The organism is Pseudomonas sp. ASL3 (assembly GCF_056680425.1).
The window spans coordinates 5982330-6097672 of record NZ_CM155281.1 but is presented as its reverse complement, the minus strand read 5'-3'; the positions used below and the strand labels follow the sequence as shown (position 1 = coordinate 6097672).

Genomic DNA, 115343 nt, shown 5'->3' with positions numbered 1-115343 from the left:
GCGAGCATGAGTTCTTCATCAGCGCGAGCATTGGCACCAGCCTGTTCCCTGCCGATGGCTGCGATGTCGCCACGCTGGTCAAAAATGCTGACGCCGCGATGTACCGCTCCAAAGCCAAAGGACGCAACCGGGTTGAAAGCTATACCCGCGACCTCACCGCACAGGCCAGCGAGCGAATCGCGCTGGAGCATGAACTCAGACGCGCCATCGAGCGCAACGAGCTAAGCCTTTGCTATCAGCCAAAACTCAGCCTGCTGTCGCAACGACTGGTGGGCGCTGAAGCACTGATTCGCTGGCGTCACCCGACCTTTGGCGACGTGCCGCCCGAGCACTTCATTCCTCTGGCTGAAGAAAACGGCATGATCCTGCAGATTGGCGATTGGGTGCTGGAAAAAGCCTGCCGCCAAATGCGCGACTGGAACAAAACCTACAAACCATTCGGACCACTCTCAGTGAACCTGGCCGGTGCGCAGCTACGCCAACCCACCCTGCTCTTGCGCATAGAACAACTGCTCAAAGAATGCGACCTCCGCCCCGGCTGCCTGCAACTGGAAATCACCGAAAACTTCATCATGAGCCAGGCCGAAGAAGCGCTCGCCGTGCTGCACAAACTGAAAAAACTTGGCGTCCAACTCGCCATTGATGACTTCGGCACCGGTTACTCCTCCCTCAGCTACCTCAAACGCTTGCCGCTGGACATCCTCAAAATCGACCAATCCTTCGTCCGCGGCCTGCCCGACGACCCCCATGACGCCGCCATCGTGCGCGCCATCATCGCCCTAGGACGCAGCATGCAACTGACCGTCATCGCCGAAGGCGTAGAAACCCCGGAACAACAGGAATTCCTCGCGCTGGAAGGCTGCGAACAAATCCAGGGCTTCATCGTCAGCCTGCCACTGCGCGCCGAAGAATTCTGCGCGACGTTTCTTCGTATGAATCTTTCGGACTATTCGGATAGCACAGCCGGGAAACCGTCGCTATAATCCGCCACCTACTGAGGGCCTATAGCTCAGTTGGTTAGAGCAGGGGACTCATAATCCCTTGGTCGTAGGTTCGAGTCCTACTGGGCCCACCATACAAAACAAGGGCTGCAGCCTACTTGCTGCTTTTGACGCCGTGATCAGATGTTCCCGAGGTACAGTTTCGGTACAGTCCGTACCGATCTTCCCTCGGAGAGCGTATGGCAACCCTCGTAAAAACCCCTCAGGCACCTGGAAAGCAGTCATTCGAAAAAATGGATGGCCGACCGTTTCCAAAACCTTCCGTACAAAACGCGACTCTGAAGACTGGGCACGGCGCACCGAAGACGAAATGGTTCGGGGGGGACTGTTGCAGATCCCGATCGGCAGAAAACGGCCGATTCTGTTGAAAAAGTCGGATTTTCAGATCGCCTGAACTCAGGCACGACCACCACCGGAGAACCTACTCACCACATTGAGTGGTTTTTCGGCCCTTCGTTGACCTTTGCGGCTCTGTTATTGGGTTAGTTTGAGGTGGGCGAACAGCATTTCGACTTTTTTGCGCTTGTCACGACAGCGCTGATACTCCGGGGCGGCGATGCGACGGGCAACATCCCGAGCAGCTTCATGGACGCTAGCCGAACCAGTTTTGCATCAGATGCACACGCAGCATCGCCATCAGTGGATACGCCGGACGACCGCCTTCACCCTTGGGGTAGTGGGGCTCGATCAGGGCGATCAAGCCTTTCCACGGCACTACCCGATCCATCTCGATCAGGAACAGTTCTCTCTGCGGTCTGCTTAAGCTTACCGGCATACTCGGCGTCGGCGAAGGTCATCTGCTTCATCGGAAAAGCTCGTGTGACGGGATAAACGTATTTCATCAGATTTGGAAAATTTTTTCAGAGTTCCCCTAACTTAATATTGGAATTGGAATATCTGGGCATCAGGTTTTTCAGAAAAAGCGCTTGTTCCGTCCATGCGCTATACTTCTTGCTGACTTTGCTGCCTGGATTGGTGGTACTTGTCTACCCTGCTTGGGCGTCAGATTAATATTAATTTGACGATGCTGTTTAGTGGTGATGCTTTTGCATAACCAATGAGCAACAGGAATAGGATGAAGAGAAAATGGCAATAGCAATTATCTTGATTCTAATCGTTGTTGCATCAGTGCTGTTCAACATATTAGCGCCTTGGCAGGCGACACCGGCAGCTTCCAACTGGGGGTCAATAGACACCACCCTGTTCATCACCCTGATTATTACCGGAATATTTTTCATCGCCGTCACGGTATTTATGGCGGTAGCCGTGATGCGTTATCGTCACAAGGAGGGGGCCAAGGCGGCCTACCAGCCAGACAATAAAAAGTTGGAATTATGGTTAGTTATCGTTACCTCGGTAGGTATTGTCGGGTTGTTGGCGCCAGGTCTGGTTGTTTACAGTGATTTCATCCGGGTGCCGAAAAAAGCTTATGAACTTGAAGTGGTCGCCCAGCAGTGGCAGTGGGCCTTTCGTTTTCCCGGCCAAGACGGGAAGCTGGGCAGATCGGATATTAAATTTGTTGATTCCACCAATCCCTTCGGCCTTGATCCCAAGGATCCTGCTGGGCAGGACGATGTGCTTATAAGCAACAATGAAGTTCACCTTCCGCTCGATCGCCCGGTAAAAGTTTTACTGCGCTCTAAAGATGTGCTGCACAATTTCGATGTACCGCAAATGCGCAGCAAGATGGATATGGTGCCAGGGATGGTGTCGTACTTTTGGTTTACGCCAACTAAAACCGGGAAATATGAAGTCCTTTGCGCTGAATATTGTGGCGTAGGGCATTACAACATGCGCGGCCATATGATCGTGGAAGAACAGGACGCCTTCGATCAATGGCTGAGCAACCAACCGACCTTTGCGCAGACACTAACGACAGCTGCCAAGCCCAGTCGGGACAGCGTGCTGGAAAAAGGCCGCCTGTTGGTCGAAAAGCACGGCTGCAGTGCCTGCCATAGCCAGGATGGCAGTGCCAGTCTCGGCCCGGGATGGAAGGGGCTGTACGGCCGCACTGAACAGCTTGCCGATGGCACCAGTGTGCTGGTCGATGAGGCCTATCTGAAAGCGTCGATCCTCGATCCGAAGGCCCGACGGGTACAGGGCTACCCGCCGGTCATGGTGGCCTATACTCTCAATGAAGATGAACTGGGTGCTCTCGTCGCCCTGATCAAATCACTGGGTACTGCGCGGCAAGGCGATGAACTTTCTGCCAGCGGAGCGTCGGGCCCAGGTGACGACCTGGCGGCGCAGGGACAGCGGCTGGCCCAGTCGTTCGGCTGTCTGGCCTGCCACAGTGTCGATGGCAGTAAGGGCGTTGGCCCCAGCTGGCAGGGCCTGTATGGCAAGACAGAAACCCTTGACGACGATACGAGGATAAAGGTCGATGAGGACTATATAAAAGAATCGGTTCTTAAGCCTAACGCCAAAATCGTCAAGGGCTATGCACCCGTCATGCCTACCTTTGCGCCGAGCGATAAGGAGTTGAACGCACTGATCGCTTTTATCAAATCCAAAGCGAATGCCGACGCTGATGCGAGCAAGGCGGAGCCAGGAAAGTAGCCGTAAAGCAGCCAGAAATACACCGAAACTTCAGCAGGAGGATGACGTGATGGCCTATGCGGAGCAAGCCGAAACAGAAGCACTGCACGAACCCAAAAGTTTCCTGACCAAATATATCTGGAGTCAGGACCACAAGGTCATAGCCATTCAATATTCCTTGACGGCTATATTCGTGGGTCTTATAGCCGTGGTGTTGTCCGACTTGATGCGCATGCAGATAGGCTTCCCCGGGAGTTTGGGGTTCATGGACGCCAGTACTTACTATCAGGCGATGACCATGCACGGCATGATCATGGTCATTTATTTGCTGACGGCCTTGTTTCTGGGTGGCTTCGGCAACTATCTGATCCCACTGATGGTGGGCGCCCGCGACATGGTCTTCCCCTATGTCAACATGCTGAGTTACTGGTTCTACCTGCTAGCGGTACTGGTGTTGCTCGCCGGTTTCTTTGTCCCTGGCGGCCCCACCGGTGCGGGCTGGACGCTCTATCCGCCACAGTCCATTACTCGGGGGACACCGGGGACCGAGTGGGGCATCGTACTGATGCTCGTCTCACTGACGATTTTTATCGTCGCAACCACCATGGGCGGGTTGAACTACGTAACCACGGTGTTGCAGGCGCGCACGCACGGCATGACATTGTTTCGCATGCCGCTCTCCGTATGGGGAATCTTCATGGCCTCGATTATGGCCTTGCTGGCCTTCCCTGCGTTGTTTGTCAGTGCGGTCATGATGCTGTTTGACAAGCTGTTGGGCACCAGCTTTTTTATGCCGGCGATCATCTCGCTGGGGCAGCACCTCGATCACCAAGGTGGCAGCCCAATATTATTCCAGCATCTATTCTGGTTCTTCGGCCACCCGGAAGTCTACATCGTTGCTCTCCCCGCGTTTGGTCTGGTCTCCGACTTGATCAGCACGCATGCGCGTAAAAGTATCTTCGGCTACCGAATGATGGTGTGGGCCATTATTGCGATTGGCGTACTCAGCTTTGTGGTCTGGGCGCACCATATGTATGTCAGCGGAATGAACCCGTACTTTGGCTTTTTCTTCGCCACCACCACCTTGATCATCGCGGTACCGACCGCACTGAAAGTCTACAACTGGGTGCTGACCCTGTGGCGGGGCGACATCCATCTGACCGTGCCGATGCTGTTTGCCTTGGCCTTTATCGTCACCTTCCTGGTCGGCGGTCTGACCGGGTTGTTTCTCGGCAATGTGATCGTGGATATTCCGCTCGAGGACACCTATTTCGTCGTGGCCCATTTTCATATGGTCATGGGTGTCGCACCGGTACTGGTGGTGTTCGGCGGAATTTATCATTGGTTCCCGAAAGTAACCGGGCGCATGACGAACGACATCCTGGGCAAGCTGCATTTCTGGATTACCTTTCTGGGCACCTACGCCATCTTCTTCCCCATGCACTACCTGGGTTTCCAGGGCATGCCACGCCGCTACTACGCCTATGAAAACTACGCCTTTATCCCGCAGTCGGCGCAAGATTTGAATGCCTTCATTACGGTGGTCGCATTGATCGTCGGCGTTTCCCAACTGCTGTTCCTGTTCAACCTGGCCTGGAGTGTATTTAAAGGCAAGCCCGCAGGCAGTAATCCCTGGGGCGCGGCCAGTCTGGAATGGCAAACGCCGAACACCCCGCCGATACACGGTAACTGGGGAGCGAAGCTGCCGGTCGTGCATCGCTGGGCCTATGACTACAGTGTGCCGGGGATAGAACAGGATTTCGTTCCGCAAACGGTCTCCGCCGAGGAGCTGGAGCAGATGCGGCAACTCAGTGCCGGAACCAGGATAGCGGACGTTAAAACATGAACAGATCGCTATTGAGAAACGCCGACGGCGCTGACCCCGGCGGCAGTTGGAGTCGCGATCCTGAGGGTATTCAGGCCTCCGAGGGTGCCGATAGAAGCCAAACCGCAAGAATAGGCCTGCGCTTGTTTCTGGCCGCGGTGAGCTCGTTATTCTTTCTCTTCCTGATCGCCTTTATCGAGCGCTCACAAATGGCCGACTGGCTACCCCTGACAGAGCCCTTGGCGCCGTTAGCCAATCTATGGCAGCTATGGCTGAATTCGGCTTTTCTGGTATTCAGTTGCATCGCACTGCAGTGGTCGCGTATGGCCGCCCGACAGGCTCGACTGGGCGCAACTGTCATTGGCTTTGCATTGGGGGGCGTATTTGCAATTGCCTTTCTGACGGGACAACTCTGGGTCTGGCAGCAGTTTGTCGCCTGGGGCTACTTTGTCGCCAGCAATCCGGCCAACAGCTTCTTCTACCTGTTGACCGGCCTGCATGGGTTCCACCTGCTGGGCGGCCTGATAGCCTGGAGCAGAACCGTCGCTAAATTCCTGCATCACGTGCCGTTGCCGCAACTCAGCGCCAGCGTAGAGCTCTGTGCCATCTATTGGCATTACTTACTGGGTCTTTGGTTCGTGCTATTCGCTCTGCTGACCAGCACGCCGGCAACCTATGAAGCCATCGCCAGATTCTGCGGCCTGAGGTGAAAAGCCATGGCATCGCACCCACCAGCCCCAGGCGAGTCCAGTTCATCCAATCCACCAAGCTCGCCGCCTGCACCGGGATGGCAGGGCATCGCCAGCGACTGGTCCTCGGATAGGGAGGCTTTCAAGCAGGTCCCCTGGGGCAAGGCGATGATGTGGATATTCCTGCTCAGCGATACTTTTGTATTCACCTGCTTTTTAACCGGCTACATGTCGGTACGCATGACCATCACCAGCGCCTGGCCGAACCCCAGTGAAGTGTTCGCATTGACGATCGGCGGTAGAGAAATCCCTCTTATTCTGATCGCCATCATGACCTTTGTGCTGATCAGTAGCAGCGGCACCATGGCCATGGCAGTTAATTTCGCCTATCGCCGTGATCGCGCGAAAACCACTGCCCTGATGCTGGCGACCGCAGCCTTAGGTGCGACCTTCGTCGGCATGCAGGCATTTGAATGGAGCAAGCTCATCGCAGAAGGCGTGCGTCCCTGGGGGAACCCCATGGGGGCGGCGCAATTTGGTGCCAGCTTTTTCATGATTACCGGTTTTCACGGACTGCATGTGTCAATCGGCGTCATCTACCTCACCATTGTGGCGCTGAAAGTATTGCGGGGAGATTATGAGCACTCCGGAAACTATCAGATCGTCGAGATAGCCGGGCTTTACTGGCACTTCGTGGACTTGGTGTGGGTGTTTATTTTTGCTTTCTTCTATTTATGGTAGGTCTAAGAGACTGTTCATGATTTTTAACGCAGCATGGCCGAGCGCAGTAGATCGTGAACAGATTCTGAAGAGGAGCACTGATGATGGCACATTCTCAGGGTCAGCAACATCCAATTAGTTTGTACCTTAAAATTTGGGGGCTGTTATTCGTCCTCAGCACGCTGTCGTATCTTGTCGACTATTTTCACTTCCAAGGCTACCTTAGGTGGTCCCTGATTATCACGCTCATGTTGTTGAAGGCAGGTTTAATTGTCTCCATCTTCATGCATATGGCCTGGGAGCGGTTGGCCATGGTCTACGCCATATTGGTGCCACCTTTGTGTTTACTGGTGCTCGTCGGGCTGATGGCCACCGAGGCGGACTATGTTTTCCTCAGTCGGGTAATTTTCTTCGGCCAATAAGTAACTTCCGGATGGCTTTAAGCCTCCAGGGGCTAACCCGATATCACTCGCTTGAACTGATGCCATTTGTGCAGCCAGGCTACTGTCCAGTGGGGGGCTGCCGTTCCCGTGCCGGCGATCTTCAGGCTTGGATAATGTTCGATTACCCGGTCCAATACCGACTCCTGATCCGGCTCAACATCCACGAAGAAGATATGTTTGCCCTCTTCTACCACCTGTTTAAAACTGCGGAAGTGAGTGTTTGGCACCTGGATACCAAAAAAACCGCCTTCCCAGATGCAGAAGCCCAATATAACAATGGCAAGGAAGATAAAAGGCACCCAGCCTGCGGCGGATTCGGTCCAACCCAGCCAATAGGCGCCGCCAAGGACCAGCGCCGCGAGTGGCACACCGACCACCGCACCAATCTCGCCAGAGTGAACAACATCTTGTTTCATTAACGAGTTAACCTCGTGGAGGTGATGTTGTTCAACATCAGCAACTTTTTCACTGAGTACATGAATTTGTTCGGTATTGATGCCGTTCGCTTCCAATTCATTTTCAACGGTTTCAAGATCGTCGAGATTGTCACTGATGTAATAGTGTCGATTCACGCCACACCTCCCATCTCGTGTTTGCTGTAGACCTCCTCTGTCCTGCAGCCGTTAACTGAGATTTGCAGTCGGTATCTGTACCCTTGGGGAACGTTGCACACTTCATGCAGTCCGAAAGAAGTATAGCACTCCCTAGCATGCAGGGTAGGCAGCGTCAAGATCTAAAAACAGCATTAAGGCCTGGCGCACCCCGACGAATTCTGCATCGCAGCGCCACCAGCAAGTTCGCCCAACGAGCTCGGGAACAGGCCCTAAAATCGGCCAAACTCTAGTTTAGAACTGTCGGAAGACCGGGGTGACCTCAGCGCGCTGCATGACATCCGCTTAGGCGCGCGGATGCGCGCCTAAGCGCTGTTTGCCGAGCTGCTGGCGCGGCGCTTCAAGCTGGCGCTCAAGCGCCGGGGACTGAACAGGCGTGAGGGTTTCAACCTCGACTGCTCGCGCTTTTGCCCGCCGGGCGGTCGGCCCGCTGCCGGGGGGGGGGGGGAGGCGTCCATACCATCTTATACAAAGCACTGCGTTTATTCAGCTTCTTGTAGGTGCTGCGCCGTGCTGCAAGGGGGAGGTCACAGTGTTCAGAAACCAGAGTATCAAGGCACTTGTTGTACATATAGATACTCTGGTGATGCCCATGGACATGGGCCGGTGGCCGACGTGAAGCCGTCCTCAGGACCTTAAAGCTTGAACTGCGCTACCAGGACATTGAAGGAGACGGCCAGCCGCGACAGTTCCTGGCTGGAGGCGCTGGTCTGGTTGGCACCAGCAGCGGTCTGGGTCGAGAGGTCCTGGATGTTTAGCAGATTACGGTCCACCTCACGGGCGACTTGGGCCTGTTCTTCGGACGCCGAAGCGATCACTAGATTGCGCTCGTTGATGGTGACGACCCTGTCTGTAATCTTCTCCAGCGCCGCCCCCGCGCTCTGGGCCAGTTCCTGGGTGTTGGTGGCCAGCGACAGGCTCTTGCCCATGGCAGTGACGGCCCCATTAGCGCCCGATTGCACGGTACTGATCATGCCTTCGATTTCTACGGTCGAGGCTTGGGTGCGGTGGGCGAGCGCGCGCACTTCATCGGCCACCACCGCAAACCCGCGCCCCTGTTCGCCAGCACGGGCGGCTTCGATGGCAGCGTTGAGCGCCAGCAGGTTGGTCTGTTCGGCGATGCTGCGGATCACGTCCAGTACCTTGCTGACTTCTCGAATGTGCCCGGCCAGTTCGGTCACCGTCTCGGTCGACTCGGTGATCTCTTCCACCATGGTGCTGATGCCCATGAGCGTATGGTCGACCTGACTGCGGCCATGAGCGGCGTCTTCGGTCGCGGCTTTAGAGGCCTCGGAGGTCGACACGGCGTTGCGCGCCACTTCCTCGACTGCCGCAGTCATTTCATTGACAGCGGTGGCCGCCTGCTGGATTTCGTCATTCTGCCGCGTCAGGCCCCGGGTACTTTCCTCGGTCACAGCGCTCAGCTCTTCGGCGGCCGAGGCCAACTGATTCGAGGCGCTGGCGATCTGCTGAATGGTGTGCTTCAAGCCGCCCTGCATGTCCGCCAAGGCATTGAGCAGTTGCCCCGCTTCATCGCCACGGGTAGTGGAAATGCTCTGGGTCAGATCGCCACCGGCAATGCGCTGGGCACTAGCGACCGCCACCGCCAGTGGGCGAGTGATCATACGCGTAATTAGAATGCCCAGAGCGGCGGCCACCAAAAAGGCGATCACGATCCCGACCAGCAGCATCAGCGTAGAGCTGGCTTTGAGTTCCTGCGCCCCCTCGGCACCTTCTTTGATCTGCCGATTGTTCGAATCGATCATAACCCGTAGGTACTCGCGGGAATGATTGAACACGTCAAGCGACAGCGCGTTCAAGCGAGTGCGTGCCTGAGCCAGATCGCCAGCGTCCATCAGCTCAATTACCTTCTGGGCACCTGCCACATAACCGGGCCACAGTTCTTCGTACTTGTCCCCCGCCGCCCGCGCATCAGCCTCCAGAGGCGTGGCACGGTAGGTCGCGAAGGCCTTTTCCGCCCGAGCCAGATACGTCGCCAGGGACTGGCGAATACGCGTCTTGTCTGCTGCGGACACATCGCCGGCCTGAGCGTCGAGCAACCGGTAGAGCTCGCGGTTGTGAGCGGTCAGGCTAGACAGAGTCTCGTTGACGTTGCCCACCGAGACCAGGCTGTTGGAAAAGGTCAACGACAGCGCAGTGGCCAAACGGCTGATCCCCACCATTCCCAACCCACCCACGGCTAGGGTGATCAGGGCGCAGATGACGAACGAGGACAAAAGCTTGGTCGAGAATTTGGACTGATTCAGAATGTTCATGTGGCGAACTCGATGGATTAGAGGTAATGAAATAGAGGTTTAAACGGTTCTTCACGAACGAACCCAAACGATATCAAAATAGCATCACTTTATCGGCAGCGCCCACCCTGAAATTCCTTCAGATTTTCTCTTGGCAAGGGGTGCCTGGGACTCTCCGAACAAGTCCTAAGATGTGCTGGAATACACCCTCGCTGGCCGCCGCACCTATGTGTAGATGAGTAAGCGCAGCCTGATCTACAAGGCCAAACGGAAATTCGAGTATTGCAAAGCCCAGACGCGTGCGAAGATTGAACACCCGTTTCGGGTGATCAAACGCCAGCTCGGCTATATGAAGGTGCGCTTTCGCAGACTGATGAATAACACAGCGCAGCTGACGGCGATTCGCCCTATCGAACCTGTGGATAGCTCGAAAACAGTTGATGGGTTTGGATAGGCTGCACCGATAAAGGGGCAAGCCGGGCCAAAAAGCCCGGGCAAACGACCTTCGATGGCATCGCTACGCTGAAAAATGCGGAGGTTGTAGCACGCTGTCATTTAACGGCAGTGTGAAGCAAGTTGATCGGAGTTTCGGATCAGGTAGCGAGGACGTATTTCAGTACATCTGAGCACTTGTTCGGAGAGTCCTCGACCAATGTGGCCAAAGTCGAATATGGGTTTGGTTTCTTTCAGAACATGTACAGCGGATCCGATCGAGAGCGCTTTGGATTAAACCGGACTGATCTCGAATACAAACGTGATTTTTTGACTGTTCGCATCCCAGACATAGCGAAGATGCTTGCCTTGTAGCGGGATCGATACGGAAGGTGGTCGGAACGCTGCCACGCATTCATGGCCATTTAATCGAACGCTGTTGTAGAGAAGGCCCCATGACAACGTCTCACGCAACTGCCTGGCAAAGGTCTGCGCAGGACCGTAGCTGCCAGGATCTGTCTCATGCAAGTGCGAGTAACCCACGCGTATGTCATGCATCGGCTTTACCACCTGGTTGACGTAGGTCCGCATGGTCAGCTCAATATCTGGCTCATTGGTCGCCGCCAGGAATCGCTCCTGGTGATAACTCGTCTCGGCAATAGCTGCGGCTTGGCTGTTGGCAGCGTAGTAAATCCCATAGGAACCATCGGTAAACCGGCTGGATTTCCCTATGTGGGTGAATGCCGCCATCACCGGCGTGGACCCGGGGCCTGAAATCCGATCCTCAGGAAAGACTCTGGAAAGCACGCCGGTTTGTTCTACAAGTCGGTCGTTGGTCAGTGCTTCCAGCGCATAGGCCATTTGCGGGTCAGCAGGATCCAGGAGGACGTGAGAGACGCACCAATGCCAGCGAGGCCAAGGTGCGGGGGCTGGAAGGTAAGGGACACCGTTCGTTTGCTCGCTGGATCGAGATGCCTGGAGCATCTCGATCCGTCGTTCAGTCAGGCTGGATGCAAATCGCTTTTTGCCCGTGTCACTCAGAGGAAGGCGCTACAGCATTCCCGGTGGTTACTATCGCGCTTGTGCTTGGCACATGAGGGATAAACGCAACGCTGCCGGAATCACGTGTATGGAACAATCGCTGCCCATTGTTAGGCTTGGTGGTAATCACCTGGTGGTCGGCTGCCAGGTAGTTCAACGGCAGCTGATCCACCTTGCGGTATTGCGCGACGATGATCGTGTGCTCTGGATCCCAGTTCTGACCGCTGGTTTTTTCCAGCCATGCCATGAATGCGGCACTGTCACCTTCGCGCGGATAGTCCTGATCGTCGCGCACATAGTAGAAAGGCGCACCCTGATTTTGTATGTACATCGGCAGCTTGTTATCGACCTCGACCAGCACCATCCGCCACTGATTCCATGGCGCGCTCTTGCTGGCCTCCGTACGCACATCCGCAGTGAACTGCATGACGCCGCCGCCGCCGTTGGTCCAGGGATAGACAATGCCCAGGACCACCAACAACAGGCCCGCTGCCACACCGAATCCGCGCGTCCAGCCTGGCCCGCTGATCTTGCCGGCAGCGCGCTTCTCAGCCATGTATCGGGTGACCCACCAGGCCGCTAGCAACTGGGCGAAGGGCACCAGTGGCAATACGTAGTAGCTACGCCGACTGCCGCTGGCGGTGAAGAACAGGAACAGCAGACCCAGGCCCATGATCAGCCAGCGGGTGTTCGGCTCGATTTGCTTCCATTGGCGCGCAGCCACCCATAGGCCAAGAATCCAGCACGGCGCCCACGGCAAGGTATAGATCGGCAAATAAACCAGATAGGTGTAGATCGGACCGATATTGTCGAAAGGCTGGAAAAAGCGTACGACGTTTTCCCGGAAGACCAGACTCAGGCCACTCTGAGTGTAGGTTGGCGTCCCATAGAAGTGCGACAGTATGAATGGCACCGCGTAGAACAGACCGGCGATCACCAGCGCGAGGCACATCCGTAGGTTGAGATGGCGCTTCCAGCGCCCTTCGCTGAGCAGGTGCGGCAACAGTACCAGGCCCGGCAAAATGAAACCGATCAAGCCCTTGAACAGCGAGGTCAATGCCAGCAGCAGGAAGAACACGGTGTAACGACCAAGGCGCGTGTCATCCGGCCCTCGCCAGTACCACCAGTAGGCAGCGAGCACGCCGCAAACGGTCAGGATGTCTGCCGTCGCAACCCGCGCCCAGAAGACGAAAAAGAACGTTGTCGCCAGCATCCATCCGGAGATCAGGCCGGTGCTTTTGCTAAACAACCGCTCACCGATCAGATAGACCAGCCAGACACTCAGCCAGGCGGCTATTACCGAGGACAGGCGCAACGACCAGTGACCCAGCCCGCCCGTCAGCCAGGCAGTGCCGGTAATCAACCAGTAGGAGGGTAGCGGCTTGTCGTAATACGGCATGCCTTTGAGATAGGGGTCAAAGTAGTCTCCGGTCTGCAGCATCTGCAGTGCGATGTTCGCCCACCGGGTTTCCGCGCCCCAGAGTTCCCTCGACCCTAGCCCCAACAACAGGAGCAACGCGGAAACGCCGAGCAGTAGCGCCAGTGCTCCCCTGTCACTTCTCCAGAACTGCATTTTTGTATTTTCCATAGATTTACTGATTAACCCCGAGATTCAGACGCCTGACGCAAGCCAGCGCGCATCAATTCTAAACCGATGTTTGTTACGAGCTCGTTAGTAAATAGAGAAAAAAACGTCATTTGGGACAGTTCTGGGGCCCTGTCCTGTATTCGCAGCTTCGTGATACGTCAGCCCGGTGCGCCTCACACAGGGGCCATCAGGTAATTCTGATACACAAGCATACTGCCAATGACGATGGTGGTCAGGCCAACCGCGGCTTGCAGGCCTTTACACAGCCACGTGCCGTTACGCACGCTGTGCAGAGACACGCTAATGAGCAGTGACAGCAGCGCCATGCCCCCAATGGAGCCGAGGCCGAACAGGCCCATGTAGACCAAGCCAGTCATCGGCTAGGCCACTCGACCCAAGGTGAGCAAGATCAGCGCCGCTGAGCCGGCCAGCCCGTGCATCAGACCAACGCAAAGGGCACGCATCGGGAAATACCGGGTGTGTGGATGTTCGTGATGCAGGGCGCTTTTTTCGGCACCCAAATAATCTATGGCGGGTACAAGCGCTGAGGAGCCTAGAGGCTCCTCAGCGCTTGTTTATAGACGGCCAAAATCAATTCTCATGGCAGTCATCACCGAATGTTTGATAGCCAATAGCATGCACCCCACCCGCATGATCCAGGTAAGTCATTGTCGCTGGAACAATGCCGCACTCATGTGAAGGTGAGGTAATGCCCAAGACCTTGGCGATATCAAGTTTCATGCCATAGCGATAGTCTATAACCGGAACGCTGGACGGCTCGTATATAGGAGTGAAAGAGCGTTCGTCTGCCTGAACCAGGGAGGCGGCTACTATCAGTACGAGGCCAATAAATTTAATGTTCATGATTATTCCTGCCAGCCAAACGGGCACATCCTTTTAGGCTTCAAAGTCCAAAATAATTAATCGCTTGTCTTTATTGACTCACGATAATTTTTCCAATCATTTGCGGGTGCAAGGTACAAAAATACTCATATGTCCCAGGTGTCATGAACGTGTATGAGAAATTGTCCTGAGTATCCAATGCACCCGAGCGAAACACTTTATGGGTTTCCACAATAGTATGTGGCACCTGATCATCGTTGACCCATGTCACTTTCGTACCCACGGCCACTGTCAGATCTTTCGGCGAGTACATAAACTCTTTTATATTGACTTGGATATCTTGCGCCCACGACGACATTGACGTTATCAAACAACCCAGGGTAAGCATCAGCGCGTATTTTTTCATGTGGATGCTCTCGTTAAATGAGCGTGGAATTGATCAATGCCAATGGATGATCGCCTTGTGTCGCCACCACCTCGGTGATGCCCAGATAATTGCGTAACTGATCGGCAGGCACTGTCATCGGGCCGGGTGCGGCCGCAGCGCCGGGAGCCGGTTGGGGATAAGCCGTACCGCGCGCGGTGTGGAACGTGATGTTGCCTTCTACTTTCTGAATAACTTGATGAATGTGACCATTCAAGACCGTCACCGAACCATATTTTCGAAGCATTGCGATGGCTTGATCACCGTCCTCGGTTCCCCAGCCCCATGGCTGATAGATAGTCCACAGCGGGATATGAGTGAATACGACAACAGGCGTACTGGTGGCGACGGCGCGTAAATCATCTGCCAGCCACTTCAACTGATCGGCGCCAAGTGTCGCTTCATGGCCCGCCTGGAAATTAAACACATTCACCAGACCGATGAAATGCACGCCATGATCATCGAAACTGTACCATCCGTTGCCTTTTGTACCTTTGCCGTAACGGTCCAGATACGCTTTACCGCCTCCCTCATCAAGCATGTCATGCTCACCGGGCACATAATGCACGGTTGCCGGCAGCCCCCTTAGTATCTGGTCGGCGGTATCGAACTCTGCCGGCCTGGAAAGATGGGTAATATCACCCGTATGCAAAATGAGTGACGGTTTTTTCGGCAGGGCGATGACCTTGTCGATTGCCAACTGCAATGTTTTGAGCGGTTCAGGATTCGCTTCTTTGTTGAAACCGATATGCGTGTCGCTTATCTGCACGAAGTGAAAATCGCTGGCCAGCACACCTCCATTCGATAACGTGCCGGCATCATCCAATGCAAAAGCGCGCGGCACACCACCGCTCATCACCCATAACACCCCCGCGCCTGCCCATGCGGAACATTTCAACAGTTCTCTTCGGCTAAGACCGCGGATATCGTCGGTCACCTCGCCAGGTTTGATCGGCCCCTTGTTCATAACGTACTCCTCAGATTGTGGTTTGCTTGAAGATGCTGTCAGGGTCTATAACGGGCGAGGGAGCTTCTTTATTCCACGATTAAAAATATTTCGGCAAGAGGGAATAAAACAGATCACATCGGAGTTTATAGAGAGATGGGACGGAGCCACGAAGCAGATATGAAGCGTTTTGATGAACTGTTAGCGCCGCACATGGATGCGGCTTACAACCTCGCGCGATGGCTCACCGCCAATGAAAGCGCTGCGCATGATGTGGTGCAGGAGAGCGCCCTAAAGGCTTTTAAATTTCTCCATCGCTTTGAGGGCGGAAATGCCAAGGCGTGGATGCTGACCATTGTCCGCAATGAAAGTTATAACTGGCTCAGGGCCTCGGCGGGCCACCGATGGATCTCGATAGGCGAAGACATATCGGAAAATGATATGGCGCTTGCCCACACACGGACGCCGGAAATTGACGCCATACGTACGGAAGATGCCGTACTCCTTCAGCAGGCGCTCAAGGCCCTGCCACCTGCGTTCCGTGAGGTGATCATTTTAAAGGAGTTGGAAGACATGCCTTATAAGGATATTGCGAAGGTGATTGACGTACCGCTAGGAACGGTCATGTCGAGGCTGGCACGTGCGCGAGCCATGCTCAAAATCGAATTTATGAAGTTGTACCGCCATGAATGATATGAACTGCGATCTCTGCCAAGAACTGATGCACGGCTATCTGGACAACGAGCTGGATAAGGCAACGCAGGCGCGTTTTACCGAACACCTGATGAACTGCGCCGAATGCAAGCCACTGTTCGAGGAAATGAAAATGCTCACAGGGGCCGTCAAGAAGCATGCCCCCTACTACCAGGCACCTGCGTCGCTTGCCGAAAGCATACGTTCCCGCATTCAATCGCCGACCGCTGCCAAGACCAATACCTGGGAGGCGCTGCAATACGCGCTGCGAAACTGGTTCGCCCCGATCTTGTCGGCCACGGTGTTTGCAGCAGCATTATTCCTCTACGTAACGACTCCGTCGACTGACGACAACTGGACGGATGAAGCCGTGTCCAGCCATGTCCGCTCACTGATGGGCGAGCATTTAATGGATATTGCGTCCTCTGACAAACATACCGTCAAGCCGTGGTTCACTGGCAAACTTGATTTTTCACCCCCCGTGTATGACTTCTCTGCCCAAGGGTTCCCGCTCCTTGGCGGACGACTGGATTACCTGCAGCATCAGACCGCGGCCGCCCTCTCCTACCGCCATGACAAACACATCATCAATACATTTGTGGTGCCCACGACGGAAGCGGACAGCGGACTGCAAAGCCAGACCAAACGCGGCTATAACATAGTGTCCTGGCGACAAAACCACATGCGCTTCATCATCGTTTCTGACCTGGACAAGAATGAATTGGAGGTTCTCGGCCAACTGACGAAAAAGGGTATGTAGGTGTGGCAACAGGTCATACGTTACGTGACAGTCTGCTGAGCGGGATTTTGCCTGTCACGTAGGTCACCAGCTTCTGCAGGCTCGCCTCGATCGATTCATTGCCGGTGTCGAGGGTCAGTTCAGGATGTTCCGGCGCTTCATACGGCGCGCTGACTCCGGTGAACTCAAGCAGCTCGCCGGCGTGTGCTTTCTTGTACAAACCTTTGGGGTCGCGGGCCTCGCAGGTCGCCAGGTCGGCAGCGATATGAATTTCGTGGAACATCTGTCCGATCGAATGACGGGCGCGCGCACGGTCTTCCCGGTAGGGGGAAATGAACGCGGTAATGCAGATCAGGCCGGCATCGGCAAACAAACCGGCAGCCTCGCCCACTCGCCGTATATTCTCGGTCCTGTCCTCGGCACTGAAACCGAGATTCGAATTCAGGCCTCTGCGCACGTTGTCACCGTCGAGCACGTAGCAGGAATACCCCATATCCGTCAGGGCGAGTTCCAAAGCCATGGACAACGAGGATTTACCCGAAGCCGATAGGCCGGTCAGCCACAATACCGCGCCGCTATGGCCGTAATGTGCTTTGCGGTCTGCCGCAGTCAGTGAGTGCGCTACGGCAGTCAGATTCTTGTTCATCGTCAGTGTCCTGTGTCGTCGGTACTGCTGAAGTAGTTCTGCGCAATGCAGTCTACGTGACGTACAACGTCGATGGCCTTGAATACAAGAACCCGCAGGCTGATGTCAAATCGCCAAATCCATAAATGCAGGTAACATGCTCGCCCCCTGCTGCACCGAAGGAGATGACCTTGTCCGATAGCCGCCCGCCCGTTCTTGACGAAATCGACCGCCAATTGATCGCGGCCTTGCAGATCAACGCTCGCGAAAGTGTGGCGATGCTTGCCCGGCATTTGGGGATCGCCAGAACCACGGTCACGTCGCGCCTGGCCCGGTTGGAAAAAGCCAAAGTGATCACCGGTTATGGCGTGCGCTTGAGTCAGCGAGTGGTCGATGGCGGGTTGCAGGCGTATGTCGGCATCACCGTGCAACCGCGTTCAGGCAAAGAAGTGTTGCGTCGGCTCAGCGCCATGGCTCAAGTGCAGCAGTTATGTGCCGTGAGTGGTGAATTCGATTACGTGGCGTGGCTGCGCACTGACTCGCCGGAGCAACTGGATCAACTGCTGGATTTGATAGGCAGCGTCGATGGGGTGGAGAAGACCACGACCTCGATCATCCTCAGCAGCAAGATTGATCGTGGGCAGCCGGTTTGATTTCGTGGTGTCTGGAAGTACGCCTTCGCGAATGAATTCGCTCCCACAGTGGGATAGCGGTGTACCCGATCGGGTCGAGGTAACGGGACTAGCCCGTTACCCCTCCCACACCACCGGACGTGCGGTTTTCCGCATCCGGCGGTTGGACTGCTCAGCATTGCGCTGAGGCGAGATCCTGCGCGGTGATCAGGCCATATTGCTTCAAGCGTTTGTTGTTCAAGGCTTGGTGCATGGCCGGATGTGCCGCCGCTTTCCAAGCTCCGTCGTGAAAACTCACTCGCGCAAGCCCTCGTTTCGAGATGCCCATCTTCAGCAGTTGGGCCATACGACCCTTGCGGTTATGCCACCGCTGCCAAAAGCACTTGCGCATGTGGCGCCGCGTCCATTGTGAGAGCTGCGTGAAGTTTCGCTCCGTGGCCAGCCGGAAATAACCAAACCAGCCAAGAAGATAACCTCTCCATTGCTCAACCAGTTCCCGGGAGGTGAGTCCCTGTCTGGCTGACCAACATTCACGAACGCGTTTGCGGTATCGTTTGACCGTCCTGCCCGACAGGTGATTGTTGCCTTCCTCGTCGATCAGATAACCCAGAAAATCGCGTTCCCAAGGACGACCCGTGCCGCTCTTGCTGGCATTGACCTTCAGCTTCAGATGTTTCTCGATCCACGCCACGATGCTTTCCAGTATTCGCTCTGCGCTGCGCTCGCTTTCGACAAATATCATCAGGTCGTCTGCATAGCGACAGAAGCTCAGCCCTCGAGCTTCCAGCTCCTTGTCCAGCGGGTCCAGATACAGATTGGCCAGCAGCGGACTCAGCGGACCACCTTGCGGTACGCCCGCCGTGCGTTTGTGCCGCTGGCCGTTCAGGACCATGTCCGCGCGCAGGTTCGACGCCAGATACTTGTTCAGCCGCTTGTCCCGGATGTCGCGGGTGATGCGCGTCATGAGTCGGTCGTGATTGACCTCGTCAAAGAACGCTTCAATGTCCACATCGACAACCCAGGTCTTGCCGCTGAGCACGAAGTCTTTCGCCGCCCTGATCGCGTCAAGGTTGCTGCGCCCGGGCCTGAACCCGTAGCTGTGCTCACTGAAACCACCGTCCCAAAGCTTCGTCAGTTGCTGGCTTACCGCTTGCTGGATCACTCGATCCTGCGTGTTGGGAATCCCCAGCAGCCGTTCTCCGCCTTGGGGTTTGCCGATCGTTTTACCCCTGATCGGACCGGGCTGGTAGCTCCCGGCCAGAAGCTTTTCCTTGATGCCCGGCCAATGCTTGACCAAGTGCGCTTCGAGGTCTTCAGTGCTAATACCGTCAACCCCGGGCGCACCTTTGTTGGCCCGGACTTTCTTGAACGCACGGCGCATGTTGTCAGCCTCGACAACCTGCTCCACGCTGATTTCGCTCAACACGTCTCCAGTTTCCTGTTCCGTCTGACACATCACTCGCTCTTTCCTTTCATTAGTTCTCCGGGATCCACCCGGGCATTCATGTCCGGCCAACCCGTCGGTGTCACTGCACTTTTCCGGGTTCGGTTTCAAAGAGCTCTGGCTCAATGTAAGAAGTCCATTACGGGTGTTGTTTATCCTTCGGCCCTTTGCTCCAAGCGCATTACCGCTCATCTTCGCTACTACGGCCTCTGCTGACTTCTCGCTCACTGACGTGTGCGAGATCTCCCCGGGTAAGGTGCCAAAACCATCGGCCCGTGCCGTCAGGCTCTACTGAATGCGTCTTTCGGTGACAGTCGGATTTCGTGGTTCCCAGCACACTAATCGCCCGCATCCAGCCTCGCTGCCTGTTCGTGTTCCTACGGTCGTGCCTTTGCTACGCGCTTCTTTCAGCTTGGCCTCACGGCGTCCACCTTGCGTTTCACTACAGTTGTCGTCACTTACTCTGGCCATCGCTTTCAGATGGCTGGTTTTGGCCCATGCCGGGCACACTGGGAGCGAATTCATTCGCGAAGGCAATTTGTCAGGCGCAAAAAATAGACAATATGATCACTTCTTTCGTCATAACACAGCGCAACCCATCAAAACGACGACACTTTGCGCCTTATTAACGTGCTGACTCTTATCTAGACTGTCTTCTTTTGCACCCCAGCCGAACAAGGTCAGTCATGAAGAATAATCGCCATCCAGCAGACGGTAAAAAGCCGATCACTATTTTCGGCCCGGACTTTCCTTTCGCCTTTGACGACTGGATCGAGCACCCGGCCGGGCTGGGCAGTATTCCGGTCGAACAGCACGGCGCGGAAGTGGCGATTGTCGGCGCGGGCATCGCAGGGCTGGTCGCGGCCTATGAACTGATGAAGCTCGGCCTCAAGCCGGTGGTGTACGAAGCGTCGAAGATGGGTGGCCGTTTGCGCTCGCAGACGTTCGACGGCACTGAGGGCATCATCGCCGAGCTGGGTGGGATGCGCTTCCCCGTCTCGTCCACGGCGTTTTACCACTACGTCGACAAGCTCGGGCTGGAATCCAGACCCTTCCCCAACCCGCTGACCCCCGCGTCTGGCAGCACGGTGATCGACCTGGAAGGCACCACCTACTACGCACAGAAATTGTCGGATCTTCCGGCGCTGTTCCAGGAAGTGGCCGACGCCTGGGCCGATGCACTGGAAGACGGTTCGCGCTTCGGCGAGATCCAGCAAGCCATCCGTGACCGCGATGTGCCACGCTTGAAAGAGCTGTGGAACACCCTCGTCCCGCTGTGGGATGACCGCACTTTTTACGATTTCGTCGCTACCTCGAAAGCCTTCGCCAAGCTGTCCTTCACTCACCGCGAAGTGTTCGGCCAGGTGGGCTTCGGCACGGGCGGCTGGGACTCGGACTTCCCCAACTCGATGCTGGAAATCTTTCGCGTGGTGATGACCAATTGCGACGAAAACCAGCACCTGATCGTTGGCGGCGTGGAACAAGTGCCGTTGGGCATTTGGCGTCACGCACCGGAGCGTTGCGCTCATTGGCCGGAAGGCACCAGCCTGTCGTCACTGCATCATGGCGCGGCGCGCACCGGCGTCAAACGCATTGCCCGGGCTGACGATGGCCGCTTCGCCGTCACCGATAACTGGGGCGACACCCGCCACTACGCGGCAGTGCTGACCACCTGCCAAAGCTGGCTGCTGACCACCCAGATCGAATGCGAAGAATCGCTGTTCTCGCAGAAGATGTGGATGGCGCTGGACCGTACGCGCTACATGCAATCGTCGAAAACCTTCGTCATGGTCGACCGTCCGTTCTGGAAAGACAAAGACCCGGAAACCGGTCGCGACCTGATGAGCATGACCCTCACCGACCGCCTGACTCGCGGCACCTATTTGTTCGACAACGGCGACGACAAGCCGGGAGTGATCTGCCTGTCCTATTCATGGATGAGCGACGCACTGAAGATGCTGCCGCAGCCTATCGAGAAGCGCGTGAAGCTGGCCCTCGATGCGCTGAAGAAGATCTATCCAAAGGTGGATATCGCCGCGCGCATCATCGGCGACCCCATCACCGTGTCGTGGGAAGCAGACCCGCATTTCCTCGGCGCATTCAAAGGTGCGCTGCCGGGGCACTATCGCTACAACCAGCGCATGTACGCACACTTCATGCAGCAAGACATGCCCAGCGAACAACGCGGGATTTTCATCGCCGGTGATGATGTGTCGTGGACACCCGCCTGGGTCGAAGGCGCGGTGCAGACCTCGCTGAATGCGGTGTGGGGCATCATCAATCACTTCGGTGGCAGCACCCACCCGGAGAACCCAGGCCCTGGCGATGTCTTCCATGAGATCGGGCCTATCGCCCTCGCGGATTAAGATCGGGTTGAGGAGAACACACCCCATGCGCATCGCCCTGTATCAATGCCCGCCGTTGCCGCTGGATGTCAGCGGCAACCTGCAACGTCTGGCGCAAAAGGCGTCTGAAGCGGCGGCACAAGGGGCGGACCTGTTGGTCTGCCCCGAAATGTTCCTGACCGGTTACAACATCGGCGCCGAAGCGGCGTTTTCGCTGGCCGAAGCCCGTGATGGTCATTCGGCCGAGCAGGTAGCGGCCATCGCCAAGGCAGCGGGCATCGCCATTGTGTATGGCTATCCCGAACGCTCCAGCGATGCGCAGGTGTACAACGCGGTGCAACTGATCGATGCCCGGGGCAGAAGTCTCTGTCATTACCGTAAGACCCATCTTTACGGTGAACTGGACAAGTCGATGTTCGCGGTCGCTGGCGATGATTTTCCTGTGGTCGAATTGAACGGTTGGCGCCTCGGGCTGCTGATCTGTTACGACCTGGAGTTTCCGGAAAATACGCGGCGGCTCGCCTTGGCCGGTGCCGAACTGATTGTGGTACCGACCGCGAATATGGCGCCCTACGACTTCATTGCCGAAGTGACCGTTCGCGCCCGCGCGTTCGAAAACCAGTGCTATGTGGCCTATGCCAATTACTGCGGCAGTGAGGGCGACATCCACTACTGTGGCCTGAGCAGCATCGCGGCACCCGACGGCAACCGAATCGCCCAGGCGGCTCAGGATGAAGCATTGATTATTGGCACGCTGGATCGGCAGTTGATGGACGATTCACGCGCCATCAACAGCTACTTCAAGGACCGGCGTCCGGCGCTGTATACCGGGCTGAGCAAAGACTGAACACCCCGCTCTCCTACAGAAATCGGTGTTCGGCCGAATATCCGCTAGCATGACTGCTTCTATCGCTGAAATGCCCAGGAAGCTGGCATGCCTGCCCTGCACACTCCCGCTATCGAACACCTCATCCTGCCGAACGGGCTGCGGGTCGTGCTTTGTCACGCCTCGCGTCTGAAACGGTGCTCAGCGGCGTTGCGAGTTGCGGCGGGCAGTCATGACGTACCGGCGACGTGGCCGGGCCTGGCGCACTTTCTTGAGCACCTGTTCTTTCTCGGTACGGAACGTTTCCCGGCCGAGGAAAATCTGATGGCCTTCGTGCAGCGCCATGGCGGGCAGGTGAATGCCAGTACCCGCGAACGCACCACGGATTTCTTCTTCGAACTGCCGCAGCCAGTGTTCGCCCAAGGCTTGGTGCGCCTATGCGAAATGCTCGCTCATCCGCGCATGACCCTGGTCGATCAACTGCGCGAACGTGAAGTGCTGCATGCCGAGTTCATCGCGTGGTCGCGGGATGCCGAGGCGCGCTATCAAACACGCTTGATCCAACCGGTTTCTGCCCGACACCCACTGCGCGCATTTCATGCGGGCAATCGCTACAGCCTGCCGGTGCCGCGTCAGGCTTTTCAGCAAGCATTGCAGGACTTCTATCAACGCTTCTATCAGGCCGGGCAGATGACCTTGAGCCTTGCCGGGCCGCAGCCGCTGGCCGAGCTGAAGGTGCTGGCAGCGGCCTACGGAAGCCTCTTTGCGGCCGGGGAGAAATGTGAGCAGGCCAGGCCGCCGCAATTGCTGGACGCTGCGCCCACCCTGCAACCCATCATCGATCCGCGTCGTCTGCATCTGGTTTTTGCGTGCGAAGACTTACCTGAATCCAGCCCCGAAGCAGTGACGTTTCTCTGCACCTGGCTAACCGACGCGCAACCCGGCGGTTTGCTGTTCGAACTGCGTGAACGTGGCTTGATCGAATCCCTCAAGGCCGTGCCGCTGTATCAGTTCGATCGACAACTGTTGCTTAACATCGAGTTTGCGCTAAGCGCTGACGGCATCGAGCAGCGTCAGCGGATCGTCGCAGCATTTTTCGACTGGCTGGCATTTTTCAACACTCACTGGCCGACCCTGCGTGAGGAATACTCCCTACTGCAACAACGGCGCCTGGCCGTCAGCAGCGCCCTTGATCTGGCGCGGCAATCCAATGAAGGCATTGATCACACAACGGCAGTGGCGGCGCTGCTCGAACAACTGAATCCCTCGCAGCTTCTCCAGCCTGTGGATAACTTATCCACCGAGCGGATCGCCTGGCGTTTACCCGAACCCAATCCTTTCCTGCGCACTGTCAGCGATTCAAATGAAGGCGCGATTTACCTCCGTTGGCGACTCAACGCTACGCACCCCGCCCTATGGCAAGTGCTCGATCACAGCCTGCAAACCCTCAAGCACACGGCGCAAACCGCGGGCGTCAGCCTGACGTTCAACGCTTATGGCCCGTTCTGGCAACTGGCGCTAAACGGCTTGTCGGCGCCCATGCCAACCATCCTTCAGCACGCCTTACGCCGGCTGACGGCGCCCGATAGCGACCGTTTGCCGAGCAACGAGCCAGCGCCGATCCCGATCCGCCAGTTGCTCAAGCGTCTGCCAGATTATTTTCTGGACACTCAACCCTCTGACGACAGCTCCGTCGACTTATCCACAGCTTGGTCGAACGCACGCTGGACGCTGTTCTCGACAGGTCTGTCCGAAGCCCCGCCAACGGCCGAAATACCCGGTACGCCAGACGATCAGCCGCTGACAGCGCCCGGCATCGAACCCGGAAAATACTGGCGTACTGATCCGTCAGAAGCTGACGAAAACGCCGTGCTGCTGTTCTGCCCCACGCCGAGCGAAAGCCTTGACGACGAAGCCGCCTGGCGCTTGCTGGCGCATCTCGGCCAAGCACCCTTCTACCAACGGCTGCGGGTCGAATTACAATTGGGCTACGCGGTATTCAGCGGTTTCCGACAAATAGCCGGGAGATCTGGCTGGCTGTTCGGCGTTCAGTCGCCCACGGCCTCGACAGAGGAGATCGTCGGCCATCTAGAGGCTTTCATAGGCAACCTGCCGACGCTCATCAAGGCAATCGATCTACCGACACAACAACAGGCCTTGGCCGCACAGTTCGTTCCCGAGGCTATGGACTCACCTCAAACTAGCGAATGGCTCTGGCAAGCGCACCTCGCCGGGCATGACGCACGTTATCCACAGCAGTTGCACCGTGTTCTTCTACACTTTGAAAAACAGCCGCTGCTCAAGGCCGCCGAACAGCTTGAGCGGGCGACGGGCGGCTGGCTGATCCTGACCAACGGCCCACCAGCAAGATAGCTACCTACCATCTGAACGTCTGCGCTCGGCTGCGGACTAACGATTTGACATCAACCGCTGCATTTACCCGGAAGGAGTTTCCTATGTCGTGGACTAAACCTGCTTACACGGATCTGCGTATCGGCTTTGAAGTCACCATGTACTTCGCGAACCGTTGATTTCATTGCGGTGTAACGCCTCGGTTCGCCGGGGCTTTTTTATTTAAGGAGCATTTAGGGAGCGTCAATGCACATTCAAATTCTAGGGTCCGCCGCGGGTGGCGGTTTTCCACAGTGGAATTGCAATTGCGCCAATTGTGCCGGCTTTCGCAACGGCAGTTTGCGTGCTCAAGCGCGTACGCAATCGTCCATCGCATTGTCGGACGACGGCGTGCATTGGGTACTGTGCAACGCCTCCCCCGACATCCGCGCGCAATTGCAGGGCTTCGCACCCATGCAACCGGGCCGCGCCCGGCGTGACACCGGCATCAGCGCCATTATTCTGATGGACAGCCAGATCGACCACACCACCGGCCTGCTCAGCCTGCGTGAGGGCTGCCCGCATCAGGTCTGGTGTACCGACATGGTTCACGAGGACTTGAGCACCGATTTCCCGCTGTTCACCATGCTGACCCACTGGAATGGCGGTCTCGCCTGGAACCGCATCGAGCTTGAGGCCAGCTTCGTCATCTCGGCCTGCCCGAATCTGCGTTTCACCCCGTTCCCGCTGCGTAGCGCGGCGCCGCCATATTCGCCGCACCGTTTCGATCCACACCCCGGCGACAACATCGGCTTGATCGTCGAAGACCTGAACACCGGCGGCAAGCTGTTCTACGCACCCGGTCTGGGCAAAGTCGATGAAACGCTGATGCAGCAAATGGGCGCTGCCGACTGTCTGCTGGTGGACGGCACGATGTGGGACGACGATGAAATGCAGCGTCGTGGCGTCGGCACGCGCACCGGCCGTGAAATGGGTCATCTGGCACAGAACGGCCCTGGCGGTATGCTCGAAGTGCTGGAGCAGTTGCCTGAACAGCGCAAAGTGCTTATCCATATCAACAACACCAACCCGATCCTCGACGAAGATTCCCCAGAGCGCGCCGAGCTGGTCCGACGCAATGTCGAAGTTGCCTACGACGGCATGAGTATCGAGCTTTAGGAGCCCACATGAGCGACACCTCCGCGCTGTCCCCCGCTGAGTTCGAACAGGCCCTGCGCGCCAAGGGTGCCTACTACCACATCCATCACCCCTTCCATGTGGCGATGTACGAAGGCCGCGCGACCCGCGAGCAGATTCAGGGCTGGGTCGCCAACCGCTTCTATTACCAGGTGAACATCCCACTCAAGGATGCTGCGATTCTGGCCAACTGCCCGGACCGTGAAGTGCGCCGCGAATGGATTCAACGCCTGCTCGATCACGACGGTGCGCCCGGTGAAGACGGCGGCATCGAAGCCTGGCTGCGCCTGGGTCAGGCCGTTGGTCTGGACCCGGATCAACTGCGCTCGCAGGAATTGGTACTGCCCGGCGTGCGTTTTGCCGTCGACGCCTACGTCAACTTCGCCCGCCGCGCCAATTGGCAGGAAGCTGCCAGCAGCTCGCTGACCGAACTGTTCGCACCGCAAATCCACCAGTCGCGTCTGGACAGCTGGCCACAGCACTATCCGTGGATCGACCCCACCGGCTACGCGTATTTCCGTACCCGTCTGGGTCAGGCCCGGCGCGATGTGGAGCATGGTCTGGCGATCACGTTGCAGCACTACACCACGTACGAAGGCCAGCAACGCATGCTGGAAATTCTGCAGTTCAAACTGGACATTCTTTGGAGCATGCTCGATGCCATGAGCATGGCCTACGAGTTGAACCGTCCGCCGTACCACAGCGTTACAAACCAACGCGTCTGGCATAAGGGGATCGCCCTGTGAGCTTTGATCGACAACTGATTCCACACTGGCGCCAGGGCTATCGCTTTCAGTTCGAACCGGCGCAAAACGGCCATGTGTTGCTGTACCCGGAAGGCATGATCAAACTCAATGAAAGTGCCAGCGCCATCGGCGGCCTGATCGATGGCGAGCGCAGCGTCGCGCTGATTATCGAGGCGCTCGACCTACAGTTCCCAGGCTTTCCAGAGCTCGGTGCCGACGTCGAGCAGTTTATGGAGGTCGCTCGTGCTGAATACTGGATCGAACTTGTCTGAACCAGAAGAGCATCTACCGCCCAAGCCCGAAATCGGTTTGCCTTTATGGCTGCTGGCCGAGCTGACATATCGCTGTCCGCTGCAATGCCCGTACTGCTCCAATCCGCTGGATTTCGCCGCACAAGGACAGGAACTGACCACCGCCGAGTGGTTCAAGGTATTCCGTGAAGCACGGCAGATGGGCGCAGCACAGATCGGCTTTTCCGGTGGCGAACCGCTGGTGCGTCAGGACCTGGCCGAACTGATTGCCGAAGCGCGCCAACTGGGTTTCTACACCAACCTGATCACCTCCGGCATCGGCCTGACCGAGCAGAAAATCGCTGATTTCAAGAAGGCCGGGCTGGACCATATCCAGATCAGTTTCCAGGCCAGCGACGAGCAAGTGAACAACTTGTTGGCCGGCTCGAAAAAGGCCTTCGCACAAAAACTGGAAATGGCCCGCGCAGTGAAAGCCCACGGCTATCCGATGGTGCTGAATTTCGTCACCCATCGGCACAACATCGACAAGATCGACCGCATCATCGAGCTGTGCATCGCACTGGAAGCGGACTTCGTCGAGCTCGCCACCTGCCAGTTCTACGGTTGGGCACAACTCAACCGGGTCGGCCTGCTGCCAACCCGTGAGCAACTGCTGCGTGCCGAGCGCATCACCAATGAATACCGGGCGAAGCTGGCGGCAGAAAATCATCCGTGCAAACTGATTTTCGTCACCCCGGACTACTATGAAGAGCGCCCAAAAGCCTGCATGAATGGCTGGGGCAGTATCTTCCTCACCGTGACTCCGGACGGCACCGCCTTGCCCTGCCATGGCGCGCGACAGATGCCGGTGCAGTTTCCCAATGTGCGCGATCACAGCATGCAGCACATCTGGTACGACTCGTTCGGCTTCAATCGCTTCCGCGGTTATGACTGGATGCCCGAACCCTGCCGCTCTTGCGACGAGAAGGAAAAGGACTTCGGCGGATGCCGTTGTCAGGCTTTTATGCTCACGGGCGACGCCAGTAATGCCGATCCGGTCTGTAGTAAATCGGAGCATCACGGGATGATCATCCAGGCCCGCGAAGAAGCCGAGTATGCTACGCAGACTATTGAGCAGTTGGCCTTCCGCAATGAACGAAACTCGCGCCTCATCATTAAATCCTGAACCTTTCAGCGCGGCACAGGCCGTAGCGGCGGGTGTCGACTTCGCTGAACTTGCGGTCAGCGCGGCAGGCTTGTTCTGGAACGAATACCGCCCTGAAGATGCCGCCTGCCGTATCTGGCGTTGGCATCAAGGCCAGACTCAATGCCTGACGCCAGACGGTTTCAGCGTGCGCAGCCGGGTCTATGAATATGGCGGCGGTTCGTTCTGCTTGAGCGACGATGCGGTGGTGTTCGTCAACGAGGCCGATCAACAACTATATCGTCAGCGGTTCGACGCCAGCGCACCGGAGCTACTGAGCCACGGCGACAAACGCTACGGCGATGTGCGCTTCGCCAACGGACAGATTCTGGCGGTGGAAGAAGCTCACAACGTTCATCGTTTGATCGCCCTTGACGTGGCAGACGGTCAACGCCATCTGCTGGCCGAAGGTGCGGATTTCTACGCAGCGCCGACCCTTGGCCCGAACGGCCAGCGTCTGGCCTGGATCGAGTGGCAACGCCCGCATCAGCCGTGGACCTCGACCCAGTTGATGTGTGCCGAACGTCAGGCCGACGGCCGTTGGGGAGCGCCACGCTGTGTGGCAGGTCTGGACACCGAAGAATCTCTGCAACAACCACGCTTCGACGCCCAGGGCCGCCTGTTTTGCCTGACCGATCACGGCGGGTTCTGGCAGCCATGGGGCGAGATAGCTGACGGTCTGGCCGCACTGCCCGCCGCCATGGCCGATCATTCGCCGGCGCCGTGGCAATTGGGTGACAGCACCTGGTTGCCGCTGGGGGAAGACAATTATCTGGCGAGCTGGTCCGAAGAGGGTTTTGGCCTTCTGGGTATTCGTCATGCCGACGGATCGGTGGAGGATTTCACCGGCGATTACACCCGCTTCCGTAGCCTGGCCGTGGATGAGCATTTCATCTATTGCATCGCCGCCTCGGCGGTCAGCCCGTCAGCTGTTCTCGCCATCCGGCGCCAGGACCATCAGGTGCAGGTCCTTGCCGGAGGCATTGCGCCGCTGCCCGCCGAACGCATCACCCGCCCGCACGCGCTGCGTTACCCCAGCGGCTCTGGCGAGGCCCACGGGTTTTTCTACCCGGCCATGAACGGCGCGCAAGAGCCGCCCTTGGTGGTGTTCGTTCATGGCGGCCCGACGTCAGCCTGCTACCCGATTCTTGATCCGCGCATCCAGTACTGGAGTCAGCGCGGATTCGCCGTCGCCGACCTCAACTACCGTGGCAGCACCGGTTATGGCCGCGCCTATCGACAGAGCCTGCATCTGAACTGGGGCGAAGTGGACGTCGAAGATGCCTGCGCGGTGGTGGCCTATCTGGCCGAACGCAAACTGATCAACCCCGCTCAAGCCTTCATCCGTGGTGGCAGCGCGGGCGGCTACACCGCCCTGTGTGCGCTGGCGTTCCGTCAGGTATTTCGCGCCGGGGCGAGCCTGTATGGCGTCAGCGATCCCATCGCCCTGGGTCGAGCGACGCATAAGTTCGAAGGCGACTATCTGGATTGGCTGATCGGCGACCCGGAGAAGGATTCCGAGCGCTACAAGGTCCGCACACCGCTGCTGCACGCCAAGCAGATCAAAGTGCCGGTGATCTTCTTTCAAGGCGAATTGGACACGGTGGTCGTGCCCGAGCAGACCCGCGACATGCTCAATGCGCTGCTGGACAACGGCATCCCCGCCGAAGCCCATTTCTATGCCGACGAACGCCACGGCTTCCGCAAAGCGGCGAACCAGGCTCATGCATTGGAAGAGGAATGGCGGTTTTATCAGCGGGTGATGGACAACTGAGATCGCGAATAAACTCGCTCAAAGGGGACCTGCTGCAGCGGGATTTGTCTGGTCTCTGGAACTGCTGCGGTCATTGCTGGAGGAAGTGGTGAAGGGTCGCCCGGGCATACCGGCGCAACTGGATGTTTTGAACTGACATCCCGCAAGCGCACAACGCTAAATCGCGCCCAAAAGAAAACCCCGCCGAAGCGGGGCTTTGCAGACTGTTTCCCTGACATCCTTTTCGCCCCGCCGTCCTGGCAGGAATCCTTACGTGTCCGTGTTATCTCTTTGCGCTTCCTGCGCTACGTCCATGGGAAGTAGATTAACTTTGGATCCATTCCAGCGATAGGGGCAAACAGCAGCACGTCATGTAAGCAAATGCTTACACTGCGTCAGACTTGTCCGATCCAACATCAGAACTGCGAAGCATCGAGCAGGAACAACGATTCGCTGCCAGCTTTGACCGACGCACTCAAAGAGTGGATACGTGGCAGCAGACGCGCGAAGTAGAAGCGCGCGGTGCCTAGTTTGCTGGCGTAGAAGTCTTCCTGTGCCTCTTTGCCGAACGCTGCCCGAGCCATCAACGCCCACATATAGGCGTAGGCGGTGTAGCCGAAGGCGTGCAGATACTCGACCGATGCGGCGCCGATTTCATTGGGGTTGGCTTTGGATCGATCCAATACCCAGCCAGTCAGTTCGTCGAGGCTATCGAGCGCCGCGTTCAATGGCTTGGTGAACTCGGCCAGCTCGCTGTCAGCGGTGGCGGTGAAATGGCGAATCTCGTCGGCGAACAGCTTGTAGTACGCACCATCGCTGCCGACGATTTTGCGCCCGACCAGGTCCAGCGCCTGAATACCATTGGTGCCCTCGTAGATCTGCGTAATTCGTACGTCGCGCACCAACTGTTCCTGACCCCATTCACGAATGAAGCCATGGCCGCCGAACACCTGCTGACCGTGCACAGTGGTTTCCAACCCGAGGTCGGTCAGGAACGCCTTGGCCACCGGCGTCAGCAACGCCACCAGATCTTCGGCGCGTTTACGCGTAGTCGGGTCTTCGCTGAATTTGGCGGTGTCCAGTTGCATTGCCACGTAGGTGGAGAACGCGCGGCCGCCTTCGTTGGAGGCTTTCATGGTCAACAGCATACGGCGTACATCGGGGTGGACGATGATCGGGTCGGCGATCTTGTCCTTGGCATGCGAACCGGTCGGCGAGCGGCTTTGCAGACGGTCGCGGGCATACTCGATGGCGTTCTGGTAGGAACGTTCGCCGGATGCCAGGCCCTGAATGCCTACGCCCAGACGTTCGTAGTTCATCATGGTGAACATCGCGGCCAAGCCCCGGTTGGGCTCGCCGACGATATAACCCACCGCCTCATCAAAGTTCATCACACAGGTCGCGGACGCCTGAATACCCATCTTATGCTCGATGGAGCCGCAGTTGACCGGGTTGCGTTCACCCAGGCTGCCGTCGGCATTGACCATGAACTTGGGCACCAGGAACAGCGAGATGCCTTTCGGGCCAGCCGGCGCATCTGGCAGCTTGGCCAGTACCAGGTGAATGATGTTTTCAGTCAGGTCGTGTTCGCCGCCCGTGATGAAAATCTTGGTGCCGCTGATTTTGTAAGAGCCATCGGCCTGGGGTTCGGCTTTGGTGCGGATGATCCCCAGATCGGTACCGGCGTGGGACTCGGTCAGGCACATGGACCCGGCCCAGGCACCAGAGTACATATTCGGCAGATAAGTGGCTTTCAGTTCTTCGCTGGCATGGGTGTTGATCGAGACGCACGCGCCCGAGGTCAGCATGGGATACAGACCAAACGCCAGGCTTGAGGAGTTGATCATTTCTTCGACCTGAGCCGAAACCACTTTGGGCATACCCATGCCGCCAAACGCCGGGTCACCACCGACGCCGACCCAACCACCGTCAGCATACGTCTGATAAGCCTGCTGGAATCCAGCCGGAGTGGTCACCACGCCGTTGTTCCAGTGGCAGCCCTCCTCATCGGCACTACGACTGAGCGGCGCAACGCTTTTGCTGGTGACTTTGCCCGCTTCCTCGAGGATGGCTTCTACCGTGTCGGCATCCACTGTTTCGGCCAGTGCCGGCAGTTGAGCCCAGAGTTTGGCAACCTCGAAAACTTCATTGAGGACGAAGCGCATATCGCGCAGGGGCGCTTTATAGTCAGCCATGGCAAACCTCGCAAAACGTGAGCAGACACTTGAAAAGATGATCCCATGCGCAGGGCGCAGGGTCGATGTGACGAAGAGTTCGAGTGTACCCGAACACCATTTGCGACACATAGGGTCAGGGCGTGACTGATTTGTAATTTTTAGTCACAGATTCTGAGCAGGCTTGCCTGCGAAGAAATGACGCGGTGTGTCTGGCACACCGCATCGGAAGGCCTTACAGCGCAAACATCTCCGCGGGCAACTGCATCAGGCAATCACTGCCTGCCTCGATAGCGGCCTGATGGGTGGTGGTGCGTGGCAACAAGCGTTTGAAGTAGAACTCGCAGGTCGCCAGCTTGCCCCGGCAATAATCTGCTTCGCCGCTGCCGTCATCCAGTTGCGCCTGAGCCACCAGCGCCATGCGCAGCCACAGGTACGCGAGGATGATATAGCCGCTGTACATCAGGTAATCCAGCGCAGCGGCGCCCACTTCGTCGGGGTTCTTCATGGCCGCCATGCCGATTTTGCTGGTCAGTTCGCCCCACTGCTTATTCAAGCCATTCAACTGCCCAACAAATCCCTGGAGCTGCGGATGGTCGGCGTTGGCTTCGCAGAACTTATGCACGATTTTGCTGAAACCACGCAGCAGTTTCCCCTGGCTGCCCAACACTTTGCGGCCGAGCAAATCAAGGGCCTGAATGCCGTTGGTGCCTTCATAAATTGGCGCGATCCGACAATCGCGCACCAACTGCTCCATGCCCCATTCACGAATAAAACCGTGGCCGCCGAAGACCTGCATGCCGTGGTTGGTCACTTCCAGGCCGGTCTCGGTCATGAACGCCTTGCAGATCGGCGTAAGAAAAGCCAAGAGGTTTTCCGCCTCCTCGCGCTGGCCGGCGTCGTTGCTCAGGTGCGCGGTATCGAGCATCTGTGCGGTGAAGTACGTCAGTGCCCGATTGCCTTCGTTGAAGGCTTTCATGGTCAGCAGCATGCGGCGCACATCGGGATGGACGATGATCGGGTCAGCGGCTTTGTCCGGAGCTTTGGGCCCGGTCAATGCGCGCATCTGCAAGCGATCATTGGCGTACTTGATCGCGCCCTGGAAGCTGGCTTCGCCCAGACACAAGCCCTGCATGCCCGTGCCCAGACGCGCGTGGTTCATCATGGTGAACATGCAGTTGAGGCCCTTGTTGGCCTCGCCTATCAGGTAGCCGGTGGCGTTATCGAAGTTGAGCACGCAGGTGGCCGACGCCTTGATCCCCATCTTGTGTTCGATCGAGCCACACGACACGCCGTTGCGCTCGCCTGCGTCGCCTACCGCGTTTGGCAGGAACTTGGGCACGATGAACAGCGAGATACCTTTGGTTCCGGCCGGCGCATCCGGCAGTTTCGCCAACACCAGGTGGACGATGTTCTGGCTCATGTCGTGTTCGCCGGCAGAGATAAAAATCTTGCTGCCGGACACGGCGTAGCTGCCATCGGCCTTGGGCACGGCGCGGGTCTTGATCAGGCCCAGGTCGGTGCCGCAATGGGCTTCGGTCAGGCACATGGTGCCGGTCCATTGGCCTTCGGTGAGTTTGCTCAGGTAGGTCTGTTTCTGTTCTTCGGTGCCATGGGTATGGATCGCTGACATCGCGCCGTGGGTCAGCCCCGGGTACATGCCCCATGAGGTGTTGCTCGATCCGATCATTTCGCTGATGACCAACCCCAGAGACAGCGGTAGACCTTGCCCACCGTAGGCCGGATCCGCCGCCAGGCCGTGCCAGCCGCCCTCGACGTACTGGGCAAAAGCTTCCTTGAAGCCCTTGGGCGTAGTGACCACGCCCTGATCGAAATGACAGCCTTCTTCATCGCCGGATCGGTTCAGCGGCGACAGCACCTGCTCGCAGAACCTGGCCCCTTCTTCGAGGATCGCGCTGACCAAATCCGGGCTCGCGTCATGGGCGCCCAGAGTTTCGTAATGAGTCGGGAAGTCGAAAACATGGTCGAGCAAAAAGCGCATGTCGCGCAGGGGAGCTTTGTAGTCAGGCATGGTCATTTCTCCGGCAGCAGATGTTTCAACCTACTGCGCGAGCCTGACCTGAACAATCACAGTCCAGACGCTGAATGCGCCGCCATAACTCAACCGGCAGCGCCAGCCATACGCACCGCGCCACGACGGTTCTGGCCGTGGGCCATCACGCAATTGCGCCCCGCCCCCTTGGCACTGTAGAGCGCCTGGTCGGCGGACTTGAGGACTTCCTCGGGGGAGCGCTGTTCCATTTGCCGTTCAGCGACGCCGATGCTCACGGTGACCGAAACGCTGGTCGCGTGAGCGCCACTTCGGCGTTGACGGCCTTGTTGGTCGTCCTGCGGGCGATCCTGATTGCGTAAATGGATGTCGTAGCTGGCAATGGCTTCGCGGATCAATTCCAGATGTGGCAGACATTCTTCCAGGCTCTTGCTGGCGAACACCAGGGCGAACTCTTCACCGCCATAACGGTAGGCGCGACCGCCGCCGGTGACTTTCGACAATTTGCTGGCCACCAGTCGCAGCACCTGATCGCCGACATCATGACCATGGGTGTCGTTGAATTTCTTGAAGTGATCGACGTCGGTCATCGCCAACACGTAATTGCGCCCCAGACGCTGCATGCGCTCATTGAGCGCGCGACGGCCAGGTAGCCCGGTGAGTTCATCGCGAAAGGCCATTTGATAAGCCTCGTGCGCCACCGCCGCCGCAATCATCAGCATCACCTGGCTGCACATGATGTTCAAAGTGAAGGGCAGGATGAAGGTTTTCGGCAGCGCCCAGAACAGGCCCAACAAACCGACGATCTGTGCCGCGTGCAGCGGGCGCGGTTTGCGCAGGTATTGCACCGTCAGCAAGACGAAGCAGGCGAAAAATACCGGGTACGCCAGCTGAATCAGGCTCATCCAACTGCCATGCAGGGCCGGCCAGCGAATCTCCGCCAACCACTTCAGCAGCGCCACCGGATAACTTTGCTCCAGCGCCAGGGCGACGCTGCCGAAGGCGAACAACACCGCAAAGCGTGCGACCAAATCACGAAACAGATGCGTGCGCTCTTCCCACGCCGCGAACAGGCCGAACAACAGCGGCAGCAACAGACAGCACAAATGGAAAACCACAGCGGCGTCTTCACGCACTTTACCGTTGTCGCGGTAGTAATCGGTCTGTGTATCGAGCAGGAAGTAGGCGATGTATACCGTGATCATCAGAAACAGCTCACGCTGGCGCCGATAGACCCCGCAGTACGCCCCGCCCAACAACAGAACCAGGGTTGGCAGCACGTTGAACAGCGAGGTGAAAAAGACGTTGAGGTCCTTTACATACGCAGCCGCAAGCCCCGCAAGCAGCAATAGCAGCGAAGGCAGGAAATGGCTGAAACGTACGGCAGAAAAACGCTCCAAGGGGGATGGCTCCTACCCGACGCGACAATCGAAACATCAACAGATGGCATTGTGCCTGCACCGCATGAGTTAAGCACTCAAATAGCCAAAATACCCGACTAATCCACTTTAACGGCAGCAATCGGGAGAAGTTGATGGCTAATTGCCCACTGCCTTTGTGGAAGACGCATGCCCCATGTAGGAGCTGACTTGTCTGCGATCGGCTGCGAAGCAGTCGCAAATAGGCTGGACACAATATCGCTGGAAGGTCCTTCGGCCCTTATCGCAGACAAGTCAGCTCCTACAAACCGAGTTTGCTGCGCGACAGCGCGGCGGTGAAGTCGGGGCGGGATCTCCTACAGTCGTATGCGTCGCGCTGAGCGCAAAAAAGCCGCTTCCCACGAAGGAGAAGCGGCTTTTCAGAGACTGCGCGGGGGTTTAGTAGCCCAGAGCGAAGTTTTCTTCTTTCATGTCCATCAGGTTATTAGCGCCCGACAGCATGGTCGCAACGTGGGTGCGGGTACGCGGCAGGATGCGCTGGAAGTAGAAACGCGCGGTTTGCAGCTTGGCGGTGTAGAACGCTTCTTCGGTCGTCCCGGCAGCCAGTTTTTCCGCAGCCAGACGTGCCATGTCAGCCCAGAAGTACGCCAGGCAGGCATAACCCGAGTACATCAGGTAATCCACCGAGGCAGCACCGACTTCTTCGCGATCTTTCATGGCCGCCATACCAACCTTCATGGTCAGCTCGCCCCACTCTTTGTTCAGCGCTGCCAATGGCTCGACGAACTCTTTGACCGCTTCGTTGCCTTCGTTGCTCTGGCAGAACTTGTGGACGATCCTGGTGAAGCCCTTGAGCGCTTCGCCTTGAGTCATCAGCACTTTGCGGCCCAGCAGGTCCAACGCCTGGATGCCAGTGGTGCCTTCGTACAGCATGGAAATGCGGCTGTCGCGAACGTTCTGCTCCATGCCCCACTCGGCGATGAAACCATGCCCGCCATAGATCTGCACGCCGTGGTTGGCGGACTCGAAGCCCACTTCAGTCATGAAGGCCTTGGCGATCGGGGTCATGAACGCCAACAGGGCGTCAGCTTGTTTCTTCTGCTCAGTGTCCTGGCCGTACTTGACGATATCGACCTGCTTGGCGGTGAAGTACACCATCGCGCGGTTGCCTTCGGCGAAGGCTTTCATGGTCAACAGCATGCGACGCACGTCCGGGTGGACGATGATCGGGTCAGCTGCTTTGTCTGGCGCTTTCGGGCCCGTCAGCGAACGCATTTGCAGGCGATCACGCGCATATTTCAGGCCGCCCTGGAAGCCGATCTCGGCGTGAGCCAGACCTTGCAATGCAGTGCCCAGACGCGCTGTGTTCATGAAGGTGAACATACAGTTCAGGCCTTTGTTCGCCTGACCGATCAGGAAACCGGTGGCCGCGTCGAAGTTCATCACGCAGGTCGCGTTACCGTGGATGCCCATCTTGTGTTCGATGGAACCACAGGTCACAGCGTTGCGAGCGCCGACGCCGCCATCAGCATTCGGCAGAAACTTCGGCACGATGAACAGCGAGATGCCTTTGGTGCCGGCCGGGGCATCCGGTAGGCGTGCCAGCACGATATGGACAATGTTCTCGGCCATGTCGTGTTCGCCAGCGGAAATGAAGATCTTGGTGCCGGTCACTTTATAGGAACCGTCAGCCTGAGGTTCGGCCTTGGTGCGCAGCATGCCCAGATCGGTACCGCAGTGCGATTCGGTCAGGCACATGGTGCCGGTCCATTCGCCGGAAACCAGTTTGGTCAGGTAATCGTGACGCTGTGCTTCGGTGCCGTGTTCGGAAATGGTGTTCATCGCGCCATGGGACAGGCCTGGGTACATGCCCCACGACCAGTTGGCTTCGCCGACCATTTCACTGACCGCCAGACCGAGCGACTCCGGCAAGCCTTGACCACCGTGCGCAACGTCATGGGCCAGGCTCGGCCAGCCGCCTTCCACGAATTGCTGGTACGCGGCCTTGAAGCCAGACGGGGTTTTCACGCCGGACTCGCTCCAGGTACAACCTTCGGAGTCGCCGACACGATTCAGCGGAGCCAACACCTGCTCACAAAACTTGGCGCCTTCTTCAAGAATGGCGTCAACCATGTCTGGAGTCGCGTCCTGGCAAGCCGGCAGGCTTTGATAATGCGCTTCGTAGCCGAGCAGTTCGTCACGAACGAAGCGAATATCACGCAAGGGGGCCTTGTAGTCAGACATAGCGATAAACCTCTGCTGATGAATCCTGGAAATGAATGATCGATCTGTCGGTCAAACAGTTGTTTGAAACATACGTTTACGCCTAAACCTTGTCAAGCGTAGCGAGCGAGCCATTCATCGCCGACGAGCTGCATGCATTGCACGCACAGGCCCGCAGCCAATGGATATGACGTCCATTGGAGGTGCTTTCGAGTACTAAAGTTTAGTTGAGCGGAGGAAGGACACAGCGGAGCAGCGGGATATCGCGGCGCGCCAGAGCGCGCACCGAAGAGGCGGGAATCAGGCGTGTGTGTCGATCAGCGTACCGAGCATTTCGTCGGAGGTTTTTTCAACCTTGACCCCGGCCTGAACCTGGATCTTGCCAAGGGTCAGCTCTACCGCGTTGGTCGCCAGATCGGTCTGTTGACTGCGATCGACCGAATGCAGGCGGTTGACCTGGTCATTCGAAGATTGGCTTTTGGCAGAAGTATCCATCGCATTGTTGGCAATCATGCTGCCAGCTTGATCGACACGTGCCTGGCCAGCCTGGATGCTGCTCAGGCCAGAATTGAAGCTGCTGGAAATTTGCATACGATGGACCTCAGTTCATAAAGCGAACGGCAGTCATTGAAGCAGACTGAAACCCAAAAGGCCCGACAAAAAGACTAATGGCAATTGGCCGCATGATAGTCAAAACCCTGCCGTCAACAAAGCTTCACCCGTTCTTGTAGGAGCGCGCTTGCCCGCGATCGGCTGCGAAGCAGTCGCAAAATCAGCAAGCTCGATTCTGACAGTAGAATGGTGCTCAGCATTTTTGGGACCGCTTCGCGCTCCATCGCGGGCAAGCGCGCTCCTACAATTGACCGAGGTTGCTGCGCGACAGCCCGGCGGCGTGGAGGGGGCGAGATCTCCTACAGGGGTTCTGACGGCCTAATCCAGCAACTCCAGATGAATAAACTCCGCCACCGCTTCAGCCGTCGGCTTTTTCAGCCGCGGCACGCGCCCCAGGCAAGGCGCCGGCAAGCGCTCGGCGAGGGTGGCGAGATTCTCTTCCAGGCGCGACGTCTTGCCATCGATGACGTTGGCCACCCAGCCTGCCAGTTGCAGGCCGTCCCGAGCGATGGCTTCGGCGGTCAGCAGCGCATGATTGATGCAACCCAGACGCACGCCGACCACCAGAATCACCGGCAACTGCAAAGCTGCCGCCAGATCGGACAGATTGGCCTGGTCCGCCAGCGGCACTCGCCAGCCACCCGCGCCCTCGATCAGGGTGAAATCCGCGCCTTTGTTCAGCACGTTGCGCATCGGCTCGAGCAGCGATTGCACAGTCAAGGTCACACCCGCTTCACGCGCCGCCAAATGCGGGGCGATGGCCGGTTCGAATGCAAACGGGTTGATTTCTTCGTAGGTCAGCACCACCGAACACTCGGCCATTAGCGCCAGCGCGTCGGCGTTGCGCAGCCCCTCGGGCCCGACGATACAACCCGAGGCCACCGGTTTGCCCGCCGCCGTACTCAAACCTGCCTGTCGTGCGGCGTAGAGCAGCCCGGTGGCGATGGTGGTTTTGCCGACGTCCGTGTCAGTGCCCGCAATGAAATAGGAACTACTCATCTCAGTGCCTGCTGTTCAAGGTTTTTCCAACACCGCGTAGACCACTTGATAAGTGGCCGGCAGCCCTTCGCTCTGGCGAAACCGCTCGTATGCCTCGACCAGCCCCAATATGCGCGCACGCCCGGTCAAACCGCCAGGTCTGCCGGGATTGAGATTGTGCGCACCGAGGGCTTTCAGTTCATGAGTCAAACCGCGCACATCGGGGTAATGCAGCACATGGGGCTGCACGTCGAGACTGCGTATGCGCAAGCCACTGACGGCGCACAGTTGTTGATAGTCGGCGAATTGGCGGAAGCGATTGACGTGCACCAACCCATCCACTGCCTGCCAACTTTCGCGCAGCTCATGCAGGGTGCCGACGCACAAACTGGTAAACGCCAGCACGCCACCCGGCTGCAGCACGCGACGCGCTTCGCTGAGCACAGCGGTGAAGTCCGCACACCATTGCACCGCCAGGCTAGAAAAAATCAGGCCGCAGCTTTGATCCGCCACCGGCAGGCGCTCAGCATCGCCAGCGATAAAGTGCTGCGCTCCGCCCAATGGACGCGCATGGCGCAACATGCCTTCGGCGATATCCAGCGCGACGCCTTCGCTCTGGGCGAAGTTTTCAGCCAGGACACGGCTGAAATAGCCGGTGCCGCTGCCCAGATCCAGCCAGCGCGATGGGCTCAACTGCGCCGGCAGACGCGCGAGCAACTCGCTGCCCACCGCACGCTGCAATTCGGCGACGCTGTCGTAACTGGCCGCCGCGCGGGAAAAGGAAGCAGCCACCTGACGCTTGTCGGGCAAGGCGCCCGGCAGTGTGGAGTACGGCTGTTTGAGAGGCGGTTGTGTGAAATGAGAGAATTCAGTCATCGCCAGACTCATGCAAAAAGGCCTGGATCGCCGCCGCCACTCCATGGGGATTTTCCAGTATGAACGCGTGACTGGCCTGTTCAATCAGACCAACTTCGATATCGGGTAGTAGCGTCAACAAATCGGTCGATGCTTCAGGCGGAACCAGTGCATCGAGGCCAGCGAACAGGTGCAACTGCGGTCCGCGATAGGCTTGCAGAGCGCCACGAGTATCGAGTTGCGCCAGCAGTTTCAAGCCGTTGAGCAGCACATCGTGCGAGCTATGGGGCGCACCGGCACTCAGCAAACGCGCCAGACCGCGAGGGTCTTCGGCGCCTTGCACGCACAACAGGCTGAAGCGCTTGAGCGTGCCTTGAGGGTCGACGTTGCAACCCGCCAGGAAAGCATCGAAGGCTTGCGGCGACATCGCACTGGGCCAGTCGCCATGAGAGACAAAACAGGTGTTGCTGGCCAATGTCACCAAACCACAGCAACGGTCAGCGCGATGCGCGGCCAGTTCCGCTGCCAGCATGCCGCCGAGGGACCAACCGCCGAGCCAGGCGTTATCCGGCAAGGTGGCGTCCAGCTCATCGAGCAACTCGCTCAGCTCGATGTTTCCGAAAGCAGATACATCGAATTCGGGCAAAGGCTCAATTTCAACCCGCAAGTGCTCGTCCAGACCGCGCAGTGCAGCGGCCAAAGGCTCCAACGGCGAGATTCCAAGACCCCAGCCGGGCAGCAATATCAGACGATCACGCATGGCCTGCTTCCACCGATTCGCTTGTGCCTAGCAGCGGGTAACACTGCGCCAATGCATTCAACAATAGCTGCACTTGGGCTTCGCTGTGCGCCGCCGACAAGGTGACGCGCAAACGCGCGCTGCCGGCAGGCACGGTGGGTGGGCGAATCGCGGTCACCAGCAGGCCGCGCTCACGCAGCATCTGCGACAGGCGTAAAGCACGACCACTGTCACCGATCAGGATTGGCTGGATCGGGGTGAAGCTATCCATTAGTTGCAGGCCAATCTGCTCGGCACCGCTGCGGAACTGCTGAATCAAGCGCGCCAGATGCTCGCGGCGCCAATGTTCGGTGCGTAGCAACTCAAGACTTTTCAGCGTGGCGCAGGCCAGCGCAGGCGGTTGGCTGGTGGTGTAAATGTAGGGCCGAGCGAACTGGATCAGGGTTTCGATCAAATCGTCACTGCCCGCGACAAACGCCCCGGCCGTGCCAAACGCTTTGCCAAGGGTACCGACCAACACCGGCACATCCTCCTGGCTCAAACCGAAATGCTCGACGATACCCGCCCCCGTGGCGCCCAGCGGGCCAAAACCATGGGCGTCGTCAACCATCAACCAGGCGCCTTTGGCCTTGGCGGCTTGGGCCAAGGCCGGCAGGTCGGCCAGATCGCCGTCCATGCTGAACACGCCATCGGTGACCACCAGCGTATTGCCGCTGGCTTTCTCCAGGCGCGTGGCGAGGCTGGTTGCATCGTTGTGCAGGTAACGGGAAAACCGTGCACCGCTGAGCAAACCGGCATCGAGCAAGGAGGCGTGATTGAGGCGGTCTTCCAGCACGGTATCGCCCTGCCCGACCAAGGCGGTGACGGCACCCAGATTGGCCATATAGCCATTGGAAAACAGCAAGGCGCGCGGGCGCCCGGTCAGGTCGGCGAGGGCTTCTTCAAGTTCGTGATGCGGGCTGCTGTGGCCAATCACCAGATGCGAAGCACCACCCCCCACACCCCAGCGCTCAGCACCCGCTTGCCAGGCGGCGATCACCTCAGGGTGATTGGCCAGCCCCAGGTAGTCGTTGCTGCAAAAGGCCAACAAGGGCTGACCGTCGACCACCACTTCAGGGCCCTGCGGGCTTTGCAGCAAGGGACGATGGCGGTACAGCTGTTCAGCGCGACGAGCAGCCAGACGCGTGCGGAGATCGAAAGACATGCAGGCCTCGTGGCTGAATGGATAGGTTTTCTGTAGGAGCGCGCTTGCCCGCGATGGGTTGTGTCAAACGACATCAATGGCGACAGGCCTGACGCCATCGCGGGCAAGCGCGCTCCTACACGGCTGAATCAGACTGTCGCGTCGTAGAACAGCTCGCTGCTCTTCTGCTCGACCAGCGCTTGCTCGATGGCCGCCTGATGCACTTCATCAGCGTGTTCTTCGCGTGCTTCCGGGAGGATGCCCAGACGCGAGAACAGCTGCATGTCCTTGTCCGCCTGCGGATTGGAGGTGGTCAGCAGTTTGTCGCCGTAGAAAATCGAGTTGGCTCCCGCGAAGAAGGCCAGGGCCTGCATCTGCTCGTTCATCGCTTCACGGCCAGCGGACAGGCGCACGTGGGATTGCGGCATGAGGATGCGCGCTACAGCCAACATGCGGATGAAATCGAACGGGTCGATATCCTCGGCGTTTTCCAGCGGCGTGCCAGCCACTTTGACCAGCATGTTGATCGGCACTGACTCTGGATGCTCAGGCAGGTTCGCCAGCTGAATCAGCAGCCCGGCGCGGTCGTCCAGAGTCTCGCCCATGCCGAGAATGCCACCGGAGCAGATTTTCATCCCCGACTCACGGACGTAGGCCAGCGTCTGCAGACGCTCGCCGTACGTGCGGGTGGTGATGATGCTGCCGTAGAACTCCGGCGAGGTGTCCAGGTTGTGGTTGTAGTAATCCAGACCTGCATCCGCCAGGGCTGCGGTTTGATCCTGATCGAGACGACCGAGGGTCATGCAGGTTTCCAGGCCCATGGCTTTCACGCCTTTGACCATCTCCAGCACGTACGGCATGTCTTTGGCCGAGGGGTGCTTCCAGGCGGCGCCCATGCAAAAGCGCGTCGAGCCAATGGCTTTGGCGCGAGCGGCCTCTTCCAGGACTTTCTGCACTTCCATCAGCTTTTCTTTTTCCAGCCCGGTGTTGTAGTGGCCGGACTGCGGACAGTATTTACAGTCTTCCGGGCAGGCGCCGGTTTTGATCGAGAGCAGGGTCGAAACTTGCACGCGGTTGGCGTCGAAATGAGCGCGGTGCACCGTCTGCGCCTGAAACAACAGGTCATTGAAAGGCTGTACGAACAGCGCTTTGACCTCGGATAAAGTCCAGTCGTGACGCAGATTGGCGGTGATGCTGGCGCTCATTGGGCGGCTCCTTGTTTGTTCTGGGTTCGCGCCTGCGGGACGGGTCAACCTATAAAGTCCACAGGCACTACACGGATGTTCGGCATATTTAAGGAAGAGCCATGCGCTGTCAACCACAGAGCACGCATCAGGTTTACATCTGGTTAAAAAATAAACAATCCTGCTTGTTATGCGACGAAAGCATCGATGCGACCTTTCCCATCTGCACCGGCTGTGAAACCGACTTGCCCTGGCTCGGCGATCAATGTGAGCGTTGCGCCCTGCCTATGCCGATGGCCGGCCTGACCTGCGGCCAATGCCTGAGACAGCCACCAGGCTTCAGCGAAGTGGTAGTGCCCTGGCGTTACGACTTCCCCATCGACAGTCTGGTCACCCGCTTCAAGCATCAGGGCAAATGGCCCATGGGCCGCCTGCTCGCCGAATTGCTCGGGCAATCGCTGCAACATCGCTTCGACGATGGCCTGCCGCGCCCGGATTGCCTGTTGCCGGTGCCCCTCGCCAGCAAACGCTTGCGCCAGCGCGGCTACAATCAGGCCGAGATGCTGACGCGCTGGCTCAGCGCTCAACTGGATATTCCGACGGATGAGCAGCTGTTGCTTCGGGTACTGGAAACCCCGGCCCAGCAAGGGCTGGACGCCAAGGCCCGCCAACGTAACCTGCGCAAGGCGTTTGCGCTGGCCGATGGGGCTCAGGTTCGCGGGCGACATTTGGCGATCATTGATGACGTGCTCACTACAGGCGCCACCGCCAATGCGCTTGCTCGACTGTTGATGGATGCGGGGGCGCGCCGGGTCGATATTTATTGTTTGGCGCGAACGCCCAAGCCTGAAGACTGACAACCCCGATCACATGTAGGAGCTGCCGAAGGCTGCGATCGGCTGCGAAGCAGTCGCAAATGGCTGGACACGATATTGCAGGAAGGTCCTTCGGCCCTTATCGCAGCCTTCGGCAGCTCCTACAGGGACCGAATTTGCTGCGCGACAGCGCGGCGGTGTAGACGGGGCGGAATCTCCTACATGAGGTATGCGCCGCGAATTGCCTTACACTTCAAGCCTCACAATAAAGTCCAGAGCCATGTCCCTCCCCCTCCTTCTGACCCAACACATGGTCCGCCGACCGCAGCGGATTGCTCTGCTCCAGCACATTGCCGAGCAAGGCTCGATCACCCGCGCCGCGAAAAGCGCTGGCCTGAGCTACAAAGCCGCCTGGGATGCCATCGACGAGTTGAACAACCTGGCGCAAAAACCTTTGGTCGAGCGCAGCGTCGGTGGGCGTGGCGGTGGTGGCGCGCGATTGTCGGCGGAAGGCCAGCGTGTTCTGCGTCTTTATCAGCGCTTGCAGGCATTACAGGCGCAAGTCCTCGAAGCGGCCGAAGAAACCGCTGACCTGGACCTGCTCAGCCGTTTGATGCTGCGCACCAGCGCCCGCAATCAGTTGCATGGCTGTGTCGAAGCGATCACCCGCCAAGGGCACAACGATCTCATTCGCCTGCAATTGGCTGGGGGCTTGTTCATTAACGCGCAGATCACCCATGGCAGCAGTCTCAGACTGGAGCTGGCAATCGGTACCGATGTGGTGGCCTTGATCAAGGCCGGCTGGCTGGAGTTGCTCGGAGACGGACAACCCATAACATCCGGGCACAATTGTCTGAGCGGGCTGATCGAGGACATTCTCGACGCAGAAGACGGCCCCAGCGAAGTACGCATCGCCCTGCCCAGCGGACAAACCCTTTGTTCTCTGGCAGAGCCCGCGCAGCTTCTGGCGTTGCAACTGAAAACGGGAACCTCAGTACAGGTGCAATTCGCGCCGTCCTGCGTGCTGCTGGGCACACCGTTGTAACCCAGGTTTGACGTTGGTTCAGTAACCGATGCGACACAACTTCGTCATACGGGCTAACTAAGGTGACTGCCAAATCAAGCAGGGAGCCCATGACGAGTCTTTACAAATTATATCCCCGACGGAGCGGGCCGATATACTGCACGGCAGCGCTGACGATACCGTCAGGCTGACGTGATTTTTTTGTAAGCCGCAAAGGGATGTCAACGCGTGCAATGGATTTTCCTGCTGGTTGGGCTCGTACTGGGTGGCTATCTGGACGAGTCTTTGCTTGGCGCCGCCGTCGGCGCACTCGCAGGCCTTGGGCTTGGGCAGGCCATTCGCATGGCCGCTCTCAACCACCAGTTCGCCGAACAGCGCCGCCATCTCGAACGCACCCAGCATTTGCTGGAGGCCGTTCAACAACGCCTGACCTTGCTCGAATCCACTCCCGGTAGCGTCAACTCCGTCCCGCCACCTGCCGCTCAAGCCTCTGCCAGTGCGCCGTCCGCTCTCGAAACAGCCCCCGAGCTGGCCTGGGAGTTACCCGGCGAAGACCAACTGATCGAGCTTGCCGCGCCCCACGCCGTCACTGCGCCAACCACCGTTAACGCACCTGTGCCACGCGGCCCGAACGTTATCGAGCGCGCACTGACTGGCGCGCGCAACTGGCTGCTGGGCGGCAATACCGTGCTGCGGGTTGGCGTGATGCTGCTGTTTCTCGGGTTGGCCTTTCTGTTGCGCTATGCCACCGAAGGCGTGGTCATTTCGCTGGAAGCCCGTTATGCCGCCGTCGCCGCCAGCGCACTGGGCCTGCTAGCGCTGGGCTGGTGGCTGCGACGACGTAACAGCCATTACGCGCTGATCCTGCAAGGCGCCGGAGTCGGCGTGCTGTACCTGACGATATTTGCCGCCATGCGCCTGCATACGTTGATCGATCCTAACGTGGCGTTCGGTCTGCTGTTGGCCGTGACAGTGTTCGCGGCAATCCTCGCAATCACCCAAGACGCGCTGGGCCTGGCGGCGGCAGCGGCACTCGGCGGATTTGCCGCACCACTGCTGACCTCATCCGGCACCGGCAGCCATGTCGCGCTGTTCAGTTATTTCGCATTGCTCAATGCCGGTATTTTCGCCATCGCTTGGTTCAAGGCCTGGCGCCTGCTGAACCTGATCGGCTTTGTCGGCACCTTCGGTATCGGTTTCGCCTGGGGCTTACAGGCGTACATACCCGCGTTGTTCTGGAGCACCGAGCCATTTCTGATTCTGTACTTCCTGATGTACCTCGCGATTGGCTTGCTGTTCGCCCGACGCAAACTGCAAGAACTGAGCACAGCCCCCGAAGACGGCAGTCGCGAAGCCCTGTTGCGCTGGTCGGCCCGTCAGGGTGACTACGTCGACGGCAGCACCCTGTTCGGCCCGCCGATTGTCGGTTTCGGCCTGCAATTCGTGCTTGTCCAGCCTATGGAGTTCGGCGCCGCCTACAGCGCGCTGGCATTGGGGCTGCTCTATATGGGCCTCGCGCGTCTGCTGGCCGGGCGCGCACCGGGACGTGCCTTGCTGTTGGTGGAAACCTGTCTGGCTTTGGGTGTGGTGTTTGCTTCGTTGGCGATCCCGCTGGGGCTGGATGCCCGCTGGACCTCGGCCGCCTGGGCTGTTGAAGGCGCGGCGGTGTTCTGGCTTGGCTTGCGTCAACAGCGACCGCTGGCGCGCGGATTCGGGCTGCTGTTGCAGATGGGCGCTGGCCTGGCGTTATTCGGCGATCTACAGGGCTCCATTTATAGAACCGACTATTTGCTGACCCACGGCGACTTCTGGACGCCGATGATCGTCGCGCTGGCCGCCATGGTGAGTGCATGGCTGCAACAACGCCTGACACCCTTGAATACCTTGAACACACAACGCCTGGGTGCACTGCTGCTGGCGTGGGGCGGCGCTTGGTGGGCCGTGGCGCTGGTCAGTGGCGTACTGCGTTTTGTAGCTGTCGATGTGCAGATACCGTCGCTGCTGTTGCTCACCGCAGCCAGCGTCGCGCTGTGGACCGTGGTGGCGCTGCGCCTGCGCTGGTCGGCGCTGGCGGTGCTTTGCACACTGCTGACCCCCGCCTGCGCCGTGCTGTTGCTGGCAGCGCTGAACGCGGACTATCACCCGGCGGCCCATTGGGGCTGGCTGGCGTGGGGCGCGGTTTTCGTGGTGCATCTGCTGTCGCTGCGGCGTTTGGAGGGCACACTGCCGTCCTGGGCTGCCGGCGCGGCGCACGTGGTGGGCTGCTGGCTGATCATTAGCGCGTTGGCGCTGGAGTTGCGTTTCGGCTTGATGCAGCTGTCCGAGCACTACAACGCGTGGCGCTGGCTGGGCTGGGCGTTGCTGCCTAGTGCTTATTTGCTGTTGATGGCCGCGCCCCGCCCCTTGCCTTGGCCAGTCGAGGCCTATCCACGGGAGTACCGGGTCTGGGCGGCTGCGCCTCTGGCACTATTGATGCTGGTCTGGTTCTGGCTGGCGAACATCGCCAGCGATGGCGCCGCCGAACCTTTGGCCTACCTGCCGCTGCTCAACCCGCTGGAGTTGGGCCTGTTGTTCGCGCTGACCGGGGTGTTCGTCTGGGCACGCAGCCGGCTGTCACAGCTCGGCATCACCCATGACACCGCACAACGGAGTGCGCAACGGGTGGCCGGGGTGTGCTTGTTTGCCCTGTTTACCGCGATGGTCATGCGCACCGCCCACCATTGGAGTGGTGTGCCGTATCAACTGGATGACTTACTGGAGTCGATGCGGGTGCAAGCCGGTCTGTCCATCGTCTGGACCCTGATGGCACTGGCACTGATGGTCGGCGGACACTTGCGTGGCCGACGCGACGTCTGGGTCGTCGGTGCCGCGCTGATCGGGGTTGTCGTCGCCAAGCTGTTCTTCGTCGAACTGAGTGACCGTGGCGGACTGGAGCGTATCGTGTCGTTCATCGGGGTAGGTGTGCTGCTATTGATAGTGGGGTATTTCTCGCCCTTGCCGCCCAAGCCTTCACCGCCGCCGGTACCAGCGCCCCTGCCAGCGAAACCCACCACGCCCGACCCGGCCCCGATCATCTCATGAGGAACGCGTTCTTGAGTCGTCAGTTGACCTTCACCAGCGCCGTATTCGGCGCGGTGCTACGTACAGCGCTATGCGCAGCCCTCCTCACCGCAGCGTCCGCGAATGCGCAGGACAAACCGACTGACTTCGCCACCCAGGTGCCATTGACCTTGAGCGGCGAAGGCCCGTGGTATCGCATCGACCTGCCGCTGGCCGTGCAACTGGGCGCACGCCAGGCCGATCTGGGCGATCTGCGCGTGTTCAACGCAGAAGGTCAGGCGCAGGCTTATGCCTTGACCCAGGGTGAGGTTCAGCGCCGGGAAAACCAGACGCCGACCCCGGTGAAGTGGTTTGCCCTCTACAACACCGCCGACGCCAGCGATGCGGTGCCCACCGTTCGGGTCGAACGCACCGCCAGCGGCACCTTGGTCGAAGTGCAGCCCCAAGGCGAGATCGAAGCCGGAGAAGAAGTGCTGCGTGGTTGGCTGCTCGACACCAGCGCGATCAAGGCCCCCCTTGAACAATTGATCCTTGACTGGAATAGCGAACGCGAAGGTTTCCAGCGGTTCAGCATTGAAGCCAGCAACGATTTGCAGCACTGGCAATCCTGGGGCGAGGGTCAGGTCGCCCGGCTTTCATTCGCCGATGAGTTGGTCGAACAACGTGAAGTTGCCCTGCCCGGCCAGACCGCGCGCTACCTGCGCCTGCTCTGGGACACGCCGCACTCCGCCCCCACGCTGACCTCGGCGCAGTTGATCAGCGCCAGCCCTGACAGCCTGCCGCTGCCACTGGTCTGGTCGCAACCACTGGTCGGCAGCACGTCCAAGCCCGGCGAATACAGCTGGCAGCTGCCAAACGATCTGGCCGTGGAGCGGATAAAAGTCGATATCAGCCAGCCCAACAGCCTGGCACCGGTCACGTTGTCGGGTCGTCGCGATGCCAGCGGCCCTTGGCAAACCATGGGCGGCGGCCTGCTGTATCGGCTGACGCAGAACGGTCAAGACGTACTGCAGGATGAGTTGCAACTGCCCGGCCATGCCGTGCGGCAACTGAAGCTCGACGTCGATGAGCGCGGCGGAGGCCTGGGCGCGACGGCCCCGCAACTGCGCGTCGCGGTCCGTGCCACGCAATTAGTATTTCTCGCTAAAGGTGCAGGGCCCTATACCCTCGCCATTGGCAGCACGACGGTGAAGGCGGCGAATTTACCGTTGTCGATGCTGATCCCCGATTACAACCCGCACACACCGGCGTCATTGGGTACTGCGCAGCTGGCGGCCACACCCGTCGTCATCGCCAGCCCCTTGCCGCTGACCATGACAGGCCCGGACTGGAAGCGTATCGGCTTATGGGCGGTGTTGCTGCTGGGCGTCGTTTTCCTTGGCTGGATGGCCTTGACCCTGTTGCGCACGCCACCGACAAAATCTTGAACAGGTTCACCCGCTTTTCACCGTTTTTGAGGCTACTCTCAACCGGCATATGAACTCTATGAGTCAGAACTCAGTCTGACTGGAGCATTACGTGTCCACTCGCGTTAAACTGCACGGGTTTTTATCCCCCACCTTCGGAGCTCTCCATGTCCCGCGTTACCCTGAGTCGTTATTTGATTGAGCAGACCCGCAGCAACAATACTCCTGCCGATCTGCGCTTCCTTATCGAAGTGGTGGCGCGCGCGTGCAAGGAAATCAGCCACGCCGTCTCCAAAGGCGCGTTGGGCGGAGTGCTTGGCAGCATGGGCACCGAAAACGTACAGGGCGAAGTGCAGAAAAAGCTCGACGTGATTTCCAACGAAATCCTGCTCGAAGCCAACGAATGGGGCGGTCACCTGGCCGGCATGGCGTCCGAAGAAATGGACAATGCCTACCAGATCCCCGGCAAATACCCGAAAGGCGCCTACCTGCTGGTATTCGACCCACTGGACGGTTCGTCGAACATCGACGTCAACGTGTCGGTCGGCACCATCTTCTCGGTACTGCGTTGCCCGGATGCTCACCTGAGCCAGAACGACGCCCTGAGTGAACAGGCTTTCCTGCAACCAGGCACCAAGCAGGTCGCTGCCGGTTACGCGATCTATGGCCCGCAAACCATGCTGGTGCTGACCTTGGGCGACGGTGTCAAAGGCTTCACCCTCGATCGCGAACTGGGCAGCTTCGTGCTGACCCATGAAAACATGCAGATCCCTGAGACCACTCAGGAATTCGCGATCAACATGTCCAACCAGCGTCACTGGGAAGCCCCGGTCAAACGTTACGTCGAAGAGCTGCTGGCTGGCGAAGACGGCCCACTGAAAAAGAACTACAACATGCGCTGGATTGCAGCCATGGTTGCCGATGTGCATCGCATCCTGACCCGTGGCGGCATGTTCATGTACCCACGTGACAGCCGTGACACAACCAAGCCGGGCAAACTGCGTCTGATGTACGAAGCCAACCCGATGTCGTTCATCGTCGAACAAGCGGGCGGCATGTCCACCGACGGTCACCAGCGCATCCTCGACATCCAGCCAGAAGGCCTGCACCAGCGTGTCGCGGTGTTCCTGGGCTCCAAGGAAGAAGTCGAACGCGCCACGGCTTACCACAAGGCGTAAGCCATGTACGCGCCCTGGCAGCCGTTGCTCGAGTGGTGGTTCGGTTCAGCCGCCCAACTCTCTACGCAAAGCGCTCCCGAAGTGGCGAAGGCCAAGGGCAAGTTGTGGTTCGGCAAGAAAAAAAGCCAGGACAACGACGCGCGCGAGCGTTTCGCTGTCCAGGTCGAGCAGGCACTGGCTGGCGGACTGTCCGAATGGGCGGAAAACCCACAAGGCTGGCTGGCACTGGTGCTGCTGCTCGATCAACTGCCGCGCATGATCTATCGCGCCACACCCAAGGCATTTGCCGGTGATCAACGCGCGCAAATATTGGTCGAACATGGCCTGAAACTGGGTCGCGACCAGCATCTGCCGCCGATGCAGCGGGCATTCATCTACCTGGTACTGGAACACAGCGAAGACCTTGAGATGCAGAATCAGGCCGTCGCCCGCCTTACCGAGCTGCTCAATCTGCAACCGGCCACTGATCGCGAAATCTTCACTGACCAACTCGACTACGCCAAACGGCATCAACGCGTCATCGCCCGCTTCTCGCGCTTCCCCCACCGCAATCAAATCCTTGGCCGCACCTCCACGGCTGAAGAGCTTACGTTTCTGAAAGAGCCTGGGTCGCGGTTTTGAGCTATTGCTGCGTGCCAACTCAAGATGACGACGCTGAGTCGCCCTGCTGATCAACGACTTCCCGGTGATGACATTTTCATAGGAGATCCCACCCCGTCTTCGACGCCGCGCTGTCGCGCAGCAAACTCGGTCTGTAGGAGCTGACTTGTCTGCGAAAGCCGTGATGCGGTATGCCTGACGGACCGCGCCGTATGGTCTTCGCAGACAAGTCAGCTCCTACAGATTACCGAAAACTCACTTCATATATTTCAATCACCTACAGCCTGCTTGAGGGATGTGCTCACGATGACTTTCAGGACTGATCTTAATTCCAGCACGAACTTTAACGCGAAGACTGTTTTCCCTACGGAACCAGATCCCATATTTCTCTTCTAATCTGTTGGCAGTTCGCCAGCGTCCTATGCACTGCGCTGCCCCTCTATTGTTCAGGAGCTTCATAAATGTCGTTGCGTACCCTCGCGTTGTTGTCGTTTTGTGTGCTGCTGGCCGCTTGCAGCAAGGTCACGCAGGAAAATTATTCGAAACTGTCAGCCGGGATGCCCAAGGCCGAAGTCGAACGCCTGCTTGGCAGCCCGACCGATTGTTCCGGCGCGCTAGGCATGTCCAGTTGCACCTGGGGCGATCAGAAGAGCTTTATCAGTGTTCAGTACGCCGGTGACAAGGTGCTGATGTATTCGGGCCAGGGCCTGAAATAAGCCTCCGGGAGAGCGTTATGCGGTTATGGATAGGGGTGCTGGTGAGTCTGTTGCTGGCAGGGTGCGCCAACTCTTCGAGCGAATTGATCGAGCCTAAGACGGCCGAGCATGTCGACCTCAAGCGCTATCAGGGGACCTGGTACGAACTGGCGCGGATGCCGATGTTTTTTCAGCGCAACTGTGCGCAGTCCGAAGCTCGTTACATCCTTAAAGACGATGGCAACGTTGGCGTGACCAACAGTTGTCGGACACTTGAGGGCACGTGGGAAAAAGCCACAGGCACAGCGTCGCCACAGGTGGCGGGCAAAACCGACAAGCTGTGGGTGGCGTTCGATAACGGGCTCTCCCGGTTGCTGCCGGGCGTCGCCAAAGGCGATTACTGGGTGCTGTACATCGACGGCGACTATAAGACCGCGCTGGTCGGTAACCCTGATCGCAAACACCTGTGGCTGCTGTCGCGCACTACGCGAGTGCCCGATGCGACTCGAGAGGAATTGCTGGCCAAGGCACGCCAGCAGGGTTATGACACGACCAAGCTGATCTGGCGCGTGGATGATTCGAAGATTGCCAAGCCGGTGAGTCAATAAACAGGGGACTGATTTGTTTTTCGCGCTTTTTGAAAAACCAATCTGTCCCCGGCATCACAAGGCGGGGACAGATTGATGTTCGATGAAGCGCTGAACATAAATCAGTCCCCTCTCAACGATCAGCCCAACAACTCGCGCAGTACCTGCGCAAACGCCTTGCTGCTTTCTTCCTCGCCCGCATGATGACCGTCACGCACCACCCAGCGACCATTGACCAACACATCACGGATCTGCCGATCACCGCCTGCGAACAGCCAGCGGTTGAGGATCGCGTCGCCGCTGGCCGTCGCCAGATAGGGATCATTGCCGTCCAGTACCAGCCAGTCCGCGCGCTGTCCGACCTGAAGCGAGCCAATCGACTGCCCCAGGGCCTGTGCACCGCCACTGAGGGCGGCATCGAACAAGGTCCGGCCGACCATCGGTTGATCACTGCGATACAGCCGGTTACGTCGTTGATCGCGCAGACGCTGACCATATTCCAGCCAGCGCAATTCCTCGACCACGCTCAGTGACACATGGCTGTCCGAGCCAATCCCCCACCGCCCACCCTGCGCGATGAAGTCCACCGCCGGGAAGATACCGTCGCCCAGATTCGCTTCGGTGGTCAGGCACAACCCCGCCACCGCGCCGCTTTCGGCCATCAGCGCGACTTCATCCGGGTTGGCGTGAGTGGCGTGAACCAGACACCAGCGCGAGTCCACCGTGGTGTTCTCATACAGCCATTGCAGCGGACGACGCCCGCTCCAGCTCAGGCAGTCATCGACTTCCTTCTGCTGCTCGGCAATATGAATATGCACCGGGCACTGTTTGTCGCTGGCCGCCAGCACGTCGCTGATCTGCTGCGGGGTGACGGCGCGCAACGAGTGAAAACACAGACCCAACGCCTGTGCCGGCTGCTGCGCCAGAATCGGGCGCAAGCGCGCTTGCAGATCCAGGTAGCTGTCGGTGCTGTGGATAAATCGCCGCTGGCCTTCGTTCGGTGCCTGGCCTCCGAAACCGGAATGGCTATACAGCACTGGCAGCAGGGTCAGACCAATACCTGCGGAACTCGCAGCCTGGCTGATTTGCAAGGCCAGCTCCGCAGGGTCGGCGTAAGGCTTGCCGGCCGTATCCTGGTGCACGTAGTGGAATTCGGCGACGGAAGTAAAACCGCCTTTGAGCATTTCGATATAAAGTTGGCGGGCGATGACGCCGAGCTGCTCCGGGCTGATCTGCCCGACCAGCCGGTACATCAGGTCACGCCAGGTCCAGAAACTGTCGTTGGGGTTGCCCGCGACCTCGGCCAGACCGGCCATGGCGCGCTGAAAGGCATGGGAATGCAGATTCGGCATACCCGGCAACAACGGACCCTTGATACGTTCGGCACCCTGCGCGTCGGCATCGGCCTGAACACTGGTCAGCAGGCCATCGGCGCTGACTTCGAGACGAACATTGTTGGCCCAGCCATTGGGCAATAACGCGCGCTCGGCAAAAAAGGCGGACATGGCTCTGCACCCCATCGTGTTTATTTGTATATACATATACAGACGTTTGCCTGCCCGGTAAACTGCGGCAAGCTTGTCGTCGGTCGGGTTAATGGTTAGCTTGAGCGCATCCGCGCCTTCGACCACTCCCGAATCATCACCTACCGAACAAGGATTTCACTGTGCCGACTCCGCCTGCCACCTCTTCGCTGGCTGCCCAGATGGGCGACAGTCCGGCGCCTCTGTACGCCCGCGTGAAGCAAATGATCGCCCTGCAGATCCAGAACGGCACCTGGGCGCCGCATCATCGCGTGCCGTCGGAAAGCGAGCTGGTCACCCAGTTGGGCTTCAGCCGCATGACCATCAACCGCGCCTTGCGCGAACTGACCGCCGAAGGCCTGTTGGTGCGCATGCAAGGCGTGGGTACATTCGTCGCCGAGCCCAAGAGCCAGTCGGCGTTGTTCGAAGTGCACAACATCGCCGATGAAATCGCCTCGCGCGGCCATGTACACACCTGCAAGGTCATCACCCTTAACGAAGAAGCGGCAGGCTCCGAGCGCGCCCTGGCGCTGGACATGCGTGAAGGCCAGCGAGTGTTTCATTCGTTGATCGTGCATTTCGAAAATGATATTCCCGTGCAAATCGAAGACCGCTTCGTCAACGCCCTGGTCGCGCCCGACTACCTCAAGCAGGACTTCACCCTGCAAACGCCCTACGCCTACCTGTCGCAAGTCGCACCGCTGACCGAAGGCGAGCACGTAGTCGAAGCGATTCTGGCCGAGGCGCTGGAATGCGAACTGCTGCAAATCGAGCGCGGCGAGCCCTGCCTGCTGATTCGTCGTCGGACCTGGTCCGGGCGCCAGCCAGTGACCGCAGCGCGCCTTATTCACCCAGGCTCCAGACATCGACTGGAAGGACGTTTCAGCAAATGAGTCAACTGACTGTTTTACGCGCTGCCAACTACCCACGCATGCCGTGGAAAAATGGCGGCGGCAGCACCGAGGAAATCACCCGCGATGCAGGCGTCGGCCTGGACGGCTTCGGCTGGCGCCTGTCGATTGCCGACATCGCTGAGTCGGGCGGCTTTTCCAGCTTCGCCGGCTATCAACGGATCATCACCGTGCTGCAAGGTGCGGGCATGACCCTGCAAGTCGACGGTCAGACCACGCGCCCGTTGCTGCCCTTCGACCCGTTCGCCTTCAGCGGCGAAAGCCAGGTCGCCTGCACCCTGCTCGATGGGGCTATTCGTGACTTCAACCTGATCTATGCCCCGGATCGTTACACCGCTCGCTTGCAGTGGATCGACGGCAAGCAGCGTCTTTTCAGTTCGGCAGGCACTGTGCTGGCCTTCAGTGTGGTTGAGGGCTTGAGCGTCAGTGCAGGCACCATCACCGAAGTGCTCGGCAAGCATGACTGCCTGCAACTGGACGGTAACGACGAACTGCTGGAAATCTCCGTCAGCAGCTCGTGCTGCTTGATTGAACTGACTGCAATCTGATTCGAAACCGCGTCGCCCTCTTCGCGAATAAATTCGCTTCCACAGATACCGCCACATGACCGGTGGGAGCGATTTTATTCGCGAAAAGGTCGACTCAGCGGAATCGGCTGTAACACCGCCTTTTTCGGCCATCCCCGCTGGGCAACCCAGCCAGGTCAGCAAGAATCACAATGGTGTCGAGCACAAGATGTACGCATAGCCAACCCTTGGATGCGTGCTCCATGCAAACCACCAATAGCGTCTTGATGATCCGCCCGGCGCGGTTCGCCTTCAATCCGGATACCGCCATCAACAACCGCTTTCAGCGGGCACCGCTCGACCCTGAACAGGCGCAGCATAAAGCGCTGGAAGAGTTCGACGGTTACGTCGAGACCTTGCGTCAACATGGTGTCGAAGTGCTGGTGGTACAGGACACGCCCGCCCCGCACACCCCGGACTCGATCTTCCCGAATAACTGGTGGAGCAGCCACGCCGACGGCAGTCTCGTGCTCTATCCCATGGAAGGCCAGAATCGACGTCTGGAGCGGCAAAAAGGGGTGTTGAAAGCACTCGACCAGCAGTACGCCATCCGCGAAACCATCGACCTCAGCCCGCTGGAGCAGCAAAACATCTTCCTTGAGGGCACCGGCAGCATGGTGCTCGACCGCGAGCATCGCATCAGCTATGCCTGCCATTCCGGGCGGACACACACTGACGCCCTGCATCAATTCGCCGATCGCCTGGGTTATCAGCTATGCCTGTTCCATGCCGTAGACCGCCATCAATCACTGATTTACCACAGCAACGTGATGATGAGCGTCGGCCGCAAGCTGTCGGTGGTCTGCCTGCAAGCATTGCCCGACCTCAATGAGCGCATGGCGCTGCAAAACTCCCTGCATGACACCGGCAAAGAGATCCTCACGCTGAACTGGGATCAGCTGGAGTCCTTCGCCGGCAACATGCTTGAACTGCATGACAAGAACGAGCAAGCGCTGCTGGTGATGTCCCGCAGTGCCTGGCGATCGCTCGAACCCACCCAGCAACAGCTCATCGAGCGACACACCCAGCCGGTGGTGGTGAACATCGACCATATCGAAAGCATTGGTGGCGGCAGTGCCCGCTGCATGCTCGCCGAAATTCATCTGCCGACGCGCAACTAATCCAAAAAAAAGGAAATCACCATGACCCGTTATATCGACGTCAACGATTTGAGCCATCTGGTTGCGCGAAAAGGCCTGGCCCAGTGCCTGACCGAAATGGCCGAGTACATCCGCGAGGACTACCTGCGCTGGCCGGCATTCGAAAAGTGCGCGCGCCTGGCCAATCACTCGCCCGAAGGTGTGATCGAGTTGATGCCGGTGTCTGACGCGTCGCTGTATGCCTTCAAATACGTCAATGGTCACCCGAAGAACACCCAGAACGGCATGCTCACCGTGATGGCATTCGGTGCCCTGGCTGACGTGGACAGCGGTAAACCTCTGCTGCTCAGCGAAATGACCCTGACCACCGCAATCCGCACCGCAGCCACCTCGGCTCTGGCTGCACGCTATATGGCACGCCGTAATGCGCGAAGCATGGCACTGATCGGCAACGGCTCGCAGAGTGAGTTCCAGGCGCTGGCGTTCCATGCCGTGCTGGGCATCGATGAAGTTCGCTTGTTTGACGTCGACGCAATGGCCACGCGCAAGCTCGCCGCCAACCTGGCCAGCTTCCCTGCTATCAAGGTCATCATTGCCCATTCGGTCGCCGAAGCTGTGCGCGGCGTCGATATCGTCACCACCGTGACCGCCGACAAGACTAACGCCACCATCCTCACCCCGGAAATGATTGAGCCCGGCATGCACCTCAATGCCGTGGGCGGTGATTGCCCGGGCAAAACCGAGCTGCATCGCGACATCGTCGAACGCGCACGGGTGATCGTCGAGTACGAACCGCAAAGCCGCATCGAAGGCGAAATCCAGCAGATGCCCGCCGATTCAGCGGTCACCGAGTTCTGGCGCGTGGTCAACGGTGAAGTCGCGGGGCGTGACAATGATCAGGAAGTCACGCTGTTCGACTCGGTGGGCTTTGCCCTGGAGGACTACTCAGCCTTGCGCTACGTCTTCGACGTCGCCACAGCGCTCGACCTGGGCAGCGAGATCGAGCTGGTTCCTGAGCTCAAAAATCCGAAAGACCTGTTCGCCCGGCTTCAACCGCAAACCCTGATGGCCCAGAAAAAACGCGCCTGATCCCCTGCCGCGCAGCAGCGCGGCGGACCTTTACTGCCCTTAATTCAACAACAAGACACAGGGACACTTCATATGACTCCGATTCGTAAGCTGTTAACCGTGCTGCTCCTCCCGCTCTGCGCAAGCGCGGCCCAGGCTCAGGAATGGAAAGAAATCCGCTTGGGTGTTTTCCCCGATTACCCACCCTTCGAAAGCGTAGCCGCCGATGGCAGCCTGCAAGGTTTCGACATTGAGCTGGGCAATGCGATTTGCGCCAAACTCGAAATCAAATGCACGTGGGTCACCAACGACTTCGACGGCATGATTCCGGCGCTGCGCGCACGCAAATTCGACGCGATCATATCGTCCATGACGGCCACCCCCCCCCGGGAAAAGCAGATCGACTTCAGCGACAAACTGATCCTCAGCCCGACCTCCGTGATAACCCGCAAGGGCGCGACCTTCGGCGATACGCCAGAGTCCCTCAAAGGCAAGCACGTCGGTGTGCTGCAAGGTTCTCTGCAAGAGGTCTACGCCCGCACCAAGCTGGCCCCGCTGGGCGTCCTGGTGAAGGCTTATCAAGCCCAGGACCAGAACTACGCTGACCTGACCAACGGACGGCTCGATGCCATCGTCACCGACAAACTGGAAGCCGAACTGAACTTCCTGTCGTCCGCCAAAGGTGCCGACTTCAAGAGCGGCCGGGGCATTCAAGACCCTGGCCTGCCCTCCATCATTGCTGTGGGACTGCGCAAAGATGACAGCGAGCTAAAGGCACTGATCAACAAGGGCATCGCCGCCCTGCATGCTGACGGCACCTATTTGAAGATCCAGAAAAAGTACGTCGGCGACCTGAACATCTACAACGAGTGATCCTCTTGCCACTGGCCCGTTCCCTACAGCAGGGGCGGGCCAATGCAGGTTTTCGACTCACGTCTTACCGAGATCTTCCCCGTGAATGACTTCCTCAACTGGACAGGCTTGCAAGCCTTCAGCCTGCAGGGCTTCGGCCCCATGCTCGCCCAAGGGACCTGGATGACGATCAAGCTGGCCTTGATCTCACTGTTGCTGAGCCTGACGCTCGGGCTGATCGGTGCCAGCGCCAAACTTTCGTCCGTGCGCCTGTTGCGGGTGCCCGCAACGATGTACACCACACTGGTGCGCAGCGTTCCGGATCTGGTACTGATCCTGCTGATTTTCTACAGCCTGCAACTGTGGCTCAACGACCTGACCGAAACACTCGGCTGGAGTTACCTTGAAATCGATCCTTTCAGCGCCGGCGTCATCACCCTGGGTTTTATCTATGGCGCCTATTTCGCCGAGAACTTTCGTGGGGCGATTCTCAGTGTCCCCAACGGCCAACTCGAAGCCGCAACCGCTTACGGCCTGGGCAAGGCCCAACGTTTCAGCCTGGTGATGTTCCCGCAAATGATGCGCTTTGCCCTACCGGGGCTGGGCAATAACTGGTTGGTCCTGCTCAAGTCCACCGCACTGGTCTCGATCATTGGCCTGTCGGATCTGGTCAAGGCGGCGCAAAACGCCGGCAAGTCCACCAACAACACCCTGTACTTCCTGATCATCGCGGCGCTGGTCTATTTGCTGATCACGACCTTCTCCAGCCGCATCTTCAAACGCCTGGAACGACGCTACAACATTGGCATCAAGGGGCTGACACGATGATCGAATTACTTCAGCAATATGGGCAGGCATTTCTCTGGAGCGATGGCAACGGCTTGTCAGGCCTGGCCATGACGCTCTGGCTGTTCATCATTACCATCGTGCTCGGTTTCTTCATCTCTATCCCGTTAGCCGTTGCACGGGTTTCAGAGCACGTCTGGCTGCGCTGGCCGGTGGAGTTTTACACCTGGTTGTTCCGCGGCACGCCGCTGTATATCCAGCTACTGATCTGCTACACCGGCATTTACGGTCTGGAGGCCGTGCGCACAAACGCCTTGCTCGACAGTTTCTTTCGCGATGCGCTCAACTGCACGCTGCTGGCGTTCGTCCTCAATACCTGCGCCTACACCGTGGAGATTTTTGCCGGGGCCATTCGCAACCTGTCCCATGGCGAAATCGAAGCCGCTCGGGCTTATGGACTCTACGGCTGGCGCCTATACCTGTTCGTGCTGATCCCGGCAGCCTTACGCCGTGCGTTGCCAGCCTATGGCAATGAATTGATCCTGATGCTGCATGCCACCTCACTGGCCTTTACCGCGACCATCGGCGACATCCTCAAGGTGGCCCGGGACGCCAACGCGGCGACCTTCTTGACCTTCCAGTCATTCGGGATCGCCGCCCTGCTGTACATGTTGCTGTCCTTCGTGCTCGTTGGCCTGTTTCGCCTGGCCGAACGCCGCTGGATGCGTTTCCTGACTCCTAGCCGAGGCTAACCCATGAATAAGCCTGTCCAGACCCTGTCGCCTCAGATGAGCGCCACACTCCACCCCCTCCCGACTGCCAGCAGTCACGCCGCCAGCGAGACCATCAAGCTCAGGGTCGAAGCGTTATACAAACACTATGGCGACCATGAGGTGCTCAAGGGTGTCTCCTTGCAGGCCAGAAGCGGCGATGTCATCAGCATGATCGGCGCCAGCGGCTCCGGAAAAAGCACCATGCTGCGCTGCATTAACTTTCTGGAACAACCCGATGCCGGCAGCATCACTCTTGATGGCCAGACCATCGAGATGCGCAAGGGCAGGAGCGGAACCCGATCCCCGCACCAGGCTCAATTGCAAAACTTGCGTACGCGCCTGGCCATGGTCTTTCAGCACTTCAACCTGTGGAGCCACATGACCGTGCTGGAAAACATCTGCATGGCCCCACGCCGAGTGCTGGGGCTCAGCCAGCAAGTGGCGGAAGCACGCGCACGCCTCTATCTGGACAAGGTAGGACTGCCGTTGCGGGTCGCCGATCAGTACCCGGCGTTTCTCTCGGGCGGCCAACAGCAACGCGTCGCTATCGCTCGTGCTCTGGCCATGGAGCCGGAAATCATTCTGCTCGACGAACCGACTTCAGCCCTCGATCCGGAGCTGGTAGGCGAGGTCCTCAAGGTCATACAGACGTTGGCTGAGGAAGGTCGTACCATGGTGATGGTCACTCATGAAATGGGATTTGCGCGGCAAGTCTCAAGCCAAGTGCTGTTCCTGCATCAAGGCCGGATCGAAGAACAGGGCGGGCCTGAAATCCTCGACCACCCGAACAGCGACCGACTTAAGCAATTTCTATCCAACCGATTGAAGTGAAAAGAACAACCGATGGCAACGAAGGATAACGAAGCGCTTGGCGCAGCCCCTCTGGATCGCATCGACGAAGCCATTCTCGATGTCCTGCGCCATAACGGACGGATCACCTACGAGAAACTTTCATCGCTGGTTCACCTGACTCCAAGGCCCTGCCTGGAGCGGGTGCGCAAGCTTGAGAGACGCGGCGTGATTAGAGGCTATGGCGCCATCATTGATGTCAAAGTCGTTTCGCCGGGACTGTCATTGCTGGTGTTGGTCGCCCTCTCCAACCAGAGCGGGCGCGCCGCCCAAAAAGCCTTCGAGGCGTGCGTCAAAACGTGCCCGCAAGTGTTCGAATGCCAGCTCATCAGTGGCCCGTTCGACTACAGCTTGCGCATGCGCTGCCGAGACATGGAGCACTACCGCGTGCTCACCGAGACCTGGCTGAACAACGACGAACTGCACATCGACAAACTGGTTGCCCACCCCGAACTGGCCGACGTGAAGAACACCGCCAGCCACTACGATTAGCCGGACGCGCAACCCAAACTCATGCACTCCCCAATAAGCCCGATAGACAGGAGTCCAGCGCGCTTATTGGCTTACGCAGAAGCTCTGCTGCACGTGACTGAGTCAATAGGCCCTCGGCCAGCCCCCGAAACACCAGCGATTCGAAACGCTGCGGTGCCTTGCAGGGTAAGGGCTCGGGTTCAGCCTTGCGCCAACCATTTTCACTGAACTGGATGCTCAGCGACTTATAACCCTCATCGCTGAGCAGTTGGAGATCCTTCAGACGATGTAACGCCGCATGCATCGAGAGCCCATATTGGCGCTTGGCGATCAACAGCTCTTGAGGATGAACACGGGCGCGCTGATGACTGCCAAAGTCTCCCGTCACACAGCCAGCGGGATAAAGAAACGCCCCGGCAAAACGATGACAGCAACGTTCTTTATCCTGTTCAGGCATTTCATTTGGCAAACACATAACCCAATGTCCCAGTTCATGCGCGGCAGTGAAACGCATGCGCTCACCCGGTCGCTGAGCATTAAGGGCAATCAACACATACAGACCATCCTGGGTAGACGCGCAGGCCCCGTCAAAGTCGTTCGGGCCATCCAGCAGCGCAGCCTTGATACCGTGCTCTTCCAGCAACTTGGTGAAATTGGCTATCGCATCCCCACCAATTTGCCAATGTTTGCGCAACGCCTCTGCTGCCAACTCTGCATCCTTGATCGAGGTAACCGGTAGCATGCATGCTGGAGTGGCAGGAGTCTGGATATCCGCTGGGTCGAAACAGCTTTCCAGAGCAATGTAGCGCTCCAGATGCTCGCGAATTTGCTCCTCTACATGCTGTTGCCAGCACTTAGGCATTTTCGCCAGCTTGCGGAACTCAAGAGGCGCCAGCGGGACGGCATCGGTCTGGAAAAAGTATTCCGGGCTTACATCCAGGGCGCCTGCCAATTGCAGCAGGCGCGCAGAATCCGGGACGCGTTGCCCCTTCTCGTATTTGCTCAACGCTTGCTTGGTAATATCGCCCAGTCGCTGCGCCAAGGCATCAAGAGACAGACCTCGAAGTAGCCTGACCCGTCGGATTCGATCGTTTATCATGCGCCCCCCTTCGGGTTGACAGCGCTATATTTTATTGTTGATTTGTCAACCTACAGAAGTTCCTGAACAGTTCCGAACTGTGCTGAGGCGAAACTCAGAGCTTAGCTGTGCGGCGTCGAAGACAAGGCGAAAATGCTGCGGCCGATCTGTATAGCGACCGTTTAAAGCCGTTTCCCTTCGCGCACCAACACCTCGCAAATTGTTACCGAACGCCCCAATACGGCGCAAAAACGCCTCCCGGTAACAGTCCTCAACCCCTCGCAAAAAAACCATCATCTCTTTCAGCCTTCACGAAACCCCTTTATTCCGGGGCTTACAGCGATTTTTACAATTTTCGTACTGACCTATAAATGGAGTTGGTCTTTCAATTGCATATGCTTGTATGTACAAGTAAAGATGTGTGCGCAGGAGCGTGACGGTAACCACCCCGCTCCCCATGCATTTGAACGGCTGTATTTACTTGCTAAACCTGTTTCGTCTGTTTCGAGATGCTCGACACAGGCCGGCTTGCCCACTGTCTGGGCTGGTTTGGATTGATCGCTGAGGAGTTTTTTCGTGACTGAGAATAACCAACACCCTACCAAATACCGTAACGTCGAAATCCGCGCCGCTCGTGGCACCAAGCTGACAGCCAAAAGCTGGATGACCGAAGCGCCGTTGCGGATGTTGATGAATAACCTCGACCCTGAAGTCGCCGAAAACCCGAAAGAGCTAGTGGTTTACGGTGGTATCGGCCGCGCCGCGCGCAACTGGGAATGCTACGACAAAATCGTCGAAAGCCTGACCAACCTGAATGACGACGAAACCCTGCTGGTGCAATCCGGCAAACCGGTCGGCGTGTTCAAGACTCACACTAACGCCCCGCGCGTACTGATCGCCAACTCCAACCTGGTACCGCACTGGGCCAGCTGGGAACACTTCAACGAACTGGATGCCAAAGGCCTGGCCATGTATGGCCAGATGACCGCAGGCAGCTGGATCTACATCGGCAGCCAGGGCATCGTTCAAGGCACCTACGAAACTTTCGTCGAAGCCGGTCGCCAACACTACAACGACAACCTGAAAGGCCGTTGGGTGCTGACCGCCGGTCTCGGTGGCATGGGCGGCGCCCAGCCTCTGGCCGCGACCCTGGCCGGTGCTTGCTCGCTGAACATCGAATGCCAGCAGATCAGCATCGATTTCCGCCTGAAGACCCGCTACGTCGACGAGCAAGCCACAGACCTCGACGACGCTCTGGCACGTATCGCCAAGTACACCGCCGAAGGCAAGGCGATCTCCATCGCACTGTGCGGTAACGCGGCCGAAATCCTCCCGGAAATGGTCCGTCGCGGCGTGCGTCCGGACATGGTCACCGACCAGACCAGCGCCCACGACCCGCTCAATGGTTACCTGCCGATCGGTTGGACCTGGGCTCAGTACCGTGACCGCGCCAAGACTGAGCCAGCTGCGGTGATCAAGGCCGCCAAGCAGTCCATGGCAGTGCATGTGCAGGCCATGCTGGACTTCCAGAAAGCCGGGATCCCGACCTTCGACTACGGCAACAACATCCGTCAGATGGCCCAGGAAGAAGGCGTGGAAAACGCATTCGACTTCCCAGGCTTCGTACCCGCCTATATCCGTCCACTGTTCTGCCGTGGCATCGGTCCATTCCGTTGGGCTGCCCTGTCTGGCGACGCGGAAGACATCTACAAGACTGACGCCAAGGTCAAAGAACTGATCCCGGACGACGCTCACCTGCACAACTGGCTGGACATGGCCCGTGAACGCATCGCCTTCCAGGGTCTGCCGGCACGTATCTGCTGGGTCGGCCTGGGTCTGCGCGCCAAGCTCGGTCTGGCGTTCAACGAAATGGTCCGCAGCGGCGAGTTGTCGGCACCTATCGTAATCGGTCGTGACCACCTGGACTCCGGCTCGGTCGCCAGCCCGAACCGTGAAACCGAATCCATGCAGGATGGCTCCGATGCCGTGTCTGACTGGCCATTGCTCAACGCCCTGCTCAACACCGCGAGCGGCGCGACCTGGGTTTCCCTGCACCACGGCGGCGGCGTCGGCATGGGCTTCTCTCAGCACTCGGGCATGGTGATTGTCTGCGACGGTACCGATGAAGCGGCCGAACGCATCGCTCGCGTACTGCACAACGACCCGGCTACCGGCGTTATGCGCCACGCCGACGCGGGTTATCAGATCGCGATCGATTGCGCCAAAGAGCAGGGCCTGAACCTGCCGATGATCAAGCGCTGATTGTTTCAAACCTGTAGGAGCTGGCTTGCCTGCGATCCGCTTGATGCGGTGTGTCTGACACACCGCTATCGCGGCGGGACGCGTAGTTGCAAGCCCGCTCCTACACATTTCTGCATTCCCCCATAGAGGTGGTCGCATGGCTGTTCCAGATGATCGCACTGCCAACACATCATTGATCGAAAGGCGTTCGATCGATTACATCCCTGACAGGGAAAGACATGGTCGTCTGTTCAGTCAATTTACCTTGTGGTTGGGTGCCAACCTGCAGATCACCGCGATTGTCACCGGGGCGTTGGCCGTGGTGCTGGGCGGTGATGTGTTCTGGTCGCTGATCGGCTTGCTGGTCGGCCAACTGCTGGGCGGTGGTGTGATGGCGTTGCACGCCGCGCAGGGTCCGAAACTGGGCCTGCCGCAAATGATCTCCAGCCGCGTGCAGTTTGGCGTGTATGGGGCAGTGATTCCGCTGGTGTTGGTGTGCCTGATGTACATCGGGTTTTCGGCCAGTGGTTCAGTGCTGGCCGGGCAAGCGGTAGCGCAGTTAATTCATGTGCCGGACTGGCAAGGCATCGTTATCTTCGCCACGCTGATCGTGGTGGCGGCCATCTTCGGTTACCGGGCCATTCACGCGATCGGCCGAGTGGCGAGCGTGATCGGGGTGATTGCGTTCATCTATCTGTTCGGCGCCTTGCTCGCGGGCAATGACGTCGGCGCGCTGTTGGGCAACAAACACTTTTCCCTGGCCAGCTTCCTGTTGGCGATTTCGCTGTCGGCGTCCTGGCAAATCGCGTTCGGCCCTTACGTGGCGGACTACTCGCGGTATTTGCCGCGCAGTACCTCGGCGGTGAAAACCTTCTGGGCCGTCGGCCTGGGTTCGATCATTGGTGCGCAAGCGGCGATGGTGTTCGGCGTGTTCGCAGCGGCGTTGGCGGGTAAAACATTCGCCCACCACGAAGTGTCGTTCATCGTCAGCCTCGGCGGCACCGGCGTTGTCGCGGCCCTGCTGTATTTCAGCGTGGCATTCGGCAAGGTCACCATTACCACCCTCAACGCTTACGGCAGCTTCATGTCGATCGCGACCATCGTCAGTGGCTTCCGTGGCAGCCGTAACATCTCCAGCGCTGTACGCCTGACGTACATCCTGGGCATGGTCTGTGCCGCAACGGCGTTGGCCTTGCTGGGCAAGGATTCGTTCCTCAAGGACTTCTCCGCGTTCATCCTGTTCCTGCTGGCGTTCTTTACGCCCTGGAGCGCGATCAACCTGGTGGACTTCTATTGCGTCACCAAAGAACGCTACGACATCCCGGCACTGTCTGATCCCGATGGCCGTTACGGTCGCTGGAACTGGATCGGTCTCGGTGTTTACGTAGTGGGCGTGTTGATTCAGATGCCGTTCATTAACACCCAGTTCTACACCGGCCCGCTGGTAGAAAGCCTGGGCGATACCGACATTTCCTGGATCATCGGCCTGGTCGTACCGGCTGCCATGTACTACCTGATCGCCAAAAAATGGCACAGCACGATCCCTGATCGCCTGATTCTGCCGGTAGACAGCCAACCGATCCAGGCAACCTCAACAGGCACCAAGACCCAACCAGCGATGAACTGACGGTCGAGAAAAGCACTCGTTAGTGGGGGAAACCGTGAAGGCTGAAGCGATTCGTCGTGCTGAAACGATGGAACTGTTCGTAGATTCGTTGAACATGAATCAAATACGGACGATCAACGTGCACAGCGAATCGCCTAAGCTGAACGGCTTATTAGCCGTCTCGCTACTCCTACTTGATCGAGAGCCTTTTATGTTCCCCGAAAGCTTTACTTTCTCAATCGCCAACTGGGTCAATGACTGGGTCGACACCCTGGTCACCAACTACGGCGATGTGTTCCGGCAAATCTCCGACACCCTGCTGTGGGCCATCGTCAACCTCGAAGGCGTGCTGCGCATGACGCCCTGGTGGCTGATGCTGGCAATCGTCGGCGGTATCGCCTGGCACGCCACACGCAAGTTGGTCACCACGGCCGTCATCGTCGGCCTGCTGTTTCTGGTCGGTGCCGTGGGCCTGTGGGACAAACTGATGCAAACCCTCGCCCTGATGCTGGTGGCGACCCTTATTTCGGTACTGATCGGCATTCCATTGGGCATTCTCTCGGCGCGCAGCAATCGCCTGCGTTCAGTACTGATGCCCTTGCTGGACATCATGCAGACCATGCCCAGCTTCGTGTACCTGATTCCCGTGCTGATGCTGTTCGGCCTGGGCAAGGTGCCGGCGATTTTCGCCACGGTCATCTACGCCGCACCGCCGCTGATCCGTCTGACCGATCTGGGCATCCGCCAGGTCGACGGTGAAGTGATGGAAGCAATCAACGCGTTCGGCGCCAATCGCTGGCAACAACTGTTCGGTGTGCAACTGCCGCTGGCCCTGCCGAGCATCATGGCCGGGATCAACCAGACCACCATGATGGCTCTGTCGATGGTGGTCATCGCGTCAATGATCGGCGCTCGCGGGCTGGGTGAAGACGTGCTGGTCGGGATTCAAACCCTCAATATCGGACGCGGCCTGGAGGCAGGGCTGGCGATCGTGATTCTCGCGGTGGTGATCGACCGCATTACGCAGGCCTATGGACGGCCACGGCATGAGGCGAGCAAATGAGTGACGCAGAGATGAACAAAATCGTCGTCAAAAACGTCTTCAAGATCTTCGGCGACCGTTCCGCAGATGCACTGCGGATGATCCAGCAGAACAAATCCAAGGATCAGGTGCTGGCTGAAACCGGCTGCGTGATCGGGGTCAACGATCTGTCGCTGTCCATCGGCAGCGGTGAAATCTTCGTGATCATGGGCTTGTCCGGCTCCGGCAAATCGACGCTGGTGCGCCACTTCAATCGCCTGATCGACCCCACCAGCGGCGAGATTCTGGTGGATGGCGAAGACATCCTGCGCTACGACATGGAAGCCTTGCGCCAATTCCGTCGGCACAAGATCAGCATGGTGTTCCAGAGCTTCGGCCTGCTGCCGCACAGGACCGTGGTGGAGAACGTGGCGTACGGCCTGAAAGTCCGTGGCGACACCAAAGAGTTCTGCGCTGAACGTGCCATGCACTGGATCGAGACCGTAGGTCTAAAGGGTTACGAAAATAAATACCCGCATCAATTGTCTGGCGGCATGCGCCAACGGGTCGGTCTGGCTCGCGCTTTGGCGGCCGACACTGACATCATCCTGATGGATGAAGCCTTCAGCGCCCTCGATCCGCTGATCCGCGCCGAGATGCAGGACCAGTTGCTGGAGCTGCAAAAAAGCCTGCAAAAAACCATCGTATTCATCACCCACGATCTCGACGAGGCCGTGCGAATCGGCAACCGCATCGCCATCCTCAAGGACGGTCGGTTGATTCAGGTGGGTACCCCAAAAGAAATTCTTTACTCGCCCGCCGACGAATACGTTGATCGTTTTGTCCAGCGGCGGGTGTCGGCGATTTGATGCGCGATGACGCCATGACTGTAGGAGCGCGCTTGCCCGCGATAAGGTCGGTACGACCTTCCGGCGAGGGTGAATCCCCTATTTTTGCGACTGCTTCGGTCGAGCGCGACTCCGAAGCGATCGCGGGCAAGCGCGCTCCTACAGGGGAAAGCGTCAGTAGAACTCAAGTTATCCAGGAGCGTTCCAAAGATGTCGTTAGCTGAAAAAATCGTGATCGGTGACGTGCCGCTACGTTGGCAAGATGTTGTGGCTGTGGCGCGACATGGCGTTCCCCTGGAGCTGTCGGCAAGCGCCTGGGTGCGCATCGACAATGCCCAGGCCATCGTGCAGCGCATCGTCGCCAATGGCGAGCGCGCCTATGGCGTCAGTACCGGTCTGGGCGCGTTGTGCAACGTGTCGCTCGAAGGCGAGCAACTCAGCCAGCTTTCGCGCAACACGTTGCTCAGCCATGCATGCGGCGTCGGTGCGCCATTGGCCGACGAGCAAACCCGGGCGATCATCTGCGCGGCAATCATCAACTTCAGCCAGGGTAAATCCGGACTGCATCGGCGTGTAGTCGAGGGCCTGCTGGCGCTGCTCAATCGGCAGATCACCCCGCAAGTGCCGTCTCAAGGTTCGGTGGGTTATCTGACCCACATGGCTCACATCGGCATTACCTTGCTGGGCGTGGGCCAGGTCAGCTATCGCGGACAGATTGTTTCCGCACAGCAGGCGCTGGCCAAGGAAGGTCTGGCACCGGTGGCGCTGGGTGCCAAGGACGGCCTGTGTCTGGTCAACGGTACGCCGTGCATGACCGGCCTAAGCTGTCTGGCGCTCGCTGACGCACAACGTCTGACCCGATGGGCCGATGTGATCGGCGCCATGAGCTTCGAAGCGCTGCGCGGCCAACTGGACGCGTTCGACGAAGAAATCATCGCCCTCAAGCCTCATCCGGGCATGCAGAAAGTCGGCAGCAACCTGCGCGGCCTGCTCGACGGCAGCCAGATCATCGCCAACAGCCACGGCATTCGCACCCAGGACGCCTTGAGCATCCGCTCGATTCCGCAGGTACACGGCGCAACCCGTGATCAGCTCGAACATGCCACCCGGCAGATCGAAACCGAACTGAACTCGGTCACTGACAACCCGCTGCTGCTGGGCACACCAGACGCTTATCGCGTGGTTTCCCAAGCCAACCCGCATGGGCAATCAGTGGCCATGGCCACCGATCTGCTGACGATAGCCGTGGCGGAAATCGGCGCGATTGCCGAGCGCCGTCTGGACCGCTTGATCAACCCGTTGGTCAGCGGCTTGCCGGCGTTTCTGGTCAGCAAGCCCGGGGTCAACTCCGGGATGATGATCGTGCAGTACGTCGCCGCTTCGCTGTGTGCGGAAAACCGCCAACTGGCGCAACCGGCGGTCGTCGACAACTTCGTGACATCGGGTTTGCAGGAGGATCATTTGAGCATGGGCACCAATGCCGCGCTCAAACTGCACCGTGCGCTTGAAAACGCCACGCAGATCCTCGCCATTGAATACCTGCTGGCGGGTCAAGCCTTCGAGTTTCTCAAGTTGCCGGGCACAGAATCTGGCTTCGGCGTCGGTACCGACGCGGCCTGGCGCCTGTTGCGCGAATCCATTCCCGCGTATGACGAGGACCGCTGGCTGGCGCCGGATATCGCCCGCAGCGCGACCCTCCTCAAAAACGATGAATTGCTACAAACGGTGTTCCCTAATTTGCTGTGAACACCGGTTTTCAAAAGTTGCCGATGCGCGCGCTCACAAGGCGCAGCCGACAGGAGTTGGCTCCAAACGATCGGCAGAAATCCAGACGCTCAATGGAGTATCAACGTGACTACGTTAAACCTGATTCCTGGCCAACTGACCCTGGCGCAACTGCGAGCCATTTACCAACACCCGGTAACACTTCGCCTACATGAAAGCGCCTCGCAACAGATCGAGAACAGCGTGGCCTGCGTCGAACAGATCCTCGCCGAAAACCGTACTGCTTACGGTATCAACACCGGCTTCGGTCTGTTGGCATCGACGCGCATCGCCAGCGAAGACCTTGAGAACCTCCAGCGCTCGCTGGTGCTGTCCCACGCGGCCGGGGTCGGTCAGCCAATCAGCGATGAGCTGGTACGCTTGATCATGGTGCTCAAGGTCAATAGCCTCAGCCGTGGTTTCTCCGGTATTCGCCGCCAGGTGATCGACGCCTTGATCGCGCTGATCAACGCCGAGGTTTATCCGCACATTCCGCTCAAAGGTTCAGTCGGCGCATCCGGCGATCTCGCGCCGCTGGCCCATATGTCCCTGGTCCTGCTGGGCGAAGGCAAAGCCCGTCATAAAGGCGAATGGCTGCAAGCGACTGATGCGCTGGCCATCGCCGGGCTGAAACCGCTGACGCTGGCGGCCAAGGAAGGTCTGGCGCTGCTCAACGGCACTCAAGTCTCCACTGCGTTTGCGTTGCGTGGTTTGTTCGAAGGCGAAGACCTGTTCGCCGCTGCGCTGGCCTGTGGCTCGCTGACAGTCGAAGCGGTACTGGGCTCGCGTGCGCCGTTCGATGCCCGTATTCATGCTGCTCGCGGTCAACGCGGCCAGATCGACGCCGCAGCCTGCTACCGCGACCTGCTGGGCGAAGGCAGCGAGATTTCCGAATCCCACCGCGATTGCGACAAGGTTCAGGATCCGTACTCGCTGCGCTGCCAGCCACAGGTCATGGGCGCTTGCCTGACCCAGCTGCGTCAGGCCGCTGAAGTACTGGCCGTCGAATCCAATGCCGTTTCCGACAACCCGCTGGTGTTCGCCGCTGAAGGCGAAGTGATCTCGGGCGGGAACTTCCATGCCGAACCGGTCGCCATGGCTGCCGATAACCTGGCCTTGGCTTTTGCTGAAATCGGTGCCCTCAGCGAGCGTCGCATCTCGTTGATGATGGACAAACACATGTCGCAATTGCCGCCGTTCCTGGTAGCCAATGGCGGCGTGAACTCCGGCTTCATGATCGCTCAGGTGACCGCTGCCGCATTGGCCAGCGAGAACAAGGCATTGGCTCACCCGCACAGCGTCGACAGCATTCCGACTTCCGCCAACCAGGAAGACCACGTCTCCATGGCCCCCGCCGCTGGCAAGCGTCTGTGGGAAATGGCTGAAAACGTGCGTGGCATTCTTGCCGTAGAATGGCTGGCGGCCTGCCAGGGCCTGGATTTCCGCGATGGCCTGAAATCCTCTCCGAAGCTCGAACAAGCCCGCACCACCCTGCGCAGCAAAGTGCCGTTCTACGACAAGGACCGCTTCTTCGCGCCGGACATCGAAGCCGCCAGCCAATTGCTGGCGTCCAACTGCTTGAACACGCTGGTACCTGCCAATTTGTTGCCAAGTCTGTAAGTCATTTCCGAATCTAGTCTGATTCGCTATGGGAAGAAGCGGTGCGAACTCCGACATCGGGATTCGCACCGCTTATCGCCATACAAAAACAACAAGGGAAGCGATATGAAACAAGGTTCAACGGGGCTGAAGCGAGGACTCTCCGCTCGGCATATTCGATTCATGGCCCTTGGCTCAGCCATCGGCACCGGTTTGTTCTATGGCTCCGCATCGGCGATCCAAATGGCAGGTCCAGCGGTGTTGCTGGCCTATCTGATCGGTGGCGCGGCGGTCTTCATGGTGATGCGCGCCCTCGGCGAAATGGCCGTGCACAACCCTGTATCTGGCTCATTCGGCCAATACGCCAGTACGTATCTCGGTCCCCTCGCCGGCTTTGTCCTCGGCTGGACCTACGCCTTTGAAATGGTCATCGTCGGCCTCGCCGATGTGACCGCGTTCGGCATTTACATGGGGTTCTGGTTCCCCGAAGTACCGCGCTGGATCTGGGTGCTGGGCATCGTGTTCCTGATCGGCGCGCTTAACCTGTGCGCCGTCAAAGTCTTCGGTGAAATGGAGTTCTGGCTGTCACTGCTCAAGGTCGGCGCCATCGTTGCGATGATCCTCGGCGGTTTCGGCATCATGCTGTTCGGTATCAGCTCGTCCGCGACCGGCGCTTCCACCACCGAGACGGTTGCGAGTATCAGTAATCTTTGGGCCCATGGCGGCTTCATGCCCAATGGCATCGGCGGTCTGGTTGCCTCGTTGGCGGTGGTCATGTTCGCCTTCGGCGGCATCGAAATCATCGGGATTACTGCGGGCGAAGCCAAAGACCCGCAACGAGTGATCCCCAGCGCGATCAATGCTGTGCCGATGCGTATTTTGCTGTTCTACGTGCTGACGTTGTTCGTGCTGATGTCGATCTACCCCTGGTCGCAGATTGGCAGCCAAGGCAGTCCGTTCGTGCAGATTTTCAATAATCTGGGCATCTCCTCGGCAGCAATGGTCCTCAATATCGTGGTGATTTCGGCCGCTGTGTCGGCGATCAACAGCGATATCTTCGGTGCCGGACGCATGATGTACAGCCTGGCCGAGCAAGGTCAGGCGCCGAAAAGCTTTGCTCTGCTGTCCCGTCAGGGCGTGCCATGGATGACCGTGGTGATCATGGGCGCAGCGCTGCTTGGCGGCGTGGTCCTCAACTACTTGATCCCGGAAAACGTGTTCCTGTTGATCGCGTCCATCGCGACCTTCGCCACGGTCTGGGTCTGGCTGATGATCCTGCTCACTCAGGTCGCCATGCGCCGCTCCATGAACAGCGAAGAGGTTGCGCAACTGAAATTCAAGGTGCCGTTCTGGCCGTATGCACCTGCAGCCGCGATCGTGTTCATGCTGTTCGTATTTGGCGTACTGGGCTATTTCCCGGACAGCCGGGCGGCGCTGATCGTCGGCGCGGTATGGATCGTGTTGCTGGTGATTGCCTACCGGACCTGGGTCAAACCGAACGCGCCGAAAGCGCAACCAATACCCCAATCTTCTTCTTTCTCACATAGATAACCTCGGAGGCCGTAGATGAAAACGCTCTGGCAGCATTGCCACGTTGCAAGCATGGCGCAAGGCAAGTACTCGATCATCGAGAATGCCGCCATCGTGACGTCAGGCGAGTACATAGAGTGGATCGGCCCGCAGGCTGAGCTGCCGGCAAAAGACTATGCCAACGTCGTGGATCTGGACGGCGCCTGGGTCACACCCGGCCTGATCGACTGCCACACGCACACAGTCTTCGGCGGCAATCGCAGCGGCGAGTTCGAGCAGCGTCTGCAAGGCGTGAGCTACGCGGAGATCGCGGCGGCGGGTGGCGGTATCGCCAGCACCGTGCGCGCCACCCGGGCTGCCAGTGAAGACGAACTCTTCGCCAGCGCCGAACAACGTCTCAAGCGCTTGCTGAGCGACGGTGTGACCACGGTGGAAATCAAATCCGGTTACGGCCTGGATCTGGCCAGCGAGCGCAAGATTCTGCGGGTGATCCGGCATCTGGGCACCGTGCTTCCGGTCACCGTTCGCAGCACCTGCCTGGCCGCCCACGCCTTGCCGCCGGAATACGCTGACCGCGCTGACGACTACATCAACCATATCTGCGACAAGATGCTCCCGGCATTGGCGGCGGAAGGTCTGGTCGATGCGGTGGATGCGTTCTGCGAATACCTGGCGTTCTCGCCCGCGCAGGTCGAGAAAGTGTTTATCCGCGCTGGCCAGTTGGGTCTACCGGTGAAACTGCATGCCGAACAGCTGTCATCGCTGGCCGGCTCCAGCCTCGCCGCGCGCTATCACGCGTTGTCGGCCGATCATCTGGAGTTCATGACCGAGGCTGATGCCATCGCTATGGGCGCCGCCGGGACCGTCGCGGTGCTGCTGCCGGGCGCGTACTACTTTCTGCGGGAAACCCAACTGCCACCCATGGATGCCCTGCGCAAACACGGGGTCAACATCGCTATCGCCACTGATTTGAACCCTGGCACCTCGCCTGCCCTGTCGCTGCGCTTGATGTTGAACATGGCCTGCACGCTGTTCCGCATGACCCCGGAAGAAGCTTTGGCCGGCGTCACTCTCAACGCAGCCAAAGCGTTGGGGCTGGGCGATACCCATGGTTCGCTGGAAGTGGGCAAATTCGCCGACTTCGTGGCGTGGAAGATTGAACGGCCAGCGGATCTGGCTTACTGGCTGGGCGGCGATCTGGACAAACAGATCGTGCGTCACGGCGCTGAATCACAGGTTTGATGCTCAGGAGGCATTTGTGAATAAGGTTCTGAATTTCAAACGCGGTCGGCTACCTTTGCTGATCAGCATGCCCCACGCCGGGTTGCGTCTGACCCCGGCGGTCGAGGCCGGTCTGGTGGACGCGGCGCAAAGCCTGCCGGATACCGACTGGCACATCCCGCAGCTTTATGAATTCGCCGAAGAGCTAGGCGCCAGCACCCTGGCGGCCGAGTATTCGCGCTTCGTCATCGACCTCAATCGCCCGTCCGATGACAAACCGTTGTATGTCGGCGCGACCACCGGGCTGTATCCAGCCACGCTGTTCGACGGCTCGCCGCTGTTTCGCGAAAGTCTGGTGCCAAGCACTGAAGAACGCGCTCGCTATCTGGCGCAGATCTGGACACCGTATCACCAGACGTTGCAGCAGGAGCTGGCGCGGCTGCGTGACGAATTCGGCTATGCGATGTTGTTCGATGCGCATTCCATTCGTGGCTCGATTCCGCATCTGTTCGAAGGCCGCCTGCCGGATTTCAACCTCGGCACTTTCAACGGCGCTAGCTGCGACACGCAACTGGCCAGCCTGCTGGAAGCGACCTGCGCCGCCGCCACCGATTACACCCACATACTGAACGGGCGCTTCAAGGGCGGCCACATCACCCGCCACTACGGCGACCCGGCCAACAACATCCATGCCGTTCAGCTTGAACTGGCACAAAGCACGTACATGGAAGAGTTCGAGCCATTCAACTACCGCCCGGACCTGGCCGAGCCAACGCAGAAGATCTTGAAAAACCTGCTGCAAGGGTTGATTGGTTGGGGGCAGAAGCGATATTCGAAATAACACCGCGTCGCCCTCTTCGCGAATGAATTCGCTCCCACGGATTATCTGCAATCCCTATGGGAGCGAATTTATTCGCGAAGGCTTTAGGTCTGGCGAAACCGTTATTTCCTGAGCAACCGCAACCCGTTGAACACCACCAGCAAACTCACGCCCATGTCGGCGAACACCGCCATCCACATGGTCGCCATGCCGGCGAAGGTGACTGCAAGGAACACTGCCTTGATCGCCAGCGCCAGGGTAATGTTCTGCTTCAGGATCGTCGAGGTCTGACGTGACAGCCGCACAAAGGCCGGGATCTTGCGCAGATCGTCGTCCATCAAGGCGACATCGGCGGTTTCAATCGCCGTATCTGTTCCCGCTGCGGCCATGGCAAAACCTATCTCGGAGCGGGCCAGGGCTGGAGCATCGTTGATGCCGTCGCCAACCATGCCAACGCGGTGGCCCTGAGCATAGAGCCCTTCGATAGCCTGCAGTTTGTCAGCCGGCAACAGATTGCCCTGCGCCTGATCCATGCCCACCAAATCAGCGATTGCCTTCGCAGTGTGGGGGTTGTCGCCGGTCAGCATCACCGTCTTGATACCCAGCTCATGCAGTTGGCGGATCGCCTCGCGGCTGCTTTCCTTGACCGTATCGGCCACCGCAAACAGCGCCAGCGGGCCGGACTGATCGCACAGCAGGACCACGGTTTTGCCTTGGCTTTCCAACACATCGAGCCTGGCTTCCAACTCGGGCGAACACAGCCCCAACTCTTCAACCAAGCGGTGATTACCCAAGTGATAGAGCTGACCGCCCACCTCACCTTTGACTCCACGTCCGGCCAGCGCCGCGAACGCCTCGACTTCATGCAAACCGAGCTGTTTTTCAGCGGCGTCCTTGGCGATGGCCTGCGACACCGGGTGGTCTGAACGACTGGCGAGGCTGGCGGCAATCGCTGAGGCGGTGTCATTGACCAGGGGGTCCAGCGCCAGGAAGTCGGTCAGCACCGGCTTGCCATGGGTGATGGTCCCGGTTTTATCCAATGCCAGGTAATCCAGCTTGTGCCCGCTTTCCAGGAACACGCCACCCTTGATCAGAATCCCTTTGCGCGCCGCTGCGGCCAGCCCGCTGACGATGGTCACAGGCGTCGAAATCACCAGCGCACAAGGACAAGCGACTACCAGCAATACCAGCGCGCGATAGATCCAGTCGAACCAGGCAGCGCCCATGAACAGCGGCGGAATCAGCGCCACGGCCAAGGCAAACAAAAACACCGCTGGGGTGTAGATCCGCGAGAAGCTATCGACGAAACGCTGGGTCGGTGCCCGCGACCCTTGGGCCGCTTCAACCGCGTGGATGATCCGCGCCAACGTCGAGTTATTGGCCGCCGCCGTCACCTTGTATTCCAGCGAGCCGGCCTGATTGATGGTGCCCGCGAAGACTTTATCGCCGGCGGCCTTTTCCACCGGCAGGCTTTCCCCGGTGATCGGCGCCTGGTCGATGGTCGAGTTGCCGGACAGCACTTCACCGTCCAGCCCGACTCGTTCGCCCGGCCGCACTCGCACTAGCGCGCCCAGCTCGATACTTTTCACATCCTGCTCAAGCCAAGTACCGTCGGCCTGCCGCACCGTGGCCAGCTCCGGCGTCAGTTGCATCAGGCCTCCGATGGCATTGCGCGCCCGGTCCAGAGACTTGGCTTCGATCAACTCGGCCACGGTAAACAGGAACATCACCATCGCCGCTTCCGGCCACTGACCGATCAACACCGCACCGGTTACCGCGATGCTCATCAGCGCGTTGATGTTCAGGTTGCGGTTCTTCAGGGCGATCCAGCCCTTTTTGTAGGTCGTCAGACCACAGCTCAAAATCGACAGCAGAGCGACCAGCGCCACCACCCAGCTCGGCGCGAGTTGTGCGAAATGGATGCCCTCTGCGGCCAGCGCCGCCACACCGGACAATGCCAGCGGCCACCAGTGTTTCTTCACTGGCGAGTTAGCCGGAACGTCGGTGTTGCCGTCCTTCGCAATCAACTCGGCGTGCATGCCCAGCGACTTGATAGCGTCGACGATAGCGTCGGTGGACGGGAGGTCATGGGTGACGCCCAACACCCGATTGATCAGGTTGAATTCCAGTTGCTGCACCCCGGCCAGCTTGCCCAGTTTGTTCTGGATCAGCGTTTGCTCGGTCGGACAATCCATCTGTTCGATACGGAAACTGCTCAACTGCGCGCCAGACGAAGGCGCACCACTGAACTGGACCACCGCAGGCGCATCGGCTGATGAGCAGCAGCTGTGCGAATGATCGTGGCCATGTGCAACGGGCGTGAACTTGGCAGGTGCGTGTTCGGGATGGCTCATGATCGAGTCCTTGAAAGTGCTTATTGCCAAGTGAACACCCTGTAGCCACTATAGGGTCAAGCACGGAAACGAGATTAATCACTATGAAGATCGGCGAACTGGCGAAGCTGACTGATTGCCAGGTGGAAACCGTCCGCTATTACGAGCGCGAAGGTCTGCTGCCACCACCCGCGCGCAGCGACGGTAACTACCGGGTGTACACCCAGGCCCACGTCGAACGGCTGACGTTCATCCGCAACTGCCGCAGCCTGGACATGACCCACGAAGAAATCCGCAGCTTATTGAGCCTGCGCGACAGCCCGCAAGACCAGTGCGAAAGCGTCAATGCCCTGATCGACGAGCACATCCAGCACGTCAACGCCCGGGTGGCGAGCTTGCAGGCGTTGCAGGTGCAGTTGCTGGAACTGCGCCAAAGCTGCACCGAGGGCACGCTAAAGCAGTGCGGGATCTTGCAGCAGCTGGAGGTCAGCGGAGGGGTCGCCGCGCCAGAGAGTGAGCACTCTCATGTGGGAAGGAGTCATGGGCATTGATCGATGCAGCGCCAGCCCCTGTAGGAGCTGCCGAAGGCTGCGATAAGGCCGGCACGGCCTTCACAGAACAAACCGCGGCGACCGGTTCCCGGTCGATCGCAGCCTTCGGCAGCTCCTACAAAGTATTGTCTTCCTAAACAGCCATCGGTGCCGTCATCGCCGGATGATGCTCATACCCTTCCAGCGAGAAGTCAGACGGCTCGATCATCTCCAGCCACTCGGGCTGATACACGCCGGTCTGGGCGAAGGCTGGCACGCGCTCGGAGATCACCAGTTGCGGGGCCGGAAGCGGCTCGCGCTTGAGCTGTTCGTTGAGCATGTCCAGGTGGTTTTCGTAGACATGGGCATCGCCGATGAAATAGGTGAACCAGCGCGGCGTGTAGCCGGTCAGGCGCCCGATCAAGTGCAGCAGGGCTGCACCTTCGGTCAAGTTGAACGGCGTACCCAGCCCCAGATCGTTGGAACGAATGTACAGCGTCAGGGAGATTTCGCGCGTTTCCTGGTTCGGGTGGAACTGATAGAGCAGATGGCACGGCGGCAACGCCATTTCATCGAGCTGCGCGCAGTTCCAGCCGTGGAACAGGATCCGGCGGCTGCCCGGGTCTTTGATGATGGTGTCGACGCACTGACGAATCTGGTCGATGGCCTTGTACAGCACCACGTAGGCCTGACCGTCCTCTTCAGACTGGGCGATCTGCTGATAACCCTGGCTGATCGCCAGTTCTATGGCCGCAGGATTGCTGGTCTCGATCCTTTTATAGGCCGGCCATTTGCGCCACTGCACGCCGTAGATTTCGCCCAGATCGTCTTCGCCCTTGCGGAACGGGTTGTCCAGCCACTGCGCGTTTTCGTTGGCGTTCTGGTCCCAGACCTTGCAGCCCAGCTCGCGGAATTCGGCTGCGTTGTTCACGCCACGCAGGAAACCGACCATTTCGCCGATGGCCGACTTGAACGCCATGCGCCGAGTGGTGATCGCCGGGAAACCTTCCTTCAGGTCATAACGCAACATTGCACCGGGAAAACTGATGGTTTTCACCCCGGTACGGTTGGCCTGCAGGGTCCCGTTCTTGATCACATGGGCGACTAAATCCAGATATTGCTTCATAAATTACCTGCATCAGTGAACACGCCGGGCTACAGCACCCGGCGCTTCAGTATTAAACCGCCGCGTTTTTGGCAGCGGGGGCGCGGTGATAAGCCAGCCAGAGCAATACCAGGCCGGCGATAATCATCGGCAGGCTCAGGATTTGACCCATGGTGACCCAGCCCCACGCCAGATAACCCAGCTGGGCATCAGGCACGCGGACGAATTCGACGACAAAGCGGAAGATCCCGTAAAACAGCGCGAACATCCCCGAAACGGCCATGGTCGGGCGCGGTTTGCGCGAGAACAGCCAGAGAATGAGGAACAGCGCCACGCCTTCCAATGCGAACTGATACAGCTGCGAGGGGTGACGCGGCAACTGCGCCGGATCGCTGAACGGCGGGAAGATCATTGCCCACGGCAGATCGGTCGGCTTGCCCCACAGCTCGGCGTTAATGAAGTTGCCGATCCGCCCGGCCCCCAATCCAATCGGCACCATCGGTGCGACGAAGTCCATCAGCTCGAAGAACGACTTGCCGTTGCGCTTGCCGAACCACCAGGCCGCCAGCATCACCCCGACAAAGCCACCGTGGAACGCCATGCCGCCTTTCCAGACTTCGAAAATCAGCAGTGGATTGGCGATATAAGCGCTCAAATCGTAGAACAGCACATAACCCAGCCGACCACCGACGATCACCCCCATGGCGAGCCAAAAGATCAGGTCAGAGAGCTTCTCCTTGGTCCAGGTCGGATCGAAGCGATTCAAGCGGCGTGAAGCGAGTAACCAGGCACCACCGATACCGATCAGGTACATCAAGCCGTACCAATGGATTTTCAGCGGGCCGATGGCCAACGCTACCGGGTCAATCTGCGGGTAAGGCAGCATTGCGACTCCTCAATTAAAACGCTCTAGTGACTAGAGCTACTGAACCAGAAAGCTTATACCCACGCATAACAGCAGCGCAGCGAACATTCGTTTCAACAGGCGTGGCGATAGTTTATGCGCCAACCGGGCGCCGAAGCGCGCGAAAAACATACTGGTCAGGGCAATGCCAAGCAGCGCTGGCAAATAGATGAAACCCAGACTGTGCGCCGGCAGCAGCGGATCATGCCAGCCCAGCACCATGAAACTCAGGGCTCCAGCCAACGCGATGGGCAGCCCACAGGCCGACGAGGTCGCTACCGCCTGCTGCATTGGCACACTGCGCCAGACCAGGAACGGCACGGTCAGCGATCCGCCACCGATGCCAAAGATGGCCGAGGCCCAGCCGAGAAAAGTACCGGCCACCGTCAGCCCTACCTTGCCCGGCACGCCACGGGTAGCCTTGGGCTTGAACTCTGCGAGCAACTGCAAGGCCACCAGCACGGCGAACACGCCAATGATCTTTTGCAGGTGCGGACCGGCGATAGCTTTGGCCGTCAACGCACCGAAACCGGCACCGATGAGAATCCCCACGGTCAGCCAGACAAAGATCGCCCAACGCACAGCGCCTATGCGGTGATGCTCACGCACCGCGTTGACCGAGGTAAAAATGATCGTCGCCAGGGATGTTCCAACGGCCAGGTGGGTCAATATCGATGCATCGAAGCCTTGCAGCGTGAAGCTGTAGACCAGCACCGGAACGATGATGATCCCGCCGCCCACGCCAAACAGCCCGGCCAGCACGCCGGCGCAAGCGCCCAACGCCAAATAGAGCAGAAATATCATGGGTGTCCCCCAAATCAGTCCGGCATGGTAACGGAAGCACGGCACTCAGCTCTAGGGTCTGTTGGCGTTTGGTGACGACCGCCACCAAACGTCAATAGACCCTAGCGGTGCGCGATGGATGTCCATTCGATCTGTGGGTAGAGTGGCGAAAAAAGGAGGTCCGTATGTGCCTGATCGTCTTCGCCTGGCGCCCTGCTCACCGCCGGCCATTGGTCGTCGCCGCCAATCGCGATGAGTTCTACGCGCGCCCGAGCCTGCCGTTGGCGCAGTGGCCAGAGGCACCCGGCGTGTATGCGGGACGCGACCTTGAGGCCGGAGGAACCTGGCTGGGTGTCGGCGCCCACGGTCGTTTTGCCGCACTGACCAATATCCGCAACCCGAATCAACCGCTGGGGCGCCGTTCCCGCGGCGAACTGGTGGCGCAGTATCTGTGTGGCGAGCAATCGACCGAAGACTATCTGGCCGAAGTGGTGGGCCGCTCCGACGAGTACGCGGGCTTCAATTTGTTGCTCGGGACCGCCGACACGCTGTATTACCTGAGCGCCGTGAATCCGCATCCGCAGCGCTTGGCAGAAGGTATTTATGGCGTGTCGAATGCAGGGCTGGATACCCCGTGGCCGAAAGTGCTGAAGGCCAAAGCCGCCCTCGCCGCACAACTGCATGACCCGCAGCCGTCGGGGCTTCTGGCGCTACTGCGCGATCGCGAGACCGCTCCGCTTGCTGAACTGCCCAATACCGGTGTCGGTCTGGCGACTGAGAGTTTGCTGTCGAGCGTATTCATCTCCAGCCCCACCTACGGCACCCGAGCCAGCAGCGCCTTGATCGTCAACGCCGACGGCAGCCGCCACTTCATCGAGCACAGCTTCGGGCCCTATGGCGGGCAGTTGGGTGAGGTTGAGTTGCGGGTTTAGATCTTCGGCGCCTGGGCTGACGCCATCGCGGGCAAGAACTAGGCGTCCCCCCCGCTCCTACAGTTGATCGCATACCCCTGTAGGAGCGGGCTTGCCCGCGATGGCGTGTTGTCAGGCGACTCGAATCAATGCCCTTTCACCGAAGCCGGATTGATCATCCGCGCCAGGCCGAGGTTTTTCAGTGCCAGTTGCAGGGAGCTGTGGATGACCTGCGGGTTGTCGATGGTCATCAACTCCGCCAACAATTCCCTGGACTTGCTCAGGTTGATCTGACGCAGCATCCACTTCACCTTCGGCAGGTTGGTGGCGTTCATCGACAGGCTGTCGAAGCCCATCGCCATCAACAGCACCGCGGCCGCCGGGTCGCCGGCCATCTCACCGCAGATACTGACCGGTTTGCCTTCGATGTGGGCATCACGCACCACATGCTGCAGGGCTAGCAGGACTGCCGGGTGCAGGTAGTCATACAGATCGGCAACCCGCGGGTTGTTGCGATCGACCGCCAGCAGGTATTGAGTCAAGTCGTTGGATCCGACCGAGAGGAAGTCCACCTGACGCGCCAGTTCGCGCGTCTGGTAAACCGCCGCCGGGACTTCAATCATCACGCCAACAGGTGGCATCGGCACGTCGAAACCTTCGTCGCGCACCTCGCCCCAGGCACGGTGAATCAGGTGCTGCGCCTCTTCAACCTCATGCGTACCCGAGATCATCGGTAGCAGGATCCGCAAGTTGTTCAAGCCTACGCTGGCCTTGAGCATGGCGCGGGTCTGCACCAGGAAGATTTCCGGGTGATCGAGGGTGACGCGGATCCCGCGCCAGCCGAGGAACGGGTTGTCTTCCTTGATCGGGAAGTACGACAGCGATTTGTCGCCGCCGATATCCAGGCTGCGCATGGTCACCGGCAGCGGATGGAAGGCCGCCAGTTGTTCGCGATAAATCGCCAGCTGTTCTTTTTCGCTCGGGAAGCGCTGGTTGATCATGAACGGCACTTCGGTGCGGTACAGACCAACACCTTCGGCGCCACGCTGCTGAGCACGAGCGACGTCGGCCAGCAGGCCGGTGTTGACCCACAACGGCATGCGATGCCCGTCCAGGGTCACACACGGCAACTCACGCAGGGCATCGAGGCCCTGGGACAGTTGCCGCTCTTCTTCGACCACCTCGGCGTACTGCTTGCGCATGATATCGCTGGGGTTGGTGAAGACCTCGCCGTGGTAGCCGTCGACGATCAGTTCAATACCATCGACCTTGGAGTACGGCAGATCGACCACGCCCATGACCGTGGGAATACCCATGGCCCGCGCCAGAATCGCGACGTGGGAGTTGCCGGAGCCGAGTACCGAGATCAGGCCGACCAGCTTGCCTTCGGGCACTTCACCGAGCATCGCCGGTGTCAGCTCTTCGCTGACCAGAATGGTGTTGTCGGGGTACACCAGCGTCTGCTGGCGCGCCTCCTGCAAATAGGCCAACAGCCGACGACCCAAGTCTTTGACGTCGGAAGCGCGCTCACGCAGGTAATCGTCGTCCATCAACTCGAAACGTTTGACGTGTTCGCCGACCACTTGCCGCAACGCGCCTTGTGCCCATTGCCCGGTCTTGATCACGTTGGTCACTTCGCTGCCCAGCGAAGCGTCATCGAGCATCATCAGGTAGACGTCGAACAGCGCCCGCTCTTCGGGGCGCAACTGGGTGGCAAGCTTGGCCGACAGCGAGCGCATGTCGCCACGCACGCCTTCCAGTGCATTCTGGAACAGCGCCAGTTCAGCGGTGATATCGCTGACGCTTTTGTCCGGCACCACTTCCAGATCTGCCGGCGGCAACATGACCACGGCCGTACCGACCGCAGCGCCCGGAGAACCTGCGACACCGACGAACTTGGCTTCCTGAATACCTTTGCCCTGACGACCCAGGCCGCGGATCGAGCCCGTGGCTTCAGCGTGGGCAATAACGCCCGCCAGTTGGGCGCTCATGGTCACGAGAAAGGCTTCTTCGCCCTCGTCGAACTGACGCCGCTCCTTTTGCTGGATCACCAACACGCCGACCACACGACGGTGGTGGATGATCGGTGCGCCAAGGAAAGAGGCATAACGCTCTTCGCCGGTCTCGGCAAAGTAGCGATATCGTGGGTGATCGGCGGCGTTTTCGAGGTTCAGCGGTTCTTCGCGGGTACCCACGAGGCCGACCAGGCCTTCGTTCGGCGCCATGCTGACCTTGCCGATAGAACGCTTGTTCAGGCCCTCGGTGGCCATCAACACGAAGCGGTTGGATTCAGGGTCGAGCAAATAGACCGAGCAGACCTGGCTGCCCATGGCCTCTTTGACGCGTAACACAATAATCCCCAACGCCGCCTTGAGATCCTTGGCGGAGTTAACTTCCTGGACGATCTTGCGCAGCGTATTGAGCATGGCTCGGGGTCGAACTCCGTCGTCAGTCGCGCGCTAACAGGCGCGGGGCAAGCTCTTTAAGGGCGCGTCGATAAACCTCGCGCTTGAATGTCACCACCTGGCCCAACGGATACCAATAACTGACCCAACGCCAGCCATCGAACTCCGGTTTACCGGTCAAATCCATCCGCACCCGCTGCTCATTGGAGATCAGGCGCAGGAGAAACCACTTCTGTTTCTGGCCGATGCACAGCGGTTGGCTGTGGGTTCTGACCAGACGTTGCGGCAAACGATAACGCAACCAGCCCCGGGTGCAGGCGAGAATTTCAACATCTTGCCGTTCCAGCCCGACTTCTTCATTCAATTCGCGGTACAAAGCGTCTTCCGGCGTCTCCTGAGGATTGATTCCACCTTGAGGAAACTGCCAGGCGTCTTGGTTGATTCGCCGAGCCCATAAGACCTGGCCAGCATCATTTGTCAGAATAATCCCGACATTAGGGCGGAAACCATCGGGGTCGATCACGGCAACAACCTCGTAAACGCATGTCGCCGCATTGTTCCACAAAGATTATGAAAGCAGCAACGAGGCTACGCAGCTTATGTGCACTCTTGTGAAAACGCCGTATTCTGTGGGCCTTTTTTCAGCTAATTCAGCGGGTAACTGCATGCGCCTGGCTTTATTCGACCTCGACAACACGCTTCTGGGTGGCGACAGCGACCACGCATGGGGCGATTACCTGTGCGAGCGCGGCATCCTCGACGCCATCGCCTACAAGGCGCGTAACGACGCGTTTTACCAGGATTACCTGGCGGGCACCCTGAATCTGACCGATTACCTGAACTTCAGCCTGGAAATACTGGGCCGTACCGACATGGCCCAACTGGATGAATGGCACCGCGACTTCATGCGTGATTGCATCGAGCCGATCATCCTGCCCAAAGCCGAAGCGTTAGTGGCCAAGCATCGTGAAGCGGGCGACAAACTGGTGGTGATCACCGCAACCAACCGTTTTGTCACCGCGCCGATAGTCGCGCGCCTGGGCGTGGATACTCTGCTCGCCACCGAATGCGAAATCGTAGACGGTCGCTACAGCGGTCGCACCACGGATATACCGTGCTTTCGTGAAGGCAAAGTGACGCGCCTCAATCGTTGGCTCGAAGAAACCGGCCTAAACCTCGACGACAGCTATTTCTACAGCGATTCGCTGAACGACCTGCCGCTGCTGGAGCAAGTCGCCAACCCGGTGGCCGTCGATCCGGACCCGAAACTGCGCGCCGAAGCGGAAAAGCGTGGCTGGCCGGTGATTACGTTAAGAAAGTGATCGATCCAGACACCATCGCGGGCAAGCGCGCTCCTACAGTAGATCGCATTGTAGGAGCGCGCTTGCCCGCGATAAGGTCCGAAGGAGCTTCCAGCTAAACCGGTTTCGCGCCCATCAACCCGGCGATCGCGACAAAGCACACGCCGCTGAACACCGCCAACGCCAAGGTGAACTTCGGATGGCCGATGGCCGCCGGCACGCGCAGGCGGTTGAGTCGCACCAGCAGCCACAGCCAGCTCAGGCTGCCGAGCATGTACAACACGCTCGCCGCCAACAGCCAGGTCTGACTCAGCGGCCAGCCAGCGTAGTGCACCAGCCACCAGCCACTGATGGGCAGCGTCAGCAGACACAGCGCCATCAAGATCCAGGCGAACAGCCAAGGCCGTTGCAGAGTGCGGTTCTGGATCGATGTATCCCCCGCGAGTCGACCGCGGACAACCCAGACGATGAGCCCAAGGGCACTCAGAAAGAACAGCGCGGTCGCCACCATGTGCAGAATTTTGAGACTGGTGAAATGTTCCATTTTCGGTGAATCCCTGTCAGATCATGCTTTTCAGCTTAGCAGCGCGGCCACTTCGCCAGCTCTTTACCCCAGGAACAGCTTGTACGCCGGGTTATCGCTTTCATCCCAATACGGATAGCCAATCTCGGCCAGCGCCGCGGGCACCAGATGGCGTTCGTCTTCCGGCACCACCAGCCCGGCCATGACACGGCCATCCGCTGCGCCATGGTTGCGATAGTGGAACATCGAGATGTTCCAGTGCCCGCCAAGCTTGTTGAGGAAGTTGAACAGCGCGCCCGGGCGTTCCGGGAATTCGAAGCGGAATACCACCTCATCGCTGACCCGCGCCGCATGACCGCCGACCATATGGCGGATGTGCAACTTCGCCAGTTCGTTGTCGGTCAGGTCCAGCACCGGAAAACCCTGCTCGTTCAGGCTGCTGATCAGCGCAGCACGTGGGTCGTTTTCCGGGTGGGTCTGCACGCCGACGAAGATGTGCGCTTCGCGGTCGGTGTGGTAGCGGTAGTTGAATTCGGTGATCTGGCGTTTGCCGATGGCTTCGCAGAAGGCTTTGAAGCTGCCAGGTTTTTCGGGGATGGTTACGGCGATGATCGCTTCGCGGCCTTCGCCCAGTTCGGCGCGCTCAGCGACGTGGCGCAGGCGGTCGAAGTTGACGTTGGCGCCGGAGTCGATCGCCACCAGAGTCTGGCCAGTGACGCCGTACAGCTCGACGTATTTCTTGATCCCGGCGACGCCCAGTGCACCGGCAGGCTCGGTGATCGAGCGGGTGTCGTCGTAGATGTCCTTGATTGCCGCACAGATTTCATCGGTGCTGACGGTGATCACTTCGTCGACGTAATCCTTGCAGATGTCGAAGGTGTGCCGGCCGATCTGCGCCACCGCGACGCCATCGGCGAACAGCCCGACCTGGCTCAATACCACCCGCTCGCCGGCTGCCATGGCGGCTTGCAGGCAGTTGGAGTCGTCCGGCTCGACGCCGATCACCTTGATCTCCGGGCGCAGGTATTTGACGTACGCCGCGATGCCCGCGATCAAGCCACCGCCGCCCACCGGGACAAAAATCGCGTCCAGACGGCCCGGATGCTGACGCAGAATCTCCATCGCCACCGTGCCTTGCCCGGCGATGGTGTCGGGATCGTCATACGGGTGGATGTACACGTAGCCCTTTTCGTCCACCAGTTTCAGCGAGTAGGCCAGCGCTTCGGGGAACGAATCGCCGTGCAGCACCACTTTGCCGCCGTGTGAACGCACGCCTTTGATCTTGATCTCGGGGGTGGTTTTGGGCATGACGATGGTGGCTTTGATCCCCAGCACCTTGGCCGCCAACGCCACCCCTTGTGCATGATTGCCGGCCGACGCAGTGACCACGCCCCGCGCCAATTCAGCTTCGCTCAGTTGTGCCAGCTTGTTGTAGGCGCCGCGAATCTTGAACGAGAACACTGGCTGCAGGTCTTCGCGCTTGAGCAACACCTTGTTGCCGAGGCGCTCGGACAGCTGGCGGGCCGACTGCAAGGGGGTTTCAACGGCCACGTCGTAAACGCGCGAGGTGAGGATTTTCTTGACGTACTGTTCAAGCATCGGGAAAGCATCACTGGCGAATGGGACGAAGTCGCGAAGTTTAACCCAGCCCTCGGACGGGCGCCCACACGAATGACAGGGTTTTACACCTGCCATGTCGCTATAATGCCCGTCCTTTTGCACACCTTTGCTCGACTGTAGGAGCTGCCGAAGTCTGCGATAAGGTCGGGACGACCTTCATTCGATTGAATATCGCGACCGCTTCGCGGTCGATCGCAGCCTGCGGCAGCTCCTACAGGAACCGAGCCACTTCGCACCGTGGAGCCCGCATGACCCAGGATCAACTCAAACAGGCCGTGGCCCAAGCCGCTGTCGACTTCATCCTTCCGAAACTCGACGACAAGAGCGTCGTGGGTGTCGGTACCGGCTCCACGGCCAACTGTTTCATCGATGCGCTGGCCAAACACAAAGGCGCGTTCGATGGCGCTGTCGCCAGTTCCGAAGCCACTGCTGCGCGCCTCAAGGGCCATGGTATTCCGGTGTATGAACTGAATACCGTCAGCGATCTGGAGTTTTACGTCGATGGCGCCGATGAAACCGACGACCGTCTGCACCTGATCAAAGGCGGCGGCGCTGCGTTGACCCGGGAAAAGATCGTCGCGGCCGTGGCCCAGACGTTCATCTGCATCGCCGACGGCAGCAAGCTGGTGCCGGTGCTGGGCGAGTTCCCGCTGCCCGTCGAAGTGATCCCGATGGCGCGCAGCCATGTTGCCCGTCAACTGGTGAAACTGGGCGGCGACCCGGTCTATCGCGAAGGCGTGCTGACCGACAACGGCAACATCATCCTCGACGTGTTCAACCTGAACATCACCAACCCGGTGGAACTGGAAACCCAGATCAACGCCATCGTCGGCGTCGTCACCAACGGCCTGTTCGCGGCGCGTCCTGCTGATCTGCTGTTCTTGGGTACTGCTGAAGGCGTGAAGACACTTAAACGCTGAAACCAGGGGACTGATTTATTTTTCGCGCTCTTTGAAAAATCAATCTGTCCCCGGCCTCAACAGCAGCAGCGGGGACAGATTAATTTTCGATGAAGCGCTGAAAATAAATCAGTCCCCTCGCTACTGGTTTAGCGAACGCTGCTTTCGAAACGGCTCTTGCCGGTCAACTCCAGCACGATTTCATCGCCAGCATTGAACGGGCCGACGCCTGGCGGGGTACCGGTCATGATCACGTCACCGGCCTGCAACGAAAAGTGCGACGCCATGTGCTGAATCATCGGCACGATGGGGTTGAGCATTGCGCTGCTGTTGCCGTCCTGGCGCACTTCACCGTTGATGGTCAGGCGAATGCCGATATCGGTCAGGTCTTCGTAGGCGTCGGCCGATACGAACGGTGCGATCACGGCTGCACCATCGAACGACTTGGCGATTTCCCACGGCAGGCCTTTTTCCTTGAGCTTGGCCTGCACGTCACGCAAGGTCAGATCCAGACCCGGAGCGAAGCCGGTAATCGCATCCAGCACTTCTTCACGCGATGGGTTGCGGGTCAGCGGCTTGCCGATCAACACCACGATTTCGGCTTCATAGTGCACCGAACCACGGTCGGCCGGGATGGTGAACCCGCCCTCCAGAGCGACCACACAGCTGCCGGGTTTGATGAACAGCAACGGTTCGGTAGGCACCGGATTATTCAGCTCTTTGGCGTGCTCGGCGTAATTGCGACCGATACAGACGACTTTGCCCACCGGAAAGTGGACCCGCGTACCGTCGACATACTGGTGCTGATAGCTCATGGGCGACTCCTGGGTCTCTATGCGGCCGCATTCAGGCCTACTGATCAAACAGCGAAGATCTTGCCAGGGTTCATGATCCCGTTGGGATCGAACACCGCCTTGACCGCTTTCATGTATTCGATTTCTACCGGCGAACGGCTGTACGTCAGGTAGTCACGCTTGGTCATGCCCACGCCATGTTCGGCGGAAATCGAGCCGTTGTATTTCTGCACGGTCTCGAACACCCACTTGTTGACCGTAGCGCACTTGGCGAAAAACTCATCCTTGCTCAGGTTTTCTGGCTTGAGGATGTTCAAATGCAGGTTGCCGTCGCCGATGTGACCGAACCAGACGATTTCGAAGTCCGGGTAGTGTTTGCCGACGATAGCGTCGATTTCCTTGAGGAAGGCCGGCACTTTCGACACGGTGACCGAGATGTCGTTCTTGTACGGCGTCCAGTGCGAGATGGTCTCGGAAATGTATTCGCGCAACTTCCACAGGTTCTGCAACTGCTGATCGCTCTGGCTCATCACGCCATCGAGTACCCAGCCCTCTTCGACACAGTGTTCGAAGGTCGCCAGCGCATCGTTGGCCACTTCTTCAGTGGTCGCTTCGAATTCCAGCAACGCGTAGAACGGGCAATCGGACTCGAAAGGAGCCGGCACATCGCCGCGCGCCAGGACTTTGGCCAATGCTTTGTCGGAGAAGAATTCGAAAGCGGTCAGATCGAGCTTGTTCTGAAAGGCGTGCAACACCGGCATGATCGCGTCGAAATCGCTGGTACCGAGAACCATGGCGGTCAGGTTTTTCGGCGCACGATCCAGACGCATGGTGGCTTCGACGACAAAGCCCAGCGTACCTTCGGCGCCAATGAACAGCTGCCGCAAGTCGTAGCCGGTGGCGTTCTTGATCAAATCCTTGTTCAGCTCGAGCAGGTCGCCTTTACCGGTGACGACTTTCATGCCAGCCACCCAATTGCGGGTCATGCCGTAGCGAATAACCTTGATTCCGCCGGCATTGGTGCCGATATTCCCGCCAATCTGACTGGAACCGGCGGAAGCGAAGTCGACCGGATAATACAGGCCCTTATCTTCCGCCAGGGTTTGCAGCTGTTCAGTGATCACGCCCGGTTGGCAGACCACGGTGCGGTCCGTGATATTGAAATCCAGCACCTGATTCATGTAATCGAACGCAACCACCACTTCGCCATTGGCAGCGACCGCCGCAGCAGACAGGCCGGTTCGTCCGCCGGATGGCACCAGCGCAATCTTGTGCTCATTGGCCCAGCGAACAATGGCCAGCACCTGCTCGGTGGTCTTCGGAAACACGATGGCGACAGGTGCAGGCGCGAAATGCTTGGTCCAATCCTTCCCGTAAACATTGAGGGAGTCGGCATCGGTCAGCACTTTGCCGGCCTCAACCAGGGTCTTCAGCTCATCTATCAGGGCAGGATTGGTCATCGACGGAACTCTCGAACAATTCATGGTCATCCTGAGAACGCTTCACGTCCAGGAATGGGTGTTTCGCGGGGTGCATATGCTAGCATACGCACCTCGCTAATCGTGCCTACGGCCGATCTGCGCCCCCTGCCATTTTTCTCCGGGACACAGGTTTACGCAGATGAGCAAGACTTCTCTCGATAAGAGCAAGATCAAGTTCCTTCTTCTCGAAGGCGTCCACCAATCCGCCGTGGACGTCCTCAAGGCCGCCGGCTACACCAGCATCGAGTACGTAACCAGTTCTCTGCCGGAAGCCGAGCTGAAGGAAAAGATCGCTGATGCGCACTTCATTGGCATCCGTTCGCGCACTCAACTGACCGAAGAGGTCTTTGATTGTGCGAAGAAACTGGTCGCTGTCGGCTGTTTCTGCATCGGTACCAATCAGGTCGATCTCAACGCAGCTCGCGAACGCGGCATCGCTGTCTTCAACGCCCCCTACTCCAACACCCGTTCAGTGGCGGAGCTGGTACTGGCTGAAGCGATCCTGTTACTGCGCGGCATCCCTGAGAAAAACGCTTCCTGCCACCGTGGTGGCTGGATCAAAAGCGCGGCCAACTCCTTCGAAATTCGCGGCAAGAAACTGGGCATCATCGGCTACGGCTCGATCGGCACCCAACTTTCCGTGCTGGCTGAAGGCCTGGGCATGCAGGTGTTTTTCTACGACACCCTGACCAAACTGCCGCTGGGCAACTCGACTCAGGTCTCCAGCCTGACCGAATTGCTGGGTCTGGCTGACATCGTCACCCTGCACGTCCCGGAAACTGCTGAAACCCAGTGGATGATCGGCGAGAAAGAAATTCGCGCGATGAAAAAGGGTAGCATCCTGATCAACGCCGCTCGCGGCACCGTGGTCGAGTTGCAGGCACTGGCTGACGCAATCAAGGACAAACACCTGATCGGCGCCGCCATCGACGTCTTCCCGGTCGAACCTCGCTCCAACGATGAAGAGTTCGAAAGCCCGCTGCGTGGTCTGGACAACGTGATCCTGACCCCGCACATCGGTGGCTCGACCGCTGAAGCGCAGGCCAACATCGGTCTGGAAGTGGCAGAGAAGCTGGTCAAGTACAGCGACAACGGTACGTCGGTGTCCTCGGTCAACTTCCCGGAAGTGGCGCTGCCGGCTCACCCTGGCAAGCACCGTTTGCTGCACATCCACGAAAACATTCCGGGTGTGATGAGCGAGATCAACAAGGTCTTCGCCGAAAACGGTATCAACATCTCCGGTCAGTTCCTGCAAACCAACGAGAAAGTCGGTTACGTGGTGATCGATGTCGACGCCGAGTACTCCGATCTTGCGCAAGAAAAACTACAACACATCAAAGGCACTATCCGTAGCCGCGTGTTGTTCTAAGTTTTTCTGACGTACAAAAAAGGAGACCCTCGGGTCTCCTTTTTTATTCCGCAAAAAACAGCTATTTGACGGTAATGGTGATTTTCTCCGACTCGACTGGAGGATTGAGCGGGATGTGGCCTTTGTCGCCCATCAGCAATTGCAGGGTGTGTTTGCCCGGCGTCAGGGTCAGTTCGGTTTCGGTCTGGCCTTTGCCGAAGTGTTTGATGTTGTCCGTCGCCGGCAGCGGCGCATCCATTGCAGGCTGATCTTTGACGTCGATCAGCAGATGGTGGTGACCCGTGTCCGGAACATCGACACCCGCTGGCGCGACACCCATGCCTTTGAGGCCGAACTGGACCTTGAACGTCTTGCCCACGGTGGCGCCATCTTTCGGCGAAATGATGTACACCTCGGCACCTGCAGGCGAGGCAGTACGCGGAACATCGGCAGCGGTAGCCAGCGTGGAAGCGCCCAACAAAGAGCCCCCCAACAATAAGCCAGCGATAGCAGCTCTTGAAAATAAGGTCTTCATGATCTCTCCAGGTTTGTTACAAAAATTTGGAGCTGAAACTACAACTTCGGTTTTTTGGCTGTCCAAAGCTGCGGCCGACTACGCTAAACACCATAGAGCATAGCGGCTCTGATTTCTTTTCTTCTAGGAGTGCCCATGCGCTTTGTGCCTGGCCTGTTACTTTTATCTGCCGTTCTGAGCCCGCTGGCTCATGCCGAATTGATCGACGACGTGAACGATCGCGGCGAGTTGCGCATTGCCATGGAGGGAAATCTTGCCCCCTTTAATTTCACCAAGGACGGCAAACTGACCGGATTCGAAGTCGAGCTGGGTGAGATGCTGGCCGAAGAGTTGGACTTGGGCACCTCGTTCATTCCCACCGATGCGGCTGACTTGATGCAAGGTGTCGAAAGCGACAAGTACGATATTGCCCTGAACCACATCGCCGTGACCCCGGAACTGGAGAAGAAGATCGATTTCAGTGAGCCCTACAGCTATTCCAACGCGCCAGTCGGCAAGCCCATGCCCTTGGCGATTGCGTTTCAGAAGGGCAACCCGGCGTTTCAGGGCGTGCTGGACAGGGCATTGCAAAGAATCAAGGCCGATGGCCGCCTGAGCGCGTTGTCGGAGAAATGGTTCGGCGTCGATACAAGCAAGCCGCCCAAGAGTTGATCAGCAGAGTCGGGCGGCATCGGGTTTAGAACGGATCATCCCCTCGCCGCCGGAACCAGCCCGTCAGGGAAAGACGATCACGGGTCGACGGCAGTACCTCATGGGGTATTTCACCGGAGAGGAACACCACCAGACAGCCGCCCGTGGGCTGTACGTCATATTCGACTTCGTCTTTGAGATACATGCGCAGCTGACCGCCGTGCTCGGGCAACCAGGACTGGTTCAGGTAAAGCACCGCCGAGACCATACGTCGGTCATCATCGCGAAAGCGATCAACGTGCTTGAGGTAAAACGCCCCCGGCGGATAGAGCGCGAAATGGCTCTCATAGTCTTCCAGCCCGAGAAACAACCCGCGATTGAGGGCCTGACGCAGGCTGTCCATCAACTCCAGATAACGATCACACGCCACGACCTCACCGGCTTCCAGCCATTGGATATGATCGCCGCGAACCCCTTCGCGCACTTCCTGAGTCAAGCCCCGGCCCACGGCCGCAGGCGACAGCTCGCCCTCGGCTGAACGCTTGCGGCACTCTGCGGCCAACTCAAGAGTCAAAATTTCTGGCAAGAAAATATTCTGCTGCGACCAACCCTGGGCGGCCAGGTCGTCGACGATTCGTAACAGCAGCGGGTGATCAGAGGGTATTCGCATGGTGCGCATAGTATCCATACGCTTTGAAATCCGACAGAGCCGCCGAGCAACCAAAGGGATAACTCGACAAGTCAACGCTCAGACACCGAGAATAGCGCCCTGCTGACAGGAGTCCTTATGCGCCGTTTGTTTTTTTTACTGTTGATGTTCTGCACGTTGCCCGCTTGGGCAGACGGCCACGACCAGTTGTACAAGGTCGCCGGCTGGCCAGAACAACGCGCGCATTTCACCGCGGCCCTGGACGCCGCTCAACAACGCTATCGCAACAGCCTGCCGCCTGCGGTCTATCAAGCATTGGTCGCTAACAGCAATCAGCGCTTCGCGCCGCAAGCCATGGATCAGCGCGCCGAGCAGCACTTGCGGCAGGCCCTGAAGGACCCGGCGCCGGCGCTGGAGTTCTTTCAATCACCTTTGGGGCGCAAAGTCGTCACCGCTGAACTGACTGCAACCCGTCCTGATCAACTGGCAAAAAATGCCCAGGGCCTGCCACATATCGAAGCCAGCGCAACCCGTCAGTTGTTGATCGGTCATCTGGCCCATGCCCTACCCGCCCGTGAAGCCGGGGCCGAAGTCAGCCTCGCCATCGCCGGCGTCGCTGCCGACAGCCTCAGCCAGATGATCCCCGGCCTGCTGGGCGGCGGTCAGGCCCAAAGTATGCTCGACGGTCAGCGTGAGCGCTTGATGGAGCAAATCGGCAACGATTTGAACAACACCCTGCTCTACGTCTACCGCGACCTTTCCGACCCGGAACTGGAAGAGTTCGACACCTTCGCCGAGTCGCCGGAAGGCAAGGCTTACTATCAGGCGGCTCTGGCAGCGATTCGCGCAGGGCTGGCGGTTGGGCAAAGCACATCGAGTCTGGCGCCGTAGGAACTACGCGGCGTGTCAGTGACGCAGCCTTCGCGAATGAATTCGCTCCCACAGAGATTTGCGCCCTGTGGGAGCGAATTCATTCGCGAAGGGTTTAACGCGGTGTATCGAACCGCTCGCTCAAGAATGCGAAATATCGCTGACGCATCTCGGGCAGTTCGTTGGCCAGGTGATGCCGTGCCCCACTCAGCATCAATATCTGCGGCTGGGCGAATTTATCGTGGAGCACTTCAAGGTTGTGGCCCCAGTCGACGGTCATGTCCGCGTCACCCTGAACAACCATGGGGCTGCGCGTACTGCGCGGCGCAGCTTCGATGCGCTTGATCCACTTGGCCAAGGCCCCCACCCATGCGGTTGGCAGGCGCCGCGGCTGTAGCGGATCAGCCAAGAGAAACGGCAGGAAGGCCGGGTCGTTGGTATTTTCGCTGAAGCGCCGTTCAATGCCTTTGACGAAGGGGCCGAGCAGGCAGTAGCTGAGCTTCGACCATACCCAGCCGCGCGGTCGAATCAGCGGCGCCAGCAAGATACTTTGCCCTTGCGCCGGGCTATCGACGCCGTGAGTGAGCAGATGGTCGATCACAATCGCCCCGCCGGTACTTTGCCCGCACAGATGCCAAGGGTGCGGCAATTGCAGGCTCATCGCTTCGGCGAACAACGCGTGCAGCACAACCTGGTACTCGGCGAAGTCATGGATGCTGGCGCGAACGCCGCTGGACAAGCCATGCCCCGGCAGGTCACAGGTAATCACTGCAAAATTCTGCTCCAGGGCCCACTCGACGACGTGCCGATACAGGCCCATATGGTCGTAGAAGCCATGCACCAGAAACAGGGTGGCAACAGGTCGTTCGGGAAGCCAGACCTGGCTCACCACTTCATAACCACCGACATCGAACCGCCCCAGCCAACTGCGGACCAGCGGCTCGTGTTCAACTGCCTCACGCCCGGCAAAAGCCAGACCATAGAAGCGCTGATAGGCCAGCCCTTGCTCGGACATCGGCTGCGCTGCAAGCAAAGGCCGCAGGCTGGATCGTAAAGAATCAGGGTCGAACGTGGCGAACATGAGGCTTCCAGGCAAAAATGGACGTCATTTTCATCCGAACATGACAATGGGTTAGGCTCCGATATTCATCTGTCTCGCCAGGCATGGCAAGCTACGCCTCCCCAAATAGAACCGTCCCGCATGAACTCGCGCCATCGCCCTACTGTCCTCGCCTGCCTTCTCGCCCTTATTTGCGCGGTCGGGTTGTGGGCGGCTTACGACTGGTTCCAGGGGCGTTATATCCGCCCGTTCAGCGACCAGACGGCGCTGTTCGCCGGTGATGTGCTGAGCCTGCCCGTCGAACTGGCCGGGCCGGGGCGAATCCGGTTGGTGCATTTCTGGGACCCGGCCTGCCCGTGCAACGTTGGTAATCAGCAGCATCTGGCCGAGCTGGTCGAGCACTACGGTGGGGCGCAGGGCGTGGACTTCTATTCGGTGCAAAAGCCCGGCACCCATGGCCAATTACCCAGCACCCTGGACGCAATCAAACCGCTGGCCAACCTGCCCGGCGCCGAGCGCATCACCGCCAGCCCCGCCGTGGCGATCTGGGACCGTGAAGGCCGCCTGGCCTATTTCGGTCCTTACAGCGAGGGTGCCACCTGTAATTCCAGCAACAGTTTTATCGAGCCGATTCTCCAGGCCCTCAGCGCCGGGCGGCCGGTCAACGCCACGCACACCATGGCTGTTGGTTGTTATTGCCCGTGGCTGCCAACCGGCTGATATGCCTCACCCACAGCGCTTCCATCGATCAGATGAGAAGCTTTGTAATCCATCACGTAATGCAACTTGTTGCTGATGGTCTTGTTCAGTTCTTTGCGTTTCAACGAAGAGAATCCTCCCAACTGCCGAGCACTGAAGTGGCTGTCGCCGACCAGCGCATCGCCGGGAAGCGCCACCATCAGTTTGCTTGCAGCCTCCACGGCCCCGCGATAACCGTCGCGCTCACCAAGGTCGAAGAGCTTGAGGTCCAGCTGGGTACGTAACCAGTTGCCCCAGTAGAACTCGAGAAATTCCGGTGTGATGTCAGCTGAGCCCGGCTTGCCATAGGCCGCTCCGCGGGTGAAATAGACGAGACTGCGGAAAGGGTCATTCTGCAAGTTCGCCAGCCCAAGATGCTCAGGCAGTTGCGAGGCGGCGATCGGCTGGCCGTTACCATCCTTCAACCAGACCTTTCGCGCCTGCTGCATACGCTGCCAGAAGGTTGCGCTATCGGCACTGTCGCTAAAGTCATCGGTCACTTTGACCCACATTTTCAACTGCGCACCAGCACCCGGTTGTTCCCATAACGTGGTGAAGGTGTGATGGCCGTCGGTGAGATACAGCTGACCCGCCGGGCCGACCACCACCGTTTTCATATCGCCGGGGCGTGTTCCCACCGGGCTCTGGCATTCAAAGCTGTCGGGGCGACGCAGATCTGCATCCTTGGGCACCCGAACCGACTCACCCTGGCCATTGGTCTCGCAGTATTCATCGAACAACTTTGCGCGCTGGCTGGCGAAACGTCCGAGCTTGTAATAGATCTGGTCAAAGCCGACGACGGCCTGGGTCGGGTGCAACTGGTCGAGGCTGACTTCAACCAGATCGCCCGGATTATGGGTGGAGAAAGCCTGTGCCTGGACTGTGAAAACACACAGCAACAATGCCAGCAGCCATGAACTCATACGCATGGTGAAACCCTTTCGCGGATATTAAAATCCCCGCACCTGGCGGGGACCGAGTCGGGCTCTGACAACTCAGAACACGTATTGCAGGCGCAAGCTCAACGCATCGCCATTGTCGTCGCCGTTAGCGTTCGAGAGGTTGTCCGTCCTGGCTTTCAGATAGTTGGCAGACACTTTCACCGCCTGGTTGGCGTACCAGTTCACACCCACGGTCTGCACCTTCGCGCTGTTGTCGAGGAAACCACTTTCCTCGACATTGGCGCGATCATAACGATAGAACACCTCCCACGCCCCCAACTGCTGGTTCTCCGGCTTGATGCTGCCGAATCTGCCACCGTCGAGTTTGTAACCGCGCGACTCTCCCGTCAGGGTGTAGGCCAGTTGTCCGTAGTAACCCGTGGCATCGCGGTCATTACGCACAGAGTCGGACTTGGCGCTGATTTTACGACGCAGGTATTCGCTCTGCAGGGAAAACGGGCCTGTCGCCCAGGCGAACTCAAGTCCCAACGCTGCGTCGCCATCGAAGGCCCCGGTCACCTTGGGCGCGAGGTCGGGGCGGTTGCCGTTTCCATTTTCCGAGATGCCGCGTACGCCAAGGCGGGTACGGATACGTCCGTCCAGCTCATCGGCGTCGCTGTAGGCGTAGTTGACGCCCAAGTGCAGGACATTACCCGCCTCGGCCATCGGGGCGAACACCGCACGCAGGTTGTAGTTGTTGCGGGTCCTGCCGTTATCGTTCTCGTTCGAGGACGGCCGTAGAACACTTGCCGAGCCATAGAACATGTCTGTCGCACCGCGCACCTGAACACCCATGCCTTCATCATGGTCGCTTGCCCAAGGTGCGAGATCGGTGATCATGCTCGGCTCCATAGCGGTGGTCCACTTGGAGCTGGTGGCGTTTTCCAGACCGAAATCCGGGTCGAAACGGCCGACACTGAGCGTCACCGGATCGAATCCGAAATAGCTGACAAAGGCATCCTTGATGGGCTCATCGCTGCTCAAATCGACCGCTAAGTCATAACCCCAGACGCCATAAGCCTTGCCGGACAACTCCAGGCGAGCGCGGCGCAGATAAGCGCTGTCCGCTGTCTTGCCATTCTGGGTGTAGACCCCATCGAACTGGTCGAAATCCGCCTGTATGCGCCCGCCGATCTGGAAGCTGAATTGATCGTCCGTGGTCGCCACTTCCAACCCGCCTTTGGTTTTGACGACGATATCGGCCCCGTCAGTGGTGACAGTCCCGGCCAATACCTCGGCAGAAATCGCCAGGGTCAACGCGCACAGGGTGAAGCCGGTGTAGTACTTGCTGAACATTGGTACATCTCCCTAAACACGGCTTCGAACGTCCCGTCCAAAGCCTTCCAGTTAAGGGACCGCATCCTAGTGAGCAAAAAAATCGAAAAGGTTTCAGTAAAAAGAAGCTTTATTACCAGAATATTCAGCATCCGCCCTGCGCCCCAGCCCACGGCTGTCTACCGCAATGGGCCAAATTGTTACCTCAGATGGCAGCAGCAATTCTGCGGACGGCTACACACCACCAAAGCAAATCTGTAGCCTGCTAGCCCCGGCCTGAATCACTCATGGAAGTTCGGATGAAGCGCAGCCTGATCGTCCTCGCCATTGTTATCGCCGTCGTAGCCGGTGGTGGTTCCTGGTATGTCCATAGCAAGCAGCCTGTGCGCCAGGGCGAGATGCCCCTGGCCCATCTGCAAGCGCCCGTCAGCGTGCGCTACGACGAACGCGGCGTGCCGCATATCCGGGCCGAAAACGAGGCTGATCTGTACCGCGCCCTGGGTTATGCGCACGCTCAGGATCGACTGTTTCAGATGGAAATGCTGCGGCGCCTGGCCCGCGGTGAACTGGCCGAGGTGCTGGGCGCCAAGCTGGTAAATACCGACAAACTGTTCCGCAGCGTGCGGATTCGCGAGCGCGCCGACGCCTACGTCGCCCGAGCGGACAAGCAAACTCCGACCTGGAAGGCGCTGGAAGCGTACCTGGACGGGATCAACCAGTATCAGAACACGCACGCCAACCCTGTCGAGTTCGACCTGCTGGGCATCCAGAAACGACCTTTCACCGCCGAAGACACCCTGAGCGTCGCGGGTTACATGGCGTACAGCTTTGCCGCAGCCTTTCGCACCGAGCCGCTGCTGACCTATGTGCGCGATCAGTTGGGCCCTGAGTACCTGAAAGTCTTCGACCTCGCGTGGCATCCGCAAGGTGTACTCGGCCAGACGCCCACACTCGCCAGCGCCGATTGGCAGGGTTTGAATGACCTGGCCCGCTTGAGTCAGGGAGCGCTGGAAGACGCTGGGCTGCCGCAGTTCGAAGGCAGCAACGCCTGGGTGATCTCCGGCAACCGCACTAAAAGCGGCAAGCCGTTGCTGGCCGGCGACCCGCACATTCGTTTTGCGGTGCCGGCGGTGTGGTACGAAGCGCAGTTGTCAGCACCGGGTTTCGAATTGTACGGCCATCATCAGGCCCTCAATCCGTTCGCATCGCTGGGGCACAACCGCGACTTTGGCTGGAGCCTGACCATGTTCCAGAACGACGATCTTGACCTGATCGCCGAGAAGACCAACCCGGACAACCCCAATCAGGTTTGGTATCACGGGGCCTGGGTCGACATGACTCACAGCGAGCAGCAGATCCTGGTCAAGGATGCGCCGGCCGTAACCCTGAGCCTGCGCCAGTCGCCCCACGGTCCGATCATCAACGACGCGTTGGGCGCGACAACAGGCACTGCGCCCATCGCCATGTGGTGGTCATTCCTGGAGTCAGAGAACCCGATCCTTGAAGGTTTCTATGAAGCCAACCGCGCCGACACCCTGAGCAAAATGCGCACGGCGGCCGAGAAGATTCAATCGCCAGGCCTGAATGTGGTCTGGGCCAACGCCAAGGGCGACATCGGCTGGTGGGCCGCCGCGCAGTTGCCCATACGGCCAGCGGGGGTCAATCCAGGCTTCATTCTCGATGGCAGCAGCGCGCAGTCGGACAAGAACGGCTTCTATCCTTTTAGTGCCAACCCGCAGGAAGAAAACCCTGAACGTGGCTACATCGTCTCAGCCAACACCCAGCCGTTGTCGCCCATGGGCATGGAAATTCCCGGCTACTACAACCTCGCCGACCGCGGCCAACAGTTGAACAGGCAGTTGAGCGACCCGGCCGTGAAGTGGGATCTGGAGAGCAGCAAAAAACTGCAACTGGGCACGCAGACCGACTACGCCTCACGAGTGTTGAAACCGCTGATTCCGGTGTTGCGCAGCGCTGTCAAAGACCCGGAAGAGCTGGCACTGGTCGAACGTCTGGCGAGTTGGAAAGGCGACTACTCACTGGACTCGGTGGGGGCGACGCTGTTCAATCAGTTTCTGTTCGATCTGATCAACGAAACGATGCACGACGAGCTCGGCGATGGTTTTTTCGACACGCTGCTCTCGACCCGTGTGATCGATGCCGCCTTGCCGCGACTGGTGGCCGATGCCGATTCGCCGTGGTGGAAAAATCGCAATTCCCCATACGAAAAGAACCGCGCTGACGTAGTCAAAGTGGCGTGGCACGCCAGCGTCTCGCACCTCAAATCCCTGTATGGCAACAACTCGAACGAATGGCTCTGGGGTAAGGCACATACCTTGACCCATGCTCACCCGCTCGGCATGCAGAAGCCGTTGGACCGGCTGTTCAACGTCGGCCCATTTCCCGCGCCCGGCACCCATGAAGTGCCGAACAATCTGTCAGCACGCATCGGCCCGGCACCCTGGCCGGTGCTGTATGGCCCATCGACCCGACGCCTGATCGACTTCGCTGACCCGGCCCACAGCCTGGGTATCAACCCGGCCGGGCAAAGCGGCGTGCTGTTCGATGAACACTATTCGGATCAGGCCAAAACCTACATCGAAGGCGGTTATGTGCCGCAGCATTTCGATGAGACAGACGTGGCGGCGAGTACGCGGGGGACGTTGAGGTTGGTGCCTGCCAGATAGATCTTCGCGGCGCAGACTGGCCTCTTCGCAGGCAAGCCTGCTCCCACAGAGAAATGCGATCTCCTGTGGGAGCAGGCTTGCAACTACGCGTCCCGCTGCGAATGCGATAGATCAGGTACAAACAAGGCAGGCCTCGCCCCCGTAAAGGGAGCGAGGCTGCAATGTCAGATCAAGCCACTTCCGGCTCCCGCGACGGCGCTGGCGCACGGCGTGGGTCGGGTTGTTTCCACGAGTCAGCGGCGGCTTCGTCGATGGCGAGCTGGATCGCACGCTTGCGAAGTTCTTCGGCCCGGCGGGTGAAGAACCAGACCAGGAACGTCGCTATCGATACTGCCAACAGGATCAAGCTGGCGATGGCGTTGATTTCCGGCTTGACGCCCAGACGCACCGCGGAGAACACCTCCATCGGCAAGGTCGTCGAGCCTGGACCGGACACGAAGCTGGCGAGGACCAGATCGTCCAGCGACAGGGCGAAGGACATCATCGCACCCGCTGCCAGCGACGGCGCGATCATCGGGATGGTGATCAGGAAGAACACCTTCCACGGCCGGGCGCCAAGGTCCATGGCCGCTTCCTCGATGGACATGTCCAACTCACGCAAGCGAGCCGAGACCACCACCGACACATACGCCGCACAGAACGTGGTGTGAGCGATCCAGATGGTGACGATACCGCGCTCCTGCGGCCAGCCGATCATCTGCGCCATGGCCACGAACAGCAGCAACAGCGACAGACCGGTGATCACTTCCGGCATCACCAAAGGTGCCGTCGCCAGCCCACCGAACAGCGTGCGGCCTTTGAAGTGAGCGATGCGCGTCAGAACGAACGCCGCCATCGTGCCCAGCGCCACAGCGGCGATCGACGTGTAGCAGGCGATCTCCAGCGAGCGCATCACCGAACTCATCAGTTGCGTATTATCCAGCAGGCCAACATACCACTTGACCGACCAACCACCCCAGACCGTCACCAGCTTGGAGGCGTTGAACGAGTAGATGACCAGTATGACCATGGGCGCGTAGATAAACGTCAGGCCCAATATCAGCATCATGTTCGAGAATCTGAAGCGCTTCATGCTTTAGCCTCCAGTTCTTTGGCCTGGCTACGGTTGAAGAGGATGATCGGCACGATCAGGATCGCCAGCATCACCACCGCCAGCGCAGAGGCTACCGGCCAGTCACGGTTGTTGAAGAACTCTTGCCACAGCACTTTACCGATCATCAATGTCTCGGGGCCGCCCAACAGTTCCGGGATCACGAACTCGCCCACCACCGGGATGAAGACCAGCATGCAGCCGGCGATGATGCCGTTTCTGGACAGCGGCACGGTGATTTTCCAGAAGCTGTTGAAGGTGCTCGAACCCAGATCAGAGGCGGCCTCAAGCAGGCTTTGATCATGCTTCACCAGGTTGGCGAACAGCGGCAGGATCATGAACGGCAAATAGGAGTACACGACCCCTATATAGACCGCCAGGTTGGTGTTGAGGATCTGCAGTGGCTCATGGATCAGCCCCAGCCACATCAGGAAGCCATTGAGCAGGCCGTTGTTGCTGAGAATGCCCATCCACGCGTAAACGCGGATCAGGATCGCGGTCCAGGTCGGCATCATGATCAGCAGCAGCAAAACCGTCTGACTCTCTTTGCGCGCCGTGGCGATGCCATAGGCCATCGGATAGCCGATCAGCAGGCACATGATCGTGCTGAAGAACGCCATTTTCAGTGAGCCCAGATAGGCGGCGATGTACAACTCATCGTCGCCCAACATCGCATAGTTGCCGAGGTTGAGGATCAGTGAAAATTTCTGTTCGATGAAGCTGTAGATCTCGGTGTACGGCGGGATCGCAACGTCTGCTTCAGCGAAACTGATCTTCAGAACGATGATGAACGGCAGCATGAAAAACAGGAACATCCAGATGAAAGGAACCCCGATGACCAACTGCCGGCCACCGGGAATTATTCGAGTCAGTGCACGTTGGAACTGTCGATTTTTCATGAGCGCAGTACCACGCCGCTGTCGTCTTCCCACCAGACATAGACTTCGTCACCCCAGGTCGGCCGCGCGCCACGGCGCTCGGCGTTGGCAACAAAGGACTGGACCATCTTGCCGCAGGGCAGCTCGACGTAGAACACCGAATGACCACCCAGATAAGCGATGTCATGCACCTTGCCACGCGACCAGTTGTGTTCGCAGGTCGGCATCTCGGTGGTGACCAGCAGTTTCTCCGGACGAATCGCGTAGGTGACACGTTTGTCTTCCACCGACGTACTGACGCCGTGACCAACGAAGATATTGCGCTCCAGTTCCGGGCTTGCGATCAGCGCGTGACCTTCCGCGTCATCAACCACTTCGCCTTCGAACAGGTTAACGTTACCGATGAATTCGCAGACCAGGCGGCTGGTCGGGGTTTCATAGATATCGATCGGGCTGCCGATCTGCGCGATCCAGCCCAAGTGCATGATTGCGATGCGCTGGGCCATGGTCATGGCCTCTTCCTGATCGTGCGTCACCATGATGCAGGTCACGCCGACCCGCTCGATGATCTCCACCAACTCCAGCTGCATCTGCGAGCGCAGCTTTTTGTCCAGTGCGCCCATGGGTTCGTCGAGCAACAACAGCTTCGGCTTTTTCGCCAGCGAGCGCGCCAGGGCGACCCGTTGACGTTGACCGCCGGACAGTTGATGCGGCTTGCGCTTGGCGTATTGGCTCATCTGCACCAGCTTGAGCATTTCAGCGACGCGGGCATCGATCTCCTGAGCGGAAATCTTGTCCTGCTTCAAACCGAAGGCAATGTTCTGCGCTACGGTCATGTGCGGGAACAGCGCGTAGGACTGGAACATCATGTTGATCGGCCGCTCGTAGGGCGGCATATCGGTGATGTCCACACCGTCGAGGAGGATACGCCCCTCAGTCGGTCGCTCGAAGCCTGCGAGCATGCGCAGCAGCGTGGACTTTCCTGAACCAGAACCGCCGAGCAAGGCGAAAATCTCGCCCTTGTTGATCTGCAGGGACACATCATCCACAGCAATCGTCTCGTCGAACTTTTTCGTGACCCGGTCGATTTTGACCAGCACCTGCTTGGATTGCTGATCACCTTCGAGGGTTTTTTTATAGGCGCCGGAGGCAACTGCCATTTGGTGAAACTCCCAACAAAATTTGCAGCCCGACCAATACAGCCGGACCTGGATTTTTTATTTACCCGACTTGACCTTGGTCCAGCTGCGGGTCATCAGCCGTTGATTATAAATATGCACGGTAGAAGCAGCTTGAATACTGACCGCCGGAGTCAGGCTCGCTCTCGCCAGCACGGTTTTGCAAAATAAAAAAGAGACCATTCCAGACTATCCCCGTGGGAGCAGGCTTGCCTGCGAAGGCGGCGTGTCAGACACACCGCGTTGAATTCTTCGCAGGCAAGCCTGCTCCCACAGGTGATCGGTGCCAGTCTGACGGGTTTATTTACCCGATTTGATCGTGGTCCAGCTGCGTGTCAGCAGCCGCAGCGTTGGCGCTGGCAGGTCGCTGATGGCATACAGTTTTGCTTGTATTTCGGCAGATGGATATACACCTGGATCGTTACGGATGTCTTCGTCAACCAATGGAGTGGCCGCCGCGTTACCGTTCGGGAAGTGCACGCTGTTGGTGATGGCTGCCATGATTTCCGGTCTCAGCAGGAAGTTCATGAACTTGTAGGCGCCTTCGACGTTTTCGGCATCCTTGGGAATGGCGACCATGTCGTAGAAGCTGCCAGCACCTTCTTTCGGAATGCTGTAGCTGACTTTGACCTTGTCACCCGCCTCTGCAGCACGAGCCTTGGCCTGGTACACGTCACCCGAGTAGCCGACTGCTACGCAGATGTTGCCGTTGGCCAGATCGGAGATGTACTTGGATGAGTGGAAGTAACCAATCGACGGACGCACTTTAAGGAACAGTTCTTCAGCTTTTTTGATCTGGTCCTTGTCCTGAGTATCGGTTTTGTAACCCAGGTAGTGCAAAGCAATCGGCATCATCTCGGTTGGCGAATCGAGGAAGCTGATGCCACAGCTTTTCAGCTTGGCAGCGTTCTCTGGCTTGAACACCAAGTCCCAGGAATTGACCGGAGCGTCTGCGCCCAATACGGCTTTGACCTTCTCGGCGTTGTAACCAATGCCGATCGAGCCCCACATGTACGGGAAGGCGTGTTTGTTGTCCGGGTCACTGGCTTTACCAACGGTCTTGAGCAGATTCTCGTTGAGGTTTTTCCAGTTCGTCAGCTTGGACTTGTCCAGTTCCTGATAAACACCGGCCTTGATTTGCTTGGCCAGGAAGTTGTTGGACGGCACCACGATGTCGTAACCGGACTTGCCTGCCAACAACTTGGCTTCCAGGGTTTCGTTACTGTCGAAGACGTCGTAAACGACCTTGATGCCTGACTCATCTTCGAATTTCTTGATGGTGTCCGGCGCGATGTAATCGGACCAGTTGTAGACGTGCAGCACTTTGTCGTCGGCCTGAGCAGCTGCGGCTACTGCGCCCATCAGGGACAAGGCGAGGAGGGTCTTGCCAAATATTTTCATGCGTACAGCTCCGTAGTTTGAACACTAACCATTGGGTAGCGGCGATTGAAACAGTTATACGTCTGGCAAGTTCAGGGGCGGGCTTACAAGACCGCATCGCCCGCCGTGTTGCATGTTCCTTGCCTGTTTTCAACAACCAGCCCGGATTCAAAGCAGGTGGAAATCGCCGCAGTCGCTGCGTTTCCACTCACCCGATAAAGCACTTGCCGGGCTGAGCCTAGCACCTAGCCTTCTAATGCGCGCAAGGTCAGGTCCAGGCAGATCCGAGCCTTGGTAACCAGCTCATCAATTTCGGTAAAGCTGATCACCAGCGGTGGCGAAATGATCATGGTGTCGCCAACGGCGCGCATGATCAGACCGTTATCGAAGCAGAACTGCCGGCAAATCATCCCGACACCCCTACCGGTATAGCGCTCACGAGTGGCCTTATCCTTCACCAACTCGATCGCACCCAGCAGTCCTACGCCCCGAACTTCACCCACCAGTGGATGATCATTCAGCTCACGTAGACGCTTTTGCAAATAGGGTGCCGTTTCTGTCTGGACCCGCTCGACGATTCTTTCATCGCGCAGAATGCGGATGTTTTCCAGGGCCACAGCAGCGGCAACCGGATGGCCGGAGTAAGTGAAGCCGTGGTTGAAATCACCCCCTTCATTCAGCACCTTGACCACTTCGTCGCGCACGATCAGGCCACCCATAGGGATGTAGCCCGAAGTCAGGCCCTTGGCGATGGTCATCATGTCCGGTTTGAGGTCGTAGAAATCGGAGCCAAACCATTCGCCAGTGCGGCCGAACCCGCAGATCACTTCGTCAGCGACAAACAGGATGTCGTACTTGGCGAGGATCTCTTTGATCTTCGGCCAGTAGGTATCAGGTGGAATGATCACGCCGCCCGCGCCCTGGATCGGCTCGGCAATAAACGCACCGACATTGTCGACGCCCAACTCGAGAATCTTCTTCTCCAGTTGTTCTGCGGCCCAGATGCCGAACTCGTCCGGGCTCATGTCGCCACCTTCACCGAACCAGTACGGCTGCGGGATGTGGACGATGCCAGGGATGGGTAAATCGCCCTGCTCATGCATGTACGTCATGCCGCCCAGGCTGGCACCGGCCACGGTCGAACCGTGATAACCGTTGACCCGGCTGATGATCACCTTCTTGTTCGGCTGGCCCTTGATCGCCCAGTAATGGCGAACCATGCGCAACATGGTGTCGTTGCCTTCGGAGCCTGAGCCGGTGAAGAACACATGGTTCATGCCTTCAGGCGCAATGTCGGAAATAGCCTTGGCCAGCTCCAGAACCGGCGGGTGGGCGGTCTGGAAGAACAGGTTGTAATAAGGCAGCTCACGCATTTGCTTGCTGGCGGCATCGGCCAGTTCGTCCCGACCATAACCGATGGCGACACACCAGAGGCCGGCCATACCGTCGAGGATCTTGTTGCCCTCACTGTCCCACAGATAAACGCCCTGGGCGCGAGTGATGATGCGCGGGCCTTTTTCTTTCAATTGTTTGAAGTCACTGAACGGCGCCAGGTGGTGATCGCTGCTCAAGGCCTGCCATTCACGGGTTTGTGGATTGTTGTTACTCATACAGCTCTCTCCGTATTTAAAGAAGCGTCGCCGAGCCCTTTGACGCCCATCACAATCAGACCGCGAACAGCAGGAACTCACGCTCCCAGGAGCTGATCACGCGCTTGAAATTCTCATGCTCGGCACGCTTGACCGCGACGTAACCGACGATGAATTTCTTGCCGAGGTATTTTTCTATGGTCTTGCTGTTTTCCATTCGCTCCAGCGCATCTTCGATGGTCAACGGCAGACGCAGATTGCGCCGCTCGTAACCACGACCCACTACAGGCGCACTGGCGTTGATGCCCTCGACCATGCCGATGTAGCCGCACAGCAGGCTGGCTGCGATAGCCAGATACGGGTTGGCATCGGCACCCGGCAGGCGGTTTTCCACCCGACGGTTTTGCGGACCGGCATCCGGTACCCGCAGGCCCACGGTGCGGTTCTCTTCGCCCCACTCCACGTTCACAGGCGCCGAGGTATCGGGCAGGAAGCGGCGGAACGAATTGACGTTTGGCGCGAACAATGGCAACAACTCAGGAATGAATTTTTGCAGGCCACCGATGTGGTACAGGAACAGCTCGCTCATCGAACCGTCTTCGTTGGAGAAGATGTTCTTGCCGGTGGCGATATCGATCACGCTCTGGTGCAAATGCATGGCACTGCCCGGCTCGCCGGTCATTGGCTTGGCCATGAACGTCGCGGCAACGTTATGTTTGAGCGCCGCTTCACGCATGGTCCGCTTGAACACCAGAATCTGATCGGCCAGCGACAAGGCATCACCGTGACGGAAGTTGATTTCCATCTGCGCCGTGCCGTCTTCATGGATCAGCGTGTCGAGGTTCAGGTTCTGCAGTTCGCACCAGTCGTAAACATCCTCGAACAACGGATCAAATTCGTTGGCAGCTTCTATAGAGAACGATTGACGACCGGTTTCCGGGCGACCGGAGCGGCCAACCGGCGGCTGCAACGGGAAGTCCGGGTCTTCGCAACGCTTGGTCAGGTAAAACTCCATTTCTGGCGCCACGATCGGCTGCCAGCCCTTGTCGGCATAGAGTTTCAGGACTTTCTTCAATACGTTGCGCGGCGACAGCTCGATCGGGTTGCCTTGCTTATCGTAAGTATCGTGGATCACCTGAGCCGTCGGCTCGATGGCCCAGGGCACCAGAAACACCGCGTTCTGGTCAGGGCGGCAGATCATGTCGATGTCCGCCGGGTCCAGCAGTTCGTAATAGATGTCATCTTCGACATAGTCGCCGGTGACCGTTTGCAGCAACACACTCTCGGGCAGGCGCATGCCTTTTTCGGCAATGAACTTGTTGGTCGGTGAAATCTTTCCGCGAGTGATCCCGGTGAGGTCGCCAATCATGCATTCGACTTCGGTGATCTTGTGCTCTTTCAACCAATCGGTGAGCTGGTCGAGGTTGGTACTCATAAATACCTCAGGAGGTAGAAACCGGGCCCCAGAGGGGTCAGGCGCTTTTGAACGCGTCTGCGTCGCGTTGTATTGCCCGCTTTCGACAGGCATCGCCAAATGCCTGGAAGATGGCGAGGTAATGCGGGTTCGAGGTAACTTGCCATTCGGGGTGCCATTGCACACCTAAAGCAAAACCCAAGCCTGCCTTGACCGAGATCGCCTCAATCAATCCGTCAGGAGCCAGAGCCTCGACACGCAGGCCCGGCGCCAGACGTTCAACGCCCTGACCATGAATCGAATTGACTTGGATTTCGCTCGGCAGGCCAAGGCCCGCGAGCACGCCGCCCGGCTGGATGTGCATTGTGTGGCTGGGCGCGTATTGGACTTCGACCGGCTCGTTGTCCGGTTCACGATGATCCATGAAGGTTCCAACTTCATGAACGCGCTGATGCAGGCTGCCGCCAAGCGCAACGTTCATCTCCTGAAAGCCCCGGCAAATCCCCAGCACGGGTAAACCCGCCGCCACAGCAGCACGAATCAACGGTAAGGTAGTGCGGTCGCGTTCAGGATCATGAGCAGTCCCCGGTGCGCTGGAAGGACCGCTATAGTGATAGGGTTCGACATTGGAGGACGAGCCGGTGAACAGGAGTCCATCGAGGCTGGCAAGCAGTGCGGCAGGATCAAGAAGTTCCGCCAGTGAAGGCAGTATCAACGGCAGGCCCTTGGCAGCAACGGCGACTGCGCGGACGTACTTGTCACTACTGATGTGATATCTGTGCAGACCGATCTGCCTGGTGCAGGCGGTCACGCCGATTAACGGCAGGCGAGACATGGAACCCCCGGTTTTATTGCTGTTATGGGTTGCGATTGAGCTTAGCCTTGTTCATTTTTTTACACAACACCCCCGTAAAAAATAGAACACAGCCCGCTCAAGCTCGCAGATCACAAGACCTCCAATGTGCAGTTTTTGCTCCAAATCGCTCCAAAAAAGGCCTTTCAGCGCTTTTTTGGGGCAAAAAAAGGCTCTATTGACTTCATCATGGCTTTCGGATTGACTGAATCCCGCAAAGCTCGATGATTGATATTTTTAACAACATAGGTGTTGCATCATGTCGGTACCCCCGCGTGCCGTTCAGCTTAACGAAGCGAACGCGTTCCTTAAGGAACATCCTGAGGTTCTATACGTCGACCTTCTGATTGCAGATATGAATGGTGTGGTGCGCGGTAAGCGCATAGAACGCACCAGCCTCCATAAGGTTTACGAGAAAGGCATCAATCTGCCTGCCTCTTTATTTGCCCTGGATATCAATGGCTCGACGGTGGAAAGCACCGGTCTGGGTCTGGATATCGGTGATGCTGACCGAATCTGTTATCCAATCCCCGGCACCCTGTGCAATGAACCCTGGCAAAAGCGCCCAACCGCGCAATTGCTGATGACCATGCACGAAATCGAAGGCGAACCCTTCTTTGCCGACCCTCGCGAAGTACTGCGTCAGGTCGTCAGCAAGTTCGATGAAATGGGCCTGACTATCTGCGCCGCATTCGAACTTGAGTTCTACCTGATCGATCAGGAGAACGTGAATGGTCGTCCCCAGCCTCCGCGCTCGCCGATTTCCGGCAAACGCCCGCACTCGACCCAGGTCTACCTGATCGACGATCTCGACGAATATGTCGACTGCCTCCAGGACGTTCTGGAAGGTGCCAAGGAACAAGGCATCCCGGCTGACGCCATCGTCAAGGAAAGTGCCCCGGCGCAGTTCGAAGTGAACCTGCACCACGTCGCCGACCCGATCAAGGCGTGCGATTACGCGGTACTGCTCAAGCGTCTGATCAAGAACATCGCCTACGACCACGAGATGGATTCGACCTTTATGGCCAAACCCTATCCGGGCCAGGCAGGTAACGGTCTGCACGTGCACATCTCGATTCTCGACCGCGATGGCAAAAACATCTTCACCAGCGAGGATCCCGAGCAGAACGCCGCATTACGTCATGCGATCGGCGGTGTGCTCGAGACCCTACCGGCGTCAATGGCCTTCTTGTGCCCTAACGTCAACTCCTACCGTCGTTTCGGCGCACAGTTCTACGTGCCGAACTCGCCGTGCTGGGGCCTGGATAACCGGACGGTCGCGTTGCGCGTTCCGACCGGCACTCCCGATGCCGTGCGTATCGAACACCGCGTAGCCGGTGCCGACGCCAACCCGTACTTGCTGCTGGCCTCCGTGCTGGCGGGCGTGCACCATGGCTTGACCAACAAGATCGAGCCAGGCGCCCCGGTAGAAGGCAACTCCTACGAGCAGAACGAGCAAAGCCTGCCCAACAACTTGCGTGATGCCCTGCGCGAGCTGGACGACAGTGAAATCATGGCGCGCTATATCGACCCGAAATACATCGATATCTTCGTCGCCTGCAAGGAAAGTGAGCTGGAAGAGTTCGAACACTCCATCTCCGACCTTGAGTACAACTGGTACTTGCATACTGTTTGATGGGTGTGCGGTAAAAAGAACGCTGTCGGCTTTAGGGGCTGACGGCGTTTTTTTGTGGCCGCTGCGCGACCAATCGCGGGCAAGCGCGCTCCTACATGGGATTGCATTCCTCTGTAGGAGCGCGCTTGCCCGCGATGACGGACTTGCAGGCGACCCCGTACAATGCCCGCTGCCCTGAACCGGAAAACACCCATGACGCGACCCGCCGCACCCCGCAAACCCCGCGCACGCAGCCAGGCCCGGATCGACTCTATTCTCGACGCCGCCCGCACGCTGCTTGCCGCCGAGGGGGTGGCCAGTCTGTCGATCTACAGCGTTGCCGAACGCGCGCAAATTCCACCGTCGTCGGTCTATCACTTCTTCGCCAGTGTCCCCGCCCTGCTCGAAGCCTTGACCGCAGACGTCCACGCCGCCTTCCGCGCCTGCCTGCAAGCACCCATAGCGCACGAGCAGCTGACGAGCTGGCGTGACCTGTCGCGACTGGTCGAGCAACGGATGCTGAGCATCTACAGCGCCGATGCCGCCGCCCGCCAATTGATCCTGGCCCAGCACGGTCTGACTGAAGTCACCCAGGCCGACCGCCAGCACGATATTGAGCTGGGCCACCTGATGCATGAACTGTTCGCCCGGCACTTCCAGCTACCCGCCATACCTGATGATGTGGATGTGTTTGCGTTGGCGATGGAGTTGGGTGATCGGGTGTATGCGCGCTCGGTGCAACTGCACGACCAGATCACCCCGCGCATGGCCGAAGAAGGGATGCGCGTGTTTGATGCATATTTGGGGTTGTATTTGCCGCCGTACTTGCCCAAGAAACACATCAATCACCTGTAGGAGCGCGCTTGCAACTACGCGTCCCGCCGCGATGGCGTCGTGTCAGGCAAACCGCGTTAAGCTGATCGCGGGCAAACGCGCTCCTACATGGATTGCATTCTTCACATAAAAAACCCCGAAAGGCTTTAACCGTCCGGGGTTATCTGCAACGCATCGATTACAGCTTGGCGATCGACACCTCCGTGGATTTGACGAAGGCAATCACTTCGCTACCGACCACCAGTTCCAACTCTTTGACCGAGCGCGTAGTGATCACCGAAGTGACAATACCCGATGGGGTTTGTACGTCGATTTCCGACAGTACCGGGCCTTCGAGGATTTCTTTGATGGTGCCTTTGAATTGGTTGCGGACGTTGATCGCTTTGATAGTCATGAGGGTCTTCCTGGGTGGGGTTTAGATCAGCTATTGGGCCCAACGCAGTTGCGTGGGCAAGGGTGAAACAGGTTCGGGGTCAGGTGGCGAGCCCGGTATCAGCAGGACTCGGTTCAGCACTTCGGTTTCCAGCGCAGCCAGTCGATGAGAACCACGCACCCTTGGGCGAGGCAGCTCCACCAGCACGTCGAGGCCGACCTGGCCTTCTTCGATCAGGATCACCCGGTCGGCAATCGCCACCGCCTCGCTGACGTCGTGGGTCACCAGCAGCACGGTAAAACCATGCTTCTGCCAAAGCCGCTCGATCAGTTGTTGCATCTCGATGCGAGTCAGCGCGTCCAGCGCACCGAGCGGCTCATCGAGCAACAGCAGGCGCGGTCGGTGAATCAACGCCCGAGCCAGGGCCACCCGCTGCTTTTGTCCACCGGACAAGGCCGCCGGCCATTCATCTGCACGCTCCGCCAGGCCCACGGCGTCCAATGCTTCCAGTGCGCTTGAGCGCCAGTCCCCTTGCAGGCCGAGGCCGACGTTATCGATGACTTTTTTCCAGGGCAGCAAACGTGCCTCCTGAAACATCAGGCGGGTGTCTTCCCGCGCTTCACTGAGCGGCGCAGAACCCGCCAGCAGTTCGCCGCTGGTAGGTTTATCAAGACCCGCCAGCAAGCGCAGCAGGGTGCTTTTGCCACAACCGCTGCGCCCGACCACGGCGACAAATTGCCCGGCCGGAATATGCAGATCAACTCCACGCAACACTTCGCGCTCACCAAAGGTTTTGCTTAGCGTGCACACCGCCAGCGGAATACCACGCAACAAATTCGGCGGTGATGGTTGTTTGAGACTGCTCATGCTGCACCGCCTTTAACCACTTGATAGGCCGGATGCCAACGCAACCAGACACGTTCCAGACCGCGAGCCGCGAGGTCTGCCAACTTGCCGAGCACCGCGTACAGAACAATCGCCAGTACCACCACATCGGTTTGTAAAAACTCACGGGCATTCATCGCCAGATAACCAATGCCGGAACTGGCGGAGATGGTTTCAGCCACGATCAGGGTCAACCACATAAAGCCCAGGGCGAAGCGCACACCCACCAGAATCGAGGGTAATGCGCCGGGCAGAATCACCTGACGGAACAGGGCAAACCCGGACAGGCCGTAACTACGCGCCATCTCCACCAACGCCGGATCGACGTTGCGAATGCCGTGATAGGTGTTCAGGTAAATCGGAAAAACCGTGCCCAACGCCACCAAAAAAATCTTCGCCGATTCATCAATACCGAACCACAGGATCACCAGCGGAATCAGCGCCAGATGCGGCACGTTACGAATCATCTGCACCGAGCTGTCGAGCAGGCGTTCACCCCATTTCGACAGGCCGGTGATGAAGCCCAGCGTCAGACCGATACTGCCTCCGATGGCGAAACCGATGCCGGCGCGCCAGCCACTGATTGCCAGGTGAGTCCAGATTTCACCGCTGCGCACCAGGCTTACACCCGCTTCGATGACCGCGCTCGGTGCCGGCAGGATGCGGGTCGACAGCCAACCCACGCTGACCGAGAGTTGCCAGACCGCGAACAACAAGACTGGAAGTGCCCAGGGCGCCAGCCTGTGGATAATTTTTTGCGAAGCACTGAGGCTCATGGAGTTGTCTCCTCACGGGGCCTGTTGATTACTGAGCCTTGGCCACGTTGTTGGCCGGCGGCGTCCAGATCACGTCCTTGATACTCAACGGTTTGGGAATCAACTTGAGCTGGTAAAAGGCGTCTGCGATTTTTTGTTGTGCCACCACCACGTCGGGGCTGATGAGCAGCGCACCGTAACCCTGGCGTTTTACCGTGGTCAGGGTGATGTCCGTCGACAGGCCGAGCAGTGGCGCTACTTGCTGCGTCACTTCGTTGGGATTGGCCTTGGACCATTCGCCCACCGCACGAACTTCCTCGACCAGCGCCTGAATCACTTGCGGATGCTTTTCGGCATACGGCCTGGTCGCCAGATAGAACTGATGGTTGTCGACGAGGCCCTTGCCATCACGCAGGGTGCGCGCTTGCAGCTGTTGTTCGGCAGCCGCCTGGTAAGGGTCCCAGATGACCCAGGCATCGACACTGCCACGCTCGAAAGCAGCACGCGCATCGGCGGGCGCCAGGAATACGGTCTGGATATCGCTGTATTTCAGGCCGGCGTCTTCCAGTGCCCGTACCAGCAGGTAATGAACGTTGGAGCCTTTGTTCAGCACCACTTTTTTGCCTTTGAGGTCTTTCACCGACCTGATCGGTGAATCCTTGGGCACCAGAATCGCTTCACTGGCCGGGGCTGGTGGTTCATACGCCACGTACAGCAGATCGGCAC

Annotated in this window: 102 protein-coding genes, 1 tRNA gene and 5 pseudogenes (2 of these 108 cut by a window edge); 58 read left to right on the top strand and 50 right to left on the bottom strand. The window is 58.7% G+C overall.

The features are described 5' to 3' along the window. On the top strand, positions 1 to 983 hold the end of the coding sequence (locus AC1MEE_RS27940; protein ID WP_480412699.1) for a bifunctional diguanylate cyclase/phosphodiesterase. 2761 nt of this gene lie to the left of the window's left edge; the window shows 983 of its 3744 coding nt (coding positions 2762-3744); its start codon lies off the left edge, out of view; it ends in the stop codon at positions 981 to 983. A 15-nt stretch (positions 984 to 998) separates the two neighbouring features. After that, positions 999 to 1075 (top strand) — tRNA-Ile (locus AC1MEE_RS27935). 521 nt (positions 1076 to 1596) lie between these two features. Here the strand turns inward: AC1MEE_RS27935 and AC1MEE_RS27930 are convergent. Beyond that, positions 1597 to 1807 (bottom strand): annotated as a pseudogene (locus AC1MEE_RS27930) (transposase); the annotation flags it as partial. 280 nt (positions 1808 to 2087) lie between these two features. Here AC1MEE_RS27930 and AC1MEE_RS27925 point away from each other — a divergent pair. From AC1MEE_RS27925 to AC1MEE_RS27905, 5 genes are all read left to right on the top strand, one after another. After that, positions 2088 to 3560 (top strand): c-type cytochrome, encoded by a 1473-nt coding sequence (locus AC1MEE_RS27925; RefSeq protein WP_480412698.1) that lies wholly within the window; start codon positions 2088 to 2090, stop codon positions 3558 to 3560. 49 nt (positions 3561 to 3609) lie between these two features. Next, the gene (gene ctaD / locus AC1MEE_RS27920) at positions 3610 to 5385 is read left to right on the top strand and encodes a cytochrome c oxidase subunit I (protein ID WP_480416362.1); all 1776 of its coding nucleotides are present in this window, start codon (positions 3610 to 3612) and stop codon (positions 5383 to 5385) included. After that, positions 5382 to 6074: a cytochrome c oxidase subunit 3 gene (locus tag AC1MEE_RS27915; RefSeq protein ID WP_480412697.1), complete on the top strand. Its 693-nt coding sequence runs from the start codon at positions 5382 to 5384 to the stop codon at positions 6072 to 6074. The genes ctaD and AC1MEE_RS27915 overlap by 4 nt, the downstream gene beginning before the upstream one ends. Positions 6075 to 6080: 6 nt before the next feature. Then, positions 6081 to 6794, top strand: a complete 714-nt coding sequence (locus tag AC1MEE_RS27910) for a heme-copper oxidase subunit III family protein (protein WP_480412696.1) — start codon at positions 6081 to 6083, stop codon at positions 6792 to 6794. An 83-nt stretch (positions 6795 to 6877) separates the two neighbouring features. Continuing rightward, the gene (locus AC1MEE_RS27905) at positions 6878 to 7195 is read left to right on the top strand and encodes a cytochrome C oxidase subunit IV family protein (RefSeq protein ID WP_480416361.1); all 318 of its coding nucleotides are present in this window, start codon (positions 6878 to 6880) and stop codon (positions 7193 to 7195) included. 32 nt (positions 7196 to 7227) lie between these two features. Here the strand turns inward: AC1MEE_RS27905 and AC1MEE_RS27900 are convergent, their stop codons facing one another. Further along, positions 7228 to 7788: a magnesium transporter gene (locus AC1MEE_RS27900; RefSeq protein WP_480412695.1), complete on the bottom strand. Its 561-nt coding sequence runs from the start codon at positions 7786 to 7788 to the stop codon at positions 7228 to 7230. Positions 7789 to 8097: 309 nt separating this feature from the next. On the opposite strand from AC1MEE_RS27900, the pseudogene AC1MEE_RS27895 reads away from it, so the two are divergent. Beyond that, positions 8098 to 8259 (top strand): annotated as a pseudogene (locus AC1MEE_RS27895) (PA0069 family radical SAM protein); the annotation flags it as partial. 203 nt (positions 8260 to 8462) lie between these two features. Here AC1MEE_RS27895 and AC1MEE_RS27890 read toward each other — a convergent pair. Both AC1MEE_RS27890 and AC1MEE_RS27885 read right to left on the bottom strand, forming a co-directional pair. Continuing rightward, positions 8463 to 9062, bottom strand: a pseudogene (locus AC1MEE_RS27890) (methyl-accepting chemotaxis protein); the annotation flags it as partial. Between the two features lie 258 nt (positions 9063 to 9320). Then, a pseudogene (locus AC1MEE_RS27885) lies at positions 9321 to 10103 on the bottom strand (MCP four helix bundle domain-containing protein); the annotation flags it as partial. A 214-nt stretch (positions 10104 to 10317) separates the two neighbouring features. On the opposite strand from AC1MEE_RS27885, the pseudogene AC1MEE_RS27880 reads away from it, so the two are divergent. Further along, positions 10318 to 10549, top strand: a pseudogene (locus tag AC1MEE_RS27880) (transposase); the annotation flags it as partial. A 259-nt stretch (positions 10550 to 10808) separates the two neighbouring features. Here AC1MEE_RS27880 and AC1MEE_RS27875 read toward each other — a convergent pair. The 6 genes from AC1MEE_RS27875 to AC1MEE_RS27850 form a co-directional block, all read right to left on the bottom strand. Continuing rightward, positions 10809 to 11498 (bottom strand): RES family NAD+ phosphorylase, encoded by a 690-nt coding sequence (locus AC1MEE_RS27875; protein WP_480412694.1) that lies wholly within the window; start codon positions 11496 to 11498, stop codon positions 10809 to 10811. A 49-nt stretch (positions 11499 to 11547) separates the two neighbouring features. Then, the gene (locus tag AC1MEE_RS27870; RefSeq protein ID WP_480412693.1) at positions 11548 to 13128 is read right to left on the bottom strand and encodes an ArnT family glycosyltransferase; all 1581 of its coding nucleotides are present in this window, start codon (positions 13126 to 13128) and stop codon (positions 11548 to 11550) included. Positions 13129 to 13316: 188 nt separating this feature from the next. Beyond that, a complete protein-coding gene (locus tag AC1MEE_RS27865; protein WP_480412692.1) occupies positions 13317 to 13520 on the bottom strand; it encodes a hypothetical protein in 204 nt (67 codons plus the stop codon). 214 nt (positions 13521 to 13734) lie between these two features. Next, the gene (locus tag AC1MEE_RS27860; RefSeq protein WP_480412691.1) at positions 13735 to 14007 is read right to left on the bottom strand and encodes a DUF2790 domain-containing protein; all 273 of its coding nucleotides are present in this window, start codon (positions 14005 to 14007) and stop codon (positions 13735 to 13737) included. A 70-nt stretch (positions 14008 to 14077) separates the two neighbouring features. Continuing rightward, positions 14078 to 14392, bottom strand: a complete 315-nt coding sequence (locus AC1MEE_RS27855) for a cupredoxin domain-containing protein (RefSeq protein WP_480412690.1) — start codon at positions 14390 to 14392, stop codon at positions 14078 to 14080. 13 nt (positions 14393 to 14405) lie between these two features. Next, positions 14406 to 15377, bottom strand: a complete 972-nt coding sequence (locus AC1MEE_RS27850; protein ID WP_480412689.1) for a metallophosphoesterase family protein — start codon at positions 15375 to 15377, stop codon at positions 14406 to 14408. 159 nt (positions 15378 to 15536) lie between these two features. Between AC1MEE_RS27850 and AC1MEE_RS27845 the strand changes: the two genes are divergently transcribed. Continuing rightward, entirely contained in the window at positions 15537 to 16049 is a 513-nt protein-coding gene (locus AC1MEE_RS27845) for a sigma-70 family RNA polymerase sigma factor (protein ID WP_480412688.1), read from the top strand. Next, the gene (locus AC1MEE_RS27840; RefSeq protein WP_480412687.1) at positions 16042 to 16809 is read left to right on the top strand and encodes an anti-sigma factor family protein; all 768 of its coding nucleotides are present in this window, start codon (positions 16042 to 16044) and stop codon (positions 16807 to 16809) included. Before AC1MEE_RS27845 ends, AC1MEE_RS27840 begins: the two co-directional genes overlap by 8 nt. Positions 16810 to 16822: 13 nt before the next feature. On the opposite strand, the gene cysC is transcribed toward AC1MEE_RS27840, so the two are convergent. Then, positions 16823 to 17434: an adenylyl-sulfate kinase gene (gene cysC / locus AC1MEE_RS27835; protein WP_480412686.1), complete on the bottom strand. Its 612-nt coding sequence runs from the start codon at positions 17432 to 17434 to the stop codon at positions 16823 to 16825. Between the two features lie 170 nt (positions 17435 to 17604). On the opposite strand from cysC, the gene AC1MEE_RS27830 reads away from it, so the two are divergent. Next, the gene (locus AC1MEE_RS27830) at positions 17605 to 18066 is read left to right on the top strand and encodes an Lrp/AsnC family transcriptional regulator (RefSeq protein ID WP_480412685.1); all 462 of its coding nucleotides are present in this window, start codon (positions 17605 to 17607) and stop codon (positions 18064 to 18066) included. A gap of 151 nt (positions 18067 to 18217) precedes the next feature. Here AC1MEE_RS27830 and ltrA read toward each other — a convergent pair whose 3' ends face one another. After that, a complete protein-coding gene (gene ltrA / locus AC1MEE_RS27825; protein WP_480410935.1) occupies positions 18218 to 19501 on the bottom strand; it encodes a group II intron reverse transcriptase/maturase in 1284 nt (427 codons plus the stop codon). 674 nt (positions 19502 to 20175) lie between these two features. Here ltrA and AC1MEE_RS27820 point away from each other — a divergent pair. The 9 genes from AC1MEE_RS27820 (at position 20176) to AC1MEE_RS27780 (ending at position 30142) form a co-directional block, all read left to right on the top strand. Next, positions 20176 to 21855, top strand: coding sequence for a flavin monoamine oxidase family protein (locus AC1MEE_RS27820; protein WP_480412684.1), 1680 nt, complete (start codon positions 20176 to 20178; stop codon positions 21853 to 21855). Positions 21856 to 21880: 25 nt separating this feature from the next. Continuing rightward, positions 21881 to 22681: a carbon-nitrogen hydrolase family protein gene (locus tag AC1MEE_RS27815; protein ID WP_480412683.1), complete on the top strand. Its 801-nt coding sequence runs from the start codon at positions 21881 to 21883 to the stop codon at positions 22679 to 22681. Positions 22682 to 22768: 87 nt separating this feature from the next. Further along, positions 22769 to 25033: a pyrroloquinoline quinone biosynthesis protein PqqF gene (gene pqqF / locus AC1MEE_RS27810; RefSeq protein WP_480412682.1), complete on the top strand. Its 2265-nt coding sequence runs from the start codon at positions 22769 to 22771 to the stop codon at positions 25031 to 25033. A gap of 83 nt (positions 25034 to 25116) precedes the next feature. After that, the gene (gene pqqA, locus AC1MEE_RS27805; RefSeq protein ID WP_010444206.1) at positions 25117 to 25191 is read left to right on the top strand and encodes a pyrroloquinoline quinone precursor peptide PqqA; all 75 of its coding nucleotides are present in this window, start codon (positions 25117 to 25119) and stop codon (positions 25189 to 25191) included. 67 nt (positions 25192 to 25258) lie between these two features. Beyond that, complete coding sequence (gene pqqB / locus AC1MEE_RS27800; RefSeq protein ID WP_480412681.1) at positions 25259 to 26170, top strand: pyrroloquinoline quinone biosynthesis protein PqqB; 912 nt, start codon at positions 25259 to 25261, stop codon at positions 26168 to 26170. Positions 26171 to 26178: 8 nt separating this feature from the next. Beyond that, positions 26179 to 26934: a pyrroloquinoline-quinone synthase PqqC gene (pqqC, locus tag AC1MEE_RS27795; protein ID WP_480412680.1), complete on the top strand. Its 756-nt coding sequence runs from the start codon at positions 26179 to 26181 to the stop codon at positions 26932 to 26934. Beyond that, positions 26931 to 27206 carry a pyrroloquinoline quinone biosynthesis peptide chaperone PqqD gene (gene pqqD, locus AC1MEE_RS27790; protein ID WP_480412679.1) on the top strand — a complete coding sequence of 92 codons (276 nt, stop codon included), beginning with the start codon at positions 26931 to 26933 and terminating at the stop codon, positions 27204 to 27206. The genes pqqC and pqqD overlap by 4 nt, the downstream gene beginning before the upstream one ends. Beyond that, positions 27178 to 28350, top strand: a complete 1173-nt coding sequence (pqqE, locus tag AC1MEE_RS27785) for a pyrroloquinoline quinone biosynthesis protein PqqE (RefSeq protein WP_480412678.1) — start codon at positions 27178 to 27180, stop codon at positions 28348 to 28350. Before pqqD ends, pqqE begins: the two co-directional genes overlap by 29 nt. Continuing rightward, complete coding sequence (locus AC1MEE_RS27780) at positions 28316 to 30142, top strand: S9 family peptidase (protein ID WP_480412677.1); 1827 nt, start codon at positions 28316 to 28318, stop codon at positions 30140 to 30142. Before pqqE ends, AC1MEE_RS27780 begins: the two co-directional genes overlap by 35 nt. A gap of 395 nt (positions 30143 to 30537) precedes the next feature. Here the strand turns inward: AC1MEE_RS27780 and AC1MEE_RS27775 are convergent, their stop codons facing one another. From AC1MEE_RS27775 to bioB, 10 genes are all read right to left on the bottom strand, one after another. Continuing rightward, positions 30538 to 32316 carry an acyl-CoA dehydrogenase C-terminal domain-containing protein gene (locus AC1MEE_RS27775; protein WP_480412676.1) on the bottom strand — a complete coding sequence of 593 codons (1779 nt, stop codon included), beginning with the start codon at positions 32314 to 32316 and terminating at the stop codon, positions 30538 to 30540. A gap of 214 nt (positions 32317 to 32530) precedes the next feature. Further along, entirely contained in the window at positions 32531 to 34327 is a 1797-nt protein-coding gene (locus AC1MEE_RS27770; RefSeq protein WP_480412675.1) for an acyl-CoA dehydrogenase C-terminal domain-containing protein, read from the bottom strand. Between the two features lie 89 nt (positions 34328 to 34416). Beyond that, on the bottom strand, positions 34417 to 35706 hold the full coding sequence (locus AC1MEE_RS27765; protein WP_480412674.1) for a GGDEF domain-containing protein: 1290 nt from the start codon (positions 35704 to 35706) through the stop codon (positions 34417 to 34419). Positions 35707 to 36123: 417 nt separating this feature from the next. Continuing rightward, positions 36124 to 37929, bottom strand: a complete 1806-nt coding sequence (locus tag AC1MEE_RS27760; RefSeq protein WP_480412673.1) for a phenylacyl-CoA dehydrogenase — start codon at positions 37927 to 37929, stop codon at positions 36124 to 36126. Positions 37930 to 38208: 279 nt separating this feature from the next. Further along, entirely contained in the window at positions 38209 to 38499 is a 291-nt protein-coding gene (locus AC1MEE_RS27755) for a pyrroloquinoline quinone biosynthesis protein PqqE (protein WP_480412672.1), read from the bottom strand. A 339-nt stretch (positions 38500 to 38838) separates the two neighbouring features. After that, the gene (gene bioD, locus AC1MEE_RS27750; protein WP_480412671.1) at positions 38839 to 39519 is read right to left on the bottom strand and encodes a dethiobiotin synthase; all 681 of its coding nucleotides are present in this window, start codon (positions 39517 to 39519) and stop codon (positions 38839 to 38841) included. A gap of 15 nt (positions 39520 to 39534) precedes the next feature. Beyond that, positions 39535 to 40374 (bottom strand): malonyl-ACP O-methyltransferase BioC, encoded by an 840-nt coding sequence (gene bioC, locus AC1MEE_RS27745; RefSeq protein ID WP_480412670.1) that lies wholly within the window; start codon positions 40372 to 40374, stop codon positions 39535 to 39537. After that, the gene (locus tag AC1MEE_RS27740; RefSeq protein WP_480412669.1) at positions 40367 to 41113 is read right to left on the bottom strand and encodes an alpha/beta fold hydrolase; all 747 of its coding nucleotides are present in this window, start codon (positions 41111 to 41113) and stop codon (positions 40367 to 40369) included. Before AC1MEE_RS27740 ends, bioC begins: the two co-directional genes overlap by 8 nt. After that, positions 41106 to 42296 carry an 8-amino-7-oxononanoate synthase gene (gene bioF, locus AC1MEE_RS27735; RefSeq protein ID WP_480412668.1) on the bottom strand — a complete coding sequence of 397 codons (1191 nt, stop codon included), beginning with the start codon at positions 42294 to 42296 and terminating at the stop codon, positions 41106 to 41108. The genes AC1MEE_RS27740 and bioF overlap by 8 nt, the downstream gene beginning before the upstream one ends. Before the next feature lie 128 nt (positions 42297 to 42424). Beyond that, entirely contained in the window at positions 42425 to 43480 is a 1056-nt protein-coding gene (bioB, locus tag AC1MEE_RS27730; protein ID WP_480412667.1) for a biotin synthase BioB, read from the bottom strand. 101 nt (positions 43481 to 43581) lie between these two features. On the opposite strand from bioB, the gene AC1MEE_RS27725 reads away from it, so the two are divergent. The 8 genes from AC1MEE_RS27725 (at position 43582) to AC1MEE_RS27690 (ending at position 52845) form a co-directional block, all read left to right on the top strand. After that, the gene (locus AC1MEE_RS27725) at positions 43582 to 44316 is read left to right on the top strand and encodes a double zinc ribbon domain-containing protein (protein ID WP_480412666.1); all 735 of its coding nucleotides are present in this window, start codon (positions 43582 to 43584) and stop codon (positions 44314 to 44316) included. Between the two features lie 238 nt (positions 44317 to 44554). Continuing rightward, positions 44555 to 45319, top strand: coding sequence for a TOBE domain-containing protein (locus AC1MEE_RS27720; protein ID WP_480412665.1), 765 nt, complete (start codon positions 44555 to 44557; stop codon positions 45317 to 45319). 207 nt (positions 45320 to 45526) lie between these two features. After that, positions 45527 to 48379, top strand: a complete 2853-nt coding sequence (locus AC1MEE_RS27715; RefSeq protein WP_480412664.1) for a DUF2339 domain-containing protein — start codon at positions 45527 to 45529, stop codon at positions 48377 to 48379. Then, the gene (locus AC1MEE_RS27710; protein WP_480412663.1) at positions 48376 to 49785 is read left to right on the top strand and encodes a DUF3999 domain-containing protein; all 1410 of its coding nucleotides are present in this window, start codon (positions 48376 to 48378) and stop codon (positions 49783 to 49785) included. Before AC1MEE_RS27715 ends, AC1MEE_RS27710 begins: the two co-directional genes overlap by 4 nt. Before the next feature lie 146 nt (positions 49786 to 49931). Further along, entirely contained in the window at positions 49932 to 50942 is a 1011-nt protein-coding gene (locus AC1MEE_RS27705; RefSeq protein WP_480412662.1) for a class 1 fructose-bisphosphatase, read from the top strand. 3 nt (positions 50943 to 50945) lie between these two features. Beyond that, entirely contained in the window at positions 50946 to 51563 is a 618-nt protein-coding gene (locus AC1MEE_RS27700) for a DUF924 family protein (RefSeq protein ID WP_480412661.1), read from the top strand. Between the two features lie 440 nt (positions 51564 to 52003). Then, entirely contained in the window at positions 52004 to 52258 is a 255-nt protein-coding gene (locus tag AC1MEE_RS27695; RefSeq protein WP_480412660.1) for a hypothetical protein, read from the top strand. Positions 52259 to 52275: 17 nt separating this feature from the next. Beyond that, positions 52276 to 52845 carry a lipocalin family protein gene (locus AC1MEE_RS27690; RefSeq protein ID WP_480412659.1) on the top strand — a complete coding sequence of 190 codons (570 nt, stop codon included), beginning with the start codon at positions 52276 to 52278 and terminating at the stop codon, positions 52843 to 52845. Positions 52846 to 52964: 119 nt separating this feature from the next. On the opposite strand, the gene AC1MEE_RS27685 is transcribed toward AC1MEE_RS27690, so the two are convergent. Further along, positions 52965 to 54329, bottom strand: coding sequence for a formimidoylglutamate deiminase (locus AC1MEE_RS27685; RefSeq protein ID WP_480412658.1), 1365 nt, complete (start codon positions 54327 to 54329; stop codon positions 52965 to 52967). 200 nt (positions 54330 to 54529) lie between these two features. On the opposite strand from AC1MEE_RS27685, the gene hutC reads away from it, so the two are divergent. From hutC to AC1MEE_RS27640, 9 genes are all read left to right on the top strand, one after another. After that, positions 54530 to 55240 carry a histidine utilization repressor gene (gene hutC, locus AC1MEE_RS27680; protein WP_480416360.1) on the top strand — a complete coding sequence of 237 codons (711 nt, stop codon included), beginning with the start codon at positions 54530 to 54532 and terminating at the stop codon, positions 55238 to 55240. Then, entirely contained in the window at positions 55237 to 55806 is a 570-nt protein-coding gene (locus AC1MEE_RS27675) for a HutD/Ves family protein (protein WP_480412657.1), read from the top strand. The genes hutC and AC1MEE_RS27675 overlap by 4 nt, the downstream gene beginning before the upstream one ends. Before the next feature lie 221 nt (positions 55807 to 56027). Next, positions 56028 to 56945 (top strand): citrulline utilization hydrolase CtlX, encoded by a 918-nt coding sequence (gene ctlX / locus AC1MEE_RS27670; protein WP_480412656.1) that lies wholly within the window; start codon positions 56028 to 56030, stop codon positions 56943 to 56945. Positions 56946 to 56966: 21 nt separating this feature from the next. Continuing rightward, positions 56967 to 58013, top strand: a complete 1047-nt coding sequence (locus AC1MEE_RS27665) for an ornithine cyclodeaminase (protein ID WP_480412655.1) — start codon at positions 56967 to 56969, stop codon at positions 58011 to 58013. A gap of 72 nt (positions 58014 to 58085) precedes the next feature. Further along, positions 58086 to 58865, top strand: a complete 780-nt coding sequence (locus AC1MEE_RS27660) for a transporter substrate-binding domain-containing protein (RefSeq protein ID WP_480412654.1) — start codon at positions 58086 to 58088, stop codon at positions 58863 to 58865. An 81-nt stretch (positions 58866 to 58946) separates the two neighbouring features. Beyond that, a complete protein-coding gene (locus tag AC1MEE_RS27655) occupies positions 58947 to 59672 on the top strand; it encodes an ABC transporter permease (RefSeq protein WP_480416359.1) in 726 nt (241 codons plus the stop codon). Then, complete coding sequence (locus AC1MEE_RS27650) at positions 59669 to 60382, top strand: ABC transporter permease (RefSeq protein ID WP_480412653.1); 714 nt, start codon at positions 59669 to 59671, stop codon at positions 60380 to 60382. Before AC1MEE_RS27655 ends, AC1MEE_RS27650 begins: the two co-directional genes overlap by 4 nt. Before the next feature lie 36 nt (positions 60383 to 60418). Next, positions 60419 to 61234 (top strand): ABC transporter ATP-binding protein, encoded by an 816-nt coding sequence (locus AC1MEE_RS27645; RefSeq protein WP_480416358.1) that lies wholly within the window; start codon positions 60419 to 60421, stop codon positions 61232 to 61234. Between the two features lie 12 nt (positions 61235 to 61246). Beyond that, complete coding sequence (locus AC1MEE_RS27640) at positions 61247 to 61744, top strand: Lrp/AsnC family transcriptional regulator (protein WP_480412652.1); 498 nt, start codon at positions 61247 to 61249, stop codon at positions 61742 to 61744. Between the two features lie 19 nt (positions 61745 to 61763). On the opposite strand, the gene AC1MEE_RS27635 is transcribed toward AC1MEE_RS27640, so the two are convergent. After that, on the bottom strand, positions 61764 to 62822 hold the full coding sequence (locus AC1MEE_RS27635) for a helix-turn-helix domain-containing protein (RefSeq protein WP_480412651.1): 1059 nt from the start codon (positions 62820 to 62822) through the stop codon (positions 61764 to 61766). A 555-nt stretch (positions 62823 to 63377) separates the two neighbouring features. On the opposite strand from AC1MEE_RS27635, the gene hutU reads away from it, so the two are divergent. The 9 genes from hutU to hutG all read left to right on the top strand — a co-directional run bounded on the left by hutU (position 63378) and on the right by hutG (position 75472). Then, positions 63378 to 65063, top strand: coding sequence for a urocanate hydratase (hutU, locus tag AC1MEE_RS27630; protein ID WP_480412650.1), 1686 nt, complete (start codon positions 63378 to 63380; stop codon positions 65061 to 65063). Positions 65064 to 65199: 136 nt separating this feature from the next. Further along, complete coding sequence (locus tag AC1MEE_RS27625; RefSeq protein ID WP_480412649.1) at positions 65200 to 66669, top strand: purine-cytosine permease family protein; 1470 nt, start codon at positions 65200 to 65202, stop codon at positions 66667 to 66669. A 190-nt stretch (positions 66670 to 66859) separates the two neighbouring features. Continuing rightward, a complete protein-coding gene (locus tag AC1MEE_RS27620; RefSeq protein ID WP_480412648.1) occupies positions 66860 to 67711 on the top strand; it encodes an ABC transporter permease in 852 nt (283 codons plus the stop codon). Continuing rightward, entirely contained in the window at positions 67708 to 68538 is an 831-nt protein-coding gene (locus AC1MEE_RS27615; protein ID WP_480412647.1) for a quaternary amine ABC transporter ATP-binding protein, read from the top strand. The genes AC1MEE_RS27620 and AC1MEE_RS27615 overlap by 4 nt, the downstream gene beginning before the upstream one ends. Positions 68539 to 68727: 189 nt before the next feature. Beyond that, complete coding sequence (locus AC1MEE_RS27610) at positions 68728 to 70263, top strand: HAL/PAL/TAL family ammonia-lyase (protein WP_480412646.1); 1536 nt, start codon at positions 68728 to 68730, stop codon at positions 70261 to 70263. A gap of 105 nt (positions 70264 to 70368) precedes the next feature. Further along, positions 70369 to 71901: a histidine ammonia-lyase gene (gene hutH, locus AC1MEE_RS27605; protein WP_480412645.1), complete on the top strand. Its 1533-nt coding sequence runs from the start codon at positions 70369 to 70371 to the stop codon at positions 71899 to 71901. Between the two features lie 105 nt (positions 71902 to 72006). Further along, the gene (locus AC1MEE_RS27600; RefSeq protein WP_480412644.1) at positions 72007 to 73431 is read left to right on the top strand and encodes an amino acid permease; all 1425 of its coding nucleotides are present in this window, start codon (positions 72007 to 72009) and stop codon (positions 73429 to 73431) included. A gap of 15 nt (positions 73432 to 73446) precedes the next feature. Next, positions 73447 to 74652, top strand: coding sequence for an imidazolonepropionase (gene hutI / locus AC1MEE_RS27595; RefSeq protein ID WP_480412643.1), 1206 nt, complete (start codon positions 73447 to 73449; stop codon positions 74650 to 74652). Between the two features lie 16 nt (positions 74653 to 74668). Next, positions 74669 to 75472, top strand: a complete 804-nt coding sequence (gene hutG / locus AC1MEE_RS27590) for an N-formylglutamate deformylase (RefSeq protein ID WP_480412642.1) — start codon at positions 74669 to 74671, stop codon at positions 75470 to 75472. A 101-nt stretch (positions 75473 to 75573) separates the two neighbouring features. Here hutG and AC1MEE_RS27585 read toward each other — a convergent pair whose 3' ends face one another. Then, entirely contained in the window at positions 75574 to 77805 is a 2232-nt protein-coding gene (locus AC1MEE_RS27585) for a heavy metal translocating P-type ATPase (RefSeq protein ID WP_480412641.1), read from the bottom strand. A gap of 83 nt (positions 77806 to 77888) precedes the next feature. On the opposite strand from AC1MEE_RS27585, the gene cadR reads away from it, so the two are divergent. Next, a complete protein-coding gene (gene cadR, locus AC1MEE_RS27580; protein WP_480412640.1) occupies positions 77889 to 78335 on the top strand; it encodes a Cd(II)/Pb(II)-responsive transcriptional regulator in 447 nt (148 codons plus the stop codon). 133 nt (positions 78336 to 78468) lie between these two features. On the opposite strand, the gene AC1MEE_RS27575 is transcribed toward cadR, so the two are convergent. Genes AC1MEE_RS27575 through AC1MEE_RS27565 form a run of 3 tightly spaced genes read right to left on the bottom strand, consistent with a single transcriptional unit; the run spans position 78469 to position 81127 of the window. After that, on the bottom strand, positions 78469 to 79440 hold the full coding sequence (locus AC1MEE_RS27575) for a thymidylate synthase (protein ID WP_480412639.1): 972 nt from the start codon (positions 79438 to 79440) through the stop codon (positions 78469 to 78471). A gap of 52 nt (positions 79441 to 79492) precedes the next feature. Beyond that, on the bottom strand, positions 79493 to 80305 hold the full coding sequence (gene lgt, locus AC1MEE_RS27570) for a prolipoprotein diacylglyceryl transferase (protein WP_480412638.1): 813 nt from the start codon (positions 80303 to 80305) through the stop codon (positions 79493 to 79495). 36 nt (positions 80306 to 80341) lie between these two features. After that, positions 80342 to 81127: a sulfite exporter TauE/SafE family protein gene (locus tag AC1MEE_RS27565; protein WP_480412637.1), complete on the bottom strand. Its 786-nt coding sequence runs from the start codon at positions 81125 to 81127 to the stop codon at positions 80342 to 80344. 164 nt (positions 81128 to 81291) lie between these two features. Between AC1MEE_RS27565 and AC1MEE_RS27560 the strand changes: the two genes are divergently transcribed. Next, a complete protein-coding gene (locus AC1MEE_RS27560) occupies positions 81292 to 82038 on the top strand; it encodes an NRDE family protein (RefSeq protein ID WP_480412636.1) in 747 nt (248 codons plus the stop codon). 125 nt (positions 82039 to 82163) lie between these two features. Here the strand turns inward: AC1MEE_RS27560 and ptsP are convergent, their stop codons facing one another. Together ptsP and AC1MEE_RS27550 are read right to left on the bottom strand one after the other, a co-directional pair. Then, the gene (gene ptsP / locus AC1MEE_RS27555; RefSeq protein WP_480412635.1) at positions 82164 to 84443 is read right to left on the bottom strand and encodes a phosphoenolpyruvate--protein phosphotransferase; all 2280 of its coding nucleotides are present in this window, start codon (positions 84441 to 84443) and stop codon (positions 82164 to 82166) included. A 22-nt stretch (positions 84444 to 84465) separates the two neighbouring features. Further along, positions 84466 to 84945, bottom strand: coding sequence for an RNA pyrophosphohydrolase (locus AC1MEE_RS27550; RefSeq protein ID WP_331187515.1), 480 nt, complete (start codon positions 84943 to 84945; stop codon positions 84466 to 84468). Positions 84946 to 85087: 142 nt separating this feature from the next. Here AC1MEE_RS27550 and AC1MEE_RS27545 point away from each other — a divergent pair, with 142 nt between their 5' ends. After that, positions 85088 to 85744 carry a histidinol-phosphatase gene (locus AC1MEE_RS27545; protein ID WP_480412634.1) on the top strand — a complete coding sequence of 219 codons (657 nt, stop codon included), beginning with the start codon at positions 85088 to 85090 and terminating at the stop codon, positions 85742 to 85744. Positions 85745 to 85838: 94 nt separating this feature from the next. On the opposite strand, the gene AC1MEE_RS27540 is transcribed toward AC1MEE_RS27545, so the two are convergent. Further along, positions 85839 to 86267 carry a DUF2269 family protein gene (locus tag AC1MEE_RS27540; RefSeq protein WP_480412633.1) on the bottom strand — a complete coding sequence of 143 codons (429 nt, stop codon included), beginning with the start codon at positions 86265 to 86267 and terminating at the stop codon, positions 85839 to 85841. A gap of 63 nt (positions 86268 to 86330) precedes the next feature. Further along, positions 86331 to 87845 carry a threonine ammonia-lyase, biosynthetic gene (gene ilvA / locus AC1MEE_RS27535; RefSeq protein ID WP_480412632.1) on the bottom strand — a complete coding sequence of 505 codons (1515 nt, stop codon included), beginning with the start codon at positions 87843 to 87845 and terminating at the stop codon, positions 86331 to 86333. A 269-nt stretch (positions 87846 to 88114) separates the two neighbouring features. Here ilvA and rpiA point away from each other — a divergent pair, with 269 nt between their 5' ends. Further along, the gene (gene rpiA / locus AC1MEE_RS27530) at positions 88115 to 88786 is read left to right on the top strand and encodes a ribose-5-phosphate isomerase RpiA (RefSeq protein ID WP_480412631.1); all 672 of its coding nucleotides are present in this window, start codon (positions 88115 to 88117) and stop codon (positions 88784 to 88786) included. A 128-nt stretch (positions 88787 to 88914) separates the two neighbouring features. Here the strand turns inward: rpiA and AC1MEE_RS27525 are convergent, their stop codons facing one another. Further along, entirely contained in the window at positions 88915 to 89580 is a 666-nt protein-coding gene (locus AC1MEE_RS27525) for a fumarylacetoacetate hydrolase family protein (protein ID WP_480412630.1), read from the bottom strand. A gap of 44 nt (positions 89581 to 89624) precedes the next feature. Next, the gene (locus AC1MEE_RS27520; protein WP_480412629.1) at positions 89625 to 91019 is read right to left on the bottom strand and encodes an FAD-binding oxidoreductase; all 1395 of its coding nucleotides are present in this window, start codon (positions 91017 to 91019) and stop codon (positions 89625 to 89627) included. Between the two features lie 160 nt (positions 91020 to 91179). On the opposite strand from AC1MEE_RS27520, the gene serA reads away from it, so the two are divergent. Continuing rightward, positions 91180 to 92409, top strand: a complete 1230-nt coding sequence (gene serA, locus AC1MEE_RS27515) for a phosphoglycerate dehydrogenase (RefSeq protein ID WP_480412628.1) — start codon at positions 91180 to 91182, stop codon at positions 92407 to 92409. A gap of 61 nt (positions 92410 to 92470) precedes the next feature. On the opposite strand, the gene AC1MEE_RS27510 is transcribed toward serA, so the two are convergent. Next, positions 92471 to 92923, bottom strand: coding sequence for a DUF4399 domain-containing protein (locus AC1MEE_RS27510; RefSeq protein WP_480412627.1), 453 nt, complete (start codon positions 92921 to 92923; stop codon positions 92471 to 92473). A 135-nt stretch (positions 92924 to 93058) separates the two neighbouring features. On the opposite strand from AC1MEE_RS27510, the gene AC1MEE_RS27505 reads away from it, so the two are divergent. Beyond that, the gene (locus tag AC1MEE_RS27505; RefSeq protein WP_480412626.1) at positions 93059 to 93574 is read left to right on the top strand and encodes a transporter substrate-binding domain-containing protein; all 516 of its coding nucleotides are present in this window, start codon (positions 93059 to 93061) and stop codon (positions 93572 to 93574) included. Positions 93575 to 93599: 25 nt separating this feature from the next. Here the strand turns inward: AC1MEE_RS27505 and AC1MEE_RS27500 are convergent, their stop codons facing one another. Continuing rightward, positions 93600 to 94232 (bottom strand): 2OG-Fe(II) oxygenase, encoded by a 633-nt coding sequence (locus AC1MEE_RS27500; protein ID WP_480416357.1) that lies wholly within the window; start codon positions 94230 to 94232, stop codon positions 93600 to 93602. 108 nt (positions 94233 to 94340) lie between these two features. Between AC1MEE_RS27500 and AC1MEE_RS27495 the strand changes: the two genes are divergently transcribed. After that, positions 94341 to 95093: a DUF2059 domain-containing protein gene (locus tag AC1MEE_RS27495; RefSeq protein WP_480412625.1), complete on the top strand. Its 753-nt coding sequence runs from the start codon at positions 94341 to 94343 to the stop codon at positions 95091 to 95093. A 94-nt stretch (positions 95094 to 95187) separates the two neighbouring features. Here the strand turns inward: AC1MEE_RS27495 and bipL are convergent, their stop codons facing one another. Next, complete coding sequence (bipL, locus tag AC1MEE_RS27490) at positions 95188 to 96153, bottom strand: phospholipase BipL (RefSeq protein ID WP_480412624.1); 966 nt, start codon at positions 96151 to 96153, stop codon at positions 95188 to 95190. Positions 96154 to 96273: 120 nt separating this feature from the next. Here bipL and AC1MEE_RS27485 point away from each other — a divergent pair, with 120 nt between their 5' ends. Continuing rightward, on the top strand, positions 96274 to 96852 hold the full coding sequence (locus AC1MEE_RS27485; RefSeq protein WP_480412623.1) for a DUF6436 domain-containing protein: 579 nt from the start codon (positions 96274 to 96276) through the stop codon (positions 96850 to 96852). Here the strand turns inward: AC1MEE_RS27485 and AC1MEE_RS27480 are convergent. Both AC1MEE_RS27480 and AC1MEE_RS27475 read right to left on the bottom strand, forming a co-directional pair. Next, a complete protein-coding gene (locus tag AC1MEE_RS27480) occupies positions 96825 to 97799 on the bottom strand; it encodes a ParB/Srx family N-terminal domain-containing protein (protein ID WP_480412622.1) in 975 nt (324 codons plus the stop codon). The two genes, AC1MEE_RS27485 and AC1MEE_RS27480, sit on opposite strands and share 28 nt — an antisense overlap. Positions 97800 to 97865: 66 nt before the next feature. Further along, the gene (locus AC1MEE_RS27475; protein WP_480412621.1) at positions 97866 to 99107 is read right to left on the bottom strand and encodes an OprO/OprP family phosphate-selective porin; all 1242 of its coding nucleotides are present in this window, start codon (positions 99105 to 99107) and stop codon (positions 97866 to 97868) included. A 278-nt stretch (positions 99108 to 99385) separates the two neighbouring features. On the opposite strand from AC1MEE_RS27475, the gene AC1MEE_RS27470 reads away from it, so the two are divergent. Continuing rightward, positions 99386 to 101773, top strand: coding sequence for a penicillin acylase family protein (locus AC1MEE_RS27470; RefSeq protein ID WP_480412620.1), 2388 nt, complete (start codon positions 99386 to 99388; stop codon positions 101771 to 101773). 169 nt (positions 101774 to 101942) lie between these two features. On the opposite strand, the gene AC1MEE_RS27465 is transcribed toward AC1MEE_RS27470, so the two are convergent. The 7 genes from AC1MEE_RS27465 to AC1MEE_RS27435 form a co-directional block, all read right to left on the bottom strand. After that, positions 101943 to 102845, bottom strand: coding sequence for an ABC transporter permease subunit (locus AC1MEE_RS27465; RefSeq protein ID WP_480412619.1), 903 nt, complete (start codon positions 102843 to 102845; stop codon positions 101943 to 101945). Then, positions 102842 to 103723, bottom strand: a complete 882-nt coding sequence (locus AC1MEE_RS27460) for an ABC transporter permease subunit (protein WP_480416356.1) — start codon at positions 103721 to 103723, stop codon at positions 102842 to 102844. Before AC1MEE_RS27460 ends, AC1MEE_RS27465 begins: the two co-directional genes overlap by 4 nt. Before the next feature lie 35 nt (positions 103724 to 103758). Then, complete coding sequence (gene potA, locus AC1MEE_RS27455) at positions 103759 to 104901, bottom strand: polyamine ABC transporter ATP-binding protein (RefSeq protein ID WP_480412618.1); 1143 nt, start codon at positions 104899 to 104901, stop codon at positions 103759 to 103761. Positions 104902 to 105219: 318 nt separating this feature from the next. After that, positions 105220 to 106320, bottom strand: coding sequence for a polyamine ABC transporter substrate-binding protein (locus AC1MEE_RS27450; RefSeq protein WP_480412617.1), 1101 nt, complete (start codon positions 106318 to 106320; stop codon positions 105220 to 105222). 224 nt (positions 106321 to 106544) lie between these two features. After that, a complete protein-coding gene (locus tag AC1MEE_RS27445) occupies positions 106545 to 107909 on the bottom strand; it encodes an aspartate aminotransferase family protein (RefSeq protein ID WP_480412616.1) in 1365 nt (454 codons plus the stop codon). 55 nt (positions 107910 to 107964) lie between these two features. Beyond that, positions 107965 to 109323: a glutamine synthetase family protein gene (locus AC1MEE_RS27440; protein WP_480412615.1), complete on the bottom strand. Its 1359-nt coding sequence runs from the start codon at positions 109321 to 109323 to the stop codon at positions 107965 to 107967. A gap of 37 nt (positions 109324 to 109360) precedes the next feature. Continuing rightward, positions 109361 to 110137, bottom strand: coding sequence for a gamma-glutamyl-gamma-aminobutyrate hydrolase family protein (locus tag AC1MEE_RS27435; RefSeq protein WP_480412614.1), 777 nt, complete (start codon positions 110135 to 110137; stop codon positions 109361 to 109363). A gap of 277 nt (positions 110138 to 110414) precedes the next feature. On the opposite strand from AC1MEE_RS27435, the gene AC1MEE_RS27430 reads away from it, so the two are divergent. Continuing rightward, entirely contained in the window at positions 110415 to 111791 is a 1377-nt protein-coding gene (locus AC1MEE_RS27430) for a glutamine synthetase family protein (RefSeq protein ID WP_480412613.1), read from the top strand. Between the two features lie 192 nt (positions 111792 to 111983). Then, entirely contained in the window at positions 111984 to 112625 is a 642-nt protein-coding gene (locus AC1MEE_RS27425) for a TetR/AcrR family transcriptional regulator (protein WP_480412612.1), read from the top strand. Between the two features lie 157 nt (positions 112626 to 112782). On the opposite strand, the gene AC1MEE_RS27420 is transcribed toward AC1MEE_RS27425, so the two are convergent. The 4 genes in view from AC1MEE_RS27420 to AC1MEE_RS27405 are tightly spaced (at most 30 nt apart) and all read right to left on the bottom strand, a layout consistent with a single transcriptional unit that may run on beyond the window. Next, positions 112783 to 112998, bottom strand: a complete 216-nt coding sequence (locus AC1MEE_RS27420; RefSeq protein WP_297842014.1) for a TOBE domain-containing protein — start codon at positions 112996 to 112998, stop codon at positions 112783 to 112785. 30 nt (positions 112999 to 113028) lie between these two features. Then, a complete protein-coding gene (gene ssuB / locus AC1MEE_RS27415; protein ID WP_480412611.1) occupies positions 113029 to 113844 on the bottom strand; it encodes an aliphatic sulfonates ABC transporter ATP-binding protein in 816 nt (271 codons plus the stop codon). Beyond that, positions 113841 to 114638: an aliphatic sulfonate ABC transporter permease SsuC gene (gene ssuC, locus AC1MEE_RS27410; protein WP_480412610.1), complete on the bottom strand. Its 798-nt coding sequence runs from the start codon at positions 114636 to 114638 to the stop codon at positions 113841 to 113843. Before ssuC ends, ssuB begins: the two co-directional genes overlap by 4 nt. A gap of 28 nt (positions 114639 to 114666) precedes the next feature. Further along, a protein-coding gene (locus AC1MEE_RS27405) for a sulfonate ABC transporter substrate-binding protein (RefSeq protein WP_480412609.1) crosses the window boundary here: on the bottom strand, positions 114667 to 115343 show its 3' portion. 292 nt of this gene lie beyond the right edge of the window; the window shows 677 of its 969 coding nt (coding positions 293-969); its start codon lies beyond the right edge, outside the window; it ends in the stop codon at positions 114667 to 114669.

Bases quoted from the DNA above. Each gene is read 5' to 3' on its own strand.
- AC1MEE_RS27470 (WP_480412620.1), top strand. From the start codon at position 99,386: ATGAAGCGCAGCCTGATCGTCCTCGCCATTGTTATCGCCGTCGTAGCC.
- AC1MEE_RS27915 (WP_480412697.1), top strand. From the start codon at position 5,382: ATGAACAGATCGCTATTGAGAAACGCCGACGGCGCTGACCCCGGCGGC.
- AC1MEE_RS27475 (WP_480412621.1), bottom strand. From the start codon at position 99,107: ATGTTCAGCAAGTACTACACCGGCTTCACCCTGTGCGCGTTGACCCTG.
- AC1MEE_RS27625 (WP_480412649.1), top strand. From the start codon at position 65,200: ATGGCTGTTCCAGATGATCGCACTGCCAACACATCATTGATCGAAAGG.
- AC1MEE_RS27505 (WP_480412626.1), top strand. From the start codon at position 93,059: ATGCGCTTTGTGCCTGGCCTGTTACTTTTATCTGCCGTTCTGAGCCCG.
- ctlX (WP_480412656.1), top strand. From the start codon at position 56,028: ATGCAAACCACCAATAGCGTCTTGATGATCCGCCCGGCGCGGTTCGCC.
- AC1MEE_RS27685 (WP_480412658.1), bottom strand. From the start codon at position 54,329: ATGTCCGCCTTTTTTGCCGAGCGCGCGTTATTGCCCAATGGCTGGGCC.
- AC1MEE_RS27425 (WP_480412612.1), top strand. From the start codon at position 111,984: ATGACGCGACCCGCCGCACCCCGCAAACCCCGCGCACGCAGCCAGGCC.
- AC1MEE_RS27725 (WP_480412666.1), top strand. From the start codon at position 43,582: ATGCGCTGTCAACCACAGAGCACGCATCAGGTTTACATCTGGTTAAAA.
- bipL (WP_480412624.1), bottom strand. From the start codon at position 96,153: ATGTTCGCCACGTTCGACCCTGATTCTTTACGATCCAGCCTGCGGCCT.
- AC1MEE_RS27755 (WP_480412672.1), bottom strand. From the start codon at position 38,499: ATGCAAATTTCCAGCAGCTTCAATTCTGGCCTGAGCAGCATCCAGGCT.
- AC1MEE_RS27645 (WP_480416358.1), top strand. From the start codon at position 60,419: ATGAGCGCCACACTCCACCCCCTCCCGACTGCCAGCAGTCACGCCGCC.
- AC1MEE_RS27860 (WP_480412691.1), bottom strand. From the start codon at position 14,007: ATGAACATTAAATTTATTGGCCTCGTACTGATAGTAGCCGCCTCCCTG.
- hutI (WP_480412643.1), top strand. From the start codon at position 73,447: ATGAAAACGCTCTGGCAGCATTGCCACGTTGCAAGCATGGCGCAAGGC.
- AC1MEE_RS27770 (WP_480412675.1), bottom strand. From the start codon at position 34,327: ATGCCTGACTACAAAGCTCCCCTGCGCGACATGCGCTTTTTGCTCGAC.
- AC1MEE_RS27700 (WP_480412661.1), top strand. From the start codon at position 50,946: ATGTACGCGCCCTGGCAGCCGTTGCTCGAGTGGTGGTTCGGTTCAGCC.
- AC1MEE_RS27660 (WP_480412654.1), top strand. From the start codon at position 58,086: ATGACTCCGATTCGTAAGCTGTTAACCGTGCTGCTCCTCCCGCTCTGC.
- AC1MEE_RS27875 (WP_480412694.1), bottom strand. From the start codon at position 11,498: ATGCTCCAGGCATCTCGATCCAGCGAGCAAACGAACGGTGTCCCTTAC.
- AC1MEE_RS27510 (WP_480412627.1), bottom strand. From the start codon at position 92,923: ATGAAGACCTTATTTTCAAGAGCTGCTATCGCTGGCTTATTGTTGGGG.
- AC1MEE_RS27690 (WP_480412659.1), top strand. From the start codon at position 52,276: ATGCGGTTATGGATAGGGGTGCTGGTGAGTCTGTTGCTGGCAGGGTGC.
- AC1MEE_RS27865 (WP_480412692.1), bottom strand. From the start codon at position 13,520: ATGACTGGCTTGGTCTACATGGGCCTGTTCGGCCTCGGCTCCATTGGG.
- AC1MEE_RS27435 (WP_480412614.1), bottom strand. From the start codon at position 110,137: ATGTCTCGCCTGCCGTTAATCGGCGTGACCGCCTGCACCAGGCAGATC.
- lgt (WP_480412638.1), bottom strand. From the start codon at position 80,305: ATGCTGCCTTACCCGCAGATTGACCCGGTAGCGTTGGCCATCGGCCCG.
- cysC (WP_480412686.1), bottom strand. From the start codon at position 17,434: ATGAACAAGAATCTGACTGCCGTAGCGCACTCACTGACTGCGGCAGAC.
- AC1MEE_RS27775 (WP_480412676.1), bottom strand. From the start codon at position 32,316: ATGGCTGACTATAAAGCGCCCCTGCGCGATATGCGCTTCGTCCTCAAT.
- ilvA (WP_480412632.1), bottom strand. From the start codon at position 87,845: ATGCTTGAACAGTACGTCAAGAAAATCCTCACCTCGCGCGTTTACGAC.
- AC1MEE_RS27500 (WP_480416357.1), bottom strand. From the start codon at position 94,232: ATGCGCACCATGCGAATACCCTCTGATCACCCGCTGCTGTTACGAATC.
- ptsP (WP_480412635.1), bottom strand. From the start codon at position 84,443: ATGCTCAATACGCTGCGCAAGATCGTCCAGGAAGTTAACTCCGCCAAG.
- AC1MEE_RS27675 (WP_480412657.1), top strand. From the start codon at position 55,237: ATGAGTCAACTGACTGTTTTACGCGCTGCCAACTACCCACGCATGCCG.
- AC1MEE_RS27430 (WP_480412613.1), top strand. From the start codon at position 110,415: ATGTCGGTACCCCCGCGTGCCGTTCAGCTTAACGAAGCGAACGCGTTC.
- AC1MEE_RS27620 (WP_480412648.1), top strand. From the start codon at position 66,860: ATGTTCCCCGAAAGCTTTACTTTCTCAATCGCCAACTGGGTCAATGAC.
- AC1MEE_RS27925 (WP_480412698.1), top strand. From the start codon at position 2,088: ATGGCAATAGCAATTATCTTGATTCTAATCGTTGTTGCATCAGTGCTG.
- AC1MEE_RS27575 (WP_480412639.1), bottom strand. From the start codon at position 79,440: ATGAAGCAATATCTGGATTTAGTCGCCCATGTGATCAAGAACGGGACC.
- AC1MEE_RS27495 (WP_480412625.1), top strand. From the start codon at position 94,341: ATGCGCCGTTTGTTTTTTTTACTGTTGATGTTCTGCACGTTGCCCGCT.
- bioC (WP_480412670.1), bottom strand. From the start codon at position 40,374: ATGACTGAATTCTCTCATTTCACACAACCGCCTCTCAAACAGCCGTAC.
- AC1MEE_RS27615 (WP_480412647.1), top strand. From the start codon at position 67,708: ATGAGTGACGCAGAGATGAACAAAATCGTCGTCAAAAACGTCTTCAAG.
- AC1MEE_RS27705 (WP_480412662.1), top strand. From the start codon at position 49,932: ATGTCCCGCGTTACCCTGAGTCGTTATTTGATTGAGCAGACCCGCAGC.
- AC1MEE_RS27525 (WP_480412630.1), bottom strand. From the start codon at position 89,580: ATGAGCTATCAGCACCAGTATGTCGACGGTACGCGGGTCCACTTTCCG.
- AC1MEE_RS27760 (WP_480412673.1), bottom strand. From the start codon at position 37,929: ATGTCTGACTACAAGGCCCCCTTGCGTGATATTCGCTTCGTTCGTGAC.
- AC1MEE_RS27870 (WP_480412693.1), bottom strand. From the start codon at position 13,128: ATGCAGTTCTGGAGAAGTGACAGGGGAGCACTGGCGCTACTGCTCGGC.
- AC1MEE_RS27600 (WP_480412644.1), top strand. From the start codon at position 72,007: ATGAAACAAGGTTCAACGGGGCTGAAGCGAGGACTCTCCGCTCGGCAT.
- AC1MEE_RS27815 (WP_480412683.1), top strand. From the start codon at position 21,881: ATGCGCATCGCCCTGTATCAATGCCCGCCGTTGCCGCTGGATGTCAGC.
- serA (WP_480412628.1), top strand. From the start codon at position 91,180: ATGAGCAAGACTTCTCTCGATAAGAGCAAGATCAAGTTCCTTCTTCTC.
- AC1MEE_RS27710 (WP_480412663.1), top strand. From the start codon at position 48,376: ATGAGGAACGCGTTCTTGAGTCGTCAGTTGACCTTCACCAGCGCCGTA.
- AC1MEE_RS27440 (WP_480412615.1), bottom strand. From the start codon at position 109,323: ATGAGTACCAACCTCGACCAGCTCACCGATTGGTTGAAAGAGCACAAG.
- AC1MEE_RS27840 (WP_480412687.1), top strand. From the start codon at position 16,042: ATGAATGATATGAACTGCGATCTCTGCCAAGAACTGATGCACGGCTAT.
- AC1MEE_RS27650 (WP_480412653.1), top strand. From the start codon at position 59,669: ATGATCGAATTACTTCAGCAATATGGGCAGGCATTTCTCTGGAGCGAT.
- bioD (WP_480412671.1), bottom strand. From the start codon at position 39,519: ATGAGTAGTTCCTATTTCATTGCGGGCACTGACACGGACGTCGGCAAA.
- hutC (WP_480416360.1), top strand. From the start codon at position 54,530: ATGGGCGACAGTCCGGCGCCTCTGTACGCCCGCGTGAAGCAAATGATC.
- cadR (WP_480412640.1), top strand. From the start codon at position 77,889: ATGAAGATCGGCGAACTGGCGAAGCTGACTGATTGCCAGGTGGAAACC.
- AC1MEE_RS27520 (WP_480412629.1), bottom strand. From the start codon at position 91,019: ATGACCAATCCTGCCCTGATAGATGAGCTGAAGACCCTGGTTGAGGCC.
- AC1MEE_RS27720 (WP_480412665.1), top strand. From the start codon at position 44,555: ATGTCCCTCCCCCTCCTTCTGACCCAACACATGGTCCGCCGACCGCAG.
- AC1MEE_RS27420 (WP_297842014.1), bottom strand. From the start codon at position 112,998: ATGACTATCAAAGCGATCAACGTCCGCAACCAATTCAAAGGCACCATC.
- ctaD (WP_480416362.1), top strand. From the start codon at position 3,610: ATGGCCTATGCGGAGCAAGCCGAAACAGAAGCACTGCACGAACCCAAA.
- AC1MEE_RS27905 (WP_480416361.1), top strand. From the start codon at position 6,878: ATGGCACATTCTCAGGGTCAGCAACATCCAATTAGTTTGTACCTTAAA.
- bioF (WP_480412668.1), bottom strand. From the start codon at position 42,296: ATGTCTTTCGATCTCCGCACGCGTCTGGCTGCTCGTCGCGCTGAACAG.
- ssuB (WP_480412611.1), bottom strand. From the start codon at position 113,844: ATGAGCAGTCTCAAACAACCATCACCGCCGAATTTGTTGCGTGGTATT.
- AC1MEE_RS27855 (WP_480412690.1), bottom strand. From the start codon at position 14,392: ATGAAAAAATACGCGCTGATGCTTACCCTGGGTTGTTTGATAACGTCA.
- ssuC (WP_480412610.1), bottom strand. From the start codon at position 114,638: ATGAGCCTCAGTGCTTCGCAAAAAATTATCCACAGGCTGGCGCCCTGG.
- AC1MEE_RS27740 (WP_480412669.1), bottom strand. From the start codon at position 41,113: ATGCGTGATCGTCTGATATTGCTGCCCGGCTGGGGTCTTGGAATCTCG.
- AC1MEE_RS27545 (WP_480412634.1), top strand. From the start codon at position 85,088: ATGCGCCTGGCTTTATTCGACCTCGACAACACGCTTCTGGGTGGCGAC.
- AC1MEE_RS27450 (WP_480412617.1), bottom strand. From the start codon at position 106,320: ATGAAAATATTTGGCAAGACCCTCCTCGCCTTGTCCCTGATGGGCGCA.
- pqqF (WP_480412682.1), top strand. From the start codon at position 22,769: ATGCCTGCCCTGCACACTCCCGCTATCGAACACCTCATCCTGCCGAAC.
- AC1MEE_RS27850 (WP_480412689.1), bottom strand. From the start codon at position 15,377: ATGAACAAGGGGCCGATCAAACCTGGCGAGGTGACCGACGATATCCGC.
- AC1MEE_RS27560 (WP_480412636.1), top strand. From the start codon at position 81,292: ATGTGCCTGATCGTCTTCGCCTGGCGCCCTGCTCACCGCCGGCCATTG.
- AC1MEE_RS27780 (WP_480412677.1), top strand. From the start codon at position 28,316: ATGAACGAAACTCGCGCCTCATCATTAAATCCTGAACCTTTCAGCGCG.
- AC1MEE_RS27465 (WP_480412619.1), bottom strand. From the start codon at position 102,845: ATGAAGCGCTTCAGATTCTCGAACATGATGCTGATATTGGGCCTGACG.
- AC1MEE_RS27640 (WP_480412652.1), top strand. From the start codon at position 61,247: ATGGCAACGAAGGATAACGAAGCGCTTGGCGCAGCCCCTCTGGATCGC.
- AC1MEE_RS27665 (WP_480412655.1), top strand. From the start codon at position 56,967: ATGACCCGTTATATCGACGTCAACGATTTGAGCCATCTGGTTGCGCGA.
- AC1MEE_RS27695 (WP_480412660.1), top strand. From the start codon at position 52,004: ATGTCGTTGCGTACCCTCGCGTTGTTGTCGTTTTGTGTGCTGCTGGCC.
- AC1MEE_RS27635 (WP_480412651.1), bottom strand. From the start codon at position 62,822: ATGATAAACGATCGAATCCGACGGGTCAGGCTACTTCGAGGTCTGTCT.
- pqqC (WP_480412680.1), top strand. From the start codon at position 26,179: ATGAGCGACACCTCCGCGCTGTCCCCCGCTGAGTTCGAACAGGCCCTG.
- bioB (WP_480412667.1), bottom strand. From the start codon at position 43,480: ATGAGCGCCAGCATCACCGCCAATCTGCGTCACGACTGGACTTTATCC.
- AC1MEE_RS27845 (WP_480412688.1), top strand. From the start codon at position 15,537: ATGAAGCGTTTTGATGAACTGTTAGCGCCGCACATGGATGCGGCTTAC.
- AC1MEE_RS27445 (WP_480412616.1), bottom strand. From the start codon at position 107,909: ATGAGTAACAACAATCCACAAACCCGTGAATGGCAGGCCTTGAGCAGC.
- AC1MEE_RS27540 (WP_480412633.1), bottom strand. From the start codon at position 86,267: ATGGAACATTTCACCAGTCTCAAAATTCTGCACATGGTGGCGACCGCG.
- rpiA (WP_480412631.1), top strand. From the start codon at position 88,115: ATGACCCAGGATCAACTCAAACAGGCCGTGGCCCAAGCCGCTGTCGAC.
- ltrA (WP_480410935.1), bottom strand. From the start codon at position 19,501: ATGTGTCAGACGGAACAGGAAACTGGAGACGTGTTGAGCGAAATCAGC.
- AC1MEE_RS27910 (WP_480412696.1), top strand. From the start codon at position 6,081: ATGGCATCGCACCCACCAGCCCCAGGCGAGTCCAGTTCATCCAATCCA.
- AC1MEE_RS27820 (WP_480412684.1), top strand. From the start codon at position 20,176: ATGAAGAATAATCGCCATCCAGCAGACGGTAAAAAGCCGATCACTATT.
- AC1MEE_RS27585 (WP_480412641.1), bottom strand. From the start codon at position 77,805: ATGAGCCATCCCGAACACGCACCTGCCAAGTTCACGCCCGTTGCACAT.
- AC1MEE_RS27610 (WP_480412646.1), top strand. From the start codon at position 68,728: ATGTCGTTAGCTGAAAAAATCGTGATCGGTGACGTGCCGCTACGTTGG.
- AC1MEE_RS27480 (WP_480412622.1), bottom strand. From the start codon at position 97,799: ATGCGTATGAGTTCATGGCTGCTGGCATTGTTGCTGTGTGTTTTCACA.
- potA (WP_480412618.1), bottom strand. From the start codon at position 104,901: ATGGCAGTTGCCTCCGGCGCCTATAAAAAAACCCTCGAAGGTGATCAG.
- AC1MEE_RS27485 (WP_480412623.1), top strand. From the start codon at position 96,274: ATGAACTCGCGCCATCGCCCTACTGTCCTCGCCTGCCTTCTCGCCCTT.
- AC1MEE_RS27565 (WP_480412637.1), bottom strand. From the start codon at position 81,127: ATGATATTTCTGCTCTATTTGGCGTTGGGCGCTTGCGCCGGCGTGCTG.
- pqqB (WP_480412681.1), top strand. From the start codon at position 25,259: ATGCACATTCAAATTCTAGGGTCCGCCGCGGGTGGCGGTTTTCCACAG.